This window comes from Pseudoroseicyclus aestuarii (genome assembly GCF_003217255.1).
Classification (GTDB): Bacteria; Pseudomonadota; Alphaproteobacteria; order Rhodobacterales; family Rhodobacteraceae; genus Pseudoroseicyclus; species Pseudoroseicyclus aestuarii.
Window position 1 is genome coordinate 711,650 of the sequence record NZ_QJTE01000002.1, and the last position, 110,958, is coordinate 822,607.

Annotated in this window: 106 protein-coding genes and 1 tRNA gene (2 of these 107 only partly in view); 52 read left to right on the plus strand and 55 right to left on the minus strand. The window is 69.2% G+C overall.

Going from position 1 to position 110,958, the window contains the following annotated elements:
- Together DFP88_RS08275 and smc are read left to right on the plus strand one after the other, a co-directional pair.
- On the plus strand, positions 1-414 hold the 3' portion of the coding sequence (locus DFP88_RS08275) for an SAM-dependent methyltransferase (protein ID WP_110813951.1). Its footprint begins 849 nt before the window's first position; the window shows 414 of its 1,263 coding nt (coding positions 850-1,263); its start codon lies beyond the left edge, outside the window; it ends in the stop codon at positions 412-414.
- A 107-nt stretch (positions 415-521) separates the two neighbouring features.
- On the plus strand, positions 522-3,977 hold the full coding sequence (gene smc, locus DFP88_RS08280; protein ID WP_110813952.1) for a chromosome segregation protein SMC: 3,456 nt from the start codon (positions 522-524) through the stop codon (positions 3,975-3,977).
- 284 nt (positions 3,978-4,261) lie between these two features.
- On the opposite strand, the gene DFP88_RS08285 is transcribed toward smc, so the two are convergent.
- Genes DFP88_RS08285 through DFP88_RS08295 form a run of 3 tightly spaced genes read right to left on the minus strand, consistent with a single transcriptional unit; the run spans position 4,262 to position 6,505 of the window.
- Positions 4,262-5,251, minus strand: coding sequence for a glutathione S-transferase family protein (locus tag DFP88_RS08285; protein ID WP_110813953.1), 990 nt, complete (start codon positions 5,249-5,251; stop codon positions 4,262-4,264).
- A gap of 58 nt (positions 5,252-5,309) precedes the next feature.
- A complete protein-coding gene (locus tag DFP88_RS08290; RefSeq protein WP_110813954.1) occupies positions 5,310-5,975 on the minus strand; it encodes a ChrR family anti-sigma-E factor in 666 nt (221 codons plus the stop codon).
- Positions 5,972-6,505: a sigma-70 family RNA polymerase sigma factor gene (locus DFP88_RS08295; protein ID WP_220032311.1), complete on the minus strand. Its 534-nt coding sequence runs from the start codon at positions 6,503-6,505 to the stop codon at positions 5,972-5,974. Before DFP88_RS08295 ends, DFP88_RS08290 begins: the two co-directional genes overlap by 4 nt.
- Positions 6,506-6,733: 228 nt before the next feature.
- Here DFP88_RS08295 and DFP88_RS08300 point away from each other — a divergent pair, with 228 nt between their 5' ends.
- The 4 genes from DFP88_RS08300 to DFP88_RS08315 all read left to right on the plus strand — a co-directional run bounded on the left by DFP88_RS08300 (position 6,734) and on the right by DFP88_RS08315 (position 10,667).
- Entirely contained in the window at positions 6,734-8,014 is a 1,281-nt protein-coding gene (locus DFP88_RS08300; RefSeq protein ID WP_110813956.1) for an NAD(P)/FAD-dependent oxidoreductase, read from the plus strand.
- Positions 8,011-8,805: a DUF1365 domain-containing protein gene (locus tag DFP88_RS08305; protein ID WP_110813957.1), complete on the plus strand. Its 795-nt coding sequence runs from the start codon at positions 8,011-8,013 to the stop codon at positions 8,803-8,805. Before DFP88_RS08300 ends, DFP88_RS08305 begins: the two co-directional genes overlap by 4 nt.
- A 44-nt stretch (positions 8,806-8,849) precedes the next feature.
- Complete coding sequence (locus tag DFP88_RS08310; protein WP_110813958.1) at positions 8,850-9,587, plus strand: SDR family NAD(P)-dependent oxidoreductase; 738 nt, start codon at positions 8,850-8,852, stop codon at positions 9,585-9,587.
- A 252-nt stretch (positions 9,588-9,839) separates the two neighbouring features.
- Positions 9,840-10,667, plus strand: a complete 828-nt coding sequence (locus DFP88_RS08315) for a DUF481 domain-containing protein (protein ID WP_110813959.1) — start codon at positions 9,840-9,842, stop codon at positions 10,665-10,667.
- A gap of 59 nt (positions 10,668-10,726) precedes the next feature.
- Here DFP88_RS08315 and DFP88_RS08320 read toward each other — a convergent pair whose 3' ends face one another.
- Positions 10,727-11,365, minus strand: coding sequence for an SGNH/GDSL hydrolase family protein (locus tag DFP88_RS08320; RefSeq protein ID WP_110813960.1), 639 nt, complete (start codon positions 11,363-11,365; stop codon positions 10,727-10,729).
- A gap of 141 nt (positions 11,366-11,506) precedes the next feature.
- Between DFP88_RS08320 and trxA the strand changes: the two genes are divergently transcribed.
- The 3 genes from trxA (at position 11,507) to DFP88_RS08335 (ending at position 13,366) form a co-directional block, all read left to right on the plus strand.
- The gene (gene trxA / locus DFP88_RS08325) at positions 11,507-12,442 is read left to right on the plus strand and encodes a thioredoxin (protein WP_110813961.1); all 936 of its coding nucleotides are present in this window, start codon (positions 11,507-11,509) and stop codon (positions 12,440-12,442) included.
- Positions 12,443-12,515: 73 nt separating this feature from the next.
- Positions 12,516-13,160, plus strand: a complete 645-nt coding sequence (locus DFP88_RS08330; protein ID WP_110813962.1) for an LON peptidase substrate-binding domain-containing protein — start codon at positions 12,516-12,518, stop codon at positions 13,158-13,160.
- A complete protein-coding gene (locus tag DFP88_RS08335) occupies positions 13,157-13,366 on the plus strand; it encodes a Trm112 family protein (RefSeq protein WP_110813963.1) in 210 nt (69 codons plus the stop codon). Before DFP88_RS08330 ends, DFP88_RS08335 begins: the two co-directional genes overlap by 4 nt.
- Here the strand turns inward: DFP88_RS08335 and DFP88_RS08340 are convergent.
- Entirely contained in the window at positions 13,363-14,580 is a 1,218-nt protein-coding gene (locus DFP88_RS08340; RefSeq protein ID WP_110813964.1) for a UbiH/UbiF/VisC/COQ6 family ubiquinone biosynthesis hydroxylase, read from the minus strand. The two genes, DFP88_RS08335 and DFP88_RS08340, sit on opposite strands and share 4 nt — an antisense overlap.
- A 104-nt stretch (positions 14,581-14,684) precedes the next feature.
- Here DFP88_RS08340 and DFP88_RS08345 point away from each other — a divergent pair, with 104 nt between their 5' ends.
- From DFP88_RS08345 to DFP88_RS08355, 3 genes are all read left to right on the plus strand, one after another.
- Positions 14,685-16,022, plus strand: coding sequence for an amidase (locus DFP88_RS08345; protein ID WP_110813965.1), 1,338 nt, complete (start codon positions 14,685-14,687; stop codon positions 16,020-16,022).
- A gap of 147 nt (positions 16,023-16,169) precedes the next feature.
- Positions 16,170-17,354, plus strand: coding sequence for an aminotransferase class I/II-fold pyridoxal phosphate-dependent enzyme (locus DFP88_RS08350; protein WP_110813966.1), 1,185 nt, complete (start codon positions 16,170-16,172; stop codon positions 17,352-17,354).
- A gap of 12 nt (positions 17,355-17,366) precedes the next feature.
- Positions 17,367-20,627, plus strand: coding sequence for a DNA translocase FtsK (locus DFP88_RS08355; protein ID WP_110813967.1), 3,261 nt, complete (start codon positions 17,367-17,369; stop codon positions 20,625-20,627).
- A gap of 124 nt (positions 20,628-20,751) precedes the next feature.
- Here the strand turns inward: DFP88_RS08355 and dps are convergent, their stop codons facing one another.
- Entirely contained in the window at positions 20,752-21,237 is a 486-nt protein-coding gene (dps, locus tag DFP88_RS08360; protein ID WP_110813968.1) for a DNA starvation/stationary phase protection protein Dps, read from the minus strand.
- A gap of 253 nt (positions 21,238-21,490) precedes the next feature.
- Here dps and DFP88_RS08365 point away from each other — a divergent pair, with 253 nt between their 5' ends.
- Positions 21,491-22,102 (plus strand): LolA family protein, encoded by a 612-nt coding sequence (locus DFP88_RS08365; RefSeq protein ID WP_110813969.1) that lies wholly within the window; start codon positions 21,491-21,493, stop codon positions 22,100-22,102.
- A gap of 36 nt (positions 22,103-22,138) precedes the next feature.
- Here DFP88_RS08365 and DFP88_RS08370 read toward each other — a convergent pair whose 3' ends face one another.
- Positions 22,139-22,723: a transglycosylase SLT domain-containing protein gene (locus DFP88_RS08370; protein ID WP_110813970.1), complete on the minus strand. Its 585-nt coding sequence runs from the start codon at positions 22,721-22,723 to the stop codon at positions 22,139-22,141.
- A 202-nt stretch (positions 22,724-22,925) separates the two neighbouring features.
- Between DFP88_RS08370 and hspQ the strand changes: the two genes are divergently transcribed.
- The 16 genes from hspQ to urtE all read left to right on the plus strand — a co-directional run bounded on the left by hspQ (position 22,926) and on the right by urtE (position 38,660).
- Entirely contained in the window at positions 22,926-23,252 is a 327-nt protein-coding gene (gene hspQ, locus DFP88_RS08375; RefSeq protein WP_110813971.1) for a heat shock protein HspQ, read from the plus strand.
- Between the two features lie 178 nt (positions 23,253-23,430).
- Complete coding sequence (locus tag DFP88_RS08380) at positions 23,431-23,907, plus strand: GAF domain-containing protein (protein ID WP_110813972.1); 477 nt, start codon at positions 23,431-23,433, stop codon at positions 23,905-23,907.
- Positions 23,908-24,152: 245 nt separating this feature from the next.
- Positions 24,153-24,800 (plus strand): pseudouridine synthase, encoded by a 648-nt coding sequence (locus tag DFP88_RS08385; RefSeq protein ID WP_110813973.1) that lies wholly within the window; start codon positions 24,153-24,155, stop codon positions 24,798-24,800.
- Between the two features lie 106 nt (positions 24,801-24,906).
- A complete protein-coding gene (locus tag DFP88_RS08390) occupies positions 24,907-25,263 on the plus strand; it encodes a fluoride efflux transporter FluC (protein ID WP_110813974.1) in 357 nt (118 codons plus the stop codon).
- A complete protein-coding gene (locus tag DFP88_RS08395; RefSeq protein WP_110813975.1) occupies positions 25,260-26,303 on the plus strand; it encodes an RluA family pseudouridine synthase in 1,044 nt (347 codons plus the stop codon). The genes DFP88_RS08390 and DFP88_RS08395 overlap by 4 nt, the downstream gene beginning before the upstream one ends.
- Before the next feature lie 10 nt (positions 26,304-26,313).
- Complete coding sequence (locus tag DFP88_RS08400; protein WP_110813976.1) at positions 26,314-27,021, plus strand: ATP12 family chaperone protein; 708 nt, start codon at positions 26,314-26,316, stop codon at positions 27,019-27,021.
- A gap of 228 nt (positions 27,022-27,249) precedes the next feature.
- The gene (locus DFP88_RS08405; protein WP_110813977.1) at positions 27,250-28,272 is read left to right on the plus strand and encodes an amino acid ABC transporter substrate-binding protein; all 1,023 of its coding nucleotides are present in this window, start codon (positions 27,250-27,252) and stop codon (positions 28,270-28,272) included.
- Between the two features lie 119 nt (positions 28,273-28,391).
- Positions 28,392-29,666: an amino acid ABC transporter permease gene (locus DFP88_RS08410; RefSeq protein ID WP_245904740.1), complete on the plus strand. Its 1,275-nt coding sequence runs from the start codon at positions 28,392-28,394 to the stop codon at positions 29,664-29,666.
- A 1-nt stretch (position 29,667) separates the two neighbouring features.
- A complete protein-coding gene (locus DFP88_RS08415) occupies positions 29,668-30,984 on the plus strand; it encodes an amino acid ABC transporter permease (RefSeq protein ID WP_110813978.1) in 1,317 nt (438 codons plus the stop codon).
- An 80-nt stretch (positions 30,985-31,064) separates the two neighbouring features.
- Positions 31,065-31,814 (plus strand): amino acid ABC transporter ATP-binding protein, encoded by a 750-nt coding sequence (locus DFP88_RS08420; protein WP_110814207.1) that lies wholly within the window; start codon positions 31,065-31,067, stop codon positions 31,812-31,814.
- Between the two features lie 121 nt (positions 31,815-31,935).
- On the plus strand, positions 31,936-32,319 hold the full coding sequence (locus tag DFP88_RS08425; RefSeq protein ID WP_110814208.1) for a hypothetical protein: 384 nt from the start codon (positions 31,936-31,938) through the stop codon (positions 32,317-32,319).
- A 390-nt stretch (positions 32,320-32,709) separates the two neighbouring features.
- Entirely contained in the window at positions 32,710-33,993 is a 1,284-nt protein-coding gene (gene urtA / locus DFP88_RS08430) for an urea ABC transporter substrate-binding protein (protein ID WP_110813979.1), read from the plus strand.
- Between the two features lie 58 nt (positions 33,994-34,051).
- The gene (urtB, locus tag DFP88_RS08435; protein ID WP_110813980.1) at positions 34,052-35,983 is read left to right on the plus strand and encodes an urea ABC transporter permease subunit UrtB; all 1,932 of its coding nucleotides are present in this window, start codon (positions 34,052-34,054) and stop codon (positions 35,981-35,983) included.
- Between the two features lie 64 nt (positions 35,984-36,047).
- Positions 36,048-37,235 (plus strand): urea ABC transporter permease subunit UrtC, encoded by a 1,188-nt coding sequence (gene urtC, locus DFP88_RS08440; RefSeq protein ID WP_425450826.1) that lies wholly within the window; start codon positions 36,048-36,050, stop codon positions 37,233-37,235.
- Complete coding sequence (gene urtD / locus DFP88_RS08445) at positions 37,232-37,963, plus strand: urea ABC transporter ATP-binding protein UrtD (RefSeq protein ID WP_110813982.1); 732 nt, start codon at positions 37,232-37,234, stop codon at positions 37,961-37,963. Before urtC ends, urtD begins: the two co-directional genes overlap by 4 nt.
- Position 37,964: 1 nt before the next feature.
- Positions 37,965-38,660 (plus strand): urea ABC transporter ATP-binding subunit UrtE, encoded by a 696-nt coding sequence (gene urtE / locus DFP88_RS08450; protein ID WP_110813983.1) that lies wholly within the window; start codon positions 37,965-37,967, stop codon positions 38,658-38,660.
- 6 nt (positions 38,661-38,666) lie between these two features.
- Here urtE and DFP88_RS08455 read toward each other — a convergent pair whose 3' ends face one another.
- Both DFP88_RS08455 and DFP88_RS08460 read right to left on the minus strand, forming a co-directional pair.
- Positions 38,667-39,344, minus strand: a complete 678-nt coding sequence (locus DFP88_RS08455; protein ID WP_110813984.1) for a GntR family transcriptional regulator — start codon at positions 39,342-39,344, stop codon at positions 38,667-38,669.
- Positions 39,341-40,054 carry a M48 family metallopeptidase gene (locus tag DFP88_RS08460; RefSeq protein ID WP_245904741.1) on the minus strand — a complete coding sequence of 238 codons (714 nt, stop codon included), beginning with the start codon at positions 40,052-40,054 and terminating at the stop codon, positions 39,341-39,343. Before DFP88_RS08460 ends, DFP88_RS08455 begins: the two co-directional genes overlap by 4 nt.
- A 210-nt stretch (positions 40,055-40,264) precedes the next feature.
- Here DFP88_RS08460 and DFP88_RS08465 point away from each other — a divergent pair, with 210 nt between their 5' ends.
- The 3 genes from DFP88_RS08465 (at position 40,265) to DFP88_RS08475 (ending at position 43,675) form a co-directional block, all read left to right on the plus strand.
- Positions 40,265-40,594, plus strand: a complete 330-nt coding sequence (locus DFP88_RS08465) for a TIGR02300 family protein (RefSeq protein WP_110813985.1) — start codon at positions 40,265-40,267, stop codon at positions 40,592-40,594.
- A 158-nt stretch (positions 40,595-40,752) separates the two neighbouring features.
- Positions 40,753-40,828: transfer RNA gene (locus tag DFP88_RS08470), tRNA-Ala, on the plus strand.
- A 405-nt stretch (positions 40,829-41,233) separates the two neighbouring features.
- A complete protein-coding gene (locus DFP88_RS08475; protein WP_245904742.1) occupies positions 41,234-43,675 on the plus strand; it encodes a mechanosensitive ion channel domain-containing protein in 2,442 nt (813 codons plus the stop codon).
- Between the two features lie 72 nt (positions 43,676-43,747).
- Here the strand turns inward: DFP88_RS08475 and DFP88_RS08480 are convergent, their stop codons facing one another.
- From DFP88_RS08480 to DFP88_RS08625, 30 genes are all read right to left on the minus strand, one after another.
- Complete coding sequence (locus DFP88_RS08480; protein WP_110813986.1) at positions 43,748-44,269, minus strand: chemotaxis protein CheD; 522 nt, start codon at positions 44,267-44,269, stop codon at positions 43,748-43,750.
- Between the two features lie 97 nt (positions 44,270-44,366).
- Positions 44,367-45,359 (minus strand): chemotaxis protein CheB, encoded by a 993-nt coding sequence (locus tag DFP88_RS08485; RefSeq protein WP_110813987.1) that lies wholly within the window; start codon positions 45,357-45,359, stop codon positions 44,367-44,369.
- Positions 45,360-45,378: 19 nt separating this feature from the next.
- Positions 45,379-47,808 carry a methyl-accepting chemotaxis protein gene (locus tag DFP88_RS08490; RefSeq protein WP_181418598.1) on the minus strand — a complete coding sequence of 810 codons (2,430 nt, stop codon included), beginning with the start codon at positions 47,806-47,808 and terminating at the stop codon, positions 45,379-45,381.
- Between the two features lie 118 nt (positions 47,809-47,926).
- Positions 47,927-48,307 (minus strand): hypothetical protein, encoded by a 381-nt coding sequence (locus tag DFP88_RS08495; protein ID WP_110813989.1) that lies wholly within the window; start codon positions 48,305-48,307, stop codon positions 47,927-47,929.
- A complete protein-coding gene (locus DFP88_RS08500) occupies positions 48,304-48,690 on the minus strand; it encodes a response regulator (RefSeq protein ID WP_110813990.1) in 387 nt (128 codons plus the stop codon). The genes DFP88_RS08495 and DFP88_RS08500 overlap by 4 nt, the downstream gene beginning before the upstream one ends.
- An 11-nt stretch (positions 48,691-48,701) precedes the next feature.
- Positions 48,702-49,652: a CheR family methyltransferase gene (locus DFP88_RS08505; protein WP_110813991.1), complete on the minus strand. Its 951-nt coding sequence runs from the start codon at positions 49,650-49,652 to the stop codon at positions 48,702-48,704.
- Entirely contained in the window at positions 49,649-50,122 is a 474-nt protein-coding gene (locus DFP88_RS08510; RefSeq protein WP_110813992.1) for a chemotaxis protein CheW, read from the minus strand. The genes DFP88_RS08505 and DFP88_RS08510 overlap by 4 nt, the downstream gene beginning before the upstream one ends.
- Entirely contained in the window at positions 50,119-52,254 is a 2,136-nt protein-coding gene (locus DFP88_RS08515; protein ID WP_110813993.1) for a chemotaxis protein CheA, read from the minus strand. The genes DFP88_RS08510 and DFP88_RS08515 overlap by 4 nt, the downstream gene beginning before the upstream one ends.
- A gap of 12 nt (positions 52,255-52,266) precedes the next feature.
- On the minus strand, positions 52,267-52,635 hold the full coding sequence (locus DFP88_RS08520) for a response regulator (RefSeq protein WP_110813994.1): 369 nt from the start codon (positions 52,633-52,635) through the stop codon (positions 52,267-52,269).
- A 4-nt stretch (positions 52,636-52,639) separates the two neighbouring features.
- Entirely contained in the window at positions 52,640-52,924 is a 285-nt protein-coding gene (locus tag DFP88_RS08525) for an STAS domain-containing protein (RefSeq protein ID WP_110813995.1), read from the minus strand.
- A 192-nt stretch (positions 52,925-53,116) separates the two neighbouring features.
- The gene (gene lpdA / locus DFP88_RS08530) at positions 53,117-54,502 is read right to left on the minus strand and encodes a dihydrolipoyl dehydrogenase (protein WP_110813996.1); all 1,386 of its coding nucleotides are present in this window, start codon (positions 54,500-54,502) and stop codon (positions 53,117-53,119) included.
- A gap of 14 nt (positions 54,503-54,516) precedes the next feature.
- On the minus strand, positions 54,517-54,927 hold the full coding sequence (locus DFP88_RS08535; protein WP_110813997.1) for an MAPEG family protein: 411 nt from the start codon (positions 54,925-54,927) through the stop codon (positions 54,517-54,519).
- On the minus strand, positions 54,924-55,166 hold the full coding sequence (locus DFP88_RS08540) for a hypothetical protein (protein ID WP_110813998.1): 243 nt from the start codon (positions 55,164-55,166) through the stop codon (positions 54,924-54,926). The genes DFP88_RS08535 and DFP88_RS08540 overlap by 4 nt, the downstream gene beginning before the upstream one ends.
- A gap of 89 nt (positions 55,167-55,255) precedes the next feature.
- Positions 55,256-56,485, minus strand: a complete 1,230-nt coding sequence (odhB, locus tag DFP88_RS08545) for a 2-oxoglutarate dehydrogenase complex dihydrolipoyllysine-residue succinyltransferase (protein ID WP_110813999.1) — start codon at positions 56,483-56,485, stop codon at positions 55,256-55,258.
- A 1-nt stretch (position 56,486) separates the two neighbouring features.
- Positions 56,487-59,471, minus strand: coding sequence for a 2-oxoglutarate dehydrogenase E1 component (locus tag DFP88_RS08550; protein WP_110814000.1), 2,985 nt, complete (start codon positions 59,469-59,471; stop codon positions 56,487-56,489).
- A 110-nt stretch (positions 59,472-59,581) separates the two neighbouring features.
- Positions 59,582-60,463, minus strand: a complete 882-nt coding sequence (sucD, locus tag DFP88_RS08555; protein ID WP_110814001.1) for a succinate--CoA ligase subunit alpha — start codon at positions 60,461-60,463, stop codon at positions 59,582-59,584.
- 75 nt (positions 60,464-60,538) lie between these two features.
- Positions 60,539-61,732: an ADP-forming succinate--CoA ligase subunit beta gene (sucC, locus tag DFP88_RS08560; protein ID WP_110814002.1), complete on the minus strand. Its 1,194-nt coding sequence runs from the start codon at positions 61,730-61,732 to the stop codon at positions 60,539-60,541.
- Between the two features lie 168 nt (positions 61,733-61,900).
- Entirely contained in the window at positions 61,901-63,202 is a 1,302-nt protein-coding gene (locus DFP88_RS08565; protein ID WP_110814003.1) for an ATPase, read from the minus strand.
- A 101-nt stretch (positions 63,203-63,303) separates the two neighbouring features.
- The gene (locus DFP88_RS08570) at positions 63,304-63,789 is read right to left on the minus strand and encodes a prepilin peptidase (RefSeq protein ID WP_110814004.1); all 486 of its coding nucleotides are present in this window, start codon (positions 63,787-63,789) and stop codon (positions 63,304-63,306) included.
- A 3-nt stretch (positions 63,790-63,792) separates the two neighbouring features.
- The gene (locus tag DFP88_RS08575) at positions 63,793-64,653 is read right to left on the minus strand and encodes a tetratricopeptide repeat protein (protein ID WP_110814005.1); all 861 of its coding nucleotides are present in this window, start codon (positions 64,651-64,653) and stop codon (positions 63,793-63,795) included.
- Between the two features lie 27 nt (positions 64,654-64,680).
- Entirely contained in the window at positions 64,681-65,253 is a 573-nt protein-coding gene (locus tag DFP88_RS08580) for a tetratricopeptide repeat protein (RefSeq protein ID WP_110814006.1), read from the minus strand.
- Positions 65,254-65,259: 6 nt separating this feature from the next.
- The gene (locus DFP88_RS08585; protein ID WP_110814007.1) at positions 65,260-66,246 is read right to left on the minus strand and encodes a type II secretion system F family protein; all 987 of its coding nucleotides are present in this window, start codon (positions 66,244-66,246) and stop codon (positions 65,260-65,262) included.
- Positions 66,247-66,252: 6 nt separating this feature from the next.
- A complete protein-coding gene (locus DFP88_RS08590; RefSeq protein WP_110814008.1) occupies positions 66,253-67,215 on the minus strand; it encodes a type II secretion system F family protein in 963 nt (320 codons plus the stop codon).
- Between the two features lie 6 nt (positions 67,216-67,221).
- The gene (locus tag DFP88_RS08595; protein WP_110814211.1) at positions 67,222-68,754 is read right to left on the minus strand and encodes a TadA family conjugal transfer-associated ATPase; all 1,533 of its coding nucleotides are present in this window, start codon (positions 68,752-68,754) and stop codon (positions 67,222-67,224) included.
- Positions 68,755-68,765: 11 nt separating this feature from the next.
- Entirely contained in the window at positions 68,766-70,028 is a 1,263-nt protein-coding gene (locus tag DFP88_RS08600; protein ID WP_110814212.1) for an AAA family ATPase, read from the minus strand.
- 178 nt (positions 70,029-70,206) lie between these two features.
- A complete protein-coding gene (locus DFP88_RS08605; RefSeq protein WP_110814009.1) occupies positions 70,207-70,845 on the minus strand; it encodes an OmpA family protein in 639 nt (212 codons plus the stop codon).
- Positions 70,846-70,853: 8 nt separating this feature from the next.
- A complete protein-coding gene (locus DFP88_RS08610; protein ID WP_110814010.1) occupies positions 70,854-72,269 on the minus strand; it encodes a type II and III secretion system protein family protein in 1,416 nt (471 codons plus the stop codon).
- 169 nt (positions 72,270-72,438) lie between these two features.
- Positions 72,439-73,320 carry a Flp pilus assembly protein CpaB gene (gene cpaB, locus DFP88_RS08615; protein WP_110814011.1) on the minus strand — a complete coding sequence of 294 codons (882 nt, stop codon included), beginning with the start codon at positions 73,318-73,320 and terminating at the stop codon, positions 72,439-72,441.
- A 22-nt stretch (positions 73,321-73,342) separates the two neighbouring features.
- On the minus strand, positions 73,343-73,543 hold the full coding sequence (locus DFP88_RS08620; RefSeq protein WP_110814012.1) for a hypothetical protein: 201 nt from the start codon (positions 73,541-73,543) through the stop codon (positions 73,343-73,345).
- 146 nt (positions 73,544-73,689) lie between these two features.
- Positions 73,690-73,893, minus strand: coding sequence for a Flp family type IVb pilin (locus DFP88_RS08625; RefSeq protein WP_110814013.1), 204 nt, complete (start codon positions 73,891-73,893; stop codon positions 73,690-73,692).
- Between the two features lie 370 nt (positions 73,894-74,263).
- Between DFP88_RS08625 and DFP88_RS08630 the strand changes: the two genes are divergently transcribed.
- Positions 74,264-75,097, plus strand: a complete 834-nt coding sequence (locus tag DFP88_RS08630; RefSeq protein WP_110814014.1) for a lytic transglycosylase domain-containing protein — start codon at positions 74,264-74,266, stop codon at positions 75,095-75,097.
- Here DFP88_RS08630 and DFP88_RS08635 read toward each other — a convergent pair.
- From DFP88_RS08635 to tldD, 5 genes are all read right to left on the minus strand, one after another.
- Positions 75,094-75,408, minus strand: coding sequence for a GNAT family N-acetyltransferase (locus DFP88_RS08635; RefSeq protein ID WP_245904744.1), 315 nt, complete (start codon positions 75,406-75,408; stop codon positions 75,094-75,096). The genes DFP88_RS08630 and DFP88_RS08635 overlap by 4 nt on opposite strands.
- Positions 75,409-75,412: 4 nt before the next feature.
- On the minus strand, positions 75,413-76,441 hold the full coding sequence (locus DFP88_RS08640; RefSeq protein ID WP_110814015.1) for a PAS domain-containing protein: 1,029 nt from the start codon (positions 76,439-76,441) through the stop codon (positions 75,413-75,415).
- A 148-nt stretch (positions 76,442-76,589) separates the two neighbouring features.
- Entirely contained in the window at positions 76,590-79,430 is a 2,841-nt protein-coding gene (topA, locus tag DFP88_RS08645) for a type I DNA topoisomerase (RefSeq protein WP_110814016.1), read from the minus strand.
- A 442-nt stretch (positions 79,431-79,872) separates the two neighbouring features.
- Positions 79,873-81,207 carry a DNA-processing protein DprA gene (gene dprA, locus DFP88_RS08650; RefSeq protein WP_110814017.1) on the minus strand — a complete coding sequence of 445 codons (1,335 nt, stop codon included), beginning with the start codon at positions 81,205-81,207 and terminating at the stop codon, positions 79,873-79,875.
- Positions 81,208-81,273: 66 nt separating this feature from the next.
- Complete coding sequence (gene tldD, locus DFP88_RS08655) at positions 81,274-82,716, minus strand: metalloprotease TldD (protein ID WP_110814018.1); 1,443 nt, start codon at positions 82,714-82,716, stop codon at positions 81,274-81,276.
- Positions 82,717-82,879: 163 nt separating this feature from the next.
- Here tldD and coxB point away from each other — a divergent pair, with 163 nt between their 5' ends.
- The 10 genes from coxB to DFP88_RS08705 all read left to right on the plus strand — a co-directional run bounded on the left by coxB (position 82,880) and on the right by DFP88_RS08705 (position 91,876).
- On the plus strand, positions 82,880-83,749 hold the full coding sequence (gene coxB, locus DFP88_RS08660) for a cytochrome c oxidase subunit II (RefSeq protein ID WP_110814019.1): 870 nt from the start codon (positions 82,880-82,882) through the stop codon (positions 83,747-83,749).
- A gap of 70 nt (positions 83,750-83,819) precedes the next feature.
- The gene (gene cyoE / locus DFP88_RS08665; protein WP_110814020.1) at positions 83,820-84,815 is read left to right on the plus strand and encodes a heme o synthase; all 996 of its coding nucleotides are present in this window, start codon (positions 83,820-83,822) and stop codon (positions 84,813-84,815) included.
- Positions 84,815-85,021 carry a hypothetical protein gene (locus DFP88_RS08670; protein ID WP_110814021.1) on the plus strand — a complete coding sequence of 69 codons (207 nt, stop codon included), beginning with the start codon at positions 84,815-84,817 and terminating at the stop codon, positions 85,019-85,021. The genes cyoE and DFP88_RS08670 overlap by 1 nt, the downstream gene beginning before the upstream one ends.
- Entirely contained in the window at positions 85,015-85,623 is a 609-nt protein-coding gene (locus DFP88_RS08675; RefSeq protein WP_110814022.1) for a cytochrome c oxidase assembly protein, read from the plus strand. The genes DFP88_RS08670 and DFP88_RS08675 overlap by 7 nt, the downstream gene beginning before the upstream one ends.
- A 27-nt stretch (positions 85,624-85,650) precedes the next feature.
- On the plus strand, positions 85,651-86,451 hold the full coding sequence (locus DFP88_RS08680; protein ID WP_110814023.1) for a cytochrome c oxidase subunit 3: 801 nt from the start codon (positions 85,651-85,653) through the stop codon (positions 86,449-86,451).
- A gap of 73 nt (positions 86,452-86,524) precedes the next feature.
- A complete protein-coding gene (locus tag DFP88_RS08685; protein WP_181418599.1) occupies positions 86,525-87,196 on the plus strand; it encodes an SURF1 family protein in 672 nt (223 codons plus the stop codon).
- Between the two features lie 2 nt (positions 87,197-87,198).
- The gene (thrC, locus tag DFP88_RS08690) at positions 87,199-88,590 is read left to right on the plus strand and encodes a threonine synthase (RefSeq protein ID WP_110814024.1); all 1,392 of its coding nucleotides are present in this window, start codon (positions 87,199-87,201) and stop codon (positions 88,588-88,590) included.
- Positions 88,591-88,597: 7 nt separating this feature from the next.
- Positions 88,598-89,863, plus strand: a complete 1,266-nt coding sequence (locus tag DFP88_RS08695) for a M16 family metallopeptidase (RefSeq protein ID WP_110814025.1) — start codon at positions 88,598-88,600, stop codon at positions 89,861-89,863.
- Positions 89,863-90,447, plus strand: coding sequence for a GNAT family N-acetyltransferase (locus tag DFP88_RS08700; protein ID WP_110814026.1), 585 nt, complete (start codon positions 89,863-89,865; stop codon positions 90,445-90,447). The genes DFP88_RS08695 and DFP88_RS08700 overlap by 1 nt, the downstream gene beginning before the upstream one ends.
- Before the next feature lie 10 nt (positions 90,448-90,457).
- The gene (locus DFP88_RS08705) at positions 90,458-91,876 is read left to right on the plus strand and encodes an FAD-binding oxidoreductase (RefSeq protein WP_110814027.1); all 1,419 of its coding nucleotides are present in this window, start codon (positions 90,458-90,460) and stop codon (positions 91,874-91,876) included.
- A gap of 1 nt (position 91,877) precedes the next feature.
- Here DFP88_RS08705 and DFP88_RS08710 read toward each other — a convergent pair whose 3' ends face one another.
- Complete coding sequence (locus DFP88_RS08710; RefSeq protein ID WP_110814028.1) at positions 91,878-92,408, minus strand: adenine phosphoribosyltransferase; 531 nt, start codon at positions 92,406-92,408, stop codon at positions 91,878-91,880.
- 38 nt (positions 92,409-92,446) lie between these two features.
- Positions 92,447-93,268, minus strand: a complete 822-nt coding sequence (locus tag DFP88_RS08715) for an S-methyl-5'-thioadenosine phosphorylase (protein WP_110814215.1) — start codon at positions 93,266-93,268, stop codon at positions 92,447-92,449.
- 215 nt (positions 93,269-93,483) lie between these two features.
- On the opposite strand from DFP88_RS08715, the gene DFP88_RS08720 reads away from it, so the two are divergent.
- The gene (locus tag DFP88_RS08720; protein WP_110814029.1) at positions 93,484-95,076 is read left to right on the plus strand and encodes a SulP family inorganic anion transporter; all 1,593 of its coding nucleotides are present in this window, start codon (positions 93,484-93,486) and stop codon (positions 95,074-95,076) included.
- A gap of 78 nt (positions 95,077-95,154) precedes the next feature.
- Here the strand turns inward: DFP88_RS08720 and DFP88_RS08725 are convergent, their stop codons facing one another.
- The 3 genes from DFP88_RS08725 to DFP88_RS08735 form a co-directional block, all read right to left on the minus strand.
- Positions 95,155-95,832 (minus strand): fumarylacetoacetate hydrolase family protein, encoded by a 678-nt coding sequence (locus tag DFP88_RS08725; RefSeq protein WP_110814030.1) that lies wholly within the window; start codon positions 95,830-95,832, stop codon positions 95,155-95,157.
- 103 nt (positions 95,833-95,935) lie between these two features.
- Positions 95,936-97,405: a D-alanyl-D-alanine carboxypeptidase family protein gene (locus DFP88_RS08730; protein ID WP_245904746.1), complete on the minus strand. Its 1,470-nt coding sequence runs from the start codon at positions 97,403-97,405 to the stop codon at positions 95,936-95,938.
- Positions 97,406-97,637: 232 nt separating this feature from the next.
- On the minus strand, positions 97,638-98,333 hold the full coding sequence (locus DFP88_RS08735; protein WP_110814216.1) for an HAD family hydrolase: 696 nt from the start codon (positions 98,331-98,333) through the stop codon (positions 97,638-97,640).
- A gap of 158 nt (positions 98,334-98,491) precedes the next feature.
- On the opposite strand from DFP88_RS08735, the gene clpS reads away from it, so the two are divergent.
- From clpS to DFP88_RS17325, 4 genes are all read left to right on the plus strand, one after another.
- Entirely contained in the window at positions 98,492-98,830 is a 339-nt protein-coding gene (clpS, locus tag DFP88_RS08740; RefSeq protein ID WP_110814217.1) for an ATP-dependent Clp protease adapter ClpS, read from the plus strand.
- A 19-nt stretch (positions 98,831-98,849) separates the two neighbouring features.
- Entirely contained in the window at positions 98,850-99,830 is a 981-nt protein-coding gene (locus DFP88_RS08745; RefSeq protein WP_110814032.1) for a class I SAM-dependent methyltransferase, read from the plus strand.
- A gap of 44 nt (positions 99,831-99,874) precedes the next feature.
- Positions 99,875-100,687: an SDR family NAD(P)-dependent oxidoreductase gene (locus tag DFP88_RS08750; protein WP_110814033.1), complete on the plus strand. Its 813-nt coding sequence runs from the start codon at positions 99,875-99,877 to the stop codon at positions 100,685-100,687.
- A 193-nt stretch (positions 100,688-100,880) separates the two neighbouring features.
- Complete coding sequence (locus DFP88_RS17325) at positions 100,881-101,939, plus strand: choice-of-anchor A family protein (RefSeq protein ID WP_110814034.1); 1,059 nt, start codon at positions 100,881-100,883, stop codon at positions 101,937-101,939.
- 64 nt (positions 101,940-102,003) lie between these two features.
- Here DFP88_RS17325 and DFP88_RS08760 read toward each other — a convergent pair whose 3' ends face one another.
- On the minus strand, positions 102,004-102,399 hold the full coding sequence (locus DFP88_RS08760; protein WP_110814035.1) for a hypothetical protein: 396 nt from the start codon (positions 102,397-102,399) through the stop codon (positions 102,004-102,006).
- An 84-nt stretch (positions 102,400-102,483) separates the two neighbouring features.
- Here DFP88_RS08760 and hemF point away from each other — a divergent pair, with 84 nt between their 5' ends.
- Positions 102,484-103,377, plus strand: coding sequence for an oxygen-dependent coproporphyrinogen oxidase (hemF, locus tag DFP88_RS08765; protein ID WP_110814036.1), 894 nt, complete (start codon positions 102,484-102,486; stop codon positions 103,375-103,377).
- 4 nt (positions 103,378-103,381) lie between these two features.
- Here the strand turns inward: hemF and DFP88_RS08770 are convergent, their stop codons facing one another.
- From DFP88_RS08770 to DFP88_RS08780, 3 genes are read right to left on the minus strand one after another with little or no spacing between them, the layout of a single operon-like run.
- On the minus strand, positions 103,382-103,702 hold the full coding sequence (locus DFP88_RS08770) for a hypothetical protein (protein ID WP_110814037.1): 321 nt from the start codon (positions 103,700-103,702) through the stop codon (positions 103,382-103,384).
- Positions 103,699-106,182, minus strand: coding sequence for a cytochrome c oxidase subunit I (gene ctaD / locus DFP88_RS08775; RefSeq protein ID WP_110814038.1), 2,484 nt, complete (start codon positions 106,180-106,182; stop codon positions 103,699-103,701). The genes DFP88_RS08770 and ctaD overlap by 4 nt, the downstream gene beginning before the upstream one ends.
- Positions 106,179-106,889 carry a cytochrome c oxidase subunit II gene (locus DFP88_RS08780; protein WP_342767703.1) on the minus strand — a complete coding sequence of 237 codons (711 nt, stop codon included), beginning with the start codon at positions 106,887-106,889 and terminating at the stop codon, positions 106,179-106,181. The genes ctaD and DFP88_RS08780 overlap by 4 nt, the downstream gene beginning before the upstream one ends.
- On the opposite strand from DFP88_RS08780, the gene DFP88_RS08785 reads away from it, so the two are divergent.
- Complete coding sequence (locus DFP88_RS08785; protein ID WP_425450816.1) at positions 106,872-107,381, plus strand: DUF2231 domain-containing protein; 510 nt, start codon at positions 106,872-106,874, stop codon at positions 107,379-107,381. The two genes, DFP88_RS08780 and DFP88_RS08785, sit on opposite strands and share 18 nt — an antisense overlap.
- Here DFP88_RS08785 and DFP88_RS08790 read toward each other — a convergent pair.
- Together DFP88_RS08790 and DFP88_RS08795 are read right to left on the minus strand one after the other, a co-directional pair.
- Positions 107,351-107,863 carry a CopD family protein gene (locus DFP88_RS08790; protein ID WP_110814041.1) on the minus strand — a complete coding sequence of 171 codons (513 nt, stop codon included), beginning with the start codon at positions 107,861-107,863 and terminating at the stop codon, positions 107,351-107,353. The genes DFP88_RS08785 and DFP88_RS08790 overlap by 31 nt on opposite strands.
- Positions 107,860-108,558 carry a cytochrome c oxidase assembly protein gene (locus DFP88_RS08795; protein ID WP_110814042.1) on the minus strand — a complete coding sequence of 233 codons (699 nt, stop codon included), beginning with the start codon at positions 108,556-108,558 and terminating at the stop codon, positions 107,860-107,862. Before DFP88_RS08795 ends, DFP88_RS08790 begins: the two co-directional genes overlap by 4 nt.
- 265 nt (positions 108,559-108,823) lie before the next feature.
- Here DFP88_RS08795 and tuf point away from each other — a divergent pair, with 265 nt between their 5' ends.
- Positions 108,824-109,999 (plus strand): elongation factor Tu, encoded by a 1,176-nt coding sequence (tuf, locus tag DFP88_RS08800; RefSeq protein WP_110814043.1) that lies wholly within the window; start codon positions 108,824-108,826, stop codon positions 109,997-109,999.
- A 126-nt stretch (positions 110,000-110,125) separates the two neighbouring features.
- A protein-coding gene (locus tag DFP88_RS08805) for a zinc transporter ZntB (protein ID WP_110814044.1) crosses the window boundary here: on the plus strand, positions 110,126-110,958 show its 5' portion. 172 nt of this gene lie beyond the right edge of the window; only the first 833 of its 1,005 coding nucleotides appear in the window; it begins with the start codon at positions 110,126-110,128; its stop codon lies off the right edge, out of view.

Here is a 110,958-nt window from a genome sequence, read left to right on the forward strand (position 1 = left end):
CCGCCGGGATCGACCAACCCCTGGATCGCCAAGTACATCTTCCCCGGCGGATACATCCCCTCGCTGTCCGAGGTGGCGCCGGTGATCGAGAACAATGGCCTGTGGCTGACCGACCTCGAATGCCTGCGCCTGCACTACGCCCTGACCCTGCGGCACTGGTACGATCGCTTCACCGCGCGGCTGGACGAGGCGCGCGAGATCAACGACGAGACCTTCGTGCGGATGTGGAAATTCTACCTCGTCGCCTCGGAGCAGAGCTTCCGCTTCAACAGGCAGGACGTCTTCCAATTCCAGATCAGCAAGCGGCTGGATGCCGTGCCGATCACCCGCGACTACCTGTACCGGTCCGGGCTGGTCCCGCGGCAGGCCGAGGTCGAGACCCTCGACCGCGCGAGGGACCACGCGGCAGAGTGACCATATCTTGGGGGCATCTGTTTCGGTGCCTCCAGATGCTGCGCGGTCAAGATTGACTCTGCGCCGCCCTCTCCGGCACTCTTGGTGCAAAAGGGCAGATGTCAGGCATGCGATTCACCCGCCTCAGGCTGAGCGGCTTCAAGAGCTTCGTCGATCCGACGGAACTGGTCATCGCGCCGGGTCTGACGGGCGTCGTCGGGCCCAATGGCTGCGGCAAGTCCAACCTGCTCGAGGCGCTGCGCTGGGTGATGGGCGAAAGCCGCCCCACGGCGATGCGCGGCGGCGGGATGGAGGACGTGATCTTCGCCGGCGCCGCGACGCGCCCGGCGCGGCACCATGCCGAGGTGACGCTGGTCATCGACAATACCGACCGCCTCGCCCCCGCCGCCTTCAACGATGCCGATACGCTGGACGTGGTGCGCCGCATCACCCGCGATGCCGGCAGCGCCTACCGTGTCGGCGCCAAGGAGGCGCGGGCCCGCGACGTCCAGATGCTCTTTGCCGATGCCTCGACGGGCGCGCATAGCCAGGCGCTGGTGCGGCAGGGACAGATCGCTGAGCTGATCAACGCCAAGCCCGCGCAGCGGCGCCGCATCCTGGAAGAGGCGGCCGGCATCTCGGGCCTGTACCAGCGCCGCCACGAGGCGGAGCTGAAGCTGCGGCAGGCCGAAGGCAACCTCGCCCGCCTAGACGATACCGTCGGCGCACTGGCCTCGCAGCTAGCCTCGCTCGCGCGGCAGGCGCGGGCGGCGGCGCGCTACCGCGAGATCGGCGCCGCCCTGCGCCGGGCCGAGGCGCTGCTGCTCTGGCGGCGCTGGCACGAGGCCGGGATCGCCCTGGCCGAGGCCGAGGCGTTGCTGCGCGAGCAAGCCGCCGAAACCTCTCGCGCCGAAGGGGCCGCGCGCGCCGCCCTCTCGGCCCGGACCGAGGCCGAGACCGCCTTGCCGCCGCTGCGCGAGGAGGATGCCGTCGCCACCGCCCTTCTGGCGCGGCTGGAGACCGAGGAAGGCACCCTGGACGAGCGCGCGCGCCGAGCCGAGGGCACGATCCGCGCCGTGACCGGGCGGCTCGACCAGATCACCCGCGACCGCGCCCGCGAAGAGGCGCTGACCCGCGATGCGGACGAGGTGATGACCCGCCTGCGCGCCGAGGGCGAGACGCTGCGCGCCGCCGGCGAGGGCCACGAGGCGCGCCTCGCCGAGGCGCAGGAGCAGGCCGTCGAGGCCGCGCGGAACCTCGAGGCCCGCGAGGCGGAGCTTTCGGAGGGCACCGAGGAGGTCGCCCGCCTCTCCGCGCGCCACCAGTCGGGCCAGCGCCTTGTGCAGGATGCGGCCAAGACCCTCGCGCGCGAGGAGGCCGCCGCCGAGAAGGCGCGCGAGGCCGCCCGCGCCGCGCAGGACGCCGCCACCGGCGCCGAGGCCGCGATGGCGCAGGCCGGCACCCGGCAGGAGGAGGCGCAGGAAGCCCTCGCGCAGGCAGAGACCGCGCTCGAGGCGGCAGAGGCCGCGCGCGCCCAGACGCAAGGCGAAGAGGCCGAGGCCCGCTCTGCCCGCTCTGCCGCGGAGGGCGAGGCCAGCGCGCTCAAGGCCGAGGCCGCCGCCCTGTCGCGGCTGGTGGAGCGCGAGGCCGGCGCCGGCACGCAGCTTCTCGACCGGCTCGAGGTGCATGCGGGCTACGAGGCCGCCTTGGGCGCCGCGCTGGGCGAGGATCTGCAGGCGCCCGAGATCGCGGGCGAGGGCGCCTTCGGCTGGGACGCGCTGCCCGATTACGAGGCGCCGCAGCCGCTGCCCGGCGGGGCGCGCGTGCTGGGACAGGTGGTCAACGCGCCGCCGGTGCTGGCCCGGCGCCTGGCGCAGATCGGCGTGGTCTCGCCCGAAGAGGGGGCGCGGTTGCAGGCCCTGCTGCAACCCGGCCAGCGCCTCGTCAGCGAGGCGGGCGATCTCTGGCGCTGGGACGGCTACCGCGCCTCGGCGGGCGATGCCCCCAGTGCCGCCGCCCTGCGCCTGCAGCAGTTGAACAAGCTTGCCGCGCTGAAGGACGACGTGACGCGCGCCGAGGCGCAGGCCGATCAGGCCCGCAGCGCGCATGAGACCCTGTCGCAGCGCCTCAAGCAGCAGGCCGAGGCCGATGCCAGCGCCCGCCGCGCCCGTCGCGAGGCCGATGCCGCTGTGGCCGAGGCCGCCCGCGCGCTCTCCCGCGCCGAAAGTGACCTGACATTGGCGCAGGGCCGGCTCGAGACCGCGCAGCTGGCCGAGGCGCGCCACGCCGAAGAGGCCCGCGCCGCCCGCACCGCCAGGGCCGAGGCCGAAGCCGCGCTGGCAGAGCTGCCCGATCTCGGGGCCGCGCGCGAGGCGGTCGAGGGGCTGCGCCGCACGGTCGAGGCCGCGCGGATCGAGACCATGTCCCGCCGCAGTGCCGAGGGCGAGCTGCGCCGCGAGGGCGAGGCCCGGACCGCCCGCGAGGCCGCGATAGCGCAGGAGCTCGCGGGCTGGGACAAGCGCCTCTCCGGCGCCTCCGGCCGGATCGAGGAGCTGACCGAGCGCGAGGTCTCTGCCCGCCGCGATCTCGACCGCGCCCAGCGCGTCCCCGGCGAGATCGCCGAGCAGCGCGAGGGCCTCGGCCAGCGTCTGGCAGAGGCAAAGGCGCGGCGCGGCGCGGGCGCCGAGGCGCTGGCCGGCGCCGAGGCTCGCCTGCGCGACGCTCTCGAGGCCGAGCGCGAGGCAGAGCGTCAGGCCGGCGCCGCGCGCGAGGCCCGCGCCCGCGCCGAGGCCCGCGCCGATGCCGCCCGCAGCGCCGTGGAGGAGGCCGCCCAGCGCAGCGACGAGGCGCTGGAGATGGCGCCCGAGGCCATCCTCGCCGCCTTCGAGGCGGAAGAGGCCGAGGTTCCCGCCATCCCCGCGCTCGAAACCGAGGCCGCGGGCCTGCGCCGGCAGCGCGATGCGCTCGGCTCCGTCAACCTGCGGGCCGAGGAGGACGCGCAGGAGATCGCGGGCGAGCACGAGACCCTGATCCGCGAGAAAGCCGACCTCGAGAATGCCATCGCCACGCTGCGGCAGGGCATCGCCAGCCTCAACAGCGAGGGGCGGCAGCGGCTTCTCGATGCCTTCGAGGAGGTGAACGCCAATTTCTCGCGCCTCTTCACCCATCTCTTCGGGGGCGGCGAGGCGCGGCTGGAGCTGGTCGAAAGCGCCGATCCGCTCGAGGCGGGGCTGGAGCTTCTGTGCCAGCCGCCGGGCAAGAAGCTGCAGGTGCTTTCGCTGCTCTCGGGCGGCGAGCAGACGCTGACCGCGCTGGCGCTGATTTTCGCCGTCTTCCTCGCGAACCCGGCGCCGATCTGCGTGCTGGACGAGGTCGACGCCCCGCTGGACGATGCCAATGTCACCCGCTTTTGCGACCTGCTCGACGAGATGACCCGCAGCGCCGACACGCGCTTTTTGATCATCACCCACCACGCGGTGACAATGAGCCGGATGGACCGCCTCTTCGGCGTGACCATGGGCGAGCAGGGCGTCAGCCAGCTCGTCAGCGTCGATCTGAAAAAGGCCGAAGCGCTGGTCGCCTGAGGGGGCTCAGCCCAGCACCAGCAGCAGGCAAGCGAGGCGCGTCGCCCCGCCGCCCCTTGGGCGGAACCGAGGGCGCCGCCGCGCCCCCCTGCTTCATGTTTCTCTAAATACTCATCTTGCCCGGCCCCGGCCCTGCGCTCCGCCAACTCGTCTGGCGCCGCCCGCGTCATGCCTTTGCAGGCCAGCCGCCACGCCTGCAGTTGTCTAAAGCCGCCATGCCACAGGCCTAAAAGCCAAGCGGGGCCCCTGTCCGGAGCCCCGCCCAATGCCGCGCCTGCGCAGGCCTAGGCCGCCGGCAGCGCCTCGCGCCCATGCGGCGCCATCAGGTCCAGATCGGGTCCGATGGGCACGATCCGGTGCGGGTTAATCATGTCGTGGCTGTAGTGGTAATGCCGCGTGATGTGGTCGAAATGCACCGTCTCGGCGACGCCCGGCCATTGGTAGAGTTCGCGCGTATAGGCCCAGAGGCTCGGGTACTCGATCAGCTTGCGCCGGTTACACTTGAAGTGGCCGTGATAGACCATGTCGAAGCGGATCAGCGTGGTGAACAGCCGCCAGTCGGCCTCGGTCACGCGGTCCCCCATCAGGTAGCGCTGGCCCGACAGACGCTCTTCCAGCCAGTCGAGGCTGTCGAACAGCGGATGGACGGCCTCTTCGTAGGCCTCCTGAGTGGTGGCGAAGCCGGACTTGTAGACGCCGTTGTTCACGGTGTCGTAGATGCGCGCGTTCACCGGCTCGATCGCCTCGCGCAGATCCTCTGGCCAGAAGTCCTGGGTATCCCCGGTCACGCCGTCGAAGGCGGAATTGAGCATGCGGATGATCTCGGCGCTCTCGTTCGAGACGATGGTGCCGCGCTCCTTGTCCCAGAGGATCGGCACCGTCACGCGGCCCGACATCTCCGGCGCCGCCTTGAGGTAGACGTCGCGCAGGAAGGGCAGGTCGAACTGCCGGTCACCGGTGGTGCCGGGGAACGCGGTGTCGAAGGTCCAGCCCTCGCCCAGCATGTCGGGCGAGACGACGGAGACCTCGATGTGCTCCGTCAGCCCCTTGAGGGCGCGGAAGATCAGCGCGCGATGGGCCCAGGGGCAGGCATAGCTGACATAGAGATGGTAGCGCCCGCTCTCCGCCTTGAAGCCGCCCTCGCCCGAGGGGCCGGCACTGCCGTCGGCGGTGACCCAGTTGCGGAACTGCGTGGTGGTGCGCTTGAAGGCGCCGCCGTTGCTCTTGGTGTCGTACCAGCTGTCGTCCCAGACGCCGTTGATCAATTGGCCCATGTCGCTTTCCTCCTGGCTATGACGGGCCAAGTGGGGCGCGCAGGCCGTCGCGGCAATCTCAGATGCCGAACAGACGCTGTGCGACGCGCGGCAGAAAGCTGTTGAAGCGCAGCCGGGCGTCGGTCGCGGCAAGGCAGATGCAGGGCGGCCCCGGCTCTGCTGTGGGCGTATGTTCAAGCGCGGGATCCGCGACCTCGATGTCGCCGGGGCCGAAGCGGCTGACCTTGTCGCTGAAGGCGCCCGACAGGACCAGCGTCAGCTCTGTACCCCTGTGGCCGTGATCTGGCACCGCGACACCGCCGGGGATCCGCAGCAGGTAGGCGCTGCCGCCGCTTCTGGTGCGAATGGGCGCCTGCGCGACGCCGCCGCCGATCCGCCGCCAGCGGATGTCCGAAAAATTCGGCCCGATCCAGTCCGACAGCGGCTGCGGCAGCGCGTCGGGGCTAGGGCGCGGCGCCTGTTCCGGCTCTGCCGGCATGGCGTGGGCGCGGGCCAGCGTCCGGGCGAGGCTTCCCTCGGCGGGACGAGAGAGCCCGCCCTCCGGCGCGGCGTCGAGCAGGGCGCCGCCCAGCGCCTCGTGCGCGGCGGCGTCGGCGCGGCAAATGTCGCAAAAGGCCAGATGCGTGGCCACGGCGAGATCCAGCGCCTCGGGCAGGGCGCCGGCGGCATGGGCCATCAGAAGGGATTCGGTCGGGTGGTGCTTGGGTTGCGCGAAGCCGGTCATGACATCTCTTTTCTCAGGCGCTCCAGCGCCAGCCGCAGGCGGGACTTGATCGTGCCGAGCGGGATGCCGGTCTCGGCGGCGATCTGGCTATGCGTGAGCTCGCCGAAATAGGCCTGCTCGATCAGGTCGCGCTGGACCCGTGGCAGGCCAGAGAGGGCCTGCGCAAGCTGCGCCGTCTCCTCGCGCAGCGCGAGGACCTCGGCCTGCTCGGCCTCGGGCTCTGGTCCCCATGGCAGATCCTCGGGCTCGGGGCGGCGGGCGCGGCGAATGCCGTCGATCCGTCGGTTGCGGGCGATGGTGAAGATCCATGTCGCCACGCTGGCGCGCCCCGGCTGGTAGAGCGCCGCCTTGCGCCAGACCGTCGCCATGACGTCCTGCATCAGGTCCTCGGCGAGGTCTGCAGTGGCGCCGCCGCGGATCAGGAAACCTTTCACGCGGGGGGCGAAATGCGCGAAGAGCCGGGCGAAGGCCGCCTCGTCGGCCGTGTCCCGGATCGCGGCAAGCTCCTGCGTCCAGTCGGCGGCTGACATGCTCTGATGTTCGATGATCCGGTCTCCGATCCCTTGCCGTGGACCATAGGTCAGGCGGTCACCGGCGCCAAGGCGCGGCATGATCCGGGGCGTTTCCGGAATGGCGATTGTCATGGCCAGTGCAGTCATGGACAGGATACGCGGGTCTTTGCGGGCCGGATCACCTGCCCCTGTGAACCACGGGCGGGGTCCGTCCGTAGCACTGACCATGGGTTGCCGGGAGACGACATGACTATCACGCGCAGGCGGATCGCCGTCATCGGCTCGGGCATCTCGGGGCTGGGGGCGGCCTGGCTGCTTGGCCGGCAGCACGAGGTGACGCTGATCGAGGCCGAGGACAGGCTGGGCGGTCATGCCCGCACGCGGATGGCGGGCCCGCGCGGCGATCAGCCCGTGGATACCGGCTTCATCGTCTTCAACCGCGTCACATACCCGCACCTTTGCGCGCTTTTCGACGCGCTCGAGGTGCCGGTCGAGCCCGCCGGGATGAGCTTCGGCGCCTCGATCGGCGGCGGGCAGATCGAATACGGCCTCGCCGGCCTCGGCGCGCTGCTGGCGCAGCCGCGCAACATGGCCGATCCCCGGTTCCTGTGGATGCTGCGCGATATCCTGCGGTTCAACGCCATGGCCGCGAAAGCCGCCTCCGATCCCGCGATGACCACGGGCGAGCTGATCGCGCGGCTCGGCCTCGGGGCGCGGTTCCGCGATCACTACCTGCTGCCGCTGACCGGGGCGATCTGGTCGGCCCCGCTCGAGGGGATGCTCGAGTTTCCGGCGCAGGCGCTGATCCGGTTCCTGCAGAACCACGGGCTGATGAGCCTGCGCGGCCAGCACCAGTGGTACACCGTGACGGGCGGCAGCCGCAGCTACGTCGCCCGCCTCGAGGCGGCGCTGCGGGCGCAGGGCACGAGCATCCGCACCGGCTGCCCGGTTGCATCCGTCCGCCGCGGGCCGGGCGGCGCCGAGGTGACGATGCGCGGCGCGCGCGAAACCTTCGACGAGGTCGTCTTCGCCACCCATTCCGACGACACCCTGGCCCTGCTCTCCGATCCAACACCGCAGGAGCGGCGGGTGCTGGGCGCGATCCGCTACCGGCCCAACGACATGGTGCTGCATTCCGACCCTTCGGTGATGCCGCGGCGGCGGGCGGTCTGGTCGTCCTGGGTCTATTCGCAGGAGGGCGCGCAGAGCAGTCCGCGGATCGGCCTGACCTACTGGATGAACGCGCTCCAGCCCTGGCTGACGGAGCCGCTCTTCGTCACCCTCAACAGCCAGCGCCCGATCCGGCCCGAGCTGGTCTGGGACCGCGCCGTGCTGCGGCACCCGGTCTTCGACAGTGCCGCGCTTTCCGCGCAGCGCGAGGCGGCGGCGATGAACGGGCAGGGCGCGACCTGGTTCTGCGGCGCCTGGATGCGCTACGGTTTCCACGAGGACGGGCTGGCCAGCGCCCATGCTGTGGCCGATGGCATCGCCGCGCGCAGAGCCGCGGCGCCGCTGGCGGCGGAGTGACCGCCCCGCGCCTGCTTCGGGCCGTGACCTGGCATGGCCGGACCCCCGGCGCGGCGGAGGGGCCGGGGCGTCACGCCTTTCGCTACAGCGTCGATTACCTGCTGTTGGACCCCGAGGCCCGTTTGACCGGCCCGCGCCTTTTCGCCCGCAACCGTCCCGCGCCCGTCGCGCTGCATGACGCCGATCACGGCGGCCTGCCGGGGCAGGGGCAGGGGGCGCCCTGGGCGCGGGCGGTGCTGCGCGATCACGGTGCGCCCGCCGGGCTGCGGCTGGAGCTTCTGGCACAGCCGCGGGTCTGGGGCCATGTCTTCAACCCGGTCAGCTTTTGGCTGGCGCGCGACGGCGCAGGCGCCCTGCGCGCCGTGATCGCCGAGGTCACGAATACCTACGGCGACCGCCATTCCTACCTGTGCCGCCGGGACGGCTGGGCCGCGATCGGCCCCGGGGACCGGATCGAGGCCCGCAAGCTCCTGCATGTCTCGCCGTTCCAGCCGCTGGACGGGACCTATACCTTCGGCTTCGACATCACGCCCGGGCAGGTGCGGATCGTCATCGCCTATGCCCGCGCGGAGGGCGGCGGCATGACCGCCACGCTGGAGGGGCCGCTGAAGCCGCTGACCACCCGCCGCCTGGCCTGGTCGCTGCTGCGCCGCCCCTTCGGCTCGCGCCGGGTGCTGGCGCTGATCCACTGGCAGGCCCTGCGCCTGTGGCTTCGCGGGGCGCGCTTTCGCCCGCGCCCCGCGCCGCCGCGCGGGGAGGTCAGCGGAACGGGCCCCGGGGGAACCGGCTGACTAGCGCTAGGTTAGTCCCTGAAGCATCTTGAGGGGAGTGGGTCGTGCGCGACTGGACGGGCAAGCGGTACTGGATCGTCGGGGCGAGCGAGGGGCTGGGCCGCGCATTGGCCAAGCGCATCAGCGGCGCCGGCGCGCATGTCATCCTTTCGGCGCGCACCCGCGACCGCCTCGACGATCTGGCGGCAGAGCTGCGCGGCCCCTCGGAGATCCGCCCCGTCGATGTTGCCGACCGCGCCGCCGTCGAGGAGGTCGCGCGGGGCCTTGGCGAGATCGACGGCATGGTGTTCCTGGCCGGGCTCTATTGGCCGATGGCCGCGACCGACTGGGACGCCGCCCAGGCCGAGCAGATGGCCGACGTCAATTTCACCGGCGCGCTGCGCACCGTCGGTGCCGTTCTGCCGGGCATGCTGCGCCGGGGCTCTGGGCATATCGCGCTGACGGGGTCCATCGCGGGCTACAGGGGGCTGCCGGGGGCGATCGGCTACGGCGCCTCGAAGGCGGCGGTGATGTCGCTGGCCGAGAGCCTGCACTACGACCTGCGGCGCACGCCGGTCGAGGTGCAGCTGGTGAACCCGGGATTCGTGCGCACCCGGCTGACCGATAAGAACGATTTCGCCATGCCGGGCATCATGGATGCCGAGGAGGCGGCGCAGCTTTATTTCGAGCATTTGAATGCCGGCGGCTTCCAGCGCAGCTTTCCCCTGGCCATGGCCACTGCCCTGCGGGCCACGCGGCTGCTGCCCGAGGCCCTGTATCATCGTATTTTTCGGGGTCGCTGACCGATCCTCCAAGACGATTCAGGATTGTCAAGGGGGTGGAATGATGCCCTGAGCAGGCGTCGCGTTCAGTGGCGCGCAATGTAAACGTTTCTTGGCTCGGCGACCTCTCGCTTGCGTGAGTGTTGTAAAATTGACCACATCGCGCCGCATCGCTACGCCCCATGCGAACGGAAGCCTCGCCGCGGACGTTTGAAAGTCCAGATACGGGTCAGCGGCAGCTGGCAAGCAGCACCATTCGAAAGGGTACATAGAATGAAAGCCAAGAACATCTTCGTCCTCGCGACGATCTCCAGCTTCGTGGCCGGCGCGGCCATGGCTCAGTCCCCGGTCTTCTCGAACGAGGACCTCGCCGAGGACCAGATCGAAGACCTGCAGGACGATATCGAAGACGACTTCGAGCGTGAGACCTACACCTATGCCGCCGACGGTGGCATGCCGACCGGCTTCACCGGTTCGGTCGCCGGTCGCGCCACGCTGACCAACGGCAACACCGACAACCAGGACGCCGGTGTCGGCGCCTCCTTCGGCTACTATGACGGCCTGAACGGCCACAAGGTGCAGCTGAGCTACACCTACTCCGAAGTGAACAACAACACCTCCGACAACTCGCTCGTCGCCAGCTACGACTACACCCGCGACCTGACCCCGCAGGTCTATGGCTTCGTCAAGGCGATCGCGGTCTACGACGAGTTCGACAGCTACGAAGAAGACTACTTCGTCGGCGCCGGCCTCGGCTACCGCGTGTTCAGCTCGGCCGACGTGCAGTGGGCCGTGCAGGCTGGCCCCGGCTACCGCTGGACCAAGAACCAGAACGGCGACGAGGAAGAGGAAGCCGCGCTGAACGTCAGCTCCGACTTCTTCTACCGGATCAACGAGACCGTTGCGATGACCAACGACACCGAGATCCTGTACTCGGACAGCAACACCTACGTCACCAACGACTTCGGCGTGAACTACTCGATGACCGACGCCCTGGCCCTGCGTGCCAGCGTCCTGACCGAGTACAACACCGATCCGCTGCCGGGCTTCGACGACACCGACAACCAGTTCGGCCTGTCGGTCGTCTACAACTTCAACTGATCCCACGGATCGGCTGAGAGATCGGGGGGCAAGGGAAACCTTGCCCCCCTTTTTCGTGGCTAGAGCGCCTCTATCGCCCCGGCCACCGCGCGGCCTAGGCTACGCTGCGCCTCGGCGTCGAAATGCACGCCATCGACGGGGCTGACCTCGATCACGCTGCCCGCGTCGAGAAAGCCCGCGCCCCAGGTCGCGGCCAAGTCCCGCAGCAGCGGCGGAAGGGCCAGCGATGTCTCGCGTGCCCCGGCGAACTGCCGCGCGATGGGCCCCTGCTCGAGCACGGGCGGCGGGCAGATCAGCAGCACGCGAAAGCCGCCGTGCGCCTCCTGCACCATCACGTCATTGGCCATGGCCAGAAGCCCCGCGAGACCGGCGGCCACGCGCCTCGCATCGGCGCCGAACATCGCCTTCGTGTCGTTGGTGCCCAGCATGATCGCCAGCACGTCCACGGGCCGGTGGCTGGCCAGCGCGATGCGCAGGCCCATGCGGCCGTCCATGTGATCGCCCATCACCGGGTCGGGGAACTGCGCCGTGCGGCCGGGCAGCCCCTCCTCGATCACCTGCCAGCCCGCGCCGAGCGCGGCCTCGGCGGCCCGGGGCCAGCGGTCTTCGGGGGCGTGGCGCCGGGAGGATGTCAGGGTCTCCATTGGCATGGTGCCATGGGTGTTGCTGTCGCCGAAGCACAGAACGGTGCGGGTCATCGAGGCCTCCTCTCCTTGTCGCGGCAGGCTAGGCGCGCCGCGACGAAGGGTAAAGCTGCGGGCCCAGCTGCCCGGCCCCCTTGGCGCGGCGGCGCAGGCGTCACATATTGCGGCCAAGCCAAGGGACGAAAGGAACGCGCCATGTTCGGCATGAAGGACAGCCAGACCGCAGGGCAGGGCGCCCAGGCCCCCGCCGGCACCATCGTGGATGCCACCGACGCCACCTTCATGCAGGAGGTCATCGAAGCCTCGCAGAAGGTGCCGGTGATCGTCGATTTCTGGGCCACCTGGTGCGGCCCCTGCAAGACGCTCGGCCCGGCGCTCGAGGATGCGGTCGCCAAGCAGGGCGGCAAGGTCAAGCTGGTCAAGATCGACGTCGACGCCAACCAGGCCTATGCCGCGCAGCTTCAGGTGCAGTCGATCCCGACGGTCTATGCCTTCTTCCAGGGCCAGCCCGTCGATGCCTTCCAGGGTGCGCTGCCGCCGAGCCAGGTGCAGGAATTCGTGCAGAAGCTGGCCGCGATGAGCCCCGAGGCCGGGGCCGAGGACGAGGGCCTCGCGCAGGCCATCGAGGCGGCCGATCAGATGCTCGAAGAGGGCGATGCCGCCGGCGCCGCCGAGACCTTCGCCGCCGTCCTGCAGGAAGAGCCGGCCAATGCCGCCGCCTATGCCGGGCTGGTGAAGGCCTATCTCGCGCTGAACGACATCGACCAGGCCGAAGCGGTGCTGAACGGCGCCCCCGCCGAGATCGCCCATTCGCCGGAACTCGATGCCGCCCATGCCCAGATCGCGCTGGCGCGGCAGGCCGCTGGCGCCGGCCCCGTCGCCGATCTCGAGGCGCGGCTCGAGGCCGATCCCGCCGATCACCAGGCGCGCTACGACCTGGCCACCGCGCTGCATGCGCAGGGCAAGGTCGCCGAGGCCGTGGATCAGCTGCTGGAGCTGTTCCGCCGCGACCGCGACTGGAACGAGGGCGCCGCCAAGACGCAGCTCTTCACCATCTTCGACGCCCTGCCGGCGAAGGACCCTGTGGTGCAGTCCGGGCGGCGTCGCCTGTCCTCGATGATCTTCGCCTGAGCCGCGGGATGAGGGCCTGCCCCGCCGCACCGCGGCAGTTGCCTAAGCGGGGGGCAGGTCTATGTCAGATCGCATGGCGCCCCAGATAGATCTGCCCGACCACATTCCCCTGTTCCCGCTGCCGGGCGCGCTCCTGCTACCGCGGGCGAGGCTGCCGCTGCATATCTTCGAGCCGCGCTACCTGTGCATGGTGGACGACGTGCTCAAGACGCAGGATCGGCTGATCGGGATGATCCAGCCGCTGCCCGGCGACAAGGGCAGCGCCGGGCCGCTGCACCGCATCGGCTGCGCTGGCCGGCTGACCGGCCTGTCCGAGACCGAGGACGGTCGCTACATGATCACCCTTCTGGGGATCTCGCGGTTCCGCATCGCCAGCGAGAGCGAAGGCTTCACCCCCTACCGCCGGGCCGAGGCCTCTTGGGAGGGGTTCGATGCCGATCGCGGTCCGGAAGAGCACGATCCCGGTCTGGAGCGGGCGCGCTTCATGACCCTGCTCGAGAAGTTCTTCGACCAGCGCGGGCTCTCGACCGATTGGGACAGCCTGCGCGATGCCGACGACGAGATGCTGATCAACTCGCTGTCGATGCTGTGCCCCTTCTCGCCCGAGGATCGGCAGGCCCTGCTCGAGGCGCCCTCGCTCGTGACGCGGCGCGAGACGCTGGTGGCGCTGATCGAATACGGGCTGCGCGGCGGCGATGACGAAGGGATGATGCAATGACCGAACAGAAGACCGAGACCGCGCCGCAGGCCCAACCCTTCGAGCGGCACATGCTCGAGGCGCTGGTCTGCCCGCAAAGCCAGGGCCCGCTCAGCTACGACGCGGAGCGGCAGGAGCTGGTCAGCCGGGCCGCCGGCCTCGCCTATCCGATCCGCAGCGGCATCCCGGTGATGCTGGTCGACGAGGCCCGCCAGATCGAGGACTAGCGCATCAAGGGCGGCAGATCGCCCGAGATGCCCGCCGCCTCGCGGATCAGCGCGCGCCTGAGCGGCGGCAGCGAGGAGACCGCGCCGAGGCCGAGGTCGCGCAGCCCGCGCAGCAGCGCATTGTCGTTCGAAAACAGGCGATTGGTCAGATCCGTGGTCCCCGCCAACATCGCGGTATCGCTGCGGCGCCAGCGAGCATAACGCTCGAGCACCGGAAGCGCGCCAATGTCCTCGCCCCGGCGCCGCGCCTCTTCCAGCACGGCGGCAAGGGCCGCGACATCGCGCAGGCCCGCATTCAGCCCCTGTCCCGCGATCGGGTGCAGCCCGTGCGCCGCATCGCCCACCAGCGCCACGCGCGGCGCGGCGAAACTGTCGGCCAGCGAGAGCCCAAGCGGGTAGCCGAAGCGATCCCCCTCAAGCGAAATCTCTCCCAGAAAGCTGCCGAAGGCCGGGCGCAGCGCGTCAAGGAATGTCGCGTCGTCCATCGCCAGCAGCGCCTCGGCCCTCGGGCGGTGCTCGCTCCAGACGATGGAAGAGCGGTTGCCCTGCAGCGGCAGGATCGCCAGCGGCCCGCCGGGCATGAAGAACTGATGCGCCACGCCCTCGTGCGGGCGCTCGTGACGGACGGCGCAGACGATGGCGGTCTGCTCGTAATCCCAGCCGCCGCGCGTGATCCCGGCGCGGGTGGCGGTGCCGCTGCGGCGCCCGTCGCAGCCCACGATCAGCGCGCCGTCCAAACTGGTGCCACTGGCCAGCGTCACGCTGGCGCGCCCGGCGCGGACCTCCTGCGCGGTGACGGTCTGCGGCGCGTGGCGCGGGATGCCCGCCGCCTCGAGCGCCGCCGAGAGGGCAGGGCGCAGGTGCCGGTCCTCCACCATCCAGCCCGAGGGGCCTGCCAGATCCTCGACCTCGGAACTGTCGAACAGCAGGTAGAGCGGGGCGGCCCCTTCGCCGGCGCGGCCGTCCGAGACCTTGATCTCGACCATCGGCTGGGCGCCGCCCTCCAGCGCCTGCCATATCCCCAGCCGGCGCAGCATCCGCACCGAGGCGGCGGCCAGCGCATAGGCGCGCCCGTCGAAGCCCGGCGCCTCCTGCACGGCGGGGGGCTGCGCGTCGATCAGCACCGGGCGAAGCCCGGCCTGCCGCGCGGCGAGGGCGAGGACGGGGCCGGTCAGCCCGCCGCCGACGATCAGGATGTCGCTGCCTGTGCTCATGCCCTCCAGATAGGGCGCGGCGGGGCGAATTGTCCATGCGGCAGAGCGCATTGCCCACGGCGGCGCGCGCTCCTAGGGTGCCTTCGGACGGGGAAGGACGGGCTATGACCGATTGGCTGACACAGGGCGCGGCGGCGCTGGGGCGGGGCATCGCGGCCGGGCGGATCGATCCGCGCGATCTGGCGGAGGCCTTTCTCGCCGCGATCGAGGCGCATCCCGAGGCGGGGCGCATCTATGCCCGCACCACGCCCGAGCGTGCCCGCGCCGAGGCCGCCGCCGCCGCCGCCCGCGCGAAGGCTGGAACGCGGCGCGGCCCGCTCGACGGTGTGCCGGTCTCCTGGAAGGATCTTTTCGACACCGCCGGCACGGCGACGGAGGCGGGGACGCCGCTCATGCGCGGCCGCGTGCCCGAGCGCGACGCCGCGCTGCTGCGCCGCGCGACGGCGGCCGGCCTCGTCTGCCTCGGCAAGACGCATATGACCGAGATCGCCTTTTCCGGCCTGGGGCTGAACCCGATGACCGCGACCCCGCCCAATGCGCTGATCGACGGCGCGGTGCCCGGCGGCTCGTCCTCTGGGGCGGCGGCCTCTGTGGCCTTCGGGCTGGCGCCCGTCGCCGTGGGATCGGACACCGGCGGGTCGATCCGCGTGCCCTCGGTCTGGAACGGTCTCGTCGGGATCAAGCCGACGCATGGGCTGCTGCCGCTGGAGGGGGCGGTGCCGCTCTGCGACCGGTTCGACACCGCCGGGCCGCTGGCGCGCAGCCTTGCCGATGGCGCGGGCTTCCTCGCCTCCGTCGGCGGGCCGAACCCGGACCTGCGCGGCGCCAGCCTGAAGGGCGCGCGGCTGCTGGTCATGGAAACGGTGGTCATGGAAGACGTGGAGCCGCAGGTCGCCAGTGCCTTCGACAAGGCCCTCGCGGCGCTGGAGGCGGCGGGCGCGGTGATCCATCGCGCCGGCTTCGCCCCGCTGGAGCGCGCCTACGAGATGGCCGGCCCGCTTTATACCGCCGAGGCCTGGGCCTGGTGGCGCGGGCGGATCGAGGCCGATCCCGAGGCGATGTACCCGCCGATCCTGTCCCGCGTCTCCGCCGGGCGGGACGTTTCCGCCGCCGACTGGATTGCCGGCTGGGCCGAGCTTGGCGTGATGCGGCGCGACTGGGCGGCGATGGCCGCGGGCTATGATGCCGTGATCTGCCCCGGCGCCGCGCTGCTGCCGCCGCAGGCCGCGGCGGTGGAAAACGATGCAGAGCTGTTCCGCACCGCCAACCTCAAGACCCTGCGCAACACGCGGCTGGCGAACATGATGGGCCTTCCCTCCATCGCGCTGCCGGCGGGCGGGCGGGCCTGCGGTATCCTGCTGAACGGGGCCGCCGGGCAGGACGGGCAGCTCATGCGCCTCGCCGCGGCGGCAGAGCCCGTGCTGACCGAAACCCTGCCCTGACGGGGCGCCGATTCGGCGACCCGAAAGACACAGGCAAGAGGGCAGGGGGCCGCGAAAGGCCCCGGCTTCGCTGGACATGCGGACCTGCGCGGGGCACAGTCCGGGGCAAGCCGGGGCGCTCATGATCCCGGCATCGAGGCACAGCAGATGATGACCCCCGAGCGGTTCTCGGACCTACCGGATTACGCCTTTCCGCGGTTGCGGAGGCTCCTGGGCGATATCGCCCCGGGGGGAGAGCCGCTTGCCCTGACGATCGGCGAGCCGACGCATCCCTTTCCCGCCTTCGTGCCCGAGATCATCGCCGCCCAGTCCGCCGGCTTCGCACAGTACCCGCCCAACGACGGCACGCCCGAGCTTCAGGTGGCGATCACCGCCTGGATCGCGCGCCGCTACGGCGTGACGGTGACCGAGGATCGCATCCTGCCGCTGAACGGCACGCGCGAGGGCCTGTACAACGCCGCGATGGCGCTGTGCCCCGAGACGAAGGGCGGCAAGCGGCCCGTGGTGCTGATCCCGAACCCCTTCTACCAGGTCTATGCCGTGGCCGCCCTCTCGGTCGGGGCAGAGCCGGTCTATGTCCCCGCGACGGCGCAGACGGGCTTCCTGCCCGATTACGCCGCCCTGCCGGCCGAGGTTCTGGACCGTACCGCCATCGCCTATATCTGCTCGCCCTCGAACCCGCAGGGCGCGGTGGCCGGGCGGGACTACTGGCGCGATCTTCTCGCGCTGGCCGAGCGGCATGATTTCATCGTCTTCTCAGACGAGTGCTATTCCGAGATCTGGCACGAGACACCGCCCCCCGGCGCGCTGGAGGTTGCGGCCGAAGTCGGCGCCGATCCCGAGCGGGTGGTGGTCTTCAACTCGCTTTCGAAGCGGTCGAACCTGCCGGGCCTGCGCTCGGGCTTCGCCGCTGCGGGCCCCCGCTCCTCGGCCCTGCTGCGGCAGCTGCGCGCCTATGCCGGCGCGCCCCTGCCGCTGCCGCTGCAGCGCGCCGCCGAGGCTGTCTGGGCCGACGAGGCCCATGTCGAAGAGAGCCGCCGGCTCTACGCCGCCAAATACGCCCTCGCGCAGGAGGTGCTGGGCAACGTGCCGGGCTTTGCCCTGCCGCAGGGCGGCTTCTTCCTCTGGCTGCCGGTCGAGGACGGCGAGGCCGCGGCGCGGCAGCTTTTCCGCGAGACCGGGGTGCGGGCGCTTCCGGGCGCCTACCTCGGGCGGGAGGTGGACGGAACGAACCCCGGCGCGGGGTATCTGCGGGTCGCCATGGTGGCCCCGCAGGAGGCGCTCGCGCGGGGGCTCACGGCCCTGCGCGGCTGCCTGTACGATGTGACTTAGGGAAGGACGGCGATGGCCTATCAGACACGCGGACGCGAACCGCTGTTCGACAGCACCACACAGGCCGCCCTCGAGAAACGGGGCAAGGAACTGCTGGGGCTGGCGCTGCTGGCGCTGGCCATGGCGGCGGCGATGCTGCTGGGCAGCTATTCGGCCGAGGATCCGAACTGGATGCTCGCCTCGGATGCGCCGGTGCAGAACTGGCTCGGCCGGCCCGGCGCCTCCATCGCGCAGCCGGTGATGATGATCGTCGGGCGCGGCGCCTGGGCGGTGCCGCTGGTGCTGCTGGCCTGGGGCATCCGCATGCTGCTGCACCGGGGCGAGGATCGCGCCGTCTCGCGCGCCGTCTTCGCGCCCATCGCCGTGGCGCTGGCCTCTGTCTTCTTCGCGACGCTGGGCACCCCGTCGGACTGGCCGCACAGCTTCGGCCTTGGCGGGCTCTTCGGCGACACCGTCCTCGGCCTTCTGCTGACGCTGCTGCCCTTCGGCGTGGGCGTGACCACGGTGCTGCTGGGCCTCGTGCTGGCGGCGGTGGTGCTGCTGGCGCTGGCTTTCGTCTCGGGCTTCACCGCCGCCGAGATCGGGCTGGGGCTGCGGCTGGGCCTTCTGGGCCTCGTCATGGGCTACGACCTGCTGCTTCGGGCGCTGGGGCAGGGGGCGCAGGTCTCGATGAAGGCCGGGAGCGCGGCGCAGCTCCGCCTGTCGCAGCGGATGCAGGACAGCCGCGAGGCGCGCGCCGAACGCCGGGCCGCCGCGCCCACGGCCTATGCCGAGGCGCCCGAGGCGCAGCCCCGCACCCGTGCCCGCCGCAGCTACCAGCCCGAGGCGCTGGTCGACGATGGCGATTGGGAGGAGCCCGCGCCCGCCCCGCAGCCCGAGGCCCCCGCCGGCACGGCGCAGCGCATCGCCTCGATCCTGCGCCCGCGCAGCGCGCCGCAGGAGGCGCCCGAGGCCATGGCCGCGCCCCGGGCCGAGCCTGCGCCGCAGCGCCGGATGCCGCCCGCGATCGGCGGCGGCACCGTCGGCCGCCCGGTCGAGCGGACCCTCGCGGCCCCCGCCCGCGCGCCCGAGCCGGCGCCGCAGGGCGGCTTCCTCAGCCGGATGCCGCAGCTCCTGCGCCGCGACCAGGCCGCCATGCCCGAGCCCGAGCTTGTCGATGCGCCTGCCGCCGATTGGGACGAGGCGCCCGACGACGACCGCATCCGCGCGCGCATCACCGATGCCGTCCGCGCCCGCGCCAAGGGGCCGCAGGCCCCGGCGATGCGTGACGGCCGGATCGAGCCGGCGCTGACCCGTGGCTGCGGCCCGCGGCCCCTGCTCCTGAACCTCGCCCCGCGCCCCGCCCCGGCGGAGCCGCTGCTGCGCGAGACGCCGCCCCTGACCCGCGGCCCGGCCAGCACCGCCCCCTTCGCCGAGGTTGAGCCCGAGGAGATGGACCTGCCGGAGCCCGAGGCGCAGGATCCGCTGGACGAGATGGACGCCATGGACGCCATGGATGACGCCGGCTTCGACGCGGAGGAGGCCTTCCCCGAACCCTCCGCCCCCGCCGCGATGCCCGAAGCGCCCCGCGTCCAGCGCGAAGGCCCCCCCTCCCCTGCCGCCCCGGCGCCCCGCATCCCGGTGCCCGAGGCCCGGAAGGTCGTCCAGCACCCGCCGAAAAAGCCGCAGGCCCTCTCCAGCCGCGCCCAGGCCGAGGCGCAGCCCGACCTGCCGATGGCCGAGCGCGAGGAAGAGTACGAGCATCCGCCGCTGAACCTGCTGATGGATCCCGCCCGGATCGAGCGGCATCACCTGTCCGACGAGGCGCTGGAAGAAAACGCGCGCATGCTCGAATCCGTGCTCGACGACTACGGCGTGAAGGGAGAGATCGTCTCGGTCCGCCCCGGTCCCGTCGTCACCATGTACGAGCTCGAGCCGGCGCCGGGCCTCAAGGCGAGCCGCGTGATCGGCCTTGCCGATGACATCGCCCGCTCGATGTCGGCGCTCTCGGCGCGCGTCTCGACCGTGCCGGGCCGCTCGGTGATCGGGATCGAGCTTCCCAATGCCAGCCGCGAGATGGTCGTGCTGCGCGAGATCCTCGCCGCGCGCCAGTTCGGCGACGGCAAGGCGCAGCTGCCCCTCGCCCTGGGCAAGGACATCGGCGGAGAGCCGATCATCGCCAACCTCGCCAAGATGCCGCACCTGCTGATCGCGGGCACCACCGGCTCGGGCAAGTCGGTGGCGATCAACACGATGATCCTGAGCCTTCTCTACAAGCTCAAGCCCTCCGAGTGCCGGCTGATCATGATCGATCCCAAGATGCTGGAGCTCTCGGTCTACGACGGCATCCCGCACCTGCTCTCGCCGGTCGTCACCGATCCCAAGAAGGCGGTCGTCGCCCTCAAGTGGGTCGTCGGCGAGATGGAGGAACGCTACCGCAAGATGTCGAAGATGGGCGTGCGCAACATCGACGGCTACAACGGCAAGGTGAAGGACGCGCTCGAGCGGGGCGAGACCTTCGACCGCACCGTGCAGACCGGCTTCGACGAGGAGACGGGCGATCCGATCTACGAGACCGAGGAGATCACGCCCGAGAAGATGCCCTACATCGTCGTCATCGTCGACGAGATGGCCGACCTGATGATGGTCGCGGGCAAGGAGATCGAGGCCTGCATCCAGCGCCTCGCGCAGATGGCGCGGGCCTCGGGCATCCACCTCATCATGGCGACTCAGCGCCCCTCGGTCGATGTGATCACCGGCACGATCAAGGCGAACTTCCCGACCCGGATCAGCTTCCAGGTCACCTCCAAGATCGACAGCCGCACCATCCTGGGCGAGCAGGGGGCCGAGCAGCTTCTGGGCATGGGCGACATGCTCTACATGGCCGGCGGCAGCCGCATCACCCGCGTGCACGGCCCCTTCTGCTCGGACGAGGAGGTCGAGGAGATCGTCAGCTACCTGAAAAGCTTCGGCCCGCCGGAATACGTCGGCCAGGTCGTGCAGGGCCCCGACGACGACAGCGCCTCGGACATCGACGCGGTGCTCGGCCTCTCGGGCGGCGGCAGCTCCGGCGCCTCCTCGGCCTCGGGCGATTCGGAGGCCGCGCTCTACGACACCGCCGTCCATATCGTCGCCAAGGACCGCAAGTGCTCGACCTCCTACATCCAGCGCAAGCTGGGCATCGGCTACAACAAGGCCGCCCGCCTCGTGGAGCAGATGGAGGATCAGGGCGTCGTCAGCCCCGCCAACCACGTCGGCAAGCGCGAGGTGCTGGTGCCCGAGGTGCACCACTAGCTCGCGGTGCACTAGGCCGAGGCCCGGCGGAAATACATGAAGGGGCGGCACCGGTCCGGCGCCGCCCCTTCATGTTTCCGGAAATACTCCGGGGGTCCGGGGGCTGGCCCCCGGCGCTTCGGGCTTACTTGGACTTCGGGCTGTTGGCGCCGATGAACCAGGCATCCTTGTCGATCTGGCGGCTGACCTCGGTGAAGAGATCGGCGGTATCGTCGTCGCCCGCCTCGTCGGCGGCCTCGATCGCCTTGCGCACCACTTCGCCCACGCTCAGGAAACGGTCCTTGAGCGCCTCGACGTGCTCCTCGATGGCGGTGATCTCGGTCGGATAGGCCTCCATCTTGGCGCCTTCGGCGACCACCTCGGCGGTGCCCTTGGCAAGGCCGCCAAGGATCACGGCGCGCTCGGCGATGGTGTCGGTGCTCTCGCGCAGGCGCTCGGCAACGTCGTCGAGCAGCTCGTGCACGCCGATGAAGCCCTGGCCCTTGAGGTTCCAGTGGGCCTGCTTGACGGCAAGGGTGAGGGCGATGGTCTCGGAGAGGCTGGCGTTCAGAAGGTCCACCATCTTGTGGCGGGTCTGGGCGTCTTCTCCGCTGATGAATGCTTCGGGCATGGGTGTCTCCGTATCGGCTGGTAGGTCGGGGCAGGGACGCTCGGCGGCCCCGCTTCACCTGCACAAGAGCCTGCCCCCGCCGGCGGTTCCCGGCGCAGATTCACGTCGGTTATCGGCTGACATCGGCAGCGTGGCGGCACGTGAGGGCGGCGTTATCGCTTTTCGGTGGCGGCGGCGGCGCGATGACCCCATCTGACGCAGCAGGCCGCCGCATCAGGCGCAACCCGACCGACACGAACCAAGGAGCCGATCCATGACAGTATTCCCGGTGCGCGCCTCGCGCGCGATCCTCGCCGCCGCGCTGACGCTTGCGGCGCTGCCGGCGGCGGCGCAGCAGCTGTCGCTGGGGCAGATCTCGGGCTATCTCAACCAGCTTCAGACCGCGCAGAGCGGCTTCACCCAGATCAACGCCGACGGCACGCTGCAGACCGGCACGCTCTACATCAAGCGCCCCGGCCGCGTGCGCTTCGAGTATCAGGGGGACGAGTCGATGATGATCGCCGGTGGCGGGCAGGTCGCAGTCTTCGACGCCCGCTCGAACCAGCCGCCCGAGCGCTACCCCCTCAGCCAGACCCCGCTGAGCATCATCCTCGAGCGGAACGTCGATCTGTCGCGCTCGGGCATGGTCACGGGCCATAGCTCTGACGGGACGACGACCAGCGTCACGGCGCAGGATCCGGCCCATCCCGAATACGGCAATATCCGCATGGTCTTCACGGCCGATCCGGTCGAGCTGCGGCAATGGGTCGTCACCGACAACGGCGGCGGCGAGACGACGGTGGTTCTGAACGACATGACGACCGGTGTCGGCATCTCCGACCGTGAGTTCAACATCCGGGCCGAGATGAACGACTGGCAGAACTGATCCGGTGGCCGGCCGCGTCCAGCGCGGCCGGTACCCTCAGCGGCGGTTGCAGGCCCGCAGCTGCGAATCGTAAAGCCGCGTCCGCTCCGCCAGGGCGCCGCTCACCTGCACCAGCCAGGCCTTGGCGCGGTAGCTGCCGCGGGCATAGCCGGCGCGCCCCTCGTGGTAGGCGAGGTACTGGTTGTAGGTATCGCCCAGCGGGATCCCCAGCTCGGCCTGGGTCTGTGTCATGTACCAGCCCATGAAGTTCGTCGCGTGGAAGATGTTGTCGCGCCGGTGGCGGCGGCCGCCCTCGCGCTCCTGATACTCCTCCCAGGTGCCGTCGAGGGCCTGGGCATAGCCGAAGGCGCTGGATTGCCGCCCCACGGGGATCACCCCCAGCGTCCAGCGGTGCGGCGGACGGGCATCGCCGATGAACTTGCTTTCCTGGTACAGCATGGACATCTGCACCGGCACCGGAACGCCCCAGCGGCGCTCCGTCGCCCGGAAGGCGCGCAGGTATTCGGGATGCTGCGCGACGATGCTGCAGGCGTTGTCCAGCTCTCGCGGGGCGGCGAAGTTTCGCGGCCCGCACCCGGCAAGGATCAGCAACAGCATGACCGCGCGGAGGTAACTGCTCATCTGCCCCTCGCGACGTTTTCTTTTGCCGTGGTTCTACCCGATCCGGCGGCGCATGAAAACGCCCGATGCCCGCAGGCGGCGGGCTTGCGCCGCCGCGGCGACTGTCCGGCAGGGAACGACTGTCTGTTTCGGGCCATTGCGGCCGCCCCGTGGTGGACTTTTGTCCGCCGGGCCTTCTATCTGGCACAAAGGAGGCGATGACATGTTGCAGACCCGGGCCAAGTACAACATCGGACAGGTGGTCCGTCATCGGCGCCACCCCTTCCGAGGCGTGGTCTTCGACGTGGATCCGACCTTCTCGAACTCGGAAGAGTGGTACGATTCGATCCCCGAGGACAGCCGCCCCAAGCGCGAGCAGCCCTTTTATCACCTCCTCGCCGAGACGGACGAAAGCTACTACGTCGCCTATGTCTCCGAGCAGAACCTGATGGCCGACTATTCCGGAGAGCCGGTGGATCACCCCGATCTGCAGGGGATGTTCGGCCCCTTCGAGGACGGCGCCTATTCGCGGCAGGCGCAACTGAACTGACGGGGCGGGGGGCGGAGCTGAACCGGCGGGGGCCGAAGCGCCGGCGCCGCACCCTGTGGGGGCAATGTGGTGCGGCGCCGGTATGGTCTTTCGACCCTGCACCTGTTTAACCCCGGCAGATGGGCGCCTGCATGACCGCTTGGTGGCGCCTTCGGGGCCATTGCAGGATGGATTGCAGATGAATCACGATACCGTCACGCCGCTGCACGGCGCCGAGCTTGCCGCGCGCATCGCCGCCCTCGCCGAGGGAGAGGACGATGAGGTCGCGCTCATGGCGACCCTCGCCTGCGAGCTGCACCATGCCGACGACCGCTTCGACTGGACCGGCTTCTACCGCGTCACCGCGCCGGAGCTTCTGAAGATCGGCCCCTATCAGGGCGGCCACGGCTGCCTGACGATCCCCTTCGCGCGCGGCGTCTGCGGCGCCGCCGCCCGCACCGGCGAGGTGCAGATCGTCGAGGACGTGGAGGCTTTCCCCGGCCATATCGCCTGCTCCAGCAGCACCCGCTCCGAGATCGTGCTGCCGGTCTTCACCGGCAGCGGCCGGCTGATCGGCGTTCTCGACATCGACAGCGACCGTCCCGCCGCCTTCGATGCGCGCGATGCCGCCGCTCTGAACGCGATCCTGCGGCAGGTCTTCGGCCGCCTTGCCTGAGGGGCTCTGCCGCGCCTTGATCTGGGTCAAGGCGCGGCGCCCGCGGCCATGCGATCCGGGCAGGGAAGGGCCGGCACCTCCGCCCGCGCCCCGGGAGATCGCGATGACCCGCCACCTCGAAATTCTGCTGCCGGCGCTGCTGGCCCTGTCCTTCTGCTTCGCCGCCCTGGGCCCGATGGTCGCGGCGGTCGCCTAGCCGCCCGGCCGGGGATGCCCCCGGCGCCGCGATGCGCTAGGGCAGGGGCATGGATGACGTCTACGACCCGCCGCGTGGCCCGCTCGAGGTGCTGCACGAGGACCACGAGATCCTCGTGGTCAACAAGCCCTCCGGCCTCCTCTCGGTGCCCGGAAAGGGCCCGCATCTCGCCGATTGCCTGATGGCCCGCATCCTGGCGGCCTATCCGACGGCGCTACTGGTGCACCGGCTGGACCGGGACACCTCGGGCGTCATGGTCTTTGCCCTGACGCCCCATGCGCAGCGCCACCTCGGCCTGCAGTTCGAGAAGCGGCAGACGAAGAAGACCTATGTCGCCCGCCTCTGGGGCGAGATGGCCGAGAAGACCGGCACCGTCGACCTGCCGCTGATCGTCGACTGGCCGAACCGCCCGCGCCAGAAGGTCGACCACGACGAAGGGCGCCCGGCGCAGACCGACTGGCGCCTGCTGCGAAAGGGCGGCGGCGAAAGCCGGGTCCGGCTCATGCCGCGCACCGGCCGCTCGCACCAGCTGCGGGTGCACATGCTGGCGCTCGGCCACCCGATTCTCGGCGATCCCTTCTACGCGACAGGCCCCGCGCGGGCGCACGAGCGCCTGATGCTGCATTCCGAGGTGCTGCAACTGCGCCATCCCGACGGGGGCCGCGGCATGCGGTTTCGCGCCGCCGCCCCGTTCTGAACCGCGCCCCCTTCTTCTCTTTGGAAATATCCCGCGGGGGTGTGGGGGTGCGAAACCCCCACTCCGGCGATTGACTTCCCGCGCCCGGCGCCCGACATGCGCCCCCATGACCCTGTCCCTTCTCCAGATCGCCATCGGCGGCGGTATCGGCGCCTGCCTGCGCTACGGCGCGGGCCAGCTACTGGCCTTTCCGCTGGGTACGCTGGCGGTGAACCTGATCGGCAGCTTCGCGATCGGGCTTCTCTTCGTGCAGCTCGACGCGCGCGGGCTGGCGCATTGGGGGCCGGGTCTGGTCACGGGGCTGCTGGGCGGCTTCACCACGTTTTCGGCCTTTTCGCTCGATACGCTGCGGCTGCTGGAAGACGGCCGGCTGGCCGCCGCCGGCGGCTATGTCGCGGCCTCGGTCGGGCTGGGCCTGCTGGCCTGCGGTGCCGGCCTCTGGATTGGGAGGGCCCTGCCATGAGCGGTGTCGAAACGCGCAAGGTCGGCCCGGACGAGGGCGATCAACGGCTGGACCGCTGGCTGCGCCGGCTGCATCCGCACCTGCCGCAGACGCGCATCGAGAAGATGTGCCGCAAGGGCGAGATCCGCGTCGACGGCGGGCGGGTGAAACCCGCGACCCGCCTCGAGGTGGGGCAGAGCGTGCGCATCCCGCCCGTGCCCGACGACATCGCCGACCGCCCGGCCGAGGCCTATCGCATCTCCCGCGCCGACGAGGAGATGATGAAGGCCGCCGTCCTTTACAGGGACGAGCACATCATCGCCATCAACAAGCCGCCGGGCCTCGCCACGCAGGGCGGCAGTGGCGTGACGCGGCATGTCGACGGCCTCGCCGAGGCGCTGCGCTTCGGCTACGAGGACAAGCCGCGGCTGGTGCACCGCCTCGACCGCGATACCTCGGGCGTGCTGCTTCTGGCGCGCACCCGTGTGATCGCCCGCGCCCTGACCGAGAACCTGCGCCACCGCGAGGCGCGCAAGATCTACTGGGCCGCCGTCGGGGGCGTGCCGCAGCCCCTGAACGGCACCGTGAAATACGCGCTGGTCAAGGCGCCGGGCCACGGCAAGGGCGGCGAGGGCGAGAAGATGCGCGCCGTCCATCCCGACGATCTGGACAAGACCTACGGCGCCAAGCGCGCCGTCACCGATTACTCGGTCATGGAATGGCTGGGCCGCCGCGCGGCCTGGGTCGCGCTCGAGCCGATCACCGGCCGCACGCACCAGCTGCGCGCCCATATGGCCGAGATGGGCCATCCGATCATCGGCGACGGCAAGTACGGCGGATCGGGCCAAGAGAACCTGGGCGAGGGCTGGGGCGCCTCGCTGGGCGGCGAGCTGAGCCGCAAGATGCACCTGCACGCGCGCTTCCTGTCGATCGAGCATCCAGTGACGCATGCGCAGATCAAGATCACCGCGCCGCTGCCCGAGCACATGGTCCGCACCTGGGACTATGTCGGCTGGCAGGTGAAATACGCCCCCGAAGACCCCTTCACTCCCGGCGACTGAGGAGAACGCGATGGCCGAATGGGCTCCGAAACGGTTCTGGACCGAGGCGAAGGTCGTCGAGGCCGAGGGCGGCTGGACCGTCGTTCTGGACGGCCGCGGGGTGCGCACGCCGGCCAAGGCGCCGCTGGTCCTGCCGAGTGAGGCCACCGCGGCCCTTGTCGCCGAGGAGTGGCAGGCGCAGGGCGAGCGGATCGAACCCGCGACCATGCCCGCGACCCGCACCGCCAATTCCGCCATCGACCGCGTCGCGCCGCAGCACGGCGCCGTGGCCGAGATGCTGGCCGGCTACGGCGAGACCGATCTTCTGTGCTACCGCGCCGAGGCGCCCGAGGGGCTGGTGCAGCGTCAGACCGAGGCCTGGGACCCGCTGCTCGAGTGGTCCGCCCAGGCCCTCGGGGCGCGGCTGCAGCTGGCGCAGGGCCTGATGCCCGTGGCGCAGGACGCCGGCGCGCTTCGTGCCCTCGCCGCCCGGGTCGAGGCGATGGATTCGTTCCGGCTGGCCGCCTTCCACGATCTCGTGGCCCTCTCGGGCTCTCTCGTGCTGGCCTTCGCGGTCACGGAGCAGCGCCTGACGCCAAGTCAGGCCTGGGAGTTGTCGCGCGTCGACGAGGACTGGCAGATCGCTCAATGGGGCGATGACGAGGAGGCCGCGGCGACCACGGCCTATCGCCGCGCCGCATTTCTGGACGCGGCCCGGTTTTATCTGCTCATCGACTGAGCATTTGCCCAATCACAGATTGTAGTTCGTCCTGAAGGCGAACCCTCCCGCTTGCTTCGGCCAGCGGGATGAGTTGCACATGTCTTGACCTGTTGGCGATTATTCGCGCAACCTGTCTTGGCACGGGGGCAGCAAGATCCCCGAAGCACTCGCCCGAAACGGGCGCACCATAATAAACATGGCCCCCAGACAGGGGGTCGGGACCATCGAACTCAGGAAGAGGTTTCCATGAAGTATTCCGCACTCTTCGGCGCGCTGACCGTGACCGGTCTGGCCGCGACCGGGGCGTCCGCCCAATCCACGCTCGAGACGGTCCAGGACCGGGGCGAGCTGGTCTGCGGCGTGAACACCGGCCTCACCGGCTTTGCCGAACAGGGCGCCGACAACGAATGGACCGGCTTCGACGTGGCGCTGTGCAAGGCCGTCGCGGCGGCGGTTCTGGGCGATGCCTCGGCCGTCTCCTACGTGCCGACCACCAGCACCGACCGCTTCGACCTGCTGACCTCGGGCCGGATCGACATGCTGTCGCGCAACACGACCTGGACCTACAGCCGCGACGTCGACCTGGCGATGGATTTCGCCGGCGTGAACTACTACGACGGCCAGGGCTTCATGGTCCGCAGCGACATGGGCGTGGGCTCCGCGACCGAGCTTGACGGCGCCACGATCTGCATCCAGTCCGGCACCACGACCGAGCTGAACCTCGCGGATTACTTCGCCACCAACGGCATGTCCTTCACCGCCCAGAGCGGCGAGACCAACGCCGAGCTCGAGCAGGCCTTCCTCGCCGGCAGCTGCGATGCCTACACCACGGATGCCTCGGGCCTGGCCGCGACGCGCGCCTCCTTCCCGAACCCGGATGACTACATCATCCTGCCCGAGATCATCTCCAAAGAGCCGCTTGGCCCTGCCACGCGCGAGAACGACAGCGACTGGACCGACATCGTCGCCTGGACGCTGAACGCTCTGATCGCCGCCGAAGAGCTGGGCGTCACCTCCGACAACGTCGAAGAGATGGCGAGCGCCGACAACGAGAACCCCGAAGTGCGCCGCCTTCTGGGCGTCGAGGGCGACCTCGGCCAGATGATGGGCCTCGACAACGACTGGGCCGTGAACGTCATCAGCGCCACCGGCAACTACGGCGAGATCTTCGAGGAGTTCCTCGGCGAATCGACCCCGATCGGCCTCGCACGCGGGCTGAATGCGCAGTGGACCGACGGCGGCCTGCTCTACGCGCCGCCCTTCCGCTAACCTGACGCACCGGGCGCGCCACGCGCGCGCCCGGACGCCCCAGACCGGCTTCGCTGGCGCGCCGCCTCGGCAGTGCCGCGATGCCTTGTATCCAGGCACTTTGCGACAAGGGGTCTGCCATGGCCGCGAGCCCATCCCAAATCGGCCCGGTGTTCCGGCCCTCGATGTTGCTGTACGACAGCCGCTATCGCTCCATCACCATCCAGATCGTCGTCCTGCTGCTGGTCATGGCCGGCATCGGCTGGCTGCTGCACAACCTCTTCACTAACCTCGCGCAGCTTGGACGGACGCTGGACTTCGACTTTCTCGGTCGCCGCGCCGGTTACGAGATCACCCCCTCGCTGATCCAGTACAGCGCCGACAACACCCATTGGCGCGCCTTGGTCGTCGGCTTGCTGAACACGCTGCTCGTGGCGCTGGTCGGCTGTATCCTGGCGACCATCGTCGGGGTTTTGGTGGGCGTGCTGCGCCTGTCGAACAACTGGCTCGTCGGACGGCTGATGACCGTCTACGTCGAGGTCTTCCGCAACATCCCGGTGCTGTTGTGGATCCTGATGCTGTTCGCCGTGCTGAAGGAGGCCACGCCCGCGCCCAATGCCTACAGGCTGACGCCGGCGATGGTTGAGGCGGGCCAATCCGCCGATGCCTCGATGTTCCTCGGCAGTTTCGCCGTGACCAACCGCTACACCACGATGCCGACGCCGCTGCTCTCGCGCGGGCCGGGCGGCATCGATCTGGGCTTCGTCAACTTCTCGGGCGGCTTCCTGATCCTGGCGCTGATCCTGATCGCCTCGATCCTGGCGGTGCGCTATCTCGGGCGCCGCGCCACCCGTATCCAGGCGGAGACGGGCAAGCGGCCCACCACCTGGTGGCAGAGCCTGCTGATCCTCTTCGTGCCGGTGATCCTGGCGCTCTGGGCGATGGGCTTTTACATCCAGGTCCCCGAGATCACGAGCTTCAACTTCAGCGGCGGCATCCAGCTTTCGAACGGCTTCGTCGCGCTGACGCTGGCGCTGGCGCTCTACACCGGTGCCTTCATCGCCGAGATCGTGCGGGCCGGCATCTTGGCCGTCTCACGCGGGCAGAGCGAGGCCGCCTTCGCCCTTGGCCTGCGGCCGGGATGGACGATGCGGCTGGTGATCCTGCCGCAGGCATTGCGGGTGATCGTCCCGCCGCTGATCTCGCAGTACCTGAACCTGACCAAGAACTCCTCTCTGGCGCTGGCGGCCAGCTACCTCGACCTGCGCGGCACGCTGGGAGGCATCACGCTGAACCAGACCGGGCGCGGCCTCGAATGCATGCTGCTGCTCATGGCGATCTACCTGATCATCAGCCTGCTCATCTCCTCGGGGATGAACGTCTTCAATTCCCGCGTCCGCCTGAAGGAGCGCTGAGATGAGCGATGTTCACGCCCAGACCGTCCCCTTCGTCCGCAAGAGCATGCTCCCCGAGGCAGAGCCGCCGGCCCGCCAGCGCGGCGTGCCGCTCTGGCTGCGCGAGAACCTGTTCTCGGGCTGGTTCAACACGATCCTGACGATCCTCGGCGCCGCGGCGGCGATCTGGCTGGTCGCCAGCATCCTGCCGTGGATGCTGCGCGGCGTCTGGAACGCCGACTCCTTGCGCGAATGCCGGGACATCGTGATCGAGCGCTACGGCGAGGGCGTCACCGGCGCCTGCTGGGCGATGATCCGCGAGCGCTGGCCGCAGTACATCTTCGGCATGTACCCGCAGGACATCTTCTGGCGCCCGACGCTGGCCTTCGTGCTGCTTCTGGTCGCCATCGCGCCGGTCCTCTACCTGTCGCTGCCGCGCAAGCTTCTGATCTTCTCGGCGCTTTACCCGGCGCTGGCCTACTGGCTGCTCTGGGGCGGGACGATCTGGCTGCCTGTCATGGTGCTTGTCGGCTTCGCCCTGGGCTGGGGCGCGCTGCGGCTGGTTCTGCCGCGCTTCGGCGCCATCGTGGCCACCGCGGTCGCGGTGCTGGTGCCCGTGCTGTGGTGGGGCCTGCTGGCCGGGGATGCGGCGCAGGACCTGCAGGGCCTCGTCCCCCTCGCATTGCGCCCGGTCGGATCGGCGGCCTTCGGCGGGTTCCTCCTGTCCTTCGTGTTGGGCGTGACCGGCGTGTCGCTGTCGCTGCCGCTGGGGCTGCTTCTGTCGCTGGGGCGGCGCAGCGACCTGCCGCTGATCCACTACCTCTGCGTCGGCTTCATCGAGTTCATCCGCGGCGTGCCGCTGATCACGCTGCTCTTCACGGCATCCCTGCTGCTGAACTACTTCCTGCCGCCGAACTCGGATTTCGACATCATCCTGCGGGTCATCATCATGGTGACGCTCTTCGCCGCGGCCTATATCGCCGAGGTGATCCGCGGCGCCCTCGCGGCCCTGCCGCGCGGGCAGTACGAGGCGGCCGATGCGCTGGGCCTCGATTACTGGAAGGCGCAGCGGCTGATCATCCTGCCGCAGGCGCTGAAGATCTCGATCCCCGGCATCGTCTCGACCTTCATCGGGCTCTTCAAGGATACCACGCTGGTGGTCTTCATCGGGCTGCGCGACCCGCTCAAGGGCGTGACCGACATGATCCGCCAGACCACCGCCTGGAAGGGCATCTACTGGGAGCCCTACATCTTCGTCGGCGCCCTCTTCTTCGTGATCTGCTTCAGCATGTCGCGCTACGCGATGTACCTCGAGCGCAAGCTCGAGCGCGGCCACTGACAAGGATACCGCTCATGACCGATCAAGCCCTTCATCCCGACGCGCCCGCCGATGCGGCGCTGCACGGTGATCCCGCCAAGATGCAGATTTCCGACGAGGTCGCGATCCGCATTGCCGGCATGAACAAGTGGTACGGCAGCTTCCACGTGCTGCGCGACATCGACCTCACCGTGCACCGGGGCGAGCGGATAGTGATCTGCGGCCCCTCCGGCTCGGGCAAGTCGACGCTGATCCGCTGCATCAACCGGCTGGAAGAGCACCAGTCCGGCGACATCATCGTCGACGGGACCGAGCTGAACTCCGACCTCAAGAACGTCGACAAGATCCGCTCCGAGGTCGGGATGTGCTTCCAGCACTTCAACCTCTTTCCGCATCTGACGATCCTCGAGAACTGCACGCTGGCGCCGATCTGGGTGCGCAAGACCCCCCGCAAGGAGGCCGAGGAGACGGCCATGCATTTCCTGCGCAAGGTCAAGATCCCCGAGCAGGCGGACAAGTATCCCGGCCAGCTCTCGGGTGGCCAGCAGCAGCGCGTGGCGATCGCCCGGTCGCTCTGCATGCGCCCGCGCATCATGCTCTTCGACGAGCCGACCTCGGCCCTCGATCCCGAGATGATCAAGGAGGTGCTCGACACGATGATCGAGCTCGCCGAGGAGGGGATGACGATGCTCTGCGTCACGCACGAGATGGGCTTTGCCCAAGCGGTCGCGAACCGGGTGATCTTCATGGACCAGGGCCAGATCGTCGAGCAGAACGAGCCGCACGAGTTCTTCCGCAACCCGCGGTCCGAGCGCACCAAGCTGTTCCTGAGCCAGATCCTCGGGCACTGAGGCCGGGCCGGGCAGGGGGCGCTGCCCCCGCCCGCGCTGGCGCGCGGCCTCCCCCGGGATATTTTCAAAGACAAGAAGGGGGCGGGCTTTTCCTGGCGGGTCCTGCCCCTAGATCATGCCCATGAAACACGCTGCCCTCGCCCTGCTGATCGCCCTTGCCGCCACGCCTGCCGCCGCGCAGGAGGAGGGGGACGATTTCGACCTGATGGGGCAGGGCGCGCAGATGTTCTTCCAGGGCATGATGAACCAGATGCGGCCCGCGCTCGAGGGCATGGAGGGGCTGGCCGAGGAGGCGCGGCCGCATCTTCAGGCCCTGATCAGCGAGATGGGGCCGGCGCTCATGCGGGTGCTGAGCCGTGTCGACGACATCGCGAACTACGATCTGCCCGAGCTGACCGAGGATGGCGATATCGTCATCCGCCGCAGCGAGGATGCGCCCGAGTGGGTGCCCTGGGACGAGCGGGAGGCGCCCGAGCAGGAGGCGCCAGAGGGCATCGAGCTCTAGTACCTTCGGCTTTCGATCTCTGCCATACGGGTCGGCGGTGGTGACCGGCCCGATATACTGTCTCGTCTCGATGAAAGGGCCCGGTCCCAGCGACCCGTCCTGACTTGCCTTGGCGCATCCGGCGGCGCGATCCTTCTCGATCAGTGTCACATCTCTTGCCCGATCACGCCTCATGCGTGTGTCAATAATTCCGCTTAAAACTTGTGCAGATGCTGTCATGGCGCCCGTTCGGCGGTTGCGCACCGCTGACAGTCCCGGCGCCCGGTCGCAGCCTGTCATCGCTGCGTGCGCAACACGCACGCCCCCGATCCGCGCCGCCAGGCTGCTGTCCCTGTCCCCGGCTGCTGCGGCCCCGGGGCCGGGATACCGCCTCTGCATCAAGGAAGCACGATGACACTACGCACTCTTTCTTTGACCACTGCCCTCGTCCTTGCGGGCCTTCCGGCCGCCGCGCAGGAGGCCGACTGCCCGATCAAGGTGGGCGTGCTGCATTCGCTGTCCGGTACCATGGCGATCTCGGAGACGACGCTGAAGGACGCGATGCTGATGCTCATCGAGCAGCAGAACGAGGCCGGCGGGCTGCTGGGCTGCGATCTGGAGGCCGTGGTGGTCGACCCCGCCTCGGACTGGCCGCGTTTCGCCGAGCTGGGCCGTCAGCTGCTGACCGAGGACGAGGTCGACGTGATGTTCGGCGCATGGACCTCTGTCAGCCGCAAATCCGTGCTGCCGGTCCTCGAAGAGCTGAACGGTCTGATGTTCTACCCGGTGCAGTACGAGGGCGAGGAGAGCTCTCGCAACGTCTTCTACACCGGCGCCGCGCCGAACCAGCAGGCGATCCCGGCGGTCGACTACTTCCTCGAGGAGCTGGGGATCGAGAAGTTCGCGCTGCTGGGCACCGACTACGTCTACCCGCGCACGACCAACAACATCCTCGAATCCTACCTGATGGACAACGGGATCGCGGAAGAGGACATCTTCGTCAATTACACGCCCTTCGGCCAGTCGGACTGGTCGACCATCGTCTCTGACGTGATCGAGCTGGGCTCGGACGGCAGCCTCGTGGGCGTGATCTCGACCATCAACGGCGATGCCAACGTCGGCTTCTACAAGGAGTTGGCCGCTCAGGACGTGAGCGCCGATGACATCCCCGTCGTCGCCTTCTCGGTCGGCGAGGAAGAGCTTTCGGGCCTCGATACCTCGAACCTCGTCGGGCACCTCGCGGCTTGGAACTACTTCCAGTCCGCCGACACCCCCGAGAACGAGGAGTTCATCGCCGCTTGGCACGACTTCATCGGTGACGACAGCCGCGTGACCAACGACCCGATGGAGGCCCATTACATCGGCTTCAACATGTGGGTGAACGCGGTCGAGGAGGCCGGCACCACCGATGTCGACGCCGTGCGCGAGGCGATGTGGGGGCAGGAGTACCCGAACCTGACCGGCGGCACGGCCGTGATGGGCACGAACCATCACCTGTCCAAGCCGGTGCTGATCGGAGAGATCCGCGAGGACGGGCAGTTCGACATCATCTCCGAGACCGATCCCGTGCCGGGCGATGCATGGACCGACTACCTGCCGGAAAGCGCGGTCCTCGAGAGCGACTGGCAAGAGCTCGAGTGCGGCATGTACGACACCGAGACCGAGACCTGCGTCCAGATCACCTCGAACTACTAGGGCGATCCTCCCGGGGGCGCGCAATCGCGGCCCCGGACCCCTCTTGCAGGACAGACCGATGCTGCGCCTTTTCTTCGCCATCCTCCTGACCGCGGTCGCCGCGCCCGCCGCGGCGCAGGAGACGCTGCAGGATATCCTTCAGAGCCATGCAGAAGAGGTGGCCGATCCGGGCCGCCGCAGCGTGGGCGTGGTCATCGAGGACCTGCTGGAGGCGGGCGTGCCGGGCGCGCCCCTTTTCCTCGACGCTTGGCAGAACCGCGAAGTCGTGCTGAACGAAGGCGACGGGTTGTTCTACATCGCCGGCGAAGAGGAGGGCGGCATGACCGTCCTGCGTGACATCGCCGATGGCGCGGCGGTGGGCGAGGCGCCATCGGGGGCGCTGAGCGAGGTGCGGCCCAATGGCGGCGTGCGCCGGGTGATCGGCGCGGCGCTGGTGCAGTTCCGGCTGTCCGACCCCGATGCCTCCACCCGCCGCCGGGCGCTGGAGGCCATCGCGCGGCGCCCCGATGCCGACCAGATCGAGCCGCTCGCCGCCTCGATCGAGGCGGAGGAAAGCCCGCTGATCCGGGACGAGAAGCTGCGGCTGCTGAACATCCTGACCGCCCGCTACGGCGAGACGACGGAGGAGCGCGTCGCCGCGATCGAGGCGATGGCCGGCTCCATCACGCCCGATGCGCGCGCGGCACTTTCGGATATCCTCGCGACGCGCGACCGCATCGTGCCGGCGGCGGAGGCGGAAGAGCCGGGCGCGCTGCCGCTGAGGCTGCCGCGGGACGAGGCCTATGCCCGGCTGGTGGAGGAGGGGCTTGCCCCGCCGCTGGTCACCCCCGCCGCGATCCGCGACGCGATCCTCGCCAATGCCGAAGGCGAGACGGTCGCCGGCCTGCCGCTGGCGGCGATGGACACCGATGCCGCCCGGCGCGAGGCTTATGACCGGCTGGCCGCCGAGGGGCTGGTTGAGCCCTTCGTCACGCCCGAGCAGATAGAGGCCGCCGTGGCCGCGCATCGCTTCGAGGCCAGCTATACCGAAGGCGACCCGCAGGTCATCGAGGCCGCCCGCGCGGCGCTGGGTTCGGTCGAGACGCAGGTGGTGCTGAACCGCACCGCCGATCTCGCGCTGGACGCGCTGAGCCTCGCCTCGATCTACTTCCTTGCCGCCATTGGCCTTGCCATCACCTTCGGGGTGATGGGCGTCATCAACATGGCCCATGGCGAATTCATCATGATGGGCGCCTATACCGGCTATCTCGTGCAGCAGTTCGTGCCCGATTACACCCTGTCGCTGATCATCGCGCTGCCGCTGGCCTTCGCGGTCACCGCCGCGGCGGGAATCGCGATGGAGCGGCTGGTGATCCGGCATCTCTATCACCGCCCGCTCGAGACGCTGCTCGCGACCTTCGGCATCTCCATCGCGCTGCAGCAGCTGGCCAAGAATATCTTCGGCACGCAGGCGCGGCCGCTGACCTCGCCGGACTGGCTGTCGGGGCAATGGGTGGTGAACGAGCTGGTCTCGATCAGCTACATCCGCATCGCGATTTTCGTCCTCGCCCTCGTCTTCCTCGGGCTGCTGCTCTTCATCCTGAACCGCACCCGGCTGGGCCTCGAGGTGCGGGCGGTGACGCAGAACCCCGGCATGGCGAGCTCCATGGGGATCGACCCGGACCGCATCAACATGCTGACCTTCGGCCTCGGCTCCGGCATCGCGGGGATCGCGGGCGTGGCCATCGGCCTTTACGCGCAGGTGACCTCCGAGATGGGGGCGAACTACATCGTGCAAAGCTTCATGACCGTGGTCGTGGGCGGGGTTGGCAATGTCTGGGGCACTCTCGCGGGGGCCGGGCTGATCGGCGTGCTGCAGAAGGTGATCGAGGGCTTCAACCCCTCGAACACGCTGGCGGCGCAGACCTACATGATCCTCTTCATCATCCTCTTCATCCAGGTCCGGCCGCGCGGCATCGTCGCGCTGCGTGGCCGCGCGGCGGAGGGTTGAGCGCATGACCGACGCCGCCCTTCCCCTGCGGTCCGGCCGCCCGCCGGTCCGCCGCACCTCGACCATGGTCTTCCTTGTGGCGCTGGCCGCCTTCGCGGTGCTGGTGACCGTGCTGGCGGGGGCGGACATGATCTCCACCTCCTTCGTGAAGCTGCTGGGCAAGACGCTGTGCTTGGCGCTGGCGGCGGTCGCGATGGACGTGGTCTGGGGCTATACCGGCATCCTCAGCCTCGGCCACATGGCCTTCTTCGGGCTGGGGGGCTACGCCATCGGCATGTGGCTGATGTGGGCGCGGACCGAGGCCATCGTCGCCTCCAACCTTGCTGCCAGCGCCCTGCCGCCGACGCCGGGCGAGCTGCGCGAGGGGATCGGCGGGCAGATCTTCGGCGTGGTCGGAAGCTCCGACATCCCGCTGATCTGGAGCTTTGCCCATTCGCTGCCCCTGCAGCTGGCCATGGTGGTGCTGGTGCCGGGCCTGCTGGCGCTGGTCTTCGGCTGGCTCGCCTTTCGCAGCCGCGTCACCGGCGTCTACCTGTCGATCCTGACGCAGGCGATGACGCTGGCGCTGTCGCTGTACCTCTTTCAGAACGACACCGGCCTGCGCGGCAACAACGGCTTGTCGGGTCTGCAGAACATCCCCGGCTTTCCCGCCGCCTCGCAGGCGCAGATCTCCATCGCCTTCTTCTGGGCCTCGGCCCTCGCGCTGGCACTGGGCTACCTGCTGTTCGCCTGGGTCGTCTCGGGCCGCATGGGCAGCGTGCTGCGGGCGGTACGCGACGACGAGGCGCGGGTGCGCTTCCTCGGCTACCACGTCGAATCGTTCAAGCTGTTCGCCTTCACCCTCACCGCCGTGGTCACCGGCATCGCCGGGGCGCTCTATTATCCGCAGGCGGGCATCATCAACCCGGGCGAGGTGGCACCCATCGCCTCGATCTACCTTGCCGTCTGGGTGGCCATCGGCGGGCGCGGGCGGCTGTATGGCGCGGCGATCGGCGCCATCGCGGTCAGCCTCGTGTCAAACTGGTTCACCTCTGGCGGGGCGCCGGATCTGGACCTCGGCGTCTACGAGATCCGCTGGACCGAATGGTGGCTGGTGCTGCTGGGCGTCAGCTTCGTGCTGGTCACGCTGCTCGCGCCCAAGGGGCTGGGCGGGCTGGTGGACCTCTGGACCCAGCGGCGGCGCGGCCCGGCCCGCCGCGCGGCCTATGGCCCCGACACGGGCGCCAAGCGGCCCGAGGAGGGCGCGGAATGACGCTTCTGGAAGTGGACGGCATCTCGGTCAGCTTCGACGGCTTTCAGGCCATCAACGGGCTGTCCTTCGCCATCGGCGAGCCCGAGCTGCGCGCGGTGATCGGGCCCAACGGCGCGGGCAAGACGACCTTCATGGACATCGTGACCGGCAAGACCCGGCCCGACAGCGGCAGGGTCCTCTGGGGCGAGACCAATCGCAACATCCTCGGGCAAAGCGAAAGCGCCATCGCGCGGCTCGGCATCGGGCGCAAGTTCCAGAAGCCCACGGTCTTCGAGGATCAGACGGTGCGCGAGAACCTCGCCATGGCGCTGAAGGACCGGCGCGGGCCCTTTTCGGTCCTTTTCGGCCTGCCCGCCGACGAGGGGCGGCTGCTCGATTTCGCCGAGGAGGTGGGCCTTGCGGCGCAGCTGGACCGGCTGGCCGGAGAGTTGAGCCATGGCCAGAAGCAATGGCTCGAGATCGGGATGCTGCTGGCGCAGGAGCCGCGGCTGCTGCTGGTGGACGAGCCTGCCGCCGGGATGACCCCGGCGGAGCGCGAGCATACCACCGATCTTCTCAAGCGGCTTGCCCGGCGGCATGCCGTCGTCGTCGTGGAGCATGACATGGATTTCGTTCGTCGCCTGGATTGCCGGGTCACGGTGCTGCACGAGGGGCGCGTGCTGGCCGAGGGATCGCTCGATCACGTCACGCAGAACCAGGACGTCATCGACGTCTACCTGGGGCGCTGAGATGCTGGAGGTGCGCGATCTGAGCCTGCGCTACGGGCAAAGCGAGGTGCTGCATGGCGTCGACCTCGATGCCGTCGCGGGCAGCGTCACGGCGGTGATGGGGATGAACGGGGTCGGCAAGACCTCCCTGATGAAGGCCATCGCCGGGCGCCATCCCTTCACCGGCGGACGCATCGTGCTGGAGGGGCGCGATCTGGGCCACCCGACGGCGGCCCGCGCCGCGCGTGCCGGCATCGCCTATGTCCCGCAGGGGCGCGAGATCTTTCCTCGCCTGACGGTCACCGAGAACATCGAGAGCGGCTTTGCCTGCCTGCCGCGCGGCGGGCGCCGGGTGCCGGACCGCATCTATGACCTCTTCCCCGTGCTGGCCGAGATGCGCCACCGCCGCGGCGGCGACCTCTCGGGCGGGCAGCAGCAGCAGCTTGCCATCGCGCGGGCGCTGGTCACCCGGCCCAAGGTGCTGCTGCTGGACGAGCCGACGGAGGGCATCCAGCCCTCGATCATCAAGGATATCGGGCGCGTCATCGCCACCCTGCGGGCCGAGGGCGAGATGGCCATCGTCCTGGTCGAGCAGTTCTTCGATTTCGCCGTCGCGGCGGCGGATCGCTTCGTGGCGCTGAAGTCCGGCGAAGTGGTTCTTCGCGAAGAGGCCGAGGGTGTCGATCGCGCGCGGCTGCTGGCCGAGATCTCGCTCTAGGCGCGCTCAGCCCTTGAGCATGCGCAGGCCCTGCGTGACGTCGGTGCGGACGGCGAGCCGCAGCCCCGGCTCGTCACCGGCCTTCAGCGCGGCGAGGATCAGCTTGTGATGCCAGGGCGGCTCCGTCCGGCGCAGGCGGCCGTAGAGGGCGCGCATGGTCGGACCCAACTGCAGCCAGACCGTCTCGGTCACCGCAAGGATCGCGGGCGCCTGGGCGCGCAGGTAGAGCGCGCGGTGAAATTCAAGGTTCATGCGGATGTAGCCCGAGGCATCATGCCGCGCGATCATCTGGCTGACGCCGTGGTTGATCCCCTCCAGCCGGTCGATCAGCGCGAAATGCGCGCGGGGCAGGGCGCGGCTCGCCAGTTCCGGCTCGAGCATGGCCCGCAGGCTGGCCAGCTCCTCGATCCGGTCGTCCGAAAGCTCGGGCGTGGCGACCCGCCCCGAGGAGGAGAGCGTCAGCGCCCCCTCGGCCACCAGCCGGCGCACCGCCTCGCGCGCGGGGGTCATCGACACGCCGTAGTCGCGGCCGATGCCGCGCAGGGTCAGCGCCTCGCCCGGCAGGATCTCTCCATGCAGGATGCGAGTGCGCAGCTGGCGATAGACCCGGTCGTGGGCGGCGCCGGTGGGATCAGAGGCGCGGGCCGGAGAGATCGGGGCGACGGGCGGGGTGCTGCCGGTCACGCCGAGAAATCCACCCGGTGCAGCGCCTCGCCATGCTGGCGCAGCCAGCGGCGGTGCCGGTCGTAGTCCGGTACCAGCCGCGCCACCACGGCCCAGAACTCCGGCGAATGATCCATCCGCGCCAGATGCGCGACCTCGTGCGCGGCGACGTAATCGGCCACCGCCTCGGGCGCCATGACCAGCCGCCAGCTGAGCATGATGTCCCCCCGCGCCGTGCAGGACCCCCAGCGCGAGCGGGTGTCGCGCAGCGTTACGCGGCCATGCGGCAGCCCCAGCGCCCCGGCATGGTGCGCCACCATCGGCACCAGCATGTCGCGCGCCTGCGTCTTGAGGAAGGCCATGGCGCGGGCGCCGGCCCGCGCGGGCTCCTCCGGCAGGAGCAGGTGGTCCCCCTCGAGTGCCGCGCGGCGGACCGGGGCAGGGGCGAGGGTCAGCGTGCCGCCGCGATAGGGCAGGGTGCCGCCCAGCCGCACCGCCTGCACCGGCGGCACCGCCTCGAGGTGCCCGCGCAGCCATGCCTCGCGCTCGGCCAGGAAGGCCAGGGCCTGCGCCCGGCGCGCCCGCGGCGGCAGCGTCAGGGTGACCCGCCCGTCGCGCCGGGCCACGCGCAGCGAGATGCGGCTGGCCCGGGCAGAGCGGCGCAGCGTGACGTGAATCGGCGGCGGGCCGGGCAGCACGTGCTCTTCCATCTCGGTGGCTGGCTTGCGCATCGGCCCGTTCTGCCCCCGTCCTGCCCCTGGTCCGGCCCTTCGGCCTTTGACTCTTCCCCCGGCTTATGGCAGGGGACCGCGATCCGCCGCAAGAGCGGCCGCCCGCGGCCCGCTTCGGCGCCGCATTTTGCCGCCGCCGCACGGCCCTGCCGCAGGGCCACTGCGGCGCGGCCGCACCGGGACTTGAACGAGCTTTCTGGAAGGACTGTCATGCCCAAGGAAGAATGGGGAACCAAGCGTGTCTGCCCGACGACCGGCAAGCGCTTCTACGACCTCAACAACAATCCGATCATCAGCCCCTACACCGGGGAGACGGTGACCTACGACCAGGGCAAGAACCGCACCATGGTCGCCGATGCCGAGGATTCGCAGACCAAGAAGATGCGCGCCTCGAAGGAGGATGACGAGGAACTGCTGCTGGACGACGACGACGAGGACGAGGATGTCGATCTCGGCGACGAGGTCCTCGACGACGACGAGGACGGCGACGACGTCTCGATCGACGATTTGCCCGACGTGAAGTCCGAGGACGAGGACTGAGCCGCGGCAGACCGCCGGCATCTGGAACGGGGCGCCTTCGGGCGCCCTTTTTCGTTGGGCGGGGCCTGATGCCTGCCTCACGCTCCGTCACCCGGCGCAGATCGGTTTTTTACGCTTGATCTCCCCCGGCGCTCTCTCTAGGAACCCGCATCACGGATGGGGCCTTAGCTCAGCTGGGAGAGCGCTTGCATGGCATGCAAGAGGTCAGGGGTTCGATCCCCCTAGGCTCCACCATCTTCTCTTGGACAGCACCAGATACGCCGGCTTCTCTCGTCAGAGGCATTGCCTCTGCCACGCAGACGGGCGCTGTCTTGCCGGCTTCGGGGAGCCAGGCTGCTTCAGCGCTTCGGTGTGGGGCGGCCAGGTCTCGGTCTTGTATCCTGAACGGGTGGGTCTGCTCATGCAGACTGGGTAGGACGTTGGGCCCACCTCACCCAGCCCTTGCTCAACGAAGCACACCGCCTGTCGATGCAACGAGATGGCGCAGGGCTCCCGTTGCGAGCGACGGGAGGATGCCCGTGCCGCGCCGCCTTTGGCGCCGCTGTCGCTATGGTGATAGCACGGGGTCGCGGCCCGTGTTGCCAGGCCGGCGGCGCGCCCCTAGGAGGCGGGCTGCATCCGCACCGAACGAGGACCGATGTGAAACCAGTCGCCCGTGCCCTCCTGCTGCTCGCGCTCCTGCTGCCCATCGCGCAGGGCGCCTGGGCGCAGTCCGTCCTGGCGCCATCCGCCCAGCAGAGCGAGGCCGCAGACCCGCAGGCCCCCGCCGATCCGATGGCGGCGCTGCTGTCGGTGCTGCAGGACGATGCCGCGCGCGAGAAGCTAATCGCAGAGTTGCAGCAGGCCGGCGCGGACACCGCCGAGGCCGCCGCGGCTCCGGACGAGGAGGTGCCGGTCCTCTCGCTGGCGCGGCAGCTAGCCGTCGTCACGCAAGGGGTGGCTGAAGGCGTGGCAGCCCAGGCGCAGGGCCTCTGGGCGACGCTGCGCAGCATCCCCGACGCCTTCACTGGCCTGGGCAACTGGGACGTCGGGCTGGTGGCGGAATTGCTGGGCGATCTGGTGGTGGTGATCGCCGTAACCGTGGCGGTCTTCGTGCTGCTGCGGCGGTCGGCCCTGCCGCTTTACCGGCGGCTGGGGGCGAGGGCGCGCAGCGCCAGCTGGGGGCGCCGGATACTGATCTTCCTCGGGGCCGAGACAGTCGATCTCGTGACGGTGCTGGCGGCCTGGGCGCTGGGCTATGCCGCGATGCTCGTCGGGTTCGGCGATTACGGCGAGATCGGGCTGCGGCAGGTGCTGTACCTGAACGCCTTCCTGGTGGTCGAGGGGATCAAGGTGGTGCTGCGGCTCGTGCTTTCGCCCGCCACCGGGGACATGCGGCCGCTGCCGCTGGCGGATCGCCCGGCACAGCTGATCTACCGCCTGCTGGCCATGGTGGTGACCCTGACCGGCTATGGCCAGCTGCTGCTGGTGCCGGTCCTCAATGCCAATACCTCTCTCGCGGCGGGGCGCAGTCTCTCGGCGCTGATCTCGATGATCGTCCTGCTGGTCGTCAGCCTCTCCGTGCTGCGCCACCGGCGCGCGGTCGCGGGCTGGCTGCTGGAGCAGGGGCGCACCCCCGTTCCCCCGGGCGCGGAGCCCGTCGTCGCCGATCCGCTGGCCGAGGGGCCGGAGGGCGAGGCAGAGGACGCCTCGGCCGAGGAAGAGCCGGTGATGCGGCCGCTGTCTCAGACCCCGGGCACCGCCAGCTTCGAAGGGCCGCCCGCCCCGGAGGACGAGGCGCCTTCCTACCGGCCCTCGCGCTCGGGCGCCTTCGCGACGCTGGCGCTGAACTGGCATTGGCTGGCGCTGGCTTGGCTCGCCTTCATCGGCGTGACGATCCTCACCCGCCCGCCGGGCGCGGTAGCCCAGGCCATCGGCGCCTCCGGGCGGGTGGTGCTGGTGGTGGTCGTCGGTCTGATCGTCTCCGGCCTGCTGGGCCGGGCGATCGCCCGCGGGCTTTACCTGCCCGATCACGTGAAGGCGCGGCTGCCCCTGCTCGAGCGGCGGCTGAACGGCTTCGTGCCGCGGGTGCTCATGGTGCTGCGCGTGCTGATCGCCGTCGTCGTGGTTGCCGTCGTGCTGGATACGCTGTCGATCGTCGATACCAGCGGCTGGCTGCAAAGCCGCGTCGGCCTGCGCCTCTCGGCCGGGGTGCTGAGCGTGGGGGCGATCATCCTCGCCAGCTTCGTGCTCTGGCTCGGTCTCAGCTCCTGGGTCGACTACCGGCTGAACCCGGATTTCGGCTCTGTCCCGACGGCGCGCGAGCAGACCCTGCTGACGCTGCTGCGCAACGCCGCGACCATCGCCATCGTGGTGCTGACGCTGATGTTCGCCCTGTCGCAGATCGGCCTCGACATCGCGCCGCTGCTGGCCTCGGCCGGTGTGCTGGGCCTCGCCATCGGCTTCGGGGCACAGAAGCTGGTGCAGGACATCATCACCGGCATCTTCATCCAGTTCGAGAATGCCATCAACGTCGGTGACGTCGTCACCGCCGGCGGCATCACCGGCGTGGTCGAGAAGCTGACCGTCCGCTCGGTCAGCCTGCGCGACCTGCAGGGCCTCTATCACCTGATCCCCTTCAGCTCGGTCGACCTGGTGTCGAACTACACGCGCGATTTCTCCTACTACGTGCTCGACATGGGCGTGGCCTACCGCGAGGACGTGGGCGAGGCGAAGCAGGCGCTCTTCGATGCCTTCGACGAGCTGCAGAAGGACCCGGAGAACGGCCCCTTCCTGACCAGCGAGCTGGAATGGTTCGGCCTTGATGCCTTCGGCGACAGCGCCGTCGTGCTGAAGTGCCGGATCAAGACCCTGCCGGGCAAGCAGTGGGGCGTCGGGCGGGCCTACAACGAGATCGTCAAGCGCATCTTCGACGAGCGCGGCATAGAGATCCCCTTCCCGCACCAGACGCTGTACTTCGGCGAGACGAAGGCCGGCCGCACCCAGACGCTGCATCTGGCACAGGACGGGGCGACAGGGGGCGCCGAGGCCGACCGCGACTCCTCGGCAGGCGACGAGGCCCCCGGCGCGCAGCCCGGCTGAGGGCACCATGCCGCCGGGCCCGCTGCCCGCCCTGCGCCGCGGCCCGGGGCGGGCAGCCGCGGGCCGGTGCCGTCAGAACAGCGTGATATCCGGGGCCGGCGCGGCCGGCTTCGGCGGGGCGGGGGTGACCGGCGGGGCCTGCTGGATCGGCACCAGCATCTGCCGGACCTCTCCCGTCGTCGGAATGAAGCGAAGGCGCCGCGCGGCGGCGCCGCCGACGCTCTCACCGCGAATGGGAATGCCCTCTCGCGACAGGAAGTCGCGGCCGAACCGGACGTTGCGGTCGCCGATGTTCTCGAAGCTGCCGGTGACGGTGACATGCGCGCCGCCAAAGAGCTTGGCCTCGAAATTGGAGCGACGGGCGCCGTTCTTGAGCAGCGCGTTGATCATCAGTTCCATCAGGTGGACCCCGTAGCGCGCCGTCCCGTTGGAGGTGCGGGTATCGCCGGGCAGGAGGTAGTGGTTCATCCCGCCGACCCCCGCGACACGGTCGTAAAGGCAGACCGCGACGCAGGAGCCAAGGATCGTGTTCATCTGCACCTCGCTGTCGCAGGAGGTCGCGTAATCGCCCTGGATCACGGTGACACTTCTCATCGCAGGGCCCTCTCGCTGGACTGGAGCGCCTGATGCACGGGGCCGCCGCGGCGGCCAGCCGCCCCTTGGCAAAGGCACGGCAGTGTCGTGTTGCGGGTCATGCGCGGCAGGCCTTCAGAAGGCGCGACCCGATCTGCGACAGCGGCAGCTGCTCCTCCGCGGCGCCGATCTCCCAGGCGACACGCGGCATGCCGTAGACCACGGCTGAGGCCTCGTCCTGCGCGATGGTTCGGGCGCCGCCCTGCCGCAGGGCCAGAAGCCCTTCGGCGCCGTCGCGGCCCATGCCGGTCAGGATCGCGGCGACGCAATGCTGCGCCAGAGGCCGTGCCGAGGTGAAGAGCGCATCCACCGAAGGGACGTGACCGGAGATCGGCGGACCCTGCCGAAGGCAGAGGCGCGGCGGCGTTCCCCGCGCCAGTTCAAGGTGCTCGCCGCCGCCCGGGGCCATGTAGACATGGCCGCCTTGCACCGGCATGCCATCGGTCGCGGCGACGACGCGCGGCGGGATCTGGCTGTCGAGCAGGCGGATCAGGCTGGCGGCAAAAGCGGCGCCGGTGTGCTGCAGGACCACGACCGGAGGGCAGTCGGCCGGAAACTGCGTCAGCAGCTTCAGCAGGGCATCGACGCCGCCGGTGGAAGAACCGATCAGGATCAGCTTCTGCGGATCGAAGGCCTGCGCAGGCTCCACCTGCTTAGTCGTCGGCTTGACGCGAGCTGCCTTGATCGGGCGGGTCCGGCGCTGCCGGCGGATCAGGTCGAAGAACTCCTCGGCTTCCGGCTCCGTCCGCAGCAGCGCCAGCCCCGGCCGCGACCGAACCGTCGCCCCGGCCGAGGCGCCGTCGGCCGCCGCGGCCAGCACCAGGCACCCGATACCTTCCGCGTCGAGGAGGGCGCCGAGGCAGTCGAACTCCTCCGCGGCGGCCAATTCGGCGGAAATGACGACGACATCGGGTCGCAGGTGTTCTGCGGCGTCCCAGGTCTCCGTCAGGTCCCGGGCCGTCGCCACGAGGTGCAGCCCATCGCCGGACTTCAGCCGGGCCTCGAGCCGGCCGCGACGAACGGGAAGGGAATGGGCCAGAAGCACATCCATCCTACAGGCGCCTCACTTCCTAGAACTGTTCCCAGACGGCGTCGTCCGACCCGGCGCCCGCGGCGGCGCTTTTCTTCGCGCCCCCGCCAGAGCCTGCGCCGCCCGCCGATCCCGACGAGGTGGGGGCGTCGACCAGCCGAAGCTCAGGCTTGGCACGGCTGCTGACGAAACTGCCGGCCTTCGACGGCGCGGTCGCGGCGACTCGCGTGCCGGGCGCCGAGGCCAGAGCCGCGGATGTCTTGCCGCCCCCGGCGCCGGACGGCAGGGTGAAGCGGGCAACCAGCTGTTTCAGATCATCCGCCTCGCCGCGCATCGCGTGGCTCGCGGCGGTCGATTCCTCGACCATGGCCGCGTTCTGCTGCGTGACCTGGTCGAGGTGGATGACGCCGGTGTTGATCTCGTCGAGGCCGGTGGACTGCTCCTTGGCGCCGCGCGCGATGTCGGAGACGAGGCCGACGATTCCCTCGACCCGATCGACGACATCGGTCAGGGCCGAGCCCGCCTTGCCGACGAGCCCCACGCCGTCCTGAACCTGGCGCGCGCTGTCGCTGATCAGGGTCTTGATCTCCTTGGCGGCATCCGAGCTGCGCTGGGCGAGGGCCCGCACTTCCGAGGCGACGACCGCGAAGCCGCGACCGGCCTCGCCGGCCCGGGCCGCCTCGACGCCGGCGTTCAGCGCCAGCAGGTTGGTCTGGAAGGCGATGTCGTCGATGACGCCGATGATCTGGCCGATCTCGTCCGAGCTGCGCTCGATCGCGTTCATCGACTCCACAGCCTGCTGCACGACGGCCCCCTGACGCACGGCCTCTTCTCGGGTGTCGCTCACGATCTTCTCGACCTCCGAGGCACGCTCTGCCGCGGTCTTCACGCTCTGCGTCAGCTCGTCGAGGGCGGCGGCGGTCTCCTCCAGCGTCGCGGCCTGGCTCTCGGTGCGGCGCGACAGGTCGTCGGAGGCCGAGCTGATCTCGCCCGCGTGGTTGCCGATCCCGCCGGCGTTGCGCACCACCTCGCTGATGACCTCGGAGAGGCCGCCGACCGCGCGGTTGTAGTTCTTTCGCAGGGCCTCGTATTCCTCGGGGAAAGGCTCCTCGATCGGCTGGGCGAGGTTGCCGCCCGCCAGCGACTCGAGGCCGACGCTGAGCGCTTCGACGATCCGCCGCTGCTCGGCCATCTTCGCCTCGCGCCGGGCCTCGATCTTCTCGTTTTCGCGAAGGACATCGCGGTACTTGAGCAGCGCCGTCGCCACTTGACCGATTTCGTCGCCACGGTCGGCGGCGCGCGGATTGACGTCGTAGTCGCCCTCGGCGACGCGCCGCATCGTTTCGGTCAGCTTCTGCATCGGTACCGTCATGGTGCGCGAGAGATACCAGCCGATGGCGCAGGCCAGGATGGTGCTGACGATGGCGACCGCGGCCTCGATCAGCATTTCGCGCTGGACCGGGGCCAGAAGCTCCTCGAGATCCTGCTGGATGATGAGACCCCAGTCGAGCCCCATCAGGCTGATCGGCTGGCTCAGCGTGGCGACGGGCGCGCCGCCGAGGCCGATTCCGTCGAAGGTCCAGTAGCTGTCACCCGTCTCGATCGCCTGCACCTGCGCGTGATCCGGCAGCTGCTGCAGGGCGGAAAGGCCGCCGGCGCCCTCCGTGCCGCTGCGGGCAAGTCCGTCTTCCCCCGCGACCAGGATCAGGCCGGTGGTGCCGAGACCGGCCGCGGACTGGCCCTGCGTGTAGAGCGGTCCGGTCGGAATCTGATAGGCCAGCACGCCGCCCAGGTCGCCATTGCTGTAATGGATCGGCGCGGCCATGAACATCGCCGGCGCGCCGTCGCTGGGGCCGTAGGGCGCCATATCGGTCAGGATCGTGGTGTCGGGCGGCGCGGAAGCGGCCCTCTCAAAGGCCTCCGCGAGGCCGGAGGAGGCGAGCTGCCCGGTGCGCAGGTCACCGAGGTAGTCGCTCTCCTTGTAGCTGCTGTAGACGATCCGGCCCTCGGGCGAGATCAGGAAGACATCATAGAGATCGTAGGCCTCGGCCAGCTCGACGAAATTGGGGTGGAACCGGGCATGCACGGCGCCATAGGGCGACGGATCCTCCGGCTGCAGCCGCCTCAGCCGCGTTTCGGCATCGCCGCTGGCGAAGTCCTGGATCAGGGAGTTGCGAAACGCGTCATCGCTGTTGTCCAGGGCAAGCTGGAACTGCAGCATGGCGGCCCGTGTCGACGAGGCGTCGGATTGCACGACCGCGCTGGCACTGAGGGAATCGAGCCACTGGTTCAGCTTGACCGTGAAGTCGTGAGCGATGAGCCGGTAGGTCCGCTCGGTATCCATCTGCACCGCGCGGCGAAATTCGATGAACCCCAAGGTCGCGACGCTCGCGCTGACCATCAGACACAGGACGGCGATCATCGCAGGCATCTTGATGCCGATCGCAATTCGGTCGAACTTCCTGATCATCGCAAATCCTCGTGCTGGACCCCCAAGAGGCTCGGGGGAGAGATGTCGCAGCAGCATGGGCCCGCGACGTTGAGAAATGACTAAGACGGCCCCGGGCGGGGCCGCAGATTGCGCGGGGCTAGAACAGCTCCGGCCGCGCCGGGCCCTGCGGGGGCGCGGCGCCGCGTTGCGCGGGATCGAGGGCGGCTCGCATCTCGCGTAGCCTCAGGCTTGAGAGGGCAGGACGCAGATCGAGCCTTTCGTCGCCCTCGAGCGCGCCGGACAGGCCGGCGAGAAAGGCCGCGAGATCGTCCATCGACTGCTGAACGAGGTCGATCGCCTGCAGCGTGCTGCCGTTGCCTCCCGTGGCCATGCGGCCAGCCTTCGGCACGGCCTCCGCCGCGGGCGGAAAGAGGCTTCCCTCGACCCCGTTTAGAAGCTGGCGCAGGCGCAGCGTCTCGCCTGCCGCGAGGCCGAGAACCTCTCGCAGCAGGGGCTCGTGTCCCGGACGCTCCGTCACAGCCGGCCCACGACCTGTTCGATGCTCTTCTTCATCGATTCTGTGGTGAAGGGCTTCTTGATCATGTTGTTCAGGCCGAGCGCCGCGGCCTTCTGGATCAGCTGCGGATTCGGACTTCCGGTGACCAGGATGAAGCCGATCTTGGCGGTCGACTTGTTCTCGCGCAGGGCCTTGAGCAGGCCCAGGCCGTCGAGACCCGGCATGTTGAGATCCGACAGGACTAGGTGCACGGGCTGCGCGGCCAGGGACTGGAACGCGGCCTTGCCGTCGTTCTCGGTCCTGATCTTCCACACGCCCATCTCTTCGAGGCAGTTGGTAACGATGCCGCGGCTGGTGGACATGTCGTCCACGACCATGACGGTGAGCGAGTCCTTGAGGCTCATCTTCGTGTCTCCTAGGAGCGGCGGGTGGTGGCGGCCCTCGGCGCGGCGGCCTTGGCTGCGGGGGAGGGGAAAGAGGGGATCGGCGGGCAGGCCGTCTCGTTGCGGCGGTAGGCCGTGACGCCGACCGAGGCGAAGAGCGTTTCCGCCGGCCCGGCGACCCTCTCGGAATGACCGATCATCAGATGTGCGCCGGGGGGCAGCAGGCTGGCGAAGCGATGCCAGAGCAGGGCCTGCGTCGCCTTGTCGAAATAGATCGCCACGTTACGGCAGAAGATCACGTCGAACTTGCCCGAGAAGGGCCAGGGCGAGATCAGGTTGAGCGTGCCGAAGCTGATGAGTGCGCGCAGCTCGGGGCGGATTTCCACCTCCTCGGCCGCGCCCGCGACCTTGGTCAGCATTGCGCTGCGCATCGCCTCGGGGATCGCCGCCACGTCCCGCTCGGCATAGCGCGCGGCCTTCGCCTTCTGCAGGATGACCGGGTCGATGTCGGTCGCCAGGATGCGAATGTCGAGCGAGGCTGCCTCCGGGCAGAGCTTGTGGAGGGTGGCCGCCATCGACCAGACCTCCTGCCCGCTGGAACAGGCCGAGGACCAGAGGCGCACGCGCCCGCCCGCCCGCGCCCGCTGGATCAGCGGCGGCAGGACCTCGTTCGCGAGCATGTCGAAGTGATGCTGCTCGCGGAAGAAGTTCGTGACGTTGGTGGTCAGCGCGCTGAGAAGGGCCGAGCGCTCCTCGCCCCCTCCGTCGCTTTCGAGAAACCGCAGGTAGCTGCCGAAATCCTTCATCGCGTTCTCGCGCAGCCGCTTGGACAGGCGCGAGTAGACCAGCGATTTCTTCGACGGCACGAGGTGCAGGCCGAATTCCTCCTGCGCGATCCGGGCGATGGCGTTGAAGTCCGCATCGTCGAAGGCGAAGTCGCCCGTGGGCGGCGGGGCCGCCGTGGTTTGCGCCGGGGCGGTCATGCCGCGGCTCCGGGGACGGGGGGCATCAGCGCCTCAATGTCGACGATGCGGGTCATGCCCTCGTCCTGGGCGATGAGGCCCGAGATGTAGCGGCGGCTTTCGTCCTGCGGCACCTGCGGCGTCTCGCGCCGCATGTCGGAGCTGGCGCTGATCACCTCCGAGACGGAATCGACCAGGAGGCCGATCACCCGCTCGCCGAGCGAGGTCATGATGATGACATGCCGCTCGGAGGCCTCGGTCTGCGGAAAGCCGAGGCGGCAGGCGAGATCGACGATGGGAATCACCGCCCCCCGCAGGTTGATGACGCCGAGCACGTAGTTCGGCGAATGCGGCAGCATGGTCACCGGGGCCCAGCGGCGAATCTCGCGGATCTGCGTGATCTGGATACAGAAATTCTGGCCGCCGGCCACGAAGCTGACGAACTCGACGGCGCCGGTGCTGGAGACGGCGGTGGCTTTGGGGTCGCTCATTCGAAAAGCTCCTCGGTCGGGCGTGCGTCGGACAGCCGGAAGGGTCCGGCCGATGCGGCGACGGCGTCTGTGTCGATGATCAGCGCGATCTTCCCATCGCCGAGGATGGTCGCGGCGGAGATGCCTTCGATCGCGCCGTAATTGCCCTGCAGGCTCTTGATCACGACCTGGCGCTGGTCCGAGATGTGATCGACCGCCAGGGCGACCTGTTCGTGCCCCTCGGTCTGGACCAGCAGAAGCACGAGATCACGCAGGTGCCGGTCCCGGCCGCAGTCATGGCCCAGGCTCACGGCCAGATCGATGATCGGCACGTAGGTGCCGCGGATCGACAGGACCTGGCCCGAGACTCCGACCTTGTGGATCTCTTCGGGGCGGGGGCGGATGGTCTCGAGCACCGAGGCGATCGGCACGACCATGGTCTGCGTGCCCACCGTCACCACCATCCCGTCGAGCACGGCAAGCGTGAGCGGCATCGCGCAGGAGAAGACAGACCCCTCGCCGGGCTTGGAGGCGATGGAGATGCGGCCCCCGAGCTGGTTGATCGCGGTCTTGACCACGTCCATCCCGACGCCGCGCCCGGACAGGTTCGTCACCTCGGCGGCGGTCGAGAAACCGGGGCGGAACAGCAGGTTGTCGATCTCGGTCTCGGTCAGCTCGGCATCGGCGGGGATCAGGTTCTTGTCGATCGCGATCTGCTTCACGCGCGGCCGGTTCACGCCAGCGCCGTCGTCGCCGATCTCGATCAGCACGTTGCCGGAGCGGTGAAAGGCGGCGAGCCTGACCGTGCCCACGGGATCCTTGCCGGCCTCGATCCGCTTCTGCGGCTTCTCGATGCCGTGGTCGATCGCGTTGCGGATCATATGGGTCAGCGGATCGCTGAGCCTTTCGATCAGGGTCTTGTCGACCTCCGTGTTCTCGCCCTCCGTCACCAGCCGCACCTCCTTGCCGGTGGCGTCCGAGGCCTCGCGGACGATGCGGCTCATGCGCTGGAACAGCGGCTTGACCGGCTGTGCCCGGATCGCCATCACGCCTTCCTGGATGTCGCGGGCGAGGATCTTGTAGTCGTCGAGATCGCCCATCAGGTCGGCGTTCGGCGGCAGGTCGGCTTCCTTGAGCCGCTGCGCGATCATCGCCTGGTTGATGATCAGCTCTCCGACCGTGTTGATCAGCCGGTCGACGCGGTCGAGGTCCACGCGCAGCGTCGCGCGCGGGCCCGAGGCGGCCTGCGGGGCCTTGCTCTCGGAGGATTTGCTGTCGGGCTTGGCGCTTTCAGCCGTGGCGGCCGGCGCGGGCGCGGAGGGAGGGGGCGCGGGGCTTTCGACCGGGGGCGCCTCGGGGGCTGACCCGGCGGCGACTGGACCCGGTGCCGCCTCCTCGGGCTGGGCGGCGGATGCCTCCGGCGCGTCGGAGTCGGCTTCGATCTGCAGGTCGCAGAGGCCCTCGACGAATTCGAAGACCGAGGCGATCTCGTCGGCATCGGCCGTGGTCGTCAGTTGCACGGTCCATGTCAGAGCGGGCTGGTCCCAGTCGGGACCGGCGGGATCGGGCAGGGCATCCCACCCAGCGGTCACCTCGATCTCGCCCATCTCCTTGAGGGCGCGGAGCAGGGCCAGGGGCTCGTGCCCATTGGCATAGAGGTCGGCCTTGGGCGCGAAGAGGATCCGGAAGCTGCCCTCCTTCGGCGCCTCGGGCGCATCGTCGAGGTCGATGGTGACGGCGGAGAAGACGAAATCCGTCTCTTCCTCCTCGTCCTCGACCTCGCCGAGAAAGGCCTCCAGCGTCTCGCAGGCCGCGGCGACGGCAGCCTCGTCGGCCTCTTCCTCGTCGCGGGCGGAGGCCACCAGATCGCCGAGCATGTCGCCCGACCGCTCCAGCACCTTCATCAGCTCGCCCTCGGCGGTCAGGAAGCCGGAGCGGACCTGGTCGAGAACCGTCTCGAAGGTATGGGCAAAGCTGACCAGAAGCTCGAGCTTGAAGGCACCGGCGCCGCCCTTGATGGAGTGGACGGCGCGGAAGACCGCATTCACGGTCTCGCCGTCGGCGGTGCCGTCGGACATGGCGGCGAGGCCCTCGGCCATGGCCTCGAGAAGGTCCTCGCATTCGTCGAAGAAGGTGTCGCGGATCGTGCTCATCGCCGTTCCTCCTCAGGCGCCGGTGACGCGGCGCAGCACCGAGATCAGGGACTGATCGTCGAAGGGCTTCACGATCCAGCCGGTGGCCCCGGATTCCCGCGCGCGGGTCTTGAGATCAGCGGCGCTTTCGGTGGTGAGGACGAGGATCGGGACCGTGCGATTGCGGCCGCCGCCGCGGATCGACTCGATCACGCCGAAGCCGTCCATGTTCGGCATGTTGATGTCGGTGATGACGACATCCGGGGAGCTGCCATTGAACCTGTCGACCCCGTCGACCCCGTCTTCCGCCGTCTCGACGGCGAAGCCGGCCCCTTCGAGGCACTGGCGCAGCAGCTCGCGGATGGTGCGGGAATCGTCGATGGCAAGAACGCTGATCGTCATTCCCTCAGGCTCCTTCGATGGGGAGGTGCTCGGTCAGGCCGAGATCGCGAATGCTGGCGATGAAGCCGTCCGAGGCGGCCTGGATCGCGAAATCATGGCCGCCGGCGCGGGCCTGTTCGGCGCCTGTCACCAGAAGCTGCGCGGCCAGCGCGCCGCAGCGATGCACGGCCGAGGCGTCGATTTGCGTGCCCTCTGCGGCGCCGCTGGCGGCCAGAAATTGCGCCAGGGCATTGCAGTCGTCATGGGACGGTACTGGGGGAAGCGCGAAGCTCCGTGCGTCGTCTGTCATGGGCGGCGATCCTGCACTCCGGGAAAGACGGTGCGGGCGGACTGGCCGCCAGCGCTTCGTCACGGGGTACGACGCAGGTCTCTAACACGAGGTAAATCGCCGCCCTTCTCGCCGGACGCGGAGGGCATAAAACGCAAACGACCGGCCGCGGGGGGCGGCCGGTCGTCGAAGATGCGGTCTAGGAGCGGTGGCTCAGGCGTGGATGGCGCCGTCACCGCAGGCGAGGGCGGCCTCGCGCACCGCCTCGGAATAGGTCGGGTGGGCGTGGCAGGTGCGGGCGAGATCCTCGGCCGCGGCGCCGAATTCCATCGCCACGCAGACCTCGTGGATCAGATCGCCGGCCATCGGGCCGATGATATGGGCGCCGAGGATGCGGTCCGTCTCCTTGTCGACGAGGATCTTCACGAAGCCCTCGGCTTGGAAATTGGCCTTGGCGCGCGCGTTGCCCATGAAGGGAAACTTGCCGACCTTGTAGGCGCGGCCCTGCTCCTTCAGCGTCTCCTCGCTGGCGCCGACCGAGGCGACCTCGGGGTGGGTATAGACCACCGCGGGAATCACCTCGTAGTTCACATGGCCCGCCTGGCCGGCGAGAATCTCGGCCACGGCAATACCCTCGTCCTCGGCCTTGTGCGCCAGCATCGGGCCGGGGACGGCATCGCCGATGGCATAGACCCCGGCGACACTGGTGGCGAAATGCGCATCGACCTCGATCTGGCCGCGGTCGGTCATCTTGACCCCGAGGTCCGCAAGGCCGAGGCCATCGGTGAAGGGGCGGCGGCCGGTAGAGACGAGGACGGCATCGGCCTCGATACTCGCCGTCTCACCATCCTTGCGCGCCTCGTAGGTGACAGTGGCGCGGCCATCCGCGAGTTCGACGCCCTGCACGGCGGCGCCAAGGACGAACTGGATGCCCTGCTTGGTCAGGATCTTCTGGAAATTGCGCGCCAGCTCGGCGTCGAGGCCGGGGGTGATATGATCGAGGTATTCGATCACCGTTACCTCGGACCCGAGACGGCGGTAGACGGAGCCAAGCTCGAGCCCGATCACCCCGGCGCCGATCACGACCATCTTCTCGGGGATCGACCCAAGCGTCAGCGCGCCGGTCGAGCTGACGACGGTTTTCTCGTCGATCTCCACGCCCTTGAGGCTGCTCGGCTCGGAGCCGGAGGCGATGACGATGTTCTTCGCCTCGTGCACCTCGTCGCCGACCTTGACCTTGCCGGCCTCGGGGATGGAGCCCCAGCCCTTGAGCCAGTCGATCTTGTTCTTCTTGAACAGGAATTCGACGCCGCCGGTGTTCTGGCCGATGCTCTCGTCCTTGTAGGACAGCATCTTCTGCCAATCGACCGAGGTCTCGGCGGTCAGGCCCATCTTGGCGAAGTTGTGCTGCGTCTCGGCCAGCATCTCGGTCGCATGCAGAAGCGCCTTGGAGGGGATGCAGCCGACGTTCAGGCAGGTGCCGCCCAGCGTCTCTCGCCCTTCGACGACGGCGGTCTTGAGGCCCAGCTGCGCGGCCTTGATGGCGCAGACGTAGCCGCCGGGGCCGGCGCCGATGACGATGAGGTCGTAGGAAGCCATGGGGAAAACTCCTGTCAGAGAAGGGCGAGGATGATCATCAGGACGGTAGCGAGCCAGCCGACGCCCCAGATCAGCGATCGCCAGGGCACCCAGCCAAAGTAATAGGCGGGCATGTAGAGGATGCGCGCGCCGAGGTAGACCCAGGCCAGCGCGGCGGTGAGACCCATCGTCTTGTCCGACAGCACGAGCGCGACGACGGCGATGGTGAAGAGGATCAGCCCCTCGAAGTGGTTGTTCAGCGCCCGGAACAGCCGTCCGGTGCCGACGCTGGCCTGCTCCTCCAGCGGCTTGCCAAGCCGCTGCGGGTCGCGCGGCGAGAGGGTCTTGGCCGGCCCCAGCTCGCGGTTCGCGGCGACCGAGACGAGCACGTATTGCACCGCCTGCAGCAGCCCGGCGAGGGCCAGGACCTGGACCTCGGGGATCATGCGGTGCGCAGGAAGGTGGCGGTCATCGCGCCGCCGAAGCCGCGCTCCTTCGACAGCCAGGCTTCCGCCTTCTTGCGATCATTGGCGTCCAGCAGCACCAGCACGGTGGAGCCCTTGTCGGCATCGCGCCAGATCTGCATCTGGCTGAGCCCGGCCTGCATCCGGTCCTCGTAGTCGTCGTCCCAGGCGGTCTTCCAGGCGTCGAAGTCCGGGGTGTCGATCTGGATCAGGATTTGCATGGCGTCTCTCCGGATGGTGCAAAGCGGTCAGGCACCCTACGGCCGGACAGGGCGTCCGGTTCCGCAGGATGCCTGTCCGGCAGGCGCCCTTACAGGTCCATCAGCAGCCGGCGCGGGTCCTCGAGCGCCTCTTTCACGCGCACGAGGAAGGTCACGGCGCCCTTGCCGTCGACGATGCGGTGATCGTAGCTGAGCGCGAGGTACATCATCGGCCGGATCACGATCTGGCCGCCGACGACCATCGGACGCTCCTGGATCTTGTGCATGCCAAGAATGCCCGACTGCGGCGGGTTCAGGATGGGCGAGGACATCAGGCTGCCGTAGACGCCGCCGTTCGAGATGGTGAAGCTGCCGCCCTGCATGTCCTTCATGCTGAGCTTGCCGTCGCGGGCCTTCTTGCCCATTTCGGCGATCGATTTCTCGATCTCGGCAAAGCCCATGAGATCCGCGCGGCGGAGCACCGGCACAACAAGGCCGTTTGGCGTGCCGACCGCGACGCCCATGTTGACGTAGTTCTTGTAGATGACGCTGTCGCCGTCGATCTCGGCGTTGACGTCCGGCACCTCGTTCAGCGCGTGAATGCAGGCCTTGGTGAAGAAGGACATGAAGCCCAGCTTCACGCCGTGCTTCTTCTCGAAGAGGTCCTTGTATTCCTTCCGCAGGTCCATGACCGCGGTCATGTCCACCTCGTTGTAGGTGGTCAGCATGGCGGCGGTGTTCTGCGCCTCCTTGAGGCGGCGGGCGATGGTCTGGCGCAGGCGGGTCATCTTCACCCGCTCCTCGAGGTCGGCCTCCTCGGCGGCGACGGGCGCGCGCGGGGCGGACTTCGTTGCGGGGGCCTCCTTGGGCGTGTTCAGCGCCTTGAGGACATCCTCCTTCATCACCCGGCCATCCTTGCCGGTGCCGGTGACGTCGCCGTCCTTGAGGTCGTTCTCGGCCATCATCTTCTTGGCCGAGGGCGCGTCCTCGCCGGACTTCTCGCCCTGCTTCTGCTCTGCCGGGGCCTCCTCGGTCTCGGTCATCTCGCCCTTGTCCTTGGGCGCCTCCTCGGAGGGGGCCTTGGCCTCGGTCGCGGGCTCGGCGGCGCCTTCGGAGATCTGCGCCAGAAGCGCGTCGACGCCGACGGTCTCGCCCTCGTTCGCGACGATCTCGCTCAGGGTGCCGGCGGCGGGGGCGGGCACCTCGACGGTGACCTTGTCGGTCTCGAGCTCGCAGAGCATCTCGTCGACCGCAACCTTGTCACCGGGCTTCTTGAACCAGGTGGCGACGGTGGCTTCGCTGACGCTTTCGCCCAGGGTGGGAACGCGGACTTCGGTCATCTCAGTTTCCTTCGATCTTCAGGGCGTCGGCGACAAGCTGCTGCTGCTGCGCCTTGTGCTGGCTGGCAAGGCCCGTGGCGGGCGAGGCGGCGGCCGGGCGGCCGGCGTAGTCGGGGCGGCTGCTGCGGGCGTCGATGCGCGTCAGCACCCATTCAAGGTTGGGCTCGATGAAGCTCCAGGCCCCCATGTTCTTGGGCTCTTCCTGGCACCAGACCATCTCTGCGCCCTTGAACCGCTCCAGCTCCTTCACGAGGCTCATCGCCGGGAAGGGGTAGAACTGCTCGATCCGCAGCAGGTAGACATCGTCCGCCCCGGCCTCGTCCCGCGCCTCGAGCAGGTCGTAGTAGACCTTGCCCGAGCACATGACGACGCGGCGGATCTGGTCGTCCGGCTTCAGCGTCAGATCCGAATGGCCCTGCTCGGCATCGTCCCAGAGCACCCGGTGGAATGAGCTTCCGGTGGTGAAATCCTCGACATCCGAGATCGCCATCTTGTGCCGCAGCAGCGACTTCGGCGTCATCATCACCAGCGGCTTGCGGAAATCGCGGTGCAGCTGGCGGCGCAGGATGTGGAAGTAGTTCGCCGGGGTCGAGCAGTTGGCGATGATCCAGTTGTCCTGGGCGCACATCTGCAGGAACCGCTCGAGCCGGGCGGAGGAGTGCTCGGGGCCCTGACCCTCGTAGCCATGCGGCAGCAGCATCACGAGGCCGGACATCCGCAGCCACTTCGCCTCGCCAGAGGAGATGAACTGGTCGAACATGATCTGCGCGCCGTTGGCGAAGTCACCGAACTGCGCCTCCCACATCACCAGCGCGTTGGGTTCGGCCAGCGAGTAGCCGTATTCGAAGCCGAGCACCGCGTATTCCGAGAGCATCGAGTCGATGGCCTCGTAGCGCGACTGCCCCTCGCGGATGGCGTTGAGCGGGTAGAACCGCTCTTCGGTCTCCTGGTCGACGAGGGCGGAGTGCCGCTGGCTGAAGGTGCCGCGGATTGAATCCTGGCCCGACAGCCGCACCGGGTAGCCCTCGGTCAGCAGGCTGCCGAAGGCCAGCGCCTCGGCCGTGGCCCAGTCGAAGCCCTTGCCCGTCTCGAACATCGTCTTCTTGGTATCGAGAAGGCGGCCCACCGTGCGGTGCAGGTTGAAACCCTCGGGCGCGGTGGTCAGCGCACGACCGACCTCTTCGAGCGTCTCGGGGGCGATGGCGGTCTGGCCGCGCTGGTAGCTTTCGTGATCGCGCCGCTCGAGGTGGCTCCAGCGGCCGTCGAGCCAGTCGGCCTTGTTCGGCTTGTAGGTCTTCCCGGCCTCGAACTCGTCGTTGAGCTTGGCCTGGAAGCTGGCCTTCATGTCCTCGATCTCGCCCTCGGGGATCAGCCCGTCGGCGACCAGACGGTCGGTATAGAGGGTCAGCGTCGTCTTCTGCTTCTTGATGTGCTTGTACATCACCGGGTTGGTGAACATGGGCTCGTCGCCCTCGTTGTGACCGAACCGGCGGTAGCAGAAGATGTCGATCACGACGTCCTTGTGGAACTTCTGCCGGAACTCGGTCGCCACCTTGGCGGCATGCACCACGGCCTCGGGATCGTCGCCGTTGACGTGGAAGATCGGCGCCTCGACCATCAGGGCGATGTCGGTGGGGTAGGGCGAGCTGCGCGAGAAGCTGGGCGCGGTGGTGAAGCCGATCTGGTTGTTCACCACGATATGGATCGTGCCGCCGGTGCGGTGCCCGGTCAGCCCCGACAGGCCAAAGCATTCGGCCACGACGCCCTGACCGGCGAAGGCCGCGTCGCCGTGCAGCAGCACGGGAATGACGCTGGTGCGGTCGCTGTCGCCGCGCTGGAACTGCTTCGCCCGCGCCTTGCCCAGCACCACCGGATCGACGGCCTCGAGGTGGCTGGGGTTCGCCGTCAGCGACAGGTGGACGATGTTGTCGTCGAACTGCCGGTCGGAGCTGGCGCCGAGGTGGTACTTCACGTCGCCGGAGCCGTCGACATCCTCGGGCTTGAAGCTGCCGCCCTGGAATTCGTTGAAGATGGCGCGGTAGGGCTTCTGCATGACGTTGGCCAGCACCGACAGGCGCCCGCGGTGCGGCATGCCGATCACGACCTCCTTGCCGCCCAGGGCGCCGCCGCGCTTGACGATCTGCTCCATCGCCGGGATCAGGCTCTCGCCGCCGTCGAGGCCGAAGCGCTTGGTGCCCATGTACTTGACGTGCAGGAACTTCTCGAAGCCTTCGGCCTCGACCAGCTTGTTCAGGATGGCGCGGCGGCCCTCGGTGGTGAAGGCGATCTCCTTGCCGTAGCCCTCGATCCGCTCCTTCAGCCATGCGGCCTGCTCGGGGTCCGAGATGTGCATGTACTGCAGCGCGAAGGTGCCGCAGTAGGTCCGCTTCACCATGGCGAGGATCTCGCGCATCGAGGCAATCTCGAGGCCGAGGACATTGTCGATGAAGATCGGGCGGTCCATGTCCGCCTCTTCGAACCCGTAGGAGGCGGGGTCGAGCTCGGGCTGGTCGACATCCGCGTTGCGCATGCCCAGCGGGTCGAGGTTCGCGGCGAGGTGGCCGCGGATGCGGTAGGCGCGGATGATCATCAGCGCGCGCAGGCTGTCGACGACGGCGGCGCGGACCTTCTCCTCGCTCAGCGCGGCGCCGATCTGCGCGGCCTTGTCGCGGATCTTGCCTTCCAGCTCCTTGCCGCCCTTGCCCTTCTCGGGGGCGGCGACGGCGGGCCACTGCCCGTCGAGCGCGGCGATCAGCTCGTCCGAGGGGGTCGGCGGCCAGTCGGCGCGGCCCCAGGAGGGACCATCGGCCTCGGCCTCGGCCTCCTGCGCGCCGTCGCCCAGCCCTTCGAAGAAGGCGCGCCATTCGGCGTCGACGCTGCCGGGATCGCGGGCGTAACGGGCATGAAGCTGCTCGATATACTCCGCGTTGGTGCCCTGCAGGAAGCTCGAGGCATGGAAGACGTCGTTGGGGCTTTGCTCGGTCATGGCAGGATCCTCGATCCTTCGGGGCACTGACGGGATAGGGTCGGTCTTATAGATAGGGGCTTGCGGCCCCGAATGCAGGTGGGGGCCGAAGCCCCCGCCCGCGTCTTGGATCAGCCGATGGCCTTGAGCACGGCCTCGCCCAGGCTGGCCGGGCTGTCGGCGACGACGATGCCGGCGCTGCGCATGGCTTCGATCTTGCTCTCGGCGTCGCCCTGGCCGCCCGAGACGATCGCCCCGGCATGGCCCATGCGGCGGCCCGGAGGCGCGGTACGCCCGGCGATGAAGCCGGCGCAGGGCTTGGAGCGGCCCTTCTTCGCCTCGTCCTTGAGGAACTGGGCGGCCTCTTCCTCGGCGGTGCCGCCGATTTCGCCGATCATGATCATGCTCTGCGTCTCGGGGTCGGCGAGGAACATCTCGAGCACCTCGATATGCTCGGTGCCCTTGATCGGGTCGCCGCCGATGCCGACGGCCGTGGACTGGCCGAGACCGGAATCGGAGGTCTGCTTGACCGCCTCGTAGGTCAGCGTGCCCGAACGGGACACGACGCCGACGGAGCCGCGCTTGTGGATATGGCCGGGCATGATGCCGATCTTGCAGGCGCCGGGGGTGATCACGCCGGGGCAGTTCGGCCCGATCAGCCGGGTCTTCGACCCTTCGAGCGCGCGCTTGACCTTCATCATGTCGAGCACCGGGATGCCCTCGGTGATGCAGATCACCAGCTCGATCTCGGCGTCGATCGCCTCGAGGATCGAATCGGCGGCGAAGGGCGGCGGGACGTAGATGACGGAGGCATTGGCGCCGGTCGTCGCGACCGCCTCGTGGCAGCTGTCGAAGACCGGCAGGTCAAGGTGCGTCTGCCCGCCCTTGCCGGGCGTGACGCCGCCGACCATCTGCGTGCCGTAGGCAATCGCCTGTTCGGAGTGGAAGGTGCCCTGAGAGCCGGTGAAGCCCTGGCAGATCACCTTGGTGTTTTCGTCGACGAGAATGGCCATCGATGGGTCCTTGTCGTTAAGGTCGGTGGACCGCCGGGGCGGTCCGGTGCCGGCTGGGCCGGCGGAATGAATGCCTCAGCCCTTCACGGCCTTGACGATCTTCTCGGCGGCATCCGACAGGTCGTCGGCGGCGATGACGTCGAGGCCGGAGGTGTTGATGATCTCCTTGCCCTTCTCGACGTTCGTCCCCTCGAGGCGGACGACCAGCGGCACCTGCAGGCCGACTTCCTTGACCGCGGCGACCACGCCCTCGGCGATGACGTCGCAGCGCATGATCCCGCCGAAGATGTTGACGAGGATGCCTTTGACGTTCTTGTCCGAGGTGATGATCTTGAAGGCCTCGGTCACCTTCTCCTTGGTGGCGCCGCCGCCGACATCGAGGAAGTTCGCGGGCTCGGCGCCCTTGAGCTTGATGATGTCCATCGTCGCCATGGCAAGGCCCGCGCCGTTGACCATGCAGCCGATCTCGCCGTCGAGGGCGATGTAGTTCAGGTCGTACTTGCTGGCCTGAAGCTCTTTCGCGTCCTCTTCCGTCTCGTCTCGCAAGGCGGCGACGTCGTGCTGGCGATAAAGGGCGTTGTCGTCGAAGCCGACCTTGGCATCGAGGACCTTCAGATCGCCCTTGTCGGTCACGATCAGCGGGTTGATCTCGAGCATCTCCATGTCGCGCTCGATGAAGGCGCGGTAGAGGTTGCCCAGAAGGGCGACCATCTGCTTGACCTGCTGGCCCTTGAGGCCAAGCGAGAAGGCGACGCGGCGGCCGTGGTAGGGCTGGTACCCGGCGGCGGGATCGATGCTGAACGACAGGATGCGCTCGGGCGTGGAGGCGGCGACCTCCTCGATGTCCATGCCGCCCTCGGTCGAGGAGACGATCGAGATGCGGCTGCTGGCGCGATCGACGAGCAGCGCGAGGTACATCTCGGTCTCGATGTCCGAGCCGTCCTCGATGTAGATGCGGTTGACCATCTTGCCCTCGGGCCCGGTCTGATGCGTGACCAGCGTGCGGCCAAGCATCTTGCGGGCCTCGGTCTCGGCCTCTTCGACCGACTTGGCCAGTCGGACGCCGCCCTTCTCGCCGGCATCGGCCTCCTTGAAGTGGCCCTTGCCGCGGCCACCGGCGTGGATCTGCGCCTTGACCACCCAGAGCGGTCCGTCGAGCTCGCCCGCCGCGGTCTTGGCCTCTTCCGCCCGCGTCACCGCGCGCCCGTCGCTGACCGGTGCGCCGTAGCTGCGCAGAAGCGCCTTGGCCTGGTATTCGTGAATGTTCATCGTCGTCCCCGCTGGTCGAGTCCTTTGTGGCACCAAACCATAGCTGTGGCGCGGGCTGAACCACGAAGAACAGCGAATGCGCGGAAAACCGACATTTGTGATCACACCATTTCGCGGTGTGATCACAGTTGCACTATGCTTGGAGAAGGCCGGACGCGGCGCGGCACATCAGCGCGCGATGTCCTCGTCCTCGATGACCATGTTGGCCCAGGCCCGGTCCACGAGATCCGGCGTCATCCGGTAAGGCAGCCCCTCGAAATCGCAGATCGCCTTGATCTGATCGACCAGGAAGATGGGCTGGTAATTGGCATAGGCATTGCCGATCGCGGGATACTTGCAGCGCAGCAGGTGCAGCAGGCTCGGCTCGTCGAGCGTCATGCCGGCCCTCTTTCCGGCGAGCGTGAAGATCTTCAGCAGGTCCTGCTGGCTGGGGCCGCCGATCCTGATCTTGAAGAAGATGCGCCGCAGCGCGGCCTGATCGAAGAGCGCGTTCGGGTGGAAGTTGGTCGAGAAGATCACCAGCGTGTCGAAGGGCACCTCGATCTTCTCGCCCGATTGCAGGGTCAGGATGTCCTTGTTCTCTTCCAGCGGCACGATCCAGCGGTTGATCAGCGCTTGCGGCGGCTCTGCCTGCCGGCCGAGGTCGTCGACGATGAAGATCCCGCCGGTGGCCTTCATCTGCAGGGAGGCCTGATAGGTTCGCGCCGCGGAATTATGCACCAGATCGAGCATGTCGAGCGACAGCTCGCCCCCGGTGGTCACTGCCGGGCGCCTGCACAGGACGTAGCGGGCATCGAAGCGCACGCTCTGCCGCAGCGCCCCCGGGCTTTCCTCCAGCGCCTCGACGGGGCTGTGTACGGTGGGGTCGAAGACGGCGATCACCTGACCGTTGTGGGCGACGGCGCGCGGCACGTAGATCTCGTCCCCCAGCGCCCGGCGGATCGCCTGGGCGATGGTGCTCTTGCCGTTGCCGGGCGGGCCGTACATCAGGATCGACCGTCCCGCGCCGACCGCCGGGCCCAGCCGGTCGAGCAGCGCATCCGGGACAATCATGTCGCCCATGGCCCGGCTCAGCGCCGCGCGCGTGACGCGGTTGCCGCGGATCGACTGCCGCCGCACCTGCGCGGCATAAGCCTCCATCGGGACGGGCAGGGCGCCGTAATACTCGGACTGCGCCAGCGCATCGAGGGCCCGGGCCTTCCCGGCCTCGGTCAGCTGGTAGGGCATTTCGCCCCGGCTCTCGCCGGCGGTCTGCAGGCCCATGGCCTCGATCAGCCGCTGGGCGCGGCACAGGTCGACAAGCTCCTGCGTGACGGCGATCGGCAGGCACAGGGCGCGGGCCAGATCCGATACCAGCGAGAGCGTGCCGCGGAACATCGTCTTCAGCAGGATGTCGCGGATCATCACCGTCGGCAGCTGCACCGCCTCGAGAGAGCGGGGCACGAGGGGGGCTTCGATCTCTGCTGGCATCGGTACTTTAGGCCTCGGGTGGAAGAACAAGTGCCCGATCTGCAAGGCAATTATGGCGACAGGGTGGACATTGCGCGCCCGGCGTCAGCCGCGCCGCGGCGTCAATCGCCCATGGCGACCAGCAGCAGGTAGAGGGCCAGCGTCAGCGCCAGCGGGACGCCCAGCGGAAAGCGGTTGCCAACGCTCCAACTGCGCCAGCCGGGGACGAGGCGGCGCAGCGGGGTGCGCCCGGCGATCCGGTGCAGCGCCCAGCACAGCAGCATCGTGCCCGACAGAAGCAGGCAGACCAGCGGCCAGTCGCCCCACCAGACAAAGGGCGCGGCGGCGGCGAGGAACTTGGCGTCGCCGGCGCCCATCTGTCCCGTAGCGTAAAGGCCCAGGGACAGCAGCAGCGTCACGGGCAGGTTGATCCAGCGCCAGGCCCAGACATCGGGGGGCAGCAGCACCAGCCCCAGGCAAAGGTAGATCAGGACCAGCGCCGCGACGGCGGCATTCGGGATCAGCATGAAGGCAAGGTCGGACCAGGCCACCCAGAGGCAAATGGGCAGCACGGCCAGCAGCAAAAGCGTCGCATCCGCCGCCGTCATCGCCTAGAGCGCCGCCGCGCCGCCCTGCAGCGCGTCGAGCGCACGGGCGGCTTCCTCGAAGTGGCGCGGATGCGTGGTCACCGCATCCTCCAGCAGGCTGCGCCCGATGGAGACGTCGCCCTGCTTGATCGCCGTCAGCGCCAGCGTGTAGAGCAGCTGCGCCCGCTCGGTCTGCGACATGGGGATTACGGGCAGGTCGTATTGCCGCTGCGCCCCGCGCGCCAGGACGAGGTTGTTCTTGGCGGTAAACAGGCCCGGCTCGTGCCGCAGCGCCTCGGTGAACAGGCGCTGGGCATCGCCGTAGGCGCCGCGCGTCAGCTTCGAATAACCCCAGTTGTTCAGCACGCTGGCGGGGGTGGTCGTCAGGCCGGCCGCCACCTCGTAGAAGCTGTCGGCCCGCGCCCAGTCCGAATTCGCATCGGCGACGATCGCCTCGAGGCGGTAGCGCTCGTAGGTCTCGTAGGTGGGGGGGATGGCGTTCAGCACCGCCTCGGCCTGGGTCCAGGAATTCGTGCGGATCAGCGCACCGGCCAGCGCGACGCGATCCTCGTCGGTGGCCTCGGGGCGGGCGGTGATCCCCTGCCAGATGCCGACGGCCTCGGCCGGGCGGCCGGCGCGGATCAGCGCCTTGCCCAGCCCGCGCTGCAGGTCGATCCGGTCCGGGGCCCCGGCGGTGGCGCGCTGGAAATAGGCAACGGCATCGGCGGGATCGCTGGCGCCCAGCATCACCTCGTTCAGCCCGCTCTCGTCGATGACGTTCAACTCTCCCAGCGCGGCCTCGACCTGGCGGTCGGGCGAACGGGAGCAGGCCCCGAGCCCCAGGGCCAAGGCGAGGCAGAGCGGGAGGGCGAAGGGATGGCGCATCGGACGCGTCCTCGTCTGCTCGAATCGCTAGAGCGGCTCCGGGACATCCTCTGCGCCCCGGCGCACCAGCCGGAACTCTTCGGCTCCGTTGGTGTCAGCGTAGCCGGGATCGTCGAGCTTGGCGAGGGCCAGCCGCAGGTTGTCGCGGATGGTTTCGCTGCCGCCATCAGCGGCGGCGAAGGCGCGGCGGAAGACCTCGTAGGCCTCGGGCACCGCGCCGCGCTCCATCAGCAGCACCCCGAGGTTGTTCCAGGCCTCGTCATAGGCGGGATCGGCCTCCACCGCGCGTCGCAGGTGGCTTTCGGCCTGACCCAGGCGCCCCAGCCGCAGGTTGGCCGAGCCGAGCGCCGCCTCGATCTCTGCGCTCATCCCCTGCTGCGCGCCGGCCCGGCCATAGGCGCGCAGCGCCAGCTCGTATTCGCCGGCGGCCATCAGGCGATGGCCAACCGTCAGGTCATCCGCCGGCGCCGCGCCGCGGGCGCCCCGCGGCGCGTAACCCGGCGCGTAGATGCCCCCCGCGGCGCGGCCGAGCCCCTCTTCGCGCTGGCCGCATCCGACCAGGAAGAGCAGGCAAAGGGCAAGCGAAAGGGCGATGCGCATGGCCCCCTAAGGCGCCGCGCCGTCGCCCAGCGTCAAGTAGATATCGTAGATCGAGGGGCCGATCAGGATGATCAGCAGCGGCGGCAGCGTCAGCATCATCGTCGCCAGCGTCATCTTGGTGGGCAGGGTATTGGCCTTCTCCTCGGCCCGCATGACCCTCTTGTCGCGCATCTCGGCGGAGAAGACGCGCAGCGCCTCGGCGATGGAGGTGCCGAATTGCGAGGACTGGATCAGCACCGTCACGAAGCTCGAGATATCGGGCACGCCGCAGCGCTCGGCCATGTCGCGCAGCACCAGCGTCTTGTCCTTGCCGGCACGCATCTCGTAGGCGACCATCTCGTATTCCTCGGCAAGCGCGGGAAAGCCGCTGCGCATCTCGCGTGCGACGCGGATGATCGCCTGGTCGAGGCTTTGCCCGGCCTCGACGCAGACCAGCAGCATGTCGAGGCTGTCGGGAAAGGCGTTGACGATGGCCGCCTGCCGTTCGGCGCGGCGGCGCATGATCCAGTATCTCGGCAGCAGGTAGCCGACCGCGCCGGGGATCAGCACGGTCATGATCGTGGACTGCAGCGTGGTATCGGAGGCCGCGCTCTGGATCAGCGCGTAGCCGGCCCCGATGGTCAGCGCGGTGATGCCCAGGACGAACTGGCAGCCGTGGAAGATGCGGACCGCGTTGCGGCCGCTGTAGCCGGCCTGAAGCATCTGCAGCCGTGCGGCGGTGTATTCCTCTTCGTCCTTGGGCTCGAGAAAGGTCGCGAACCTTTCGAGGTGCATGGTCTGGGTGGGGCGGCGCAGCTCCTTGGCCTCGGCGTCGGAACGGGCGTCCTCCTGCTGGCGCGCCTGCTCCTTGAGCTTGTCGAGCGGATCCTTGCGCTTGATCAGGAGCGGCGGCAGCGTGACGCAGATCAGCAGCAGGCCGATCCCGCCGATCGCCAGCAGCGGGCCGAAGGGGCCGAACAGGTCGACAAGGCGGGCTTCGATGTTCTGGATCATGCCGGCTCAGACCTTGATGTTCACGAGGGCGCGCATCACGACGAGGTTCGAGACGAGGAAGACCACGACCACGATACAGGCGGGAACGAAGATCGAGGTGCCCATCACCGCGTCGTAGTACCCCGGCTGGGCCACGTTGATGCCGATGAGCGCGACGATCGGAAAGGCCGAGAGGAAGGCGCCGGAGAACTTGGCCTCCGAGGTGATGGCCCTGACCCGGCGGAACAGGCGGAAGCGGGCGCGGATCACCCGGGCCAGCCCGTCCAGGATCTCGGCCAGGTTGCCGCCGGACTGCTGCTGGATGGTGACCGCGACGGCGAGGAACCGCAGGTCCTGCAGCTCGAGCCGTTCGGCCAGCGCCTTGAGCGATTCGGACAGATCGCGCCCGTAGGCGGCCTCGTCCGAGATCACGCCCATCTCGGTGCCCAGCGGATCGGCGACCTCGCGCGCGACGATGGCGACCGCGGAGGACAGCGGGTGGCCGACGCGCAGCGAGCGGACCATCAGCTCCACCCCCTCGGGCAGCTGCTCCTCGAGCAGCGCGAGGCGTTTCTTGGCCTTGTTGTCGATCCAGACGTAGACGCCGCCGACGCCAAGGGCGATGGCGGCGAAGATGCGTATCGGCAGCGTCGCCTGCGTCGCCGCGGAAAGCGCGAGAAAGCCCAGCAGGCTGACGCCGGCCATGACCATGACCAGCTGGCGCGGCGAGAAGGCGATGTTCGCCTTCTGCGCCTTCGTCGACAGGAGCGAGTAGAGCGGGATCGAGCGCGCCTTGAGGTGCTGCGACATCTCCTTGCGCAGCTGATCGAGGACCTCTTCGCGCGGGCCGCCCTTCTCCAGCAGGGCCAGCCGCCGGTTGACGCGGTTGTTCAGGCTGATCGAGCGCCCGAAGATCGTCAGGTAAAGCCCTTCGACGATGACCAGGACGGCCAGGAAGACGAGACCGTAGATGAGAAGCTCGAGGGACATGCCGCGCTATCGCTCGGAGGGCTCGTAAACCGATCCCGGCAGATCGTGGCCCCAGAGGCGGAAGCGCTCGGAGAAATGGCTGCGCACGCCGGTGGCGGTGAAGTGGCCAATGATCTTGTTGTCCGGCGTCAGCCCGTCGCGCTGGTAGCGGAAGACCTCCTGCATCGAGATCACGTCGCCCTCCATGCCGGTGATCTCGGTGATCGAGGTCATGCGCCGGCTGCCGTCCTGCAGGCGGCTGACCTGCACGATGACATGCACCGCCGAGGCGATCTGGCTGCGGAGCGCCTTGGTCGGCATGTCGATGCCGGCCATCGCGACCATGTTCTCGAGCCGGCTGATGCCGTCCCTGGCCGAGTTCGCGTGGATCGTGGTCATCGAGCCGTCGTGGCCGGTGTTCATCGCCTGCAGCATGTCGATCACCTCCTCGCCGCGGGTCTCGCCGACGATGATGCGATCGGGGCGCATCCGCAGCGCGTTGCGCAGGCAGTCCCGCTGCGAGATCGCCCCGCGCCCCTCGACGTTGGCGGGGCGGCTCTCCATCCGGCCGACATGGGTCTGCTGCAACTGCAGCTCGGCCGTGTCCTCGATCGTCAGGATCCGCTCGCTGTCGTCGATGAAGCTCGACAGGGCATTGAGCGCGGTGGTCTTGCCCGAGCCGGTGCCGCCCGAGACGATGATATTGAGCCGCGTCGCCACCGCCGCCTCGAGGTAGGTGGCCATCGCCTCGGTAAAGGCGCCGTAGCGCACGAGATCCTCGATGCCGAGCTTTTCCTTCTTGAACTTGCGGATAGAAACCATGCTGCCATCGACGGCGATCGGGCTGACCATGGCGTTGAAGCGGCTGCCGTCGGCCAGGCGCGCGTCGACGTAGGGGTTCGATTCGTCCACGCGCCGTCCGACGGCCGAGACGATCTTGTCGATGATCCGCAGCAGGTGCCGCTCGTCCTTGAAGGAGATGTCCGAGATTTCGAGACGCCCGTTCCGTTCGACGAAGACCTGGTGCGGGCCGTTCACCAGGATGTCGTTGACGCTGTCGTCCTTGAGCAGCGGCTCGAGCGGGCCGAGCCCCGTCACCTCGTCGTAGAGATCCTGGTTCAGGGCCTGCCGCTCTTCGCGGTTCAGGACGATCTCCTTCTCCTGCAGCGTCTCGTCGGTGATCGCGGCGATCTCGGCCTTGAGGTCGCTCTCGCTGGCCCGCTCCAGCGCGGCAAGGTTCAGGTTGTCCAGCAGCGCCCTGTGCAGGTCCAGCTTGATGTCGGCGAGGCGCTCGCGGCGGCGTTTGCCACGGTCGGCGGGCGAGGCCTCGGCCGGTTTGCGGGCGGCGCTGTCGCGGCGCAGCATCTTGCCGGCGCTCTCGGGGCGCGGGGCGGGCTGCGGCGCCTCGATCGGCGCGGCGCGCGGCGTGCGGGGCGCGGCGGCTTTGGGCCTGGCGGGCGGGCCGGGCTGGGGCTGGGGGTGCGACGGCACGACGGGCCCTGCCTCGGCTTCCGGCTCCTGCTCTTGGCTCTCCGCAGGCCGCTTGTACTTCGAGAACATCGACATCGCGGCTACCTCGCCTTCCGGGTGGGCTCGGCCTTGTCCTCGGTCGCGACGAGATCCTCGATCGAGCGGGCGAGGCGGGCGATCTCCTTGCGCAGGGCGTTGCGGGGCTGGCCCGAAGCGAGGGGCAGCCCCTGGTCGCAGGTCTGCGCGACCATCTTGCCGCCGTCCGGCAGCCGGACCTCGATCGATATGGAAAGGCTTTCCTCGAGCCGTTTGATGCGCGACTTGCCGTTGAGGTCGGCAAAGCCGGGGGCGCGGTTCAGGACGTAGCGAATCTTGTCGTAGGGCAGATCCTCGGCCTGCAGCGCGCGCTTGACCCGCAGCGTGTTCTGGGCCGAGCGCATGTCGATCTCGAGCGTGGCGAAGCAGACATGCGCGGCCTCGAGCACGGCCTCGGTCCAGTCGACGATGGGGCCGGGCATGTCGATGATGACGTAGTCGAACTCGGCCCGCGCCAGCTCGATCAGCCGGGCCACGTCCTGGGCGGAGACGAGGTCCAGCGGCACCAGCTCTCCGGGCGAGGTCAGCACGTGCAGCCTGTCTTGGCAGACCTGCATCGCCTGCAGGAAGCTGTCGCTGTCGACGACCTCTGTATCGGCCAGCACCTCGATCACCGCGTCGCGGCGGGACAGGTCGAGGTAGGTGGCGACGCTGCCGCGCTGCAGGTCGAGATCCAGAAGGCAGACCCTCGCGCGGTTCTTCTTGTCGAGGCCGGTCAATTCCCAGGCGAGGTTCACGGCAAGGGTCGTGGCGCCGGTTCCGCCGGCCATCGACTGCACCGCCAGAACCGCGCCGGCCCGGTCCTGCCGCGGCTTCATCGGGTTGCGCATCTCGGGCAGGGGAGGCGTGGCGGTATCGCCGCGCCCGCGCAGCCGGTCGATGGCCTGGGCAAGCTCGCCCTCGGGCAGGGGGTAGGGCACGAATTCGTTGCCGCCCTCGCGCAGCAGCCGGTGCAGGGAGGCGGGCGAGACCTCGTCGGCGATCAGGATCACCTTGATGCCGTGACTGCGGGCGGCGGCGATGATCTCAAGGATCAGCGGCAGATTCGACTCGTCGCCGGAGTTCAGCGCGACCGCCACGAACTCGAGGCTCTCGGCCTCGGGCTGCTGCAGGTAGGCGAGCGCCTCCTCGAAGCCGAGGTCGCCCCAGGTCTCGCCCAGGATCGCCTCCATGTCCTCGATCAACAGCTCGAAGTCCTGGACATTCCGGCTGATGGTGCAGGCGATGATGGGATCTTCTTGAGGTTGCACCGCAGCGCTGCTGGTCATGACCTTCCCCATCTCGAAACCTGCACCGGTCAGCCCGAGGGCCGCGACCTACGTACCGCGGCAAAACGAAAGCAAACGTTTAAGGGGTCTCGCCGCTGAGAGGGTCTTCGCCCCAAATGGTGACGACATTGGGGCCGAAACCCTGTTTTTGTGCGAATGGCAGAGACTATCCGCGGGGTCAGGGGGTGCTGGCGCTCGCCGCGGAGATAGCCCCGGTCTCGACCCCCAGCCGCGGTTCGGCCTGCGCGCTCTGGATGTAGTCGCGCATGATGACGGCGGCGTACTTGCCGTTCAGGACGTTCGGATGGCCGGCCATGAAGCCGTCGATCTCGGTCACGGTGCGGCGGTTGGCGCGCTCGGGCGCGGTCGTGGCGATCAGGGGGCGCGTCTCGCCGAAGGAGGCGACGGCCTCGAGCTGGGTGCGGCCGACACCCTGGCCGATCAGATAGGCGACGGCGGCCTGCGCGCGGCGCAGGCCCAGTGCCTGGTTGTAGGCAGGGCTGCCGACGAGATCGGTGTGACCGTAGACGCGGAAATGCGCCTCCGGGAACTGGCGGATCCAGCGGGCCTGCTGCGCCAGCACGGCCTGCGCCTGCGCATCCAGCGCGGCAGAGTTGAAGGCGAAGGTGATCGTCGTCGGCGCCTCGGCGGCGAATCTCTGCTGCAGCGTGCCCAGCGGGCCGGCCTGTCCGCTTTGCACCGCGACGTTGGTCATCACGGCGCTGCCGAAGCCGGCCCCGGGCGCAGGATCGCCAACCCCCTCGGCGCAGCCGGCGAGGGGCAGGAGGCAGAGGGGCAGGAGGCGAAGGGCGTGCATGGTCTGCCTCAATCCAGGACGTAGCCGTAGGAGCCGGAAAAATCCTGCCGCGCGATCTCGCCTGCGGCGCCGGCGGCGGGGGCCTCGGTCCGCCCGAAGAGGAAGAGGTCGCGCTCGGAGGGCGGGCGCACGCGGTCGGTCGGCAGGGCCAGCGCCTCGCCCCGCGTGGGGGTCACGAGATGCGGCGTGATGATGATCACCAGCTCCGTCTGCCGCCGCTCGTAGGAGGCGCTGCGGAACAGCGCGCCCAGCACGGGCACATCGCCCAGCCAGGGCACCTGTCCGCTGAGGTCGCTGAAGTCGTCCTGCAGCAGCCCCGCGATCGCGAAGCTCTCGCCGTCGCGCATCTCGACCGTGGTCGAGGTCTCGCGCCGGCGGAAGGCGTCGATGGTGAAGCTGCCCGAGGTGAAGCCGTTCGATGAGTCGATGGAGCTGACGGCGGCGCGAAGCTCGAGGTTGATGAGATCGCCGTCCACCACGGTCGGAATGAAGGTCAGCTCGACCCCGAAGGGCTTGTAGTCGACGCTGACGGCGCCGTCCTCCTGGCTGATCGGCACGGGGTATTCGCCCCCCGCCAGGAAGCTCGCCTCCTGGCCCGAGAGGGCGGTCAGGTTCGGCTCGGCCAGGGTTCGGACCACGCCGCGGCTTTCCAGCGCCTCGAGCAGCAGGCCGATCTCCACCCCGCCGGCATTGAAGCCGAAGAGGGTCGAGCCATTGCTGGTCCCGCTGGCGGGTAGCGCGCCCGACAGCGCGCCGGTGCGCCCGGCGTTCGAGCTGAGCGTGTTGGTGCCCGCCGAGAGGCCGAGATCGCCGCCGAGGGCCGTTCCGCCCAGGGCGAGAGAGGAAGAGAGCGACTGGCTGACGCTGCGCGACATCTCCGCGAAGCGGACGCGCAACATCACCTGCTGCGTGCCGCCGACGCTCATCAGGTTCGACACGCTCTCGGGGGCATAGCGCTGCGCCAGCTCCAGCGCGCGGTCGAGCCGGGAGATCGAGCTGACGGTGCCGGAGAGCACGATGCCGTCGTTCGCGGTGCGCACCTCGATCGGCTCGCCGGGCAGGATCTGGGCCAGCCGCTCCTTGAACTCCTCGATATCGGGCGTGACGTGCACATCGACGTTGGAAAGCAGGTTGCCGTCGGCGCCCAGGATCGTCAGCGTCGTCCGGCCGGGCGTCTTGCCCAGCACGTAGATCGTGCGATCCGAGAGCGACGAGATATCGGCGATGTTCGGATTGGCTATCGAGAGCTCGGCGAAGGGCCTGTCGCTCTCGACGACGACGGCACGGTTCATCGGCACATCGAGCGGACGCGCGTTGTTGCCCTGCAGCACTCGCAGGGACTGTGCCTGGACCAGTCCCGGGGCGGCCGCGATGCAGAGCGCGACGCCCATGAGGCCGGCCCGAAGGGTGCGGCGGTTGATCATCTGGCCTGCTTTCCTCGTGCCCGCCAATGCGGGCCATGCCGCGGGATTGATCCCGTCGTTGCGGAAATCCTGCCCCGCGGCGGTCGCTGTTGCAACGCTTTCGACCCGAGGGCCACCCGGTCTGTGGAGAAGCGGCAACATGGCCGCGGCAAGGATCGCTTCCGCTGCGTCAGTCGGTGCAGGGAATCTGCACCTCTACGACCTCGGAGGCGCGCCGCGTGCGCACCGTGCAGACCTCGGGCGCGGGGGCGGCCTGCGTGACGACCTGGGGCTCGGGCTCCGGCGCGACGAGAGGTTCGGGCAGGCCCAGAAGGCGGCGCTGGTCGACCTCCAGCGCGTAGGCGACGGTGTCGTCCTGCATGCCGACCAGCGAGAGCGACAGCGACCCCGAGGATTGCGCCTGCGCGAGGTTGGCGACCTGCTGCGGCGTCACCTCGACCGTGACGGTGCGGGCCACCGCCGCCTCGTTGCGGGATTGCTCTGCCGTCTGGTCGACGGCGACGATCGGCAGGTTCGTCTCGATCAGCTTGGTCACGTCCTCGCGGCTGCCGATCCCGGTCTCGATCGCGCCCGTCCAGTAGACGTCGACCTGATCGCCCGGGTGCAGGAAGCCCGAGACGCCGGAGGTCGCATCAACGCTGATCGCGAAGGCCCGCATGCCGGGGGCAAGGCGGGTGGCGATCCCGGCGCTCGCGCCCGGGGCGGTGACCTTGCCGGCGAGCACGGGCTCCTTGGCGTAGATCGGGCGCAGCAGGCTTCGACTGCCCTGCGCATCCTCGGGGAACAGCGCCTCGAGCGAGGCGAAGGTCCCCTCGGGCATCGCCGTCTCGACGTAGTCGATCAGCATCACGTCCTCGGGGGTCAGCACCTCGCCATAGGCCATGTCGCGGGTCACGGCGACGACGGCAACCGTGGGAGAGCGCTGGGCCGCCTCGGCCCGCTCGAGCGCGATCGCCGCCTCCTGCTCCTGGAAATGCCGCTGGACCATGAGGACCGCGAAGCCGGCCAATCCCAGCCCCACTGCGAGCACTAGCGCGAAAATGAGACGCATCGTCGGACCCTCATACCAGTTACTAACCGGAGGGGCCGTCGCCCTCCATCCCGTCGAGAAGCGACCTCACCTTCTCGGGCAGGCCGTCTGTTTGCCGGAGGGCGGTCTTCTCGACGGCCAGTGCCACGCCGACGGCAAGAGCGATCACGGCTGCGCTGAGGACGACCCAGTCGACGGTCACGGCGCCATCCTGTCGTCTTGCAAAGCGGCCGATCAGGTTCATCACACTACAGGGCTTTCTCTACGCCGCGTTCTGCGGGTGGTCTGGCCTGAAAGGCCGGAATCGAGGTCACCGGAGGCCGCTTTTTCAAAGCGGCTTTCAAGGCGACCCGAAAAGCCTGACCCGCGCCCTCGGGGCAGGCGCCGCCGTTACTGCTGGTCGAGGTTGGCGTTGCCTTGGACGGTGTTGGTCTCCAGCTCGGTCTTGATATCCTTGGCCATCTCCTCGGCCCCGCTCTGGATAGAGCCGGCGACGGCGATTCCAAGGCCGACGACGGCGGCCGTCAGCACGACCCAGTCGACGGTGACAGCACCGTCCTCGTCGTTGCAGAAGGTCTTGATGTAGTTCAGCATAGGCGTGACTCCTCGTGGCCGGTCTCGGTTCAGCGCTGTCCTGCGCGTTACTGCCATCCCGGCCGGACTGATGACCGTCTGAAAGACAGAATTTCTCGGGCCCCATATAGGGGTGGGACTGTGGCGCGATTTGGGCGCCATTCGCGCATTTTTGTAGCCTGCCCCTGCGGGCGTTTACGGTCTAAGTCATTGTAAAATATAGGTTCCGTAAAGTGACAGGTTGTTTCCGGATCGTTGCCTCACACTGTCTGTTGCGCGCTATTGCACGTCAGGCGAAGTCAATGGCGCACAAGGGAGTCGCGCCTCTGGACCGGGCATGGTGGCTGCGCGATGCTCTGGGCGCGGCAAGGGCGGTGGCACGGACAGGGGTATGAGCAGAAGCAGGAGGGGCATCTTGGCGGCTTGCGTCCTGGCGCCCTTGCTCGCCTCGGCAGCCGCGCCGGTGGCGCGGTCCGAGCCCGGCGGCGGGGACTTCACCTTTCGCAGCGTGACGCCGCCCTCGGCGGGCTCGTCGCGGCGAATCACGGTGCAGATCGCGCCTCGCGCGCCCGCGGCACCCGCCTCTCCCGCTGCGCCCGTCTCTGACGGCGGCGCGGCCCCGCGCGGGGCCGGCGGCTTCGCCTGGTTCTGGAGCGCGATCTCGCCGCAGCTCTCGGGCAGCGGGCCCGGACGGCTGGAGGTGGCGCTGCGCGCGCTCGACGCTGCGCCGGCGGGGCAGGGCGCCCCGGAGCCACGGCTGCAGATGCTGCAGGAGATCGCGCGCGCCCATGGCGTCGACATCATGCGCGCCACCATCGGCACACGGGTCTCGCCGGCCCTCGTCCTGTCGGTGATCGCGGTGGAAAGCGCGGGCCAGTCCCGCGCGGTCAGCGGTGCCGGGGCCCAAGGGCTGATGCAGCTGATGCCCGCCACCGCGGCCCGTTTCGGCGTCGCCAACAGCCTGATCGCGCCCGACAACATCCGCGGCGGGACCGCCTATCTTGACTGGCTGCTCGGCCATTTCGACGGCGACCCGATCCTCGCGCTGGCGGGCTACAACGCCGGCGAAGGCTCTCTGCGCGATGCGGGGGGCGTGCCCGACTGGCCCGAGACGCGGGGCTACGTGCCCAAGGTGCTTGCTGCCTGGCGCGTCGCGCGGGGCCTGTGCGTGACGCCGCCGGTGCTGATCGGCGACGGCTGCGTCTTCGCCGTCAACAACCTCTAGCCCGCAAAAAGCTCCTGCGTCTCCGGGTGCCGCCGCGCCCAGAGGGCGACGTAGCTGCAGGCCGGCACAATGCGAAAGCCCTGCGCCCGCGCATCCTCGACCAGGGCTGAGACGAGGCGGCCGGCGATGCCGCGCCCGCCAAAGGCCTCGGGCACGCCGGTGTGGGTGGCGATGCGCAGGGATCCCTGCGATGTATCCCGCGCCGTCCAGGTCAGCTCTGCCTTGGCGCCGCCGGGCAAGTCGATGATGTAGCGCCCCGCGGAGGCGTCTTCGCTGCGCCGCACCGGAAGGTCCTTCACCGCGTCATCCACCGCCTCAGTCCCTCGCCTGCGCGGTGACGGTCGGGATCTCCAGCACCACGCGTGTGCCGGGATCGTTGGGTTCGACGGTGATGCTGCCACCCATGCCGCTGGCCAGATTCTCGACGATGCGCCCGCCCAGAGAGCCGGGGCGCGGCCATGTCTCGCCCTCGGGCATGCCCTGGCCGTCGTCCGCGACGATCATCCGCAGCCCGTCCCCCTCGAGCGGTTCGATGCTGACGGTGATCAACCCGCTGTCACGCTCCTGGAAGGCATGCTGCAGCGCGTTGGTCAGCGCCTCGGAGAGCACGAGGCCCAGCTGCGTCGCGGTGTGCAGGGGGGCCCTCATCTCCGCGATGTCGAGGTTGACCCTCACGCCGGGGCGGCCGTCGATATGGGCGATGGCATTGGCGATGCGCGAGAGGTAGCTGCCCAGCGAGAGGCTGTCGCCGGAGCGGTCGCTCCCGGCTAGTGTCATCTCTTCATACAGCAGCTGCAGGCTTTCGACGCGCCGGGCGAGGGCGCCGAAGTCGTCGCGCCCCTCGGCCTGCCGGGCCTGCATGCGGATCATGCCGACGATCATCGACAGGTGGTTCTTCACCCGGTGCTGGATCTCGCGCAGGTGACGGTCCAGCACGTCGCCCGGCCCCTCGCGGGTCTCGGGCACCGGGATCTGAAGGCCGACGAACATCGCGCAATCGTCGCCCTCTTCGGTGATCGGCGAGAGGACGAGACGGTTCCAGAAGGGCTTGCCGTCGGCGCGGTAGTTCAGGATCTCGACCGAGATCTCCTCGCAGGCCTCCACCGCCGCGCGCAGCCGCGCGACGACCGCGGGGTCGGTGTCCTCGCCCTGCAGAAAGCGGCAGTTCCGGCCGACCGCGGCGCTGCGCGAGTAGCCGGTCATCCGCTCGAAGGCCTCGTTGACGTAGACGATCGGATTGTCGTCCTGCGCGGGATCCGTCAGCACCATCGCGATGCGCGAGCGCGAGAAGCCGGCCAGCGCCTGCTCCTTGTTCATGCCGCTCACGGATAGAGTGTCAGCCATGCGTCGTCCTTGGCAAAATTGAGCGCTCTTGCGCGCTGTCGTCTAGGCACCGGAAGAGGCGAAGCGAGGCCCGCGCGCCGCGACGGCCCCGGGCCGCACCGTTTCCATCACGAAAACGATACTACGATGGGAACCGCCCGCCGGGCTGTCAAGACTGGCCAGTCTCGTCCTCTGCCGGCTTCGCCGCCTTGCTGCGCCGGGTCGCTGTCTTCTTCGGCGCGGCCTGCGCTTCCTCGCCTTCGGCGGGTTTCGCCGAGGCCGCCTTGCTCTTGGCGGTCTTCGTCGTGGCAGCCTTCTTTGCCGGCGCCTTCTTGGCGGGGGCCTTCTTCGCAGTGGCCGTCTTCGCGGCGGTCTTCTTCGGCGCGGCCTTCTTGCGGGTCTTGCCGCCCTTGGCCGCCTTCTCGTCGACCAGCGCGATCGCCTGCTCCAGCGTCACGGTCTCGGGCTCCGTCTCCTTGGGGAGGGTGGCGTTCACCTTCTCCCACTTGACGTAAGGCCCATAGCGGCCCGGCATCACCGCGATGGCGCCGCCCGAGGGATGCTCGCCCAGCTCCTTGAGCGGCTTGGCTGCCTGGCCGCGTCCGCCGCGGCTGGCCGCCTTCTGCGCCAGAAGCTCCACCGCGCGGTTCATGCCGACCTCGAAGACCTCGTCCACGTCGGGAAGGTTCGCGTAGATCCGGCCGTGTTTCACGTAGGGGCCGTAGCGGCCGATCCCGGCCTCGACCTTCTCGCCGTCCTCGGGATGGGTCCCGATCTCGCGCGGCAGGTTCAGAAGGCGCAGGGCCTTCTCGAGGTCCATGGTCTCGAGCGGCCAGCCCTTCGGCACGCTGGCGCGCGGCGGCTTGGGCTGGTCCTCGGTCGGTTCGCCGCGCTGGACATAGGGGCCGAAGCGGCCGTCGCGCAGGCTGATCGCCTCGTCGTCGTCGTAGCCCAGCAGCCGGCCATCGGGGCCGATGGCGCTGTCATCCTCCATCCCCGGGGGGCCGAAGGGGCGGGTATAGCGGCACTCGGGGTAGTTCGAGCAGCCGATGAAGGCACCGCCCGAGCGCGCGGTGCGCATCGACAGCCGCCCCTCGCCGCAATGCGGGCACAGGCGCGGATCGCTGCCGTCGCCCGGATCGGGGAAGAGATGCGGGCTGAGCACATCGTTGATCTTCTCGAGCACGTCGGTGATGCGCAGCTCGCTCGTCTCGGCGAGGGCGGCGGAGAAGTCCCGCCAGAAGCGCCGCAGCACCTCCTTGTAGTCCGCGTCGCCGGCGCTGATGTGGTCGAGTTGATCCTCGAGGTCGGCGGTGAAGTCGTACTGCACGTAGCGGCTGAAGTAGGAGTTCAGGAAGGCCGTCACCAGCCGCCCCTTGTCCTGCGGGATCAGCCGGTTCTTGTCCTTCTCGACATAGCCGCGATCCTGGATCGTCGTGACGATCGAGGCATAGGTCGAGGGGCGGCCGATGCCGAGCTCTTCCATCCGCTTGACCAGCGTCGCCTCGGTGTAGCGCGGCGGCGGCTGGGTGTGGTGCTGCAGCGCCAGCGCGCCGCCATTGCCGGCAAGCACGGCATGGGGATGCGCCTGCATCTGCCCCGGCTGCACCTGCGGCGCGGGCACATCGGCGCCCTCGACGGCCTTCGCGAAGGCCTCTTGCAGGCCGTCGCCGGCGAACTTTGCCGCTTCGCCCTCTTCGATCTGCGGCAGCAGCGCGTCGTCGTCGTCGAGATCGACGTCATCGCGCCCCTCGACGTAGATGCGCAGGAAGCCGTCGAAGGCGATGCGCTGGCCGGTGGCGCGCAGGCCGACCTCGCCGTCGCCGCTCTCGATCTCGACCGTGGTCCGCTCGAGGCGCGCGGCCTCCATCTGGCTGGCGAGCGTGCGCTTCCAGATCAGGTCGTAGAGCTTGCGCTGATCGGGCTCCGAGATGCGCAGCGACTCGGTCGCGCGGCTCATGTCGGTGGGCCGGATACACTCGTGCGCTTCCTGCGCGTTCTTGGCCTTGTTCTTGTACATGCGCGGGCTTTTGGGGACGTAGTCCTCGCCGAAGCGATCCTTGATCGCGTCGCGCGCGGCCATCACCGCCTCGGGCGCCATGTCGATGCCGTCGGTCCGCATGTAGGTGATCAGCCCGGCCTCGTAGAGGCGCTGCGCCGTGCTCATCGTCTGCCGCGCGCCCATGCCGAACTTGCGGCTGGCTTCCTGCTGCAGGGTCGAGGTCATGAAGGGCGCGGCGGGATTGCGGGTGCCCGGCTTGCGCTCGACGCTCGAGACGGTGAAGGCGCGGCTTTCCACCGCGCGCACCGCCATCTCGGCCTGCGTCGCATCCTCGATGGTGAAGCGTTCGACCTTGCGCCCGGCCAGCTTCGTCAGCCGTGCCTCGTAAGTCTGGCCGCGGGCATTCTCGAACTGAGCCTTGAGCGACCAGTATTCGACCGGGCGGAAGGCCTCGATCTCCATCTCGCGCTCGACGATCAGGCGCAGGGTCACCGATTGTACCCGGCCGGCGGACTTCGCGCCGGGCAGCTTGCGCCAAAGCACCGGCGAGAGGTTGAAGCCGACAAGGTAGTCCAGCGCGCGGCGGGCGAGATAGGCCTCGACCAGCGGGCCATCGACCTGCCGGGGCTTCTTCATCGCCTCGGTCACGGCGGTCTTGGTGATCGCGTTGAACACGACGCGGCTGACCGGCGTGTCCTTTTTCAGCGCCTTGCGGTCCGTCAGGGCCTGCTGCAGGTGCCAGCTGATCGCCTCGCCCTCGCGGTCGGGGTCGGTGGCGAGGATCAGGTTCGGATCGGCCTTCAGCGCATCGGCGATCGCCTTGACGTGCTTGCGGCTGTCTGCGGCGATCTCCCAGCTCATGTCGAAGTCGTGATCGGTATCGACCGATCCGTCCTTCGGCGGCAGGTCGCGGACATGCCCGTAGGAGGCAAGCACCGTGTAATCGGCGCCGAGATAGCTGTTGATCGTCTTGGCCTTGGCCGGAGATTCGACGACGACGACTGGCATGCGCAACCTTCAGGGTTTGAGTATGACCGCGGGGGCCGTGGCGGGCCGGCACCATGTGGCGACGCCTCGGGCGATGTCAATGAAAGGTCCGGGGCGGCGCGTCAACGGGGGCAAGTCCCGGCAAGTCGCGGCTTCGGGTCCGAAAAGAGGGCAGGGGCGGGCTTCGACCGGCCCGCGATGCCGGGGCGGAGCGCCCTGCGAGGGGCGCCAGCCCCGGTGTCGCTGTACGTCTTTCGTCTCGGCGGCGCGCCGAGCCGATGCGGCCCGGCATCTTCGCCCGGGGGCAATGCGACACGGGCGCCCCGCTGCCTTTTCCGGCGGCGCCGGCCGAGGACCGAGGCCAGAGGGTGCAGTCTCGGTGCCCCCCATTCCGCGGAGGCCGAGCGGTTCCGGCCGCCTGCTCGGCTCTCTGGACCTCCAGCCCCCAGCGCACTGGCGCGCGTCAGTCGTGCCGCGACAGCAGCCCGCCGGGCTGGCGCAGGATCTGCCCCTCGAGTTCGAGATCGACCAGCGCCGGCGTCACCTCCCGCGCCGAGGCGCCCAGGTCGCGGATCAGCTGGTCTTCAGCCACCGGAGAGGGACCGAGGCGCGACAGGATCTTGCTGTGAAGCCGGGCCGCCTGCCGCAGGGCGCTGGACCCGCCCCGTTTGGACCCGCTCTGCGCTGGCTCCGGGGCCTCCAGCGGCGTCGCCTCTGTCTGCGCCGGTGGCGGCGCGTAGCGCGGCGCCTCCGGTGTCGCACGGAGCGAGAGCGGAGTGCGGGTGCTATCGGGCGCCTCGGCGGAGGAAGCGCGGGGCAGGGTGGGGGCCGGGTGCGGTCCCGCGTCCTGCACGGCGGGCATGTCCTTCACGGGCAGGGCGAGCTGCGGCTGCATCGGCGCCAGCGGCCCCAGCGCCTCCAGCACGTCGGAGGCGCTGCGAATCAGCGTGGCGCCGTCGCGGATCAGCATGTTGCAGCCCGAGGCGCGGGCGTCGAAGGGATGGCCCGGCACCGCCAGCACCTCGCGCCCCGCGTCCAGCGCGGCGCGGGCGGTGATCAGGCTGCCGGAGCGGGCTGCGGCCTCGACCACCACCACCGCGCGGGAAAGCCCCGCGATGATCCGGTTGCGCGAGGGGAAATGCCGCGCCTGCGGCACCAGCCCCATCGGCTGCTCCGACAGGCGCACCCCGCGCGCATCGAGGATCTTCCGCGCCAGCTCGGTATTTTCGGAGGGGTAGATGTGGTCCACCCCGCCGGCCATGACTGCGATCGTCCCGCCCTCCAGCGCGGCCTCGTGCGCGGCGGCATCCACGCCGCGGGCTAGGCCCGAGACCACGACCCAGCCGGCCTCGCTCAGTTCCGCCGCCAGCCTGCGGGCCATGCGCAGCCCGAGGGAGGAGGCGCCGCGCGCGCCGACAAGGGAGAGCATGGGCCGCGACAGAAGCGCCCCGCGCCCCGCGACCCAGAGCATCGGCGGCCTGTCGGCAAGATCGTCCAGCCCGGCGGGCCAGTCCGGATCGCCCGCGAGGATCAGTCGCGCCCCGGCCCGGCGCCCGGCTTCGATCTCTGCCAGGGCCGGGCCCTCGGGGCAGGGGCGATAATCCTCGACCCCGGCGGCCCGGGCCACCTGCGGCAGCGCCTCGAGCGCGGCGGAGGCACTGCCATGCTCCGCCAGAAGGCGCCAGTAGGTGGCCGGTCCGACCCGGCGAGAGCGCAACAGGCGCAGGCGGGCGAGCCTGTCGACTTCCGTGGTGGGTGGGAGTGGGGGGTGAGCGGAAGAAGGGGTTTCCCCGGCCATGACCACGCCTCGCCTGTTGCACGACCAGAGGTAGAATCGCCATGGTTAAGGGGCCGTTAATGCCCCTCAGCCCGCGCCGCCCACCGTCAGCCCGCCGATCAGCAGCGAGGGCTGGCCGACCCCCACGGGCACCCATTGCCCGGCCTTGCCGCAATTGCCGATGCCCGGATCCAGCGCCATGTCGTTGCCGATGGCGCGGATCTTCTGCAGCGCGGTCGCGCCGTCGCCGATCAGCGTGGCGCCCTTGACCGGCGCCCCGACCTTGCCGTCCCTGACGCGATAGGCCTCGGTGCAGGAGAAGACGAACTTGCCGTTGGTGATGTCGACCTGCCCGCCGCCGAAGCCGACGGCGTAGAGCCCGTCCTTCACATCCGCCAGCATCCCGGCCGGATCGTCCTGCCCGGCCAGCATGTAGGTATTGGTCATTCGCGTCATCGGCGCATGGGCGTGGCTCTCGCGGCGGCCATTGCCGGTCGGCTCCACCCCCATCAGCCGCGCGCTCTGCCGGTCCTGCATGTAGCCGACAAGGACGCCGTCCTCGATCAGCGTGGTCCTGTGCGAGGGCGTGCCCTCGTCGTCGATCGAGATGGAGCCGCGGCGATCGGGGATCGTCCCGTCGTCGAGCACCGTCACCCCCTTCGCGGCGACCTGCTGGCCCATCAGCCCGGCAAAGGCGCTGGCGCCCTTGCGGTTGAAGTCCCCCTCGAGGCCGTGGCCCACCGCCTCGTGCAGCAGGATGCCGGGCCAGCCGGGCCCGAGGACCACGTCCATCACGCCCGCGGGCGCCGGCTCCGCGCGCAGGTTCACCAGCGCGATGCGCAGCGCCTCGCGCAGCGCCGGCTCCCAGAAGTCGCGCGCCATCAACCCGTCGAGGCCATAGCGCCCGCCGCCGCCCATGCTGCCGCTTTCGCGCCGCCCGTCCTGTTCGACGATGACCGACAGGTTCAGCCGCGCCATCGGGCGCACATCCTCGAACAGCGCATCCTCGGGCCGCAGGATCGCGATCTCCTGGTGGCTGGCGGCAAGGCCGACCGTGACCTGAACGACACGGGGGTCCATCCCGCGGGCGACGGCATCGATCTCGCGCAGCAGCTCGACCTTGGCGGGGAAGGCGGCGCCGGTGATCGGATCGGCATCGGTGTAAAGGCGGTGGTTGCTGCGGGCCGGGGGCAGCGCCAATGTGCCGCCGCCCGCGCCGACCGCCAGCCGCGTCGTGGCCACGGCGCGCGCCAGCCCGGCCTCGTCGAGCTGCGTGGCATGGGCATAGCCGGCGGTCTCTCCGCGCACGGCGCGCAGGCCAAAGCCCTCGGTTGCGTCGTAGCTGGCGGTGCGCAGGCGTCCGTCGTCGAAGACCAGCGACTCGCCGCGCCGCCGCTCGAGGAACAGCTCTCCGTCGTCGGCGCCGGCTGTGGCGGCCTGCAGGTGGCGCAGCGCGGCGCCCCGGTCGAGATGCGTCTCGAAGGGGCGGAACGGCGCCTCGGAGGCGGTCGTCTGGGGGGCGGCTGGCATGGCTGATCTCCTCTCGGTGGCAACGGGACCTGTCAAAAGCCTGCCATTGCGGTAACCGGACTTCTTGTTCTGCTGGGCAGGATATGTGAATAGACCTGTCAACGACAGGGCCACGGCCCGCATACGCTTGCCGCCAGAGGCGCCAGCTAACGTAGGTTCCGACATGCATCTGACCAAGCCCCTGCATCGCGCCGCCACCTGCATCCTGAGCGGAGTGGCCGCCCTTGCCGGTACTGCCGCATCCGCCCAGGAGATGCTGGGAGAGCTGCCGATCATCGGCACCCCGACCCAGGGCGGCGTCGGCTTTCAGCCCGCGGCCACCAACCTGGCCCGCGACGTGCACCGCCTGGACGGCATGCTGACGATCATCATGGCCGGCATCGTGCTGCTGGTGACCGGCCTGCTGGCCTGGCTGATCCTGCGCTACAACAAGCGCGCGAATCCCACGCCCTCGACCTTCACGCATAATTCCCCGCTGGAGATCACCTGGACGATCGTGCCGATCGTGATCCTGATCTTCATCGGCGCCTTCTCCCTGCCGGTCCTCTTCGAGCAGCAGGAAATTCCCGAGGGCGACGTCAACATCAAGGTCACCGGCTACCAGTGGTACTGGGGCTACGAGTATCCCGACGAGCAGATCGCCTTCCAAAGCTACATGATCGGCGCCGGGCAGGGGAACCTGAACGACGAGATTCGCGCCGAGCTGCAGGAAGCCGGCTATACCGAGGACGAGTTCAAGCTGGCCACCGACACCGCCGTGGTCGTGCCGGTCGGCGCGCGCGTCGTGATGCAGGTCACCGGCGCAGACGTGATCCACTCCTGGACCATCCCGGCCTTCGGGGTGAAGCAGGACGCCGTTCCCGGCCGCCTCGCGCAGCTGTGGTTTCAGGCCGACGAGGAAGGCGTGTACTTCGGGCAATGCTCCGAGCTCTGCGGCGTGAACCACGCCTACATGCCGATCACGGTGAAGGTGGTCAGCCCCGAGGTCTACGAGGAGTGGCTGGCCTACGCCCGCGAGGAATTCGGCGCCTGATCGCCGCCGGCCCGGCGCCCCGCCATCGCGGGGCCGGGCAGGGGGAGGAGCCGCCACTGGGAGAGACGCGATGACCGATGCCAGCATCACCGATGCCAGCCTGACCGGCCCCGCCCGCGGGGCCGCATCGCCGCATGACCCCGAGCTGCGCGACTTCTTCGCCCTGCTCAAGCCCAAGGTGATGTCGCTGGTGGTCTTCTGCGCGCTGGTCGGCCTCGTGGCCGCGCCGGTGGCGGTGAACCCCTTCATCGCCTTCGTGGCGATCCTCTGCATCGCGGTGGGCGGCGGCGCCTCCGGCGCGCTGAACATGTGGTGGGACGCCGATATCGACGCAGTGATGAAGCGCACGCGGAACCGCCCGATCCCCTCGGGCCGCGTCACGCCCGAGGCGGCGCTGGCGCTGGGTCTCGCCCTCTCGGGCTTCGCCGTCATCCTGCTGGGCCTCGCCGCGGGGCCGGTGCCGGCGGCGCTGCTGGCCTTCACCATCTTCTTCTACGTCGTCGTCTACACGATGTGGCTCAAGCGCTCGACGCCGCAGAACATCGTCATCGGCGGCCTCTCGGGCGCCCTGCCGCCGCTGATCGGCTGGTCTGTCGCCACCGGCGGCATCGCGATCGAGCCGGTGCTCATGGTGCTTCTGGTCTTCATGTGGACGCCGCCGCATTTCTGGGCTCTCGCCCTCTTCGTGCGCAGCGACTACGGCGATGCCGGCGTGCCGATGCTGACCGAGGTGCGGGGCCGCCGCGCCACGCGCAACCAGATCGCCATCTACGCCGTGCTGCTGGTGCCTGTGGCGCTGGGCCTTGCTGTCAGCTCCGTCGGCGGGCCGATCTTCCTTGCCGTCGCCGCTTACGTGAACTGGCAGTTCCTCTCGGCCTGCCTCGCCGTCTGGCGCCGCAACGAGGCGCAGGCCGAGGCCGATGGCTATGCCGCCGAGAAGCGCGCCTTCAAGGTCTCGCTCTCCTATACCTTCCTGCAGTTCGCTGCCCTGCTGGCCGAGGCGCTGCTGCAGCCCTTCGGCTACGGCGGCTGGGACTGGGTCCTGCGCCTGGCGGGGGCCGCCTGATGGCCCTGCAGGTCGAACACGAACTGCACGGACGCCGCCGGGGCCTGAACCGCGGGCTGGGGCTGATCCTGATCGGCCTCGTCGCGCTGGTCTTCGTGCTGACGATCGTCAAGATCCTCAGCCTCGGCGACATCGCCGAGCTCGAAAGCTTCGATCATGTCGCGCGGCCGCAGATCATCCCCGAGCAGGAGGGGCAGCCATGGTGACGCCGGCCCAGAAGGAGCGTGACCGCAAGATGCGGCGCACCGCCCTGACCATGGTAGGGGTCGTCGTCTTCATGGGCGCGATGGCCTGGGTCGCGGTGCCCTTCTACTCGTGGTTCTGCAAGGTCACCGGCTTTTCGGGGACCACCGGGCAGGTGGCCGAGGCCAGCGACACGGTGCTGGACCGGACGATCAAGGTCCGCTTCGACGCCAATATCGAACCCGGCATGCCCTGGTCCTTCAAGCCCGAGCAGATCGAGACGGAGCTGCGGATCGGCGAGACCGGCCTGGCCTTCTACGAGGCGCACAATCCGACCGACCACCCGGTCGCCGGCCGCGCCAGCTACAACGTCACGCCCTATTCGGCGGGCGGGTATTTCGACAAGATCCAGTGCTTCTGCTTTACCGAGCAGGTGCTTCAGCCGGGCGAGACGGTGCAGATGCCCGTCAGCTTCTACGTCGACCCGGAGATCGTGAACGACCGCGAGGCGAAATACGTCCACACGATCACGCTGAGCTACACCTTCTACGAAATCGAGATGCCCGAGGATACGCGGCAAGCGGCTTTGACAGATCCCGCCGCTGCGGCCATAGACGTCAACTGAGGATCAGGATCTTTCGAGGACCCGCGAATGGCGCACGCTAAGAATCACGACTACCACATCCTGCACCCCTCGGTCTGGCCGTTCCTGGCGGCCGTCGGCGCCTTCTTCATGCTATTCGGCGCGACGCTCTGGATGCACGACCACGGGCCCTGGATGTTCCTGATCGGCCTCGCCGCCGTTCTTTACACCATGTACGCTTGGTTCGCCGACATGGTCTTCGAAAGTCGCGAGGGCGATCATACGCCCGTCGTCCGCATCGGCCTGCGCTACGGCTTCATCCTTTTCATCATGTCGGAGGTGATGTTCTTCGCGGCCTGGTTCTGGGCCTTCTTCAAGAACGCGCTTTACCCGATGGGCCCGATGAGCCCGATCCAGGACGGCGTCTGGCCGCCTGAGGGCGTGATTCCCTTCGACCCCTGGCACCTGCCGCTGATCAACACGCTGATCCTGCTGTGCTCGGGCGCGGCCTGCACCTGGGCCCACCATGCGCTGGCCGAAGAGGACAACCGCGAAGACACGAAGTGGGGCCTGATCCTCGCCGTCGGTCTGGGCGTGCTCTTCACCGCCTTCCAGATCCGCGAATACGCCGAGGCGGCCTTCAGCTTCTCGGGCAACGTCTACGGCGCGATCTTCTTCATGGCGACGGGCTTTCACGGCGTCCACGTCGTCATCGGCACGATCTTCCTGCTGGTCTGCCTGCTGCGCATTCGCGCCGGCCAGATGAGCCGCGAGCAGCACGTCGGCTTCGAGGCTGCGGCCTGGTACTGGCACTTCGTCGATGTCGTCTGGCTGTTCCTCTTCGCCTCCATCTACATCTGGGGCAGCTGAACCCGCCCCTTCCCGATCCGAACCGGCGCGCGGGGGAAGCCCCGCGCGCCTTTCCGTTCCAGAGGCCCTGTCCTTGATCCGTCGCCTGATCTTTCCGCTTCTCATCGGCGTTCTGGGATGCGCGGCGCTGCTGGTGCTGGGCCTGTGGCAGGTGCAGCGGCTGGCGTGGAAGCAAGGGATCCTCTCGCAGATCGAGAGCCGCATGGCGGCCGATCCCGTCCCGCTCGACACGATTCCCGATCCTGATCCCGAGGCGGATCGCTACCGCCCGGTGACCGTCACGGGGCGCCTGACCGGAGAGGAGGCGCCGGTCCTGACCTCGGACGGCGGCGCCGGCTACCGCGTGATCGCGGTGCTCGAGACCGGGGCCCGGCGCGTGCTGGTCGACCTCGGCTTCGTGCCGCTGGACGCCAAGGACAGCCCGCGCACCGGAACCGTCAGCATCGCCGGCACCCTGCACTGGCCGCAGGAGGCTGATGGCTGGACCCCCGATCCCAGCGACGACAACATCTGGTTCGCCCGCGACGTGCCCCGCATGGCCGAGGCGCTCGGGACCGAGCCGGTGCTGGTCGTCGCGCGGCAGGTGGCGCCGGATGTCGGGACGCGCGTCCTGCCTGTGAACACCGCCGCCATCCCCAACGATCACCTGCATTACGCGATCACCTGGTTCATGCTGGCCCTGCTCTGGGCCGCGATGAGCCTCTATCTTGGCTACCGCGCCCTGCGCGCCGGCCCGAAGGAGTGACCATGCGCTACGTCTCGACCCGCGGCCGCGCCCCCGCGCTGGGCTTTGCCGATGCGATGCTGACCGGCCTCGCCCGCGACGGCGGTCTTTACGTCCCCGAGGCCCTGCCGCGGATGTCAAAGGACGAGATCGCCGCGCTGGCGGGCCTGCCCTACGAGGAAGCCGCCTTCCGCATCATGCGCCCCTTCGTCGAGGGCAGCTTCGACGATGCGGAGTTCCGGGCGCTGATCGACAGGGCCTATGCCCAGATCGGCCATGCCGCGAGGGCGCCCTTGGTGCAGCTTGCGCCGGATCACTTCCTGCTGGAGCTGTTCCACGGCCCCACGCTGGCCTTCAAGGATTTCGCCATGCAGCTGATCGGCCAGCTGTTCCAGGCGGCGCTGGAGCGGTCGGGCCAGCGCATCACCATCGTCGGGGCCACCAGCGGCGATACCGGCAGCGCCGCGATCGAGGCCTTTCGCGGGCTGCCGAACGTCGACGTGATGATCCTCTACCCGCATGGCCGTGTGAGCGAGGTGCAGCGTCGGCAGATGACCACGCCGACCGAGGCGAACGTCCACGCCCTCGCGGTCGACGGCACCTTCGACGACTGCCAGGCGGCGCTGAAGGAGATGTTCGCCGACGAGGCCTTCCGCGACGAGATCGGCCTGACGGCGGTGAACTCGATCAACTGGGGCAGGGTGCTGGCGCAGGTCGTCTACTTCTTCACCTCTGCCGTGGCCCTTGGTGCGCCGCACCGCCCCGTCAGCTTCACCGTACCCACCGGCAACTTCGGCGACATCTATGCCGGCGCCATCGCGCGCGACATGGGCCTGCCGATCGAGCGGCTGGTGGTGGCGACGAACCGCAACGACATCCTGCACCGCACCCTGACGGAAGGCGACTACCGCAAGGAAGGCGTCGCCCCGACGATCAGCCCCTCGATGGATATCCAGGTCAGCTCGAACTTCGAGCGGGCGCTCTGGGATGCCTATGGCCGCGACGGCGCCGCCGTGGCGCAGCTGATGGAGGAGTTGAAGGGGCAGGGGGGCTTTGCCGTCAGCCAGGGCGCCATCGGCGCGCTGCGCGACCGCTTCGTCTCGGGCCGCGCCTCGGAGGAGGAGACGCTGGAGGCGATCCGCCGCACCCATGCCGAGACGGGCGAGGTGATCTGCCCGCATACCGCCGTCGGCGTGCATGTCGCGCAGCCCTTCCTCGGGCCGGTGCCGATGGTGACGCTCGCCACCGCCCACCCGGCGAAGTTCCCGGATGCGGTCGAGCAGGCGATGGGCCAGCGCCCGCCCCTTCCCCTTCGGATGGCGGACCTGTATGACCGGCCGGAACGGGTCACCCGCGTCGCCGGCGACCTCGAGGCCCTCAAATCCGCCATCCGGGAAAAGACTGCCGCCGCGTGACCAGACCATGACCGTCCGACTGCACACATTGCCCAACGGCTTCCGCATCGCGACGGAGCATATGCCCGGCCTGAAATCCGCCTCTGTCGGGGTCTGGATCAATGCCGGCGGCCGCCACGAGACCGAGGCGCAGAACGGCGTCGCGCATTTCCTTGAGCACATGGCCTTCAAGGGCACCGGACGCCGCAGCGCCCGCGCCATCGCCGAGGCGATCGAGGACGTGGGCGGCTACATGAACGCCTATACCAGCCGCGAGGCGACGGCCTATTACGCGCGGGTGCTGCAGCAGGACGTGCCGCTGGCCCTCGACGTGATCGGGGACATCCTGCGCAATCCCGCCTTCGCCGCCGCCGAGATCGAGAGCGAGCGCGGCGTGATCCTGCAGGAGATCGGCCAGGCCCTCGATACGCCGGACGACATCGTCTTCGACTGGCTGCAGGAAGTCGCCTATCCGAACCAGCCGCTCGGCCGGTCGATCCTGGGCCCCGCCGAGAAGGTCGCCGGTTTCAGCCGCGACGACCTGACGGCCTTTGTCGCCCAGCACTACGGCCCCGGCAGCATGGTCCTGGCCGCCGCCGGCGCTGTCGACCACGATGCCATCGTGCGGCAGGCCGAGGCGCTGTTCGGTGACATGGGCCCGCGCGAGAAGACCGGCCCGGTCTGGCCCGGCCAGTTCGCGGGCGGTGAGCGGCGCGAGATCAAGACGCTCGAGCAGGTGCATTTCACCCTCGCGCTCGAGGCGCCGAACTACCGCTCGCCCGAGATTTATCACGCGCAGGTCTATGCCAATGCCCTTGGCGGCGGCATGTCCTCGCGCCTGTTCCAGGAGCTGCGCGAAGAGCGCGGGCTGTGCTACACGATTTTCGCCCAGACCGGCGCCTACGAGGACACCGGCATGACGACGATCTATGCCGGCACCTCCGCCGCCGATATCGGCGATCTGGCCCGCACCACCATCGACGAGCTGAAACGCGCCGCGACCGACATGTCCGAGGCCGAGGTGCAGCGTGCCCGCGCGCAGATGAAGGCCGGGATGCTGATGGGCCTCGAGCGGCCCTCGAACCGGGCCGAGCGGCTGGCGCGGATGCTGGCGATCTGGGACCGTGTGCCGCCCATCGAGGAAGTCGTTGCCAAGATCGACGCAGTCACCGTCGCGGACGTGCGCGCCTTTGCTGAACGCACCGCCTCCGGCGCCGGCGCCGCCCTCGCGCTGTACGGCCCGGCGGAGAAGGCGCCGATGCTGGACGAGCTGAAGGAAAGGCTCGCCGCCTGATGCTTCGGTCCCGGCGCAAGGTGCGGCTCGAGACCGAGCGTCTGACCCTGCGCCCGCCCGAGCATGGCGACTGGCTGGCCTGGGCCGATCTGCGCCGCGATTCGGCCAGCTTCCTGCAGCCCTGGGAGCCGACCTGGGCGCCCGATCACCTGTCGCGCCGTGCCTTCACCAACCGCGTCTACTGGGCGCAGCGCTCGATCCAGCAGGGCACCGCGGTGCCGCTGCTCCTGATCCGGCGCGCGGACGACGTGCTGCTGGGCGCGATCACGCTGGACAATATCCGCCGCGGGCCGGCGCAGTCGGGCACCACCGGCTACTGGACCGGCCAGCCCTTCGTCCGGCAGGGCTACATGCGCGAGGCGATCCAGGCGCTGGTGCATTACGCCTTCACCGTCCACGACCTCAGCCGGATCGAGGCGGGCTGCCTGCCGGAAAACCTGCCCTCGCGCCGCCTGCTGGAAAGCTGCGGCTACAAGTACGAAGGCGTGGCCCAGAGCTATCTTCAGATCGCCGGGCGCTGGCGCAATCACGTGCTATACTCGAACCTGCGCAGCGACAGGCGCGGCCGGACGGACACCGGCTGAGGGAGGCCAGATGCCGCAGGAGTACACCCCCGCCAGCGGCGACTTCGCCGAGGCCCTGGCCACCGATCTGCCCGAGGGGCGGCTGCGCCCGGTCGAGGCGCGCTACCTCGAAGAGCGGCGCGGACGGCTGACCGGCAGCGGCGGCACCCTCGCCCTGCCGCGCAGCGCCGAGGAGGTGGCCCTGATCCTGTCGCGCGCGCATGAGGCGCGGGTCGCCGTGGTGCCTTACGGCGGCGGCACCGGCCTTGTCGGCGGCGGTATCGGGCCGGGCGATCCGCTGATCCTCTCGCTCGAGAAGATGGACGGGGTCCGCAGCGTTTACCCAACCGAGAACGTGCTGGTGGCCGAGGCGGGGGCGATCCTTGCCGATGTGCAGGCCGCTGCGGTTGCGGAGGGTCGGCTGTTCGGCCTCTCACTCGCCTCCGAGGGCTCGGCCCGGATCGGCGGGCTTCTGGCCACCAATGCCGGCGGGCTGAACGTGCTGCGCTACGGCACCGCGCGGGCGCAATGCCTGGGGCTAGAGGTGGTGACCGCCGATGGCCGCATCTGGCATGGGCTGACGCGGCTGTGGAAGGACAACACCGGCTACGATCTGCGCGATCTCTTCATCGGCTCGGAAGGCACGCTCGGCATCATCACCGCCGCCGCGCTGAAGCTGGCGCCGCGCCCGGCGGCCAGCGGCACCGCGCTGCTCTCGGTGCCCTCGCCCGAGGCGGCGCTTGAGCTGCTGGGCCGCCTGCGCGCGCGGGTGGGCGAGGGCGTCTCGGGGTTCGAGTTGATCTCGCGCGCGGGATGGGACTTCCTGACCGAGACCGGCATGGCCGGGCAGCAGCCGCTCGACCCGATGCCCGACTGGATGGTGCTGATCGAGCTGGGGCTGTCCGAGGGGCAGGAGCCTGCTGCCGCGCTCGAGGCGCTGTTCGCCGAAGCTGCGGAGGCCGGGCTGTCGGATGACGGCGTGATCGCGCAAAGCGCGGCGCAGGCGGATGCGCTCTGGTCCCTGCGCGAGACGATCCCCGAGGCGAACCGGGCCATCGGCGCCATCGCCAGCCACGACATCGCCCTGCCGCTCTCCGCCATCCCGGAGTTTCACCGCCAAGGGCTTGAGGCGATGGAAGCCATCGCGCCGCTGCGCGTCAATGCCTTCGGCCATCTGGGCGACGGCAACCTGCATTGGAACGTCTTCCCGCCGAAGGGCGAGGATCGCGGCGCCTATGACGGTGTGCGCGCGCAGGTCACGCGGGCAGTGCACGACCTCGTCGCCGCGCTTGGCGGCTCGATCAGCGCCGAGCACGGGATCGGGCGGTTCAAGGTCGATGACCTCGAACGCTATGCCGATCCGGTGAAGCTGGCGCTGATGCGCAGCGTGAAGGATGCGCTCGACCCTCGGGGTATCCTGAACCCCGGGGCCGTGCTGCGCGCCCGCTAGCCTACTCGCCCTCGTAGGCGACGAGGCAGCGCACGCTCTGGCCCAGCTCTTCCAGCAGCTTGCGGCCGCCGAGGTCGGGCAGGTCGATGACGAAGACGCAGGCCACGGTCGTCGCGCCAAGCCGGTCGATCAGCCGCAGGCCGGCGGCGGCGGTGCCGCCCGTCGCCAGAAGGTCGTCGATCAGCACCACCCGCTCGCCCTTGCTGAGCGCGTCCTCGTGCAGCTCGACCACCGCCTCGCCGTATTCCAGCTGGTAGCTTTCCTCGATGGTCTTGCCGGGCAGCTTGCCCTTCTTGCGTATCGGCACGAAGCCGGTGCCCAGCCGGTCGGCCAGCGCCCCGCCAAGGACGAAGCCGCGCGCCTCGATCCCGGCGATGCAGTCGATCTCCAGATCGCCGATGGCCTCGACGAGCTGGTCCAGCATCAGGCGAAAGCCGTCGCGATGGGCGAACAGCGTGGTGACGTCCCGGAACTGGATGCCCGGCACCGGGAAGTCGGGGATCGTGCGGATATAGTCTTTGAGATCGGCCAAGGAGCAGTCCTTTTCGGTGGTGTTGCCGCCGGGTGCGGCTAGAGCAGGCGCCCGGCAATGGTATCCAGCCGCGCGAGCAGCGCCGGATCGCGGCGCTCGGGCGCGGTCATCAGCGCATGATCGAGGGCGCGGTCGCAGCCTTCGGGGCAGGGCTGGGGGCGCTGCGCCAGCCGCTGCGGCAGGCCGGCGATCAGCGCGCCCGCGGCCTGCGTGTTGCCGGCGAGGACGGATTTGATCGCCGCGATATCCACCGCGCCGTGCCCCTCGTGCCAGCTGTCGTAATCGGTGACCATCGCGACGAGCGCGTAGCAGATCTCGGCCTCGCGGGCGAGGCGCGCCTCGGGCATCGCGGTCATGCCGATCACGTCGCAGCCCCAGGCGCGGTACATCAGGCTTTCGGCGCGGGTCGAGAACTGCGGCCCCTCCATCGCAAGATAGGTGCCGCCGCGATGCACCGTCTTGCCGGTGGCGCGGGCCGCGGCCTCTGCCGCATCCGAGAGCCGGGCGCAGACCGGCTCGGCCAGCGAGACATGGGCGACGCAGCCCGCGCCGAAGAAGCTGGCGGGCCGGCCCTTGGTGCGGTCGATGAACTGGTCGACGACGACGAAATCGCCCGGCGCCAGCGCATCGCGAAAGGAGCCGACGGCAGAGACGGAGACGAGGTCGGTCACGCCGAGCGCCTTCATCGCCGCGATATTGGCGCGGTAGGGGATGTCGCCGGGGGCGTGGACATGCCCGCGCCCGTGGCGGGGCAGGAAGGCGATGGGCATGCCGTCCAGCTGTCCGGTCAGGATCGCGTCCGAGGGTTCGCCCCAGGGCGTCGTCACCGACTGCCAGGCGGCGCCCTCGAGGGCCTCCATCCCGTAGAGGCCGGAGCCGCCGATCACCCCGAGCCGTGCTGCTGTCTGGTCCACCGGCCGGCCCTCGCTGCTGCGCCGCGGGCGACACTAGGCGAGGGCGCGGCGCGCGAAAAGCCCCTTGCAGCGGCGGGGCGGGACGAGGCGGGGCATTAGGGGTTCCGTCCGGGCAGCTGCTGCTGTAGCAGGAGGCCGCATTTCCGAACATGAAGAGACCGATGACCCGATCTCCGCTAGCCGCTCTCGCCGGTGCCGTCTCCTCGCCGAACGCGCCCGCCTTTCCGCATTCCGCCGGCCAATGGAAGACTGAGCTTCTGTCGGGTCTGACCGTCGCGCTGGCGCTGGTGCCAGAGGCGGTCGCCTTCTCCTTCGTCGCCGGGGTGAACCCGCTGGTCGGCCTTTACGCCGCCTTCCTCGTCGGGCTGATCACCGCCGTGATCGGCGGCCGGCCCGGCATGATCTCGGGTGCGACGGGCGCGCTGGCGGTGGTGATGGTCAGCCTCGTCGCGCAGCACGGGGTCGAGTACCTCTTTGCCGCCGTGCTGCTGATGGGGCTGATCCAGGTGCTGGCGGGGGTGTTCCGGCTGGGCAAGTTCATCCGCCTCGTGCCGCATCCGGTGATGCTGGGCTTCGTCAACGGGCTGGCCATCGTCATCGGCCTTGCCCAGCTCGAGCAGTTCCACGATCCGGCGGGCGAGGGCTGGCTCTCCGGGCTGCCGCTGATCCTGATGCTGGCGCTGACGGCGCTGACCATGCTGATCATCTGGGGCACGCCGAAGGTCACGAAGGCGATCCCCGCGCCGCTGGCCGGCATCCTCGTGACCGCGCTGATCGTCATCGCGCTCGGCCTGCCGGTGCCGCGGGTCGGCGATCTTGCCGATATCTCTGGCGGGCTGCCGCAGCTGCATATCCCGATGGTGCCCTTCACCCTCGAGACGCTGTGGATCATCCTGCCCTACTCGGTCATCCTCGCCGCCATCGGCCTGCTGGAAAGCCTGCTGACGCTGAACCTGGTGGGCGAGATCACCGGCAAGCGCGGCGGCGCCAGCCAGGAATGCGTGGCGCAGGGTCTTGCGAACCTGACCTGCGGCGTCTTCGGCGCCATGGGCGGCTGCGCGATGATCGGCCAGTCGATGATCAACGTCTCCTCTGGCGGGCGCACCCGCGTCGCCGCCGCGAGTGCGGCGATCTTCCTTCTGTGCTTCATCCTCTTCGCTGCGCCGCTGATCGCGCAGATCCCGCTGGCCGCGCTGGTGGGCGTGATGTTCATGGTGGTGATCGGCACCTTCGCCTGGAACACCTTCCGCGTGATGCGGCGGGTGCCGCGGGTCGATGCCATCGTGATCGTGCTGGTGACCATCGTCACCGTGCTGACCGATCTCGCCACCGCCGTGGTGATCGGGGTCATCGTCTCGGCCCTGGCCTATGCCTGGCAGAACGCCACGCGGATCGGCGCGCGCACCTATCGCACGCCCGAGGGGGCCAAGGTCTACAAGGTGCAGGGCCCGCTCTTCTTCGGCTCCACCGACGGTTTCTCGGAGCTGTTCCAGGTCGAGAGCGATCCGAGCCTGGTGATCGTCGATTTCGAGCATAGCCGCGTCGCCGACCAATCCGCCCTCGCCGCGATCGAGGCCATGGCCGCCCGTTACGAGACCGCCGGCAAGCGGCTGCAGCTGCGGCACCTGTCCCAGGATTGCCATGCGCTGCTGCGCCGGGCGGGGCAGCTTGTCGTCGAGAGCGACGACGATCCGGTCTATGGCGTGGCCGTCGATTATGACGTGCAGCCGGGGGCGCTGGGCGGCGGTCACTAGCCGCCCTTCGGCCCCGCGCGGCTCCGGCTGAGGCCGGGGCCTCCGGCGGGGATATTTTCAAAGAGAAGAGGGGGCCCGTCAGGCGTAAGTGACGGTCGCCTCCTCGAGTCCCTCGATGGTGACGCGGCAGGACTGGCCGGGCGCGATGGGGCCGACGCCGGCGGGCGTGCCTGTCAGGATCAGGTCGCCCGGTTGCAGCGTCACCAGCCGCGACAGATGCGCGATGACATGGGACACGGGCCAGATCATCTGCCCCAGCGCCCCCTCCTGCCGCGGGATCCCATCGACATCGCAGGTGATGCGGGCCTCTGGTCCCGGCATCGGCCCCTCGCGCAGCGGGCCGAGGATGCAGGAGGCGTCGAAGCCCTTGGCCATGTCCCAGGGGCGGCGCGCGGCCTTTGCCTGCGCCTGCAGGTCGCGGCGCGTCAGGTCGTTGGCCGCGGCGCAGCCCCAGATCAGCGCCTCGGCCTGCGCGGGTTCGATATCGGCGCCGCCGGCGCCCAGCAGCACCGCGAGCTCTGCCTCGTGCTCGAGCTGCCCCGTCGCGGCGGGGAAGGGCAGGGTCAGGTCCGAGGGCACGGCGGCGCTGGCCGGCTTCATGAAGAAGAAGGGCGGCTCCGCCTCGGGGTCGTGCCCCATCTCGCGCGCATGATCGGCGTAGTTCCGGCCGACGCAGAAGATGCGGTGCAGCTGAAGCGGGCGGCCATCTTCAGTGCGCAGGGCGGCGGGGGCGGGGGGATGAGGCAGGTCTGTCATGGAGGCAGGCTAGCGGCGAGCCCTGTCCTGCGCCAGCGAGGCGCATGAAAAAAGGGACGGGGAAGACCCCGTCCCTTGGACAGTCCGGCGAGGGCGTTGCCCGTCAGCTCGGACCGATCATGAAACACATGGAGCCGCGGGCCTGCAGGCGGCGGCAGGCGAGGTCGGCGGCATCGTTCGACAGGCCCATGACCTGCGCATCGAAGCCGCCCGAGCGCTGGTCGACCCGGCGGATGCCGCCCTCGAGGGCCGAGGCCTCGTTCAGCACGACCTGGATCAGCGCGCGCTCGGCCCGGTCGCGGGTGGTGAAGCGGCCGACGTTGATGCCCCACATGCCGCCACCGGAGGTCGAGAGGCGGGTGACCACTTCGGGCACAGCCTGGGTGTCGCGGCTGTCGACGGGGGCGATATCGGCGGCGGTCATGATGATCTCGGCCGGGCGCACCGGCGGCAGCTCCGCCGCGGCGGGGGCGATATCGCTGGCCGTGGCGATGGCGGCGGCGACGGCGGGACGCTCCTCGGGCGGGGGCGCGGGCTCTGCCTCGGCCGAGACGACCATGGCGGCGGCCAGCGCGGCCTCCACGCCGCTGGCGCCGGAGGAGGCGACGCGCGTGGCGCCGGGGCGCGAGGGCGGGCGCGGGCTGGACTGGATCAGACCGCTGACGCGAATCGTCCGGGCCGCCGATCCCGGCGCGCCGGTGGCGGTTGAGGAGACGTAGACGCTGTCGGGGCGGTTGACCGTGGCGCTGCTGGGCGCGCGCGAGAAGCCGAGATCGAGCAGGTCGGTGATCCGGCGATAGCGGTCGTTGTTCGAGGTGGCGCCGAAGACGGCGGTGATGATCCGGACCTGCCCGCGCTGGGCCGAGGCGACGAGGTTGTAGCCGGCGGCATTGGTATAGCCGGTCTTGATCCCGTCCGCGCCCTCGTAGCCGTTCAGCAGGCGGCGGTTCGTGTTGTAGACCTGCGCCACGCCGGCATCGGCCGTCGTCCGCGAGAAGAGGTTATAATACTGCGGGAAATCGTAGATCACGTGGCGCCCGAGAATCGCCATATCATGCGCGGTCGAGAGGTGCCCCTCGGCGGTCAGGCCGTTCATGTTGACGAAGGTCGTGTTGCGCATGCCCATCGCCTGGGCCACCGCGTTCATCCGCTGGGCGAAGGCTTCTTGGCTGCCGGAGATGGCGATGCCGATCTGCGTGGCGCTGTCGTTGGCCGATTTCACCGCGGCAGAGCGGATCAGGTAGCGCATGCGGATCGTCTGGCCCGTGCGCAGCCCCAGCTTCGAGGGGGGCATGGCCGCCGCCTCGGCCGCGACGGTAACCTCGGTATCGAGGCTGATCTCGCCGCGCTGGATCGCGGTGAAGGCGATGTAGAGCGTCATCATCTTGGTGAGCGAGGCCGGGTGCAGGCGCGTCTCGGCATTCTCGGCCTGAAGCACCTCGCCGGTGCGGGCATCCATCACGATCGAGGCGAAGGGCGCGGCGCGGACCGCCTGCGCGGCCAGCAGCGACAGGATCAGGATGATGCTCAGCAACAGCCCGCTCGGGGCCGTCCAGCGCGGACGACGGGTCATCATAGCTTGCCTCTGCTCTGCCTGTGGCGACCGATGCGATGCCGGTCACGCGTGATTGAGGGCAACGCTAGCATGCAGATGCGGGTGCGAGAACACCAAAATTTCAAGGGCCTCGCGGACGTGGCGGAAGTGCTACGCGCAGATTTGGGGTCTGGGCGGGAACCTGCCGCAAGATCGGCCAGAGCCGCCCGCGCCCTTGTGCCCGGGCCGGGCGGAACCGGACAGAGGCGACTCAGTCGAGGCTCTCGAACAGGGCCGGCAGATGCGACAGATCGGGGATCTCGTGAAAGCGCGGGTTCCCGCGCGGCGGATCGGCCTGTTCGAGGTGCCAGACAGGATAGGTCGGCACATGGACGCCCCAGGCCCCCGCCTCGATCGCCGGGATCACGTCGGACTTCAGCGAATTGCCCACCATCATCGCGCGCGGCGTGTCGGCCTTCGCGAAGATGCGGGTATAGGTGTCGCGGGTCTTCTGGCTGACGATCTCGACCGTGCCGAACATCTCGCCCAGCCCCGACTGCGCCAGCTTGCGCTCCTGGTCGATCAGGTCGCCCTTGGTGATCAGCACCAGATCGGCGCGAGGGGCCAGCGCCTCCACCGCCTCGCGGGCGTGGGGCATCAGCTCGATCTCGTAGCGCAGCATCTCCTGCCCGGCGGCGATCAGCTCTGCGATGACGCTGGCGGGGACCTTCTGGTCCGTCACCTCGATCGCGGTCTCGATCATCGACAGCACGAATCCCTTCACGCCGAAGCCGTAGTGCCCGACGTTGCGCATCTCGGCCGCGACGAGGCGCTGCTCGAGGTGCTCGGGCGCGGCGTAATCGGCCAGAAGCTCCGCGAAGCGGGCCTGCGTCAGGTGAAAGAACCGTTCGTTCTGCCAGAGGGTGTCGTCGGCGTCGAAGCCCACGGTCCAGCGATGTTTAGACATGTCGGCCATCCTCGGGCGCTTTGGTTCGGGCCCCGGTCTTTTCATGGCCGGAGCGGCGGTTATATAAGGGGCCCGGCCGACGAAAGGCCAGCGGGGCGCCTGCGGGCCTGCCCCGGCGCGATTGCGACGAACCTCCGATTCGAGGACCGGCGATGCTGATGACACGGCCAACGATCATGATGGCGGGCCAGGACGGTGATGACGGCGATGCCGGCGTCAAGGTCGAGACGCGGGTCAAGACCAAGCGTCCGCCGCTCTACAAGGTGCTGATCCTGAACGACGACTACACGCCGATGGAATTCGTCGTGCATGTGCTAGAGCGGTTCTTCGGCCTGAGCCATGCCCAGGCCTTCGAGATCATGCTGACGGTCCACAAGAAGGGCGTGGCGGTGGTCGGCGTCTTCTCCTACGAGATCGCCGAGACCAAGGTGGCGCAGGTGATGGAATTCGCCCAGCGTCACCAGCACCCGCTGCAATGCACGATGGAAAAGGAATAGGCGCGCCTGCGCCGCACCCATGGCTGATCCGAGACTGACGACCGCGCTGCGCGACGGAACCCTGCTGCTGCCCGAGGGCGAGATCACCGTCCTGCGGCCCCCCGCGGACTGGCTGCTGGCGGACCTGCCGAAGGAGCGGGTGCGCATCGTCACCGGCTTCTACCCCGATCATGCCAGCTGGAAGGGGCGCGGCTACGCGGTGTCGCGCAAGGCCGGGCCCGCAGCCGCCGCGATGGTGATCGTGCCCCGGTCCAAGCCGCTGGCGCGCGCGCTGATCGCCGAGGCCGCCGCCACGGCGCCGCTGGTCATCGTCGACGGTCAGCGCACCGATGGCACCGACAGCCTGTTCAAGGAAGTGCGGGCGCGGCGCGGCGATGCCGTGCAGAATGTCGCCAAGGCGCATGGCCGACTGTTCTGGTTCGAGGGCGGCGCCGGCTTCGAGGACTGGGCCGCGCCCGAGCCGCAGGCGGGCCCGGAGGGCTTCGTCACGGCGGCGGGCGTCTTCTCGGCCGATGGGCCGGATAAGGGCTCGGTCCTTCTGGCGCAGGCGCTGCCGGCCAAGTTGCCGACGCGGATGGCCGATCTGGGCGCGGGCTGGGGCTACCTGTCCCGCGCAGTGCTGGAGCGGCAGGGGGTCAACAGCCTCGACCTCGTGGAGGCCGAGGCCGATGCCCTTGATTGCGCGCGGCTGAACGTCACCGACGACCGCGCCCGTTTTCACTGGCACGACGCGCTCGGCTTCAAGCCGGAGGAGGTCTACAACGGCATCGTCATGAACCCGCCCTTTCACCAGGGCCGGGTCGGCGATCCGTCGCTTGGGCGCGGGTTCATCGCGGCGGCGGCGCGGATGCTGACCGGCTCTGGCCAGCTCTGGCTTGTCGCCAACCGCCATCTGCCCTACGAGGCGGAGTTGAAGGACCGGTTCCGTGACGTGACGGAGATCGGCGCAGACGCAGGCTTCAAGATCCTGCACGCGGCGCGGCCGAACAAGCGCGCCTGATCCCCGCCCGGGCCGCCCCGGCGCCATCCCCCCGGAGTTTGCAGATGTCCTTTTCCGTTGCCGGCAAGACCGCCATCGTCACCGGCGCCGCCCATGGCGTCGGCCTTGCCATCGCGCGCGCCCTCCTCGAGGCGGGGGCGAATGTCGTCCTCGTCGACCGCGACGAGGAGGCGCTGGAGCGCGAGGCCGGCCCCCTGCGCGAGGCCGAGGCCCCGGTGCGCCACTTTGCCGGGGACCTGCGCGAAAGGCTGACTGTCACCAACCTGCTGTCCTTTACCGTTGATGCCTTCGACCGGATCGACATCCTCGTGAACGCCAGCCGGCAAATGATGCCGACCGATCCGCTGGATCCGGAGGACGAGACGGTCGATGCGCTGATGGCGCAGAACATGACCACGGCGCTGCGGCTGAGCCAGGCCACCGCGCGGCGGATGATCAAGCTGGCCCATGCGCGCGAGGATGCCGAGGACGCGGAGGTCGGCTGCATCGTCAACCTCTCGTCCATCGCCGCGCGGCTGACCCATCCGCGGCTGCTGGGCTATTCGATCAGCTGCGCCGCGCTCGAGCAGATGACCCGCAGCCTTGCCGTGGCGCTGGCGCCCAAGCACATCCGCGTCAATGCCGTCGCCTTCGGCAGCGTCCTCAGCGCCAGCCTCGAAAGCGCGCTGCAGGAGGACGACGCGATGCGCAGCAGCATCGTCGGCTGCACGCCGCTCGGCCGGATCGCCAGCCCGGGCGAGGTTTCGGACGCGGTGCAATACCTCGCCTCGGGTGCGGCGGCCTTCGTGACGGGGCAGGTGATCACGGTCGACGGCGGGCGCAGCCTTCTCGATGCCGCATTGGTGCCGGCGCACTGACAGCGATTCGGCTGGACCCGGTCATTCGGGCGGCAGAATCGAGGCGCCGTTTCCACTGGGGAGACGCCTGAGCGATCCGGCAGGGGATTGGTCGGAAAATTACGACTTTACCCAGGGTAAGCTTGTGCCGATAATATGGCGGACATAAGGCAAGGGTGCCGCATGTGGCGGCCCTAGTTGGAAGTCCTTAGCCATGAAGCATTACCTCTTTGCCATTGCCGCCGCAGGCGTCGGTCTTGCCGGACAGGCGGCCTGTGCCGCCACCCTCAGCGGGGCAGAGCTGCTTAACCAGTTCAGCATCATCACCACGGGCGATCTGGATGCCAACCATGATAACTACGGTCGCGCCTATGTCGGCGGCAACCTGACCACCACCAGCGGCAAGGCGGATTTCGCAAATCCTCCCGCCCTCCCTGACGGCAGGCCCGGCAAACTGCCGGCGTCGGACTACGCCGCGCTGACTGTCGTCGGTGACGTGACCGGAGGTCCCGCCCGCATCGGCACCGGCGGCACGACCATGGTGATTGGCGGCAATGTCGCTAACAGGGAGCTGCAGTTCGCCGATGCCAATACGGCGGAGGTGCTGATCGGCGGCGCCCTCTCGCCCGCGACGCTCATCAACAACCGCGCCCGCCCCGGTCAGCCCGGCGTCCGCGTGAGCCAGGGCCTTGCCGGCACCGCCGGCTTCGCCGACCTCTTCCCGCAGGACGTCGCGGCCACGCTGACCTGCCTGTCGGGTGATCTGTCGGATCTCGACGGCACGATCACCCCCACCATCACCGGCGGCGGCAATACCTTCAACCTGACCGCGACCGGCGGCGGGCTGAGCGTGGCGAATTTCGACATCGCGGATCTCGGTGGGCACATCGGGCAGATGCAGCTGGCGCTCGGCGCGACCGACACGCTGGTGATGAACGTCGGCGGCACCAACGTGACCATCAACGACAACATCAATGGCCTGCTGCCCCCAAACGGCAAGCGCATCATCTGGAACTTCTACGAGGCCGTGACCGTCGATCTGCAGCGCCAGATGATCGGCTCCATCCTCGCGCCCAAGGCGGTGCTGAAGAACAACACGGCGATCGAAGGCTCGATCTTCGCGGCCTCGGCCCAGCTGGGCGGGCAGGTGCATCTGCAGCCCTTCGAGGGCGATTTGCCCGAAGCCTCGCCGGTGCCGCTGCCGGCCTCTCTGCCGCTGCTTCTGGCCGGTCTGGGTCTTGCGGGATTTGTCGCGCGGCGCCGCGCCGCCTGATCCCGAGAGTTAGTCTTAACGAGTGTCGGGGCGGCCACCGCAAGGGGCCGCCCTTTTTCCTGCCTCACGCCTGCGGGTAGCGGGCACGGCATTGCGCGATCGCCGCGGCCTCGGCGGCACGCTGCTGCTCCTGGCGCAGCAGGAGCTGCTCGAGAACGGCGCGCTCCTCCTCGAGGTTGATCGCCTCGGCCTCGCGCCGGGTGGTGACGACGGGGCGGTTGCAGAAGCCGCTGACGATCTCTCCCTCGCTGTTGCGGGCGCGGCAGAGACGGCGCTGGTTGCGCACCTCCTGCCGCTCGTCGATGGCATAGCCGCGGGCGAGGTTGCCGCGCGTCTCGTTGACCAGCGATTCGAGGACGCGGCCCTGCCGCGTGACCGAGGAGATGCAGCTGTCCTGCGGCGTGGCGCAGGCGGCCAGCAGCGGCAGCGCGGCAAGGGGGATGAGGGCGACGAGGCGCATCGGCGGACTCCGGGCAGCGGATGTGGCGGGAGAGTCCAAGCGATGCTAGATCGCGCAGATATTCAATAGCACGGGGTCGGTATCATGCACAGCGGCGCGATGGAGACCGAGAAGCAGACCGCGGCAGAGTGGTTCGGCCACCTGCGCGACGAGATCACCACAGCCTTCGAGGCGGTCGAGGACAGCCAGCACAGCGGCCCCGGCGCCGAGCGCCCCGCCGGCCGCTTCGAGCGCACGCCCACCCGCCGCACCGGCACGGACGGAGAGGACGCCGGCGGCGGCCTTGCCTGCATCATGCGCGGCGGCCGGGTCTTCGAGAAGGTCGGCGTCAACGTCTCGACCGTGCACGGCAAACTGGGCGAGCGGGCCATCGCCTCGATGGCGGCGCGCGGCGTGCCGGGGGTCGAGGAAGATCCGCGCTTCTGGGCCAGCGGCATCAGCCTCGTGGCGCATATGCAGAACCCGCATGTGCCGGCGGTGCACATGAACACGCGGATGTTCTGGACCCCCGCCGCCTGGTGGTTCGGCGGCGGCGCCGACCTGAACCCCTGCCTGCCCTACGAGGAGGATACCGCGCACTTCCATGCCGAGCTGAAGCGGCATCTCGATCCGCATGGCGAGGGGCATTACCCCCGGCTCAAGGACTGGGCGGACGAGTATTTCTTCATCCCGCATCGCGGGCGGGCGCGGGGGGTCGGCGGCGTCTTCATGGACGATCACTGCACCGGCGACTGGGCCGAGGATTTCGCCCTGACGCAGGACATCGGTCGCGCCTTTTTGCCCGCCTACCTGCCGCTGATCGAGCGGCGGCGCGGCATGGACTGGGGCGAGGCCGAGAAGGAGGCGCAGCTGATCCACCGGGGGCTCTATGCCGAATACAACCTCGTCTACGACCGGGGCACCAAGTTCGGGCTGGCCACCGGTCATGACCCCGATGCGGTACTGATGAGCCTGCCGCCGATGGCCAAGTGGCGCTGAGGCTTCAGCCGCAGTAGCTGGTCACCGCGACCGGCAGCAGCGTCCAGACCGCCGCCACCAGCCCGGCCCAGCCGGTGGCGCGGCTGACGAAGCGGGTGAACCCCTCGGTCGCGGAGACCCTTGGGTGATAGAGCGCCGCGAGCAGCGCGAGTTGCAGCAGAATCGCCAGCGCATAGGCCGCCAGCAAGAGCAGCCGGGGCAGGGGCAGCCCCAGCGCCGTGCCGGTGATCCCATGCCCGCAGATCAGCCCGTGCAGCCCGTACACCGCGCTGAAGGCGGCCAGCCAGACCAGCGGGGCGATCAGGATGCGGATCACGTCCCTCATGCCAGAAGCCCCGGCAGGTGCCCGGCCAGCAGCGCCAGCGCGCCGACGGCCGCGAGGTAGTCGATCCAGAGCGTGACGATCGGAAACTCCGACTGCCGCGCCGCCGAGGCATAGCCGCGCCGCACCCGCGCGGCGAGAAAGCCGATCATCAGCGCGCCGAGCGTCACGTGAAACATTGCGTAGCCGCCCAGCACGAAGAGCGTCGCGTTGTAGGCGTGCTCCACCGGCGGCGGCGTGTGCAGCATCATCGCGCCGACCGAGACCGCGAGCATGCCGGTGCCGCCGAAAGCCAGCGCGAGGCCCAGCCTTGGCCGGCCGCCGCGCCGCAGGGCGCGCGACGCCCCGTGCATCGCCGCAGGGGCGAGGGCGGCGCCCAGCAGCCCAAGCCCCAGCTCCCAAAGCGAGGCGGGCAGCCATTCGGTCGGCGGCCAGCCCGGCGCGACGGTCCAGAGAAAGGCGAAGCCGAAGAGGAGCGAGCCGAAGAAGGTGGCATTCGCCGTCAGCAGGAAGACCGACCCCCACCATCCCGGCGCGCGGGCGACCTGCGCCGCATGCGGCACGGTGATGTCCTGCCCGATAGCCTGCGGGCCGATGTCCTCCTTGCGCCCAAGGCTCCAGACCCAGCGCCAGGCCAGCACTGCGACGCCTGCCATGGCGAAGGGCGTGATCCAGTAGGCCTTGAGCAGGAGCGACAGGAAGAACAGCCCCGTCACCGCCGACATGACGATCGGCAGCCGCGTGTTGGCGGGGTAGATGACGTGGAAATCGGGCCTGCCGCTGGCGATGTCGACGGTCACCGTCTCGCGCCAGTCCCGGCGGGGCTCGCCGAGGTAGCCCTCGCCCCTGGCCAGACGCAGGGCCATGTCCGGCGTGCCGTAAAGCGGATCGCGCTCGGTCACATGGGGCAGGCTGGCGAAGTTGTAGGCCGGGGCGGGCTGGATCATCGCCCATTCCAGCGTGCCTGCACCCCAGGGATTGCGCGTGCCGCGCACCGCCGTGACCACATTCAGGATGACGTCGATCAGCACCATCGCGATGCCGATCGCCATCACGAAGCTGCCCACAGAGGAGATCAGGTTGACCGCGGTCCAGCCGTCCTCCGGCGCGTAGGTCGGGATGCGGCGGCGCTGGCCCAGAAGGCCGACCCAGTGCATCGCGAGGAAGGTCACGTGGAAGCCGACGAAGATCATGCCGAAGGCGAACTCTCCCAGCCGGAAGAAGCGTTTGCGCCCCGTGACATGCGGCATCCAGTAGTAAAGGCCCGCCAGCACCGGGAAGACGAAGCCGCCGAAAAGCACGTAGTGCAGATGCGCCGTGATGAAGGCGGTGTCATGCGCCTGCCAGTCGAAGGGCACGACGGCGACCATGACGCCGGTGAGCCCGCCGATCACGAAGGTGACGAAGAAGCCCAGCAGGTGCAGCATCGGCATCCTCAGCTCGGGCCGGCCGCGCCACATGGTGCCGATCCAGGCGAAGATCTGCACCCCCGTCGGCACCGCCACCAGCGTCGAGGCGGCCGAGAAGAAGGCGAGGCCCATGTGCGGGATGCCGGTGGTGAACATGTGGTGCACCCAGAGCCCGAAGGACAGGAACGCCAGGGCCACCGCCGCCGCCACGATCCAGCCGTAGCCGAGCAGCGTCGTGCGGCACATCACCGGCAGAACGGTCGAGATCACGCCCGCCGCCGGCAGGAAGATGATGTAGACCTCCGGATGCCCGAAGAGCCAGAAGAGGTGCTGCCACAGCAGGCTGTCGCCGCCGAGGTCGGCCTGGAAGAAGGGGAAGCCGAAGGCGCGCTCCACCTCCAGCAGGACGGAGCCGAGGATCAGAGGCGGAAAGCCCGTCAGGATCATCAACGCCGTGACCAGCGCGTACCAGGCGAAGATCGGCATCTTGTCCAGCGACATGCCGGGCGCGCGGTACTTCAGGATCGAGACGGTGATTTCGACCGCCGCGGCGATGGCCGAAATTTCCACGAAGGTGATGCCGATCAGCCAGAAGTCGGTGTTGATGCCGGGCGAGTAGAGCGGGCCGGTCAGCGGCGGATACATGAACCAGCCGCCGTCCGGCGCGATCCCCAGCAGCATCGAGACCAGCATCATCGTGCCGCCGAAGATGTAGCACCAGAAGCCGTAGGCGGTGAGGCGCGGGAAGGCGAGGTCGCGCGTCCCGAGGATCTTCGGCAGCAGGTAGACCACCAGCCCCTCGAAGGTGGGGATGGCGAAGAGGAACATCATGATGACGCCGTGCATGGTGAAGATCTGGTTGTAGATCTCCGGCCCCGCGAAGGCGGAATGCGGCGTGGCCAGCTGCGCGCGGATCAGCATCGCGAGGATGCCCGCGACGATGAAGAAGAAGAACGAGGCCATCAGGAACATCCGGCCAAGGTCGGTATGGTTCACGGTGGTGAACCAGCCCCGCAGCCCGGGGTCCGAGGCCCAGATCGTCGTCAGCCTGCGGTGACGCTGCAGTGCGTTCATTGCGGATCGTCTCCAAGGAAGGCCTGCCAGCCGGCCTCGTCATGGGCGGTGACGGTAAAGGTGAGGCCGGCGTAGCCGATGCCGCTGAACTCGGCGCTGACGCCGGCATAGTCGCCGGGGGCGTCGGCCTCGATCCGCAGGGTGTTCACGTAGCCGGGGATCGCGTCGAGCTTTCCGGCGAGGCGCGGCACCCAGAAGCTGTGGATGACATCGCCCGTGGTGATGTCGACGTCGACGGGGCGCCCGGCGGGGATATGCAGCACGCCCGAGGTGCTGCGGCCCGGCTGATCGGCGTAGCGGAAGGTCCAGCCGGACTGGCGCCCCTCGGCCTCAACCCTGATGGCGCCGTCCTCGGCGCGCGGAAGGAGGCGTTCGCCGACGGTCAGGCCATAGGCCAGCAGCGCCGCCAGAACTGCCATCGGGAAGGCCAGGCCCAGGCCGATGATCCAGACCTTGATGCCGCGCGCCTCGGGGGCATCCTTGCCGCGGCGCAGGAAGGGCAGGGCGAGCAGCACCATGACCAGCGCGAAGATCGCCGCCGCGCCGGCGAGCATCACCCACCAGAGCGTGGCGATGGTCCGCGCGGCCGGGCCAGCGGGATCGACGGTAGAAAGCGCTCCCTCGCAGCCGGCGGTTGCGGTAAGAAGCAGCAGGGCAGCCAGGCCCGGACGGAGGGCAGGACCATGACGATGGAGCAGACCGACCACGGCGATCACGAGCTTGTCGATCCGATCAGCGAAGAGCCGGGCTTCGACGAGACCGAATCGCGCATCGCCGTGCTGGGCCACCCGATCCACGCGATGAGCGTCGCCTTCCCCGTCGCGCTGACCTTCTGCGCGCTGGGCGCCGATGCCCTGTACTGGTGGAGCGGCGATGCCTTCTGGGCGCGCGCCGCGCTCTGGGCGGCGGGCACCGGGTTCCTCTTCGGGATGCTCGCGGGCTTTTCCGGCACGGCCGAACTCCTCCTCGTGCCGGGCATCCGCGCGCGGGCCCCGGCCTGGACGCATTTCGTCATCGCGGTCACTCTGCTGGCCTTGCTGGGCTGCAACTGGGGCCTGCGCCTCTACGGCTACGAAGAGGCGGTGCTGCCCTACGGCATCCTGCTCTCGGCGCTCTGCGTGGGCGTTGTGGGGTTCACGGGATGGCACGGGGGCAAGCTCGTCTTCGATTACCGACTGGGGACGGCGAAGGGCAACTGACCGCCGCGCGGCTCCAGCAGCCAATCGGGGAAGGTGATCCAGCCGAGGTCGGGCTTGGCCAGCACGAAGGCGAGGATCGAGACCATGGCGATCAGCGCCGCGGTGATCGGCAGCGCCGGATGCGGCGGTTTGTGCTCCTCGGGGATCTCGGCGACCTTGACCAGGATATGGCCGATCCAGGCGTGCACCACGACCAGCAGCGCGACGAAGGCCAGCTTGGCGAAGAGCCAGGGCTCGAAGACCTGCCGAAGGAAGATCAGCCATGTGCCGGCGATGACGGCGATGACCGCGGCGGGGGTGACGACGTTGGTATAGGTCACGTGGCTCGCGCGGCGGATCAGCCGGTAGTCGTCCGCCATGATCGACGGGCCGTGCCGCGCCAGCATCAAGGGCAGCACCAGCAGCCCGCCGCACCAGATCAGCAGCCCCGCGATATGGACGGCCTTGAAGATCGGAACGGTCGCAACGATCCAGTCGATCACGCTGCACCCCCCGCCAGCCGTGTCCAGCCGCGCCGCGCCAGCAGGATGGCCGCGGCGGCATAGGGAAGACCCGCCGGCACCCACATGATCAGCCCGCCCAGTTGCTGGTCCTGCAGCGGCGCCAGGCCCCAGGCCAGCGGCGCGACCGCATGGGCGGCGTAAAGCGGCGCGGGCGCGAAGGTCAGCAGGGCGCCCAGCATTCCCATCTGGGCAAAGCTCGCGACGACGATCACCAGCCGGTCCACGGGCGCGGCCCCCTCGGCCAGCACGGCGCGCCAGAACCAGACCGCGCTGCCCAACAGCGTCAGCTGCATCGCCCAGTAGACGGCGACGTTCGACAGCGCGAGGTCGTAGGCCGCCGGGTGATGCCAGGCCCAGAGAATCAGCGTCGAGACGGCGAAGGGCAGGGCGAGGGCGGGGGCGCCCCGTGCCGGCCACGCCAGCGCCAGCAGCGGCGCCGCCCCGGCGACCAGCAGCACGTGATGCACGACGCGGGCCGAGAACAGCGCCGAGGACAGCGCGCAGAGCGGCGAGACGAAGGCGAGGATCAGCACCGCCACCGCCACCAGCCCCGCCGGCCGGTGCCGGACGAGCACTGTCAGACCTGCCAGGGCCAGCAGCAGCACGGGGTCGAGGTTCCAGCTGGACCAGAGCGCTGCCGGGTCGGGCGGCGGCCCGCAGTAGATCCCGTCCATAGGTGCAGATGCCCCCTTCCAGCTTGGGTGCCGGATCCGCAGCGCGGGCCGGTGGCGACGGCTTTTGCCGAAATGACAATCGCCTCGGCCGCACTTTAGACGAGGCCCCGCTGCTGTCCACCCTCGCCGGTCCTGCGGCAGGCGAGGGCAAGGCGGCCCGTCCTGCCGCAGCAGACCGCTTGATTTCCCGCGCGGCGGTCAATACATCCGCCCGCGACGTAGATCCGGGCCGAAGGCCCCCCAACCTGCGAGGCGCGACGCCGATATGGCCAAGGCAAAATTCGAACGCAACAAACCGCACGTGAACATCGGGACCATCGGTCACGTCGATCACGGCAAGACCACCCTGACTGCCGCCATCACGAAGTACTTCGGCGACTTCCAGGCCTACGACCAGATCGATGCGGCCCCCGAGGAAAAGGCGCGCGGGATCACCATCTCGACCGCCCACGTCGAGTACGAGACCGGCAGCCGGCACTATGCCCACGTCGACTGCCCCGGCCACGCCGACTACGTGAAGAACATGATCACCGGTGCCGCCCAGATGGACGGCGCGATCCTGGTCGTGAACGCCGCCGACGGCCCGATGCCGCAGACGCGCGAGCACATCCTGCTCGGCCGTCAGGTCGGCATCCCCTACATGGTCGTCTACCTCAACAAGGTCGACCAGGTGGATGACGAGGAGCTGCTGGAGCTCGTCGAGATGGAAGTCCGCGAGCTGCTGAGCTCCTACGACTACCCGGGCGACGACATCCCGATCGTCAAGGGTTCGGCCCTGGCCGCCCTCGAGGGCCGCGACGAGGAGATCGGCGAGAAGTCGATCAAGGCGCTGATGGATGCCGTGGACGAGTACATCCCGACCCCGGCGCGTCCCGTCGACCAGCCCTTCCTGATGCCGATCGAGGACGTCTTCTCGATCTCCGGCCGCGGCACCGTCGTGACCGGCCGCGTCGAGCGCGGTGTCATCAACGTCGGCGACGAGATCGAGATCGTCGGCATCCGCGACACCAAGAAGACGACCTGCACGGGCGTCGAGATGTTCCGCAAGCTGCTGGACCGCGGTGAAGCCGGCGACAACATCGGCGCGCTGCTGCGCGGTGTCGACCGTGAGGGCGTCGAGCGCGGCCAGGTGCTGTGCAAGCCCGGCTCGGTCAAGCCGCACACCAAGTTCGAGGCCGAGGCCTACATCCTGACCAAGGAAGAAGGCGGCCGTCACACGCCGTTCTTCGCGAACTACCGCCCGCAGTTCTACTTCCGCACGACGGACGTGACCGGCACGGTGGTCCTGCCCGAGGGCACCGAGATGGTGATGCCCGGCGACAACCTGAAGTTCAACGTCGAGCTGATCGCCCCGATCGCGATGGAAGACGGCCTGCGCTTCGCCATCCGTGAAGGCGGCCGCACCGTCGGCGCCGGCGTCGTCGCCAAGATCATCGAGTGATGAACCGGTAGGGCGCGGCCAAGGCCGCGCTCTCCTGTCCATCTTGAAGGGCCGCCCGTTGGGGTGGCCCTTTTTCGTGTCCGGGCGGCGCTTGGCTGTGCCGGGCAGGGGGGCTAGATCAGGCCGATGACCGATTTCATCCATTTCGCCGTCAGGCTGAACGGGGCGGAGGGGCAGGGCCCCCTGCCGGCCGACAAGATCGCGGGGGCGCTGCAGGCCAGCGACTGCGCCTGGGTGCACCTGCAGGCGGACGACCCGCGCAGCGCCGACTGGATCGACGAGACGCTGCCCTACCTGCCCGAGGCCGTGCGCGACGCGCTGAGCGCCGGCGAGACCCGCCCGCGCATGGCCGCCTTCGCCGATGGTGTTCTGCTGAACCTGCGCGGCGTGAATCTCAATCCCGGGGCCGATCCCGAGGACATGATCAGCCTGCGTCTCTGGGTCGACCCGGCCCGCATCGTCACGCTCTCGCGCAGGCCGCTGCGCAGCGTCGAGGCGATGCGCGCGGACTGCGACGCCGGCACCGGCCCCCAGACGGCGGGCCGTTTCCTGGCACTGCTGGTCGAGGGGCTGACGGACCGGATCGGCGCCGAGGTTCTGACGATGGACGACGAGGGCGACACGATGGAGGACCGCCTGCTGCGCGAGCAGGCGCGCGACCTCGGGCCGCGGATCACCGATGCCCGCGCCGCCGTCGTGGATTTTCGCCGCTTTCTCGTGCCGCAGCGGGATGCGGTGGCGCGGCTTACCACGCTGCCGGGGCCGCTGTTGTCGGAGGACGACCGGCTCGAACTGCAGGAAGCCGAGGACAACCTGCGCCGCCACGTGGAGCTGATCGAGAGCCTGCGGGAGCGTCTGGTGGTGCTCAAGGACGAGAACGAAAGCCTGTCGGATGCCCGGCTGAACCGGAACCTCTACATCCTCTCGGTGCTTTCGGCGGTCTTCCTGCCGCTGGGCTT

Bases quoted from the DNA above. Each gene is read 5' to 3' on its own strand.
- DFP88_RS08385 (WP_110813973.1), top strand. From the start codon at position 24,153: ATGGATGACGTCTACGACCCGCCGCGTGGCCCGCTCGAGGTGCTGCAC.
- lpdA (WP_110813996.1), bottom strand. From the start codon at position 54,502: ATGGCTTCCTACGACCTCATCGTCATCGGCGCCGGCCCCGGCGGCTAC.
- DFP88_RS08400 (WP_110813976.1), top strand. From the start codon at position 26,314: ATGGCCGAATGGGCTCCGAAACGGTTCTGGACCGAGGCGAAGGTCGTC.
- DFP88_RS08630 (WP_110814014.1), top strand. From the start codon at position 74,264: ATGAGCAGAAGCAGGAGGGGCATCTTGGCGGCTTGCGTCCTGGCGCCC.
- DFP88_RS08350 (WP_110813966.1), top strand. From the start codon at position 16,170: ATGATGACCCCCGAGCGGTTCTCGGACCTACCGGATTACGCCTTTCCG.
- DFP88_RS17325 (WP_110814034.1), top strand. From the start codon at position 100,881: ATGAAGCATTACCTCTTTGCCATTGCCGCCGCAGGCGTCGGTCTTGCC.
- dprA (WP_110814017.1), bottom strand. From the start codon at position 81,207: ATGGCCGGGGAAACCCCTTCTTCCGCTCACCCCCCACTCCCACCCACC.
- DFP88_RS08695 (WP_110814025.1), top strand. From the start codon at position 88,598: ATGACCGTCCGACTGCACACATTGCCCAACGGCTTCCGCATCGCGACG.
- tuf (WP_110814043.1), top strand. From the start codon at position 108,824: ATGGCCAAGGCAAAATTCGAACGCAACAAACCGCACGTGAACATCGGG.
- DFP88_RS08720 (WP_110814029.1), top strand. From the start codon at position 93,484: ATGACCCGATCTCCGCTAGCCGCTCTCGCCGGTGCCGTCTCCTCGCCG.
- DFP88_RS08640 (WP_110814015.1), bottom strand. From the start codon at position 76,441: ATGGCTGACACTCTATCCGTGAGCGGCATGAACAAGGAGCAGGCGCTG.
- hemF (WP_110814036.1), top strand. From the start codon at position 102,484: ATGCACAGCGGCGCGATGGAGACCGAGAAGCAGACCGCGGCAGAGTGG.
- thrC (WP_110814024.1), top strand. From the start codon at position 87,199: ATGCGCTACGTCTCGACCCGCGGCCGCGCCCCCGCGCTGGGCTTTGCC.
- DFP88_RS08480 (WP_110813986.1), bottom strand. From the start codon at position 44,269: ATGAGAAGTGTCACCGTGATCCAGGGCGATTACGCGACCTCCTGCGAC.
- DFP88_RS08770 (WP_110814037.1), bottom strand. From the start codon at position 103,702: ATGAGGGACGTGATCCGCATCCTGATCGCCCCGCTGGTCTGGCTGGCC.
- DFP88_RS08590 (WP_110814008.1), bottom strand. From the start codon at position 67,215: ATGTCCCTCGAGCTTCTCATCTACGGTCTCGTCTTCCTGGCCGTCCTG.
- DFP88_RS08700 (WP_110814026.1), top strand. From the start codon at position 89,863: ATGCTTCGGTCCCGGCGCAAGGTGCGGCTCGAGACCGAGCGTCTGACC.
- DFP88_RS08795 (WP_110814042.1), bottom strand. From the start codon at position 108,558: ATGGACGGGATCTACTGCGGGCCGCCGCCCGACCCGGCAGCGCTCTGG.
- DFP88_RS08515 (WP_110813993.1), bottom strand. From the start codon at position 52,254: ATGAGCACGATCCGCGACACCTTCTTCGACGAATGCGAGGACCTTCTC.
- urtB (WP_110813980.1), top strand. From the start codon at position 34,052: ATGCTGCGCCTTTTCTTCGCCATCCTCCTGACCGCGGTCGCCGCGCCC.
- DFP88_RS08500 (WP_110813990.1), bottom strand. From the start codon at position 48,690: ATGAGCCTCAAGGACTCGCTCACCGTCATGGTCGTGGACGACATGTCC.
- DFP88_RS08355 (WP_110813967.1), top strand. From the start codon at position 17,367: ATGGCCTATCAGACACGCGGACGCGAACCGCTGTTCGACAGCACCACA.
- DFP88_RS08425 (WP_110814208.1), top strand. From the start codon at position 31,936: ATGAAACACGCTGCCCTCGCCCTGCTGATCGCCCTTGCCGCCACGCCT.
- DFP88_RS08730 (WP_245904746.1), bottom strand. From the start codon at position 97,405: ATGACCCGTCGTCCGCGCTGGACGGCCCCGAGCGGGCTGTTGCTGAGC.
- DFP88_RS08620 (WP_110814012.1), bottom strand. From the start codon at position 73,543: ATGAACCTGATCGGCCGCTTTGCAAGACGACAGGATGGCGCCGTGACC.
- DFP88_RS08725 (WP_110814030.1), bottom strand. From the start codon at position 95,832: ATGACAGACCTGCCTCATCCCCCCGCCCCCGCCGCCCTGCGCACTGAA.
- DFP88_RS08715 (WP_110814215.1), bottom strand. From the start codon at position 93,268: ATGGAGGCCCTCGAGGGCGCCGCCTGGCAGTCGGTGACGACGCCCTGG.
- DFP88_RS08600 (WP_110814212.1), bottom strand. From the start codon at position 70,028: ATGACCAGCAGCGCTGCGGTGCAACCTCAAGAAGATCCCATCATCGCC.
- coxB (WP_110814019.1), top strand. From the start codon at position 82,880: ATGCATCTGACCAAGCCCCTGCATCGCGCCGCCACCTGCATCCTGAGC.
- DFP88_RS08550 (WP_110814000.1), bottom strand. From the start codon at position 59,471: ATGACCGAGCAAAGCCCCAACGACGTCTTCCATGCCTCGAGCTTCCTG.
- DFP88_RS08460 (WP_245904741.1), bottom strand. From the start codon at position 40,054: ATGCGCAAGCCAGCCACCGAGATGGAAGAGCACGTGCTGCCCGGCCCG.
- sucD (WP_110814001.1), bottom strand. From the start codon at position 60,463: ATGGCCATTCTCGTCGACGAAAACACCAAGGTGATCTGCCAGGGCTTC.
- topA (WP_110814016.1), bottom strand. From the start codon at position 79,430: ATGCCAGTCGTCGTCGTCGAATCTCCGGCCAAGGCCAAGACGATCAAC.
- DFP88_RS08670 (WP_110814021.1), top strand. From the start codon at position 84,815: ATGGCCCTGCAGGTCGAACACGAACTGCACGGACGCCGCCGGGGCCTG.
- DFP88_RS08535 (WP_110813997.1), bottom strand. From the start codon at position 54,927: ATGATCCCCGAGGTCCAGGTCCTGGCCCTCGCCGGGCTGCTGCAGGCG.
- DFP88_RS08485 (WP_110813987.1), bottom strand. From the start codon at position 45,359: ATGGATGTGCTTCTGGCCCATTCCCTTCCCGTTCGTCGCGGCCGGCTC.
- DFP88_RS08370 (WP_110813970.1), bottom strand. From the start codon at position 22,723: ATGAGCAGTTACCTCCGCGCGGTCATGCTGTTGCTGATCCTTGCCGGG.
- DFP88_RS08390 (WP_110813974.1), top strand. From the start codon at position 24,907: ATGACCCTGTCCCTTCTCCAGATCGCCATCGGCGGCGGTATCGGCGCC.
- cyoE (WP_110814020.1), top strand. From the start codon at position 83,820: ATGACCGATGCCAGCATCACCGATGCCAGCCTGACCGGCCCCGCCCGC.
- DFP88_RS08785 (WP_425450816.1), top strand. From the start codon at position 106,872: ATGGAGCAGACCGACCACGGCGATCACGAGCTTGTCGATCCGATCAGC.
- DFP88_RS08290 (WP_110813954.1), bottom strand. From the start codon at position 5,975: ATGACCGGCTTCGCGCAACCCAAGCACCACCCGACCGAATCCCTTCTG.
- sucC (WP_110814002.1), bottom strand. From the start codon at position 61,732: ATGAACATTCACGAATACCAGGCCAAGGCGCTTCTGCGCAGCTACGGC.
- DFP88_RS08330 (WP_110813962.1), top strand. From the start codon at position 12,516: ATGGCGCCCCAGATAGATCTGCCCGACCACATTCCCCTGTTCCCGCTG.
- clpS (WP_110814217.1), top strand. From the start codon at position 98,492: ATGACACGGCCAACGATCATGATGGCGGGCCAGGACGGTGATGACGGC.
- DFP88_RS08490 (WP_181418598.1), bottom strand. From the start codon at position 47,808: ATGATCAGGAAGTTCGACCGAATTGCGATCGGCATCAAGATGCCTGCG.
- DFP88_RS08410 (WP_245904740.1), top strand. From the start codon at position 28,392: ATGGCCGCGAGCCCATCCCAAATCGGCCCGGTGTTCCGGCCCTCGATG.
- DFP88_RS08345 (WP_110813965.1), top strand. From the start codon at position 14,685: ATGACCGATTGGCTGACACAGGGCGCGGCGGCGCTGGGGCGGGGCATC.
- DFP88_RS08575 (WP_110814005.1), bottom strand. From the start codon at position 64,653: ATGCGCCATCCCTTCGCCCTCCCGCTCTGCCTCGCCTTGGCCCTGGGG.
- DFP88_RS08565 (WP_110814003.1), bottom strand. From the start codon at position 63,202: ATGCCAGCAGAGATCGAAGCCCCCCTCGTGCCCCGCTCTCTCGAGGCG.
- DFP88_RS08300 (WP_110813956.1), top strand. From the start codon at position 6,734: ATGACTATCACGCGCAGGCGGATCGCCGTCATCGGCTCGGGCATCTCG.
- DFP88_RS08760 (WP_110814035.1), bottom strand. From the start codon at position 102,399: ATGCGCCTCGTCGCCCTCATCCCCCTTGCCGCGCTGCCGCTGCTGGCC.
- trxA (WP_110813961.1), top strand. From the start codon at position 11,507: ATGTTCGGCATGAAGGACAGCCAGACCGCAGGGCAGGGCGCCCAGGCC.
- DFP88_RS08415 (WP_110813978.1), top strand. From the start codon at position 29,668: ATGAGCGATGTTCACGCCCAGACCGTCCCCTTCGTCCGCAAGAGCATG.
- hspQ (WP_110813971.1), top strand. From the start codon at position 22,926: ATGTTGCAGACCCGGGCCAAGTACAACATCGGACAGGTGGTCCGTCAT.
- tldD (WP_110814018.1), bottom strand. From the start codon at position 82,716: ATGCCAGCCGCCCCCCAGACGACCGCCTCCGAGGCGCCGTTCCGCCCC.
- DFP88_RS08750 (WP_110814033.1), top strand. From the start codon at position 99,875: ATGTCCTTTTCCGTTGCCGGCAAGACCGCCATCGTCACCGGCGCCGCC.
- urtA (WP_110813979.1), top strand. From the start codon at position 32,710: ATGACACTACGCACTCTTTCTTTGACCACTGCCCTCGTCCTTGCGGGC.
- DFP88_RS08610 (WP_110814010.1), bottom strand. From the start codon at position 72,269: ATGATCAACCGCCGCACCCTTCGGGCCGGCCTCATGGGCGTCGCGCTC.
- DFP88_RS08395 (WP_110813975.1), top strand. From the start codon at position 25,260: ATGAGCGGTGTCGAAACGCGCAAGGTCGGCCCGGACGAGGGCGATCAA.
- DFP88_RS08505 (WP_110813991.1), bottom strand. From the start codon at position 49,652: ATGACCGCCCCGGCGCAAACCACGGCGGCCCCGCCGCCCACGGGCGAC.
- DFP88_RS08595 (WP_110814211.1), bottom strand. From the start codon at position 68,754: ATGTTCTCGAAGTACAAGCGGCCTGCGGAGAGCCAAGAGCAGGAGCCG.
- DFP88_RS08315 (WP_110813959.1), top strand. From the start codon at position 9,840: ATGAAAGCCAAGAACATCTTCGTCCTCGCGACGATCTCCAGCTTCGTG.
- smc (WP_110813952.1), top strand. From the start codon at position 522: ATGCGATTCACCCGCCTCAGGCTGAGCGGCTTCAAGAGCTTCGTCGAT.
- DFP88_RS08605 (WP_110814009.1), bottom strand. From the start codon at position 70,845: ATGCACGCCCTTCGCCTCCTGCCCCTCTGCCTCCTGCCCCTCGCCGGC.
- DFP88_RS08540 (WP_110813998.1), bottom strand. From the start codon at position 55,166: ATGCAAATCCTGATCCAGATCGACACCCCGGACTTCGACGCCTGGAAG.
- DFP88_RS08585 (WP_110814007.1), bottom strand. From the start codon at position 66,246: ATGATCCAGAACATCGAAGCCCGCCTTGTCGACCTGTTCGGCCCCTTC.
- DFP88_RS08295 (WP_220032311.1), bottom strand. From the start codon at position 6,505: ATGTCAGCCGCCGACTGGACGCAGGAGCTTGCCGCGATCCGGGACACG.
- DFP88_RS08405 (WP_110813977.1), top strand. From the start codon at position 27,250: ATGAAGTATTCCGCACTCTTCGGCGCGCTGACCGTGACCGGTCTGGCC.
- DFP88_RS08625 (WP_110814013.1), bottom strand. From the start codon at position 73,893: ATGCTGAACTACATCAAGACCTTCTGCAACGACGAGGACGGTGCTGTC.
- DFP88_RS08680 (WP_110814023.1), top strand. From the start codon at position 85,651: ATGGCGCACGCTAAGAATCACGACTACCACATCCTGCACCCCTCGGTC.
- urtC (WP_425450826.1), top strand. From the start codon at position 36,048: ATGGTCTTCCTTGTGGCGCTGGCCGCCTTCGCGGTGCTGGTGACCGTG.
- DFP88_RS08580 (WP_110814006.1), bottom strand. From the start codon at position 65,253: ATGCGCATCGCCCTTTCGCTTGCCCTTTGCCTGCTCTTCCTGGTCGGA.
- DFP88_RS08520 (WP_110813994.1), bottom strand. From the start codon at position 52,635: ATGACGATCAGCGTTCTTGCCATCGACGATTCCCGCACCATCCGCGAG.
- DFP88_RS08420 (WP_110814207.1), top strand. From the start codon at position 31,065: ATGCAGATTTCCGACGAGGTCGCGATCCGCATTGCCGGCATGAACAAG.
- DFP88_RS08705 (WP_110814027.1), top strand. From the start codon at position 90,458: ATGCCGCAGGAGTACACCCCCGCCAGCGGCGACTTCGCCGAGGCCCTG.
- urtD (WP_110813982.1), top strand. From the start codon at position 37,232: ATGACGCTTCTGGAAGTGGACGGCATCTCGGTCAGCTTCGACGGCTTT.
- DFP88_RS08735 (WP_110814216.1), bottom strand. From the start codon at position 98,333: ATGTCTAAACATCGCTGGACCGTGGGCTTCGACGCCGACGACACCCTC.
- DFP88_RS08320 (WP_110813960.1), bottom strand. From the start codon at position 11,365: ATGACCCGCACCGTTCTGTGCTTCGGCGACAGCAACACCCATGGCACC.
- odhB (WP_110813999.1), bottom strand. From the start codon at position 56,485: ATGACCGAAGTCCGCGTTCCCACCCTGGGCGAAAGCGTCAGCGAAGCC.
- DFP88_RS08285 (WP_110813953.1), bottom strand. From the start codon at position 5,251: ATGGGCCAATTGATCAACGGCGTCTGGGACGACAGCTGGTACGACACC.
- DFP88_RS08335 (WP_110813963.1), top strand. From the start codon at position 13,157: ATGACCGAACAGAAGACCGAGACCGCGCCGCAGGCCCAACCCTTCGAG.
- cpaB (WP_110814011.1), bottom strand. From the start codon at position 73,320: ATGCGTCTCATTTTCGCGCTAGTGCTCGCAGTGGGGCTGGGATTGGCC.
- DFP88_RS08365 (WP_110813969.1), top strand. From the start codon at position 21,491: ATGACAGTATTCCCGGTGCGCGCCTCGCGCGCGATCCTCGCCGCCGCG.
- DFP88_RS08675 (WP_110814022.1), top strand. From the start codon at position 85,015: ATGGTGACGCCGGCCCAGAAGGAGCGTGACCGCAAGATGCGGCGCACC.
- DFP88_RS08745 (WP_110814032.1), top strand. From the start codon at position 98,850: ATGGCTGATCCGAGACTGACGACCGCGCTGCGCGACGGAACCCTGCTG.
- DFP88_RS08340 (WP_110813964.1), bottom strand. From the start codon at position 14,580: ATGAGCACAGGCAGCGACATCCTGATCGTCGGCGGCGGGCTGACCGGC.
- DFP88_RS08525 (WP_110813995.1), bottom strand. From the start codon at position 52,924: ATGACAGACGACGCACGGAGCTTCGCGCTTCCCCCAGTACCGTCCCAT.
- urtE (WP_110813983.1), top strand. From the start codon at position 37,965: ATGCTGGAGGTGCGCGATCTGAGCCTGCGCTACGGGCAAAGCGAGGTG.
- dps (WP_110813968.1), bottom strand. From the start codon at position 21,237: ATGCCCGAAGCATTCATCAGCGGAGAAGACGCCCAGACCCGCCACAAG.
- DFP88_RS08380 (WP_110813972.1), top strand. From the start codon at position 23,431: ATGAATCACGATACCGTCACGCCGCTGCACGGCGCCGAGCTTGCCGCG.
- ctaD (WP_110814038.1), bottom strand. From the start codon at position 106,182: ATGAACGCACTGCAGCGTCACCGCAGGCTGACGACGATCTGGGCCTCG.
- DFP88_RS08510 (WP_110813992.1), bottom strand. From the start codon at position 50,122: ATGAGCGACCCCAAAGCCACCGCCGTCTCCAGCACCGGCGCCGTCGAG.
- DFP88_RS08465 (WP_110813985.1), top strand. From the start codon at position 40,265: ATGCCCAAGGAAGAATGGGGAACCAAGCGTGTCTGCCCGACGACCGGC.
- DFP88_RS08570 (WP_110814004.1), bottom strand. From the start codon at position 63,789: ATGACGGCGGCGGATGCGACGCTTTTGCTGCTGGCCGTGCTGCCCATT.